Source organism: Gordonia oryzae (assembly GCF_003797185.1).
GTDB classification, from domain to species: domain Bacteria; phylum Actinomycetota; class Actinomycetes; order Mycobacteriales; family Mycobacteriaceae; genus Gordonia; species Gordonia oryzae.
In genome coordinates this window covers 1-115,343 of record NZ_RKMH01000007.1, presented here as the reverse complement: position 1 = coordinate 115,343, position 115,343 = coordinate 1, and the positions used below count along the sequence as shown (strand labels likewise).

Below are 115,343 nucleotides of genomic sequence, written 5' to 3'. Positions count from 1 at the left end.
GTCGACTCCGAGACGCAGGCGCAGTGGTATCTGCGACAGATGTTGGGCAGCGCCAACTTCCGGTGCGGACCGGTGCTGGCATTCATGAGTGGCAACCTCTCCTATCAGATCGAGCATCACATCTTTCCGGATCTGCCGAGCAATCGGCTCGCCGAGATCGCGGTGCGGGTCCGCGCGCTGTGCGAGAAGTACGACCTGCCCTACACCACCGGTTCGTTCCCGCTGCAGTACGCGAAGTCGTGGCGGACCATCGCCAAGCTGTCGCTGCCGGACAAATACCTCTCGGCGACCGCCGACGACGCACCCGAGACCGCGTCCGAACGGCGGTTCAAGCAAAATCTGCCCGAGGGCACCCGATTGCACGCGACCGTCGACCCGTTGACCGGGCGGCGCCGCGGACTGCGCTCGGCGATCGCGTCCCTGCGCGAGCGTCGGCGGACCCGAGTGGGACGAGCGTCCCAGGTAGTCGAGCGTCGCGCGGCATGAGGCGGGCTCCCCGTCTCAGCGCTGCAAGCGCATAATGGACGCCGATGGCAATCACCGACATCAATGAGTACGCCCACCTGACCGACTCCGACGTGGACGCGCTCGGGGCCGAACTCGACGCGCTGCGTCGCGAGATCGAGGCCGACCGTGGGGTGCGCGACGTCACCTACCTGCGGCGCACGATTCTCGCTCACCGGGTCCTCGAGGTCGCCGGGCGTCTCGCGCTGATCGGCAGCCATCGGCGGTCGTGGTGGCTGCTGGGTACCGGCGCGCTCGCAGTGGCCAAGATCATCGAGAACATGGAACTCGGGCACAACGTGATGCACGGGCAGTGGGATTGGATGAACGATCCCGAGATCCACTCGACGACGTGGGAATGGGACATGGTGTGCGCGTCGCCGCACTGGAAGCACTCCCACAACTACATCCATCACAAGTACACCAACGTCGTCGGCATGGACCACGACGTCGGCTACAAGATTCTGCGGGTCACCCGCGACGAGCCGTGGGAACCACGACGCGCGCTACAGCCGCTGTTCAACGTCATCCTGGCGGCCACCTTCGAATGGGGCATCGGCCTGCACGACCTCGCGCTCAAAGAGGTCATCCAGGGCGAGAAACCCGCAGAGGTCGCGATCCCGCAGATCAAGGAGTTCGGTCGCAAGATCGGCAAGCAGGTCGCCAAGGACTACGTGTTGTTCCCGGCGTTGACCGGGCCTAATTTCCGGCACACCCTGACCGCGAATCTGACGGCTAATCTGATTCGCAACCTCTGGGCTTATGTGGTCATCTTCTGCGGTCATTTCCCGGACGGCGCGGAGAAGTTCACCGTCGACACCCTCGAGGACGAGACCCAGGGGCAGTGGTATCTCCGGCAGATGCTCGGCAGCGCCAACTTTCATGCCGGCCCGGCCATGGCGTTCATGTCGGGGAATCTGTGCTACCAGATCGAGCACCATCTCTATCCCGACCTGCCGAGTAATCGGCTCGCCGACATCTCGGTGCGGGTACGCGAACTGTGTGAGAAATACGACCTGCCCTACACGACCGGCTCGCTGTGGATCCAATACGGCAAGACGCTGCGCACCATCAACAAACTCGCGTTGCCGGACCGGTTCCTGCGCGACACCGCCGACGACGCACCCGAGACAGCGTCGGAACGCCGCTTCGCGGGGATCGACAAGGCGCTCGGTCTGCGCTCGGCCATCGCCGAGGCCCGGCGCAGGCGGCGGTTGCGCCGCCGCGCGCGCTAGACCACCCCGACGTCGCCGCGCAGCCGCCGCTGCGCGGCGACTCCTTGCACCGAGTGCTCGCGCTCACCGATCGCGAACACCGCCCACAGTGCGATGCCAAGTACTGCGGTGGCCGCACCCGTAGCGCACACCAGGTTCCAGCCGCCGACCTGATACGCCCACCCGCCGAGCGCTGAACCCGCGACCCCGCCGGCGAAGTAGGCCACCATGTAGGCGGTCGTCAGCCGAGAGCGCGCCTCGCCGTCGAGCGAGTAGACCGCGGCCTGGTTGGCGATCTGTAGGCCTTGCACGCCGAAATCGAAGACGAGCAGCGCGAGCATCAGCACCACCACCTGATGCGCACCCGCCCACAACAGAGCCCAGCTGAGAAGCTGGACGACCCACACGCCGTACTGGGTGTGTCGCAGGTAGCCGCGGTCGGCGAGTCTGCCGACCCGCGGTGCGGCCAGCGCACCGGCGATCCCGGCCAGTCCGAACAGCCCGATTTCGGCGTCGGAGAAGTGATACGACGAGCCGTGTGCTCCGGCGAGCAGGAACGCGATTGCCGTCCACATCGCCGAGAACGAGGCCATGTTCAGCCCGCCGAGAACCATCCGGTGGCGCAGGACGCTCTCCGAGCGGATCAATGTCACGATCGAGGCGAGTACTCGCGGATACGAGGTGCTCCTGGAGCGCTCGACCGCGGAATGTGGCGCCCGCCACCACACGGTCGCGGCCATCACCACTTGCATGGCCGCGGCGACGACGAGCACGGTGCGCCAGCCGCCCGCCTGCGCGATGAGACCAGACAGCACGCGAGAGAACAGGATGCCGACGAGTAGTCCGCTCATCACCGTGCCGACGACGGCGCCGCGTTCACTCGGCCCGGCCACCGCCGCGGCCCACGGCACGACCACTTGCGCTGCCGACGCCGACACCCCGACGGCGAACACCATGAACATCAGGACCGCGTAGGTGGGTGCGGCCGCGGCGATCGCCATTCCGATGCACGACACGACGAGCAACCCGCCGACGAGTCGCCGCCGATCCAGGAAGTCGCCCAGCGGTACAACCAGCGCCAGACCGATCAGGTAGCCGAGCTGGGTCACCGAGATGATCAGGCCCGCGGCTGTCGTCGAGACGTGGAGGTCGCCGCCGACCTCGTGCAGCAAGGGTTGCAGGTAGTAGAGACAGCCCGCCGAGGATCCCGCCGTCACCGCGAACAACAGCACGATCACCCGGCTGAGTCGGGTGGTGGGGGAGGAGGTCGTCGAGGTCATGTACCCATGGTGCGGTGCGGACGTCGTGAAGAACAGCGATAGATTCTGATCGCGGCATCTACATCAGAGATGATGGGCAGGTCGATGGTGGTGAGTGAGAGGGCGATCACGATGGAGCTACGACAACTCGACTATTTCCTGGCGTGCTGTGAACACGGCACTTTCACCGCTGCGGCACGGTCGATGCAGGTCGTACAGTCGGCGGTGTCGACGTCGGTGGCCAAACTCGAGCGTGAACTCGGCGCGCCACTCTTTGATCGCACCCCGACCTCGCTGGTGCTGACCGAAGCCGGGCACGCAGTCGTCGAACCCGCTCGCGCCGCGGTCCGGGCGCGCGCGGAGATCGTCGACGCCCTCGCGGCGCTGCGTGGCAACATCCGTGGCGATGTCGCGGTGGGCGCCCTGGTCAACATCGTCACCATTGATCTCGCGGAGGCGTTCGGGGCGGTGCATCGGCGGCATCCGGGCATTGCGATCGCGATGCGGCAGAATCCGCAAGGTAGTCAGGGCAACATCCGCGGGCTGCGGGATGGAACGCTGGATCTGGCGCTGCTCGGTGGTCCGGATCGCGAGATTCCTGGCATCACCGGGTACCGACTGGCGCGGGAGCCCATGGTGCTCGTGGCTCACCCCGACCACCGGTTGATTCGGGCCGGCGCCTTTACTGCCGCGGATCTTGCGGCCGAACGCACCATCGACTATCCGCCCGGCTGGGGTACCCGTGCGGTGACCGACAAGTGGCTTCCGCACCGGCGGTCGGTGATCGAGGTGGCCGATCAGAACTTCGGTATCCGATTGGCGCTCAACGATTTCGGTGTGACCTTGGTGCCCTGGAGCGTCGCCCATGACCATGCTGGTGCGGTTGGGGTGCCCTGCACCGACCGTGATCTCGACTGGGTTGTCTCGATCGCTCACTCCTCGGTGCGCTCGCCATCGACGGCTGCCCGGGCGGTGCTCGACATCGTCCGGGAGATGACGACACGGACCGACTGAGGCGCTGTGTGTGCGTCGTCGAAACGACCGGCATCGATCGCTCAGGCGGGTCGCGAGGTTGTTGGTCCCGATGGTTCCAACCCCGATGGTCGAGGTGTGAGGTGTGAGGTGTGAGGTGTGAGGTGTGAGGTGCGAGACCGCTTGCGCCAAGGCCGGTCTCGGCATTACCGATCCCCACCGGCCCCGCAGCGCTAGTCCGACTCGGCGGTCGCCGACTCCTGTTCCGGGTCGGTCGCGCCGCCGCCGACCGCGACCAGCAGGCGCCGCACCGCCATCGCCCGCCGATGCGACGCTCCGACGAGGTCGTCGAGCGCGCATTCCGGATCTGCGGGTGGACCGAGGTGGGTGCAGCCGCGCGGACAGTTCTCGATGGCATCGCGCAGATCGTCGAAGGCGTCGACGATGTCGTCGGCGTCGACGTGGGCGAGACCGAACGAGCGGATGCCGGGGGTGTCGATGACCCACGACCGTCGGCCTTGGTTCTCGGGACCTCGTGCGTCATCGGGATGTGGTGGCAACACCAACGCCACCGACGCGGTGGAGGTGTGTCGCCCCTTACCCACTCCCGAGACCACACCGGTGGCCCGTTCGGCTTCGGGTACAAGGCGGTTGACCAGGGTGGACTTGCCCACGCCGGAGTGTCCGATCAATGCGGTGAGGTGCCCGCGCAGCAAGCGCAGGACGTCGTCGAGTGGATCGTCACGACCGGCGCGCACGATGATCAGGTCGAGTCCGTCGAAGGCACTGGTGAACTCGGTGGGGTCGGCCAGATCGGACTTGGTGAGACACAAGATGGGTTCGAGCCCACCGACATACGCCGCAGCGAGGGCGCGTTCGACGAATCCGGTCCGGGGTGGCGGATCGGCCATCGCTGTGACGATCAGGAGGCGATCGGCGTTGGCGGCGACGATGCGCTCGTACGGGTCGGTGTCATCGGCGGTGCGCCGCAGGACCGTTCGCCGCTCGTCGACTCGCACGATGCGAGCCAGTGAATCAGGCTTCCCGGTCAGGTCGCCGACCACCCCGACGTCGTCGCCGACCACGATCGGGGTGCGGCCGAGTTCACGTGCGCGCATGGCCACCACACGACGATCCGGATCGCCATCGAGTACGCAACCCCAGCGGCCCCGATCGACCGAGACCACCATCGCCGACTCCGCATCATCATGTGCCGGACGGGTTTTGGTGCGCGGACGACTACCCTTGCCGGGGCGGACCCGGACATCGGACTCGTCGTAACTGTCCGCGCGACGGCTCACGGATGCCCGATCATCTTCTGCCACATACCTGGAAAGTCCGGCAAGGTCTTCGAGGTGGTCTCGATGTCGTCGACGGTGACCGCGGGCACGCGCAGGCCAATGATCGCGCCCGCGGTGGCCATCCGGTGGTCGGCGTAGGACTCCCAGTGCCCGCCGTGCAACCGGGCCGGCCGGATGATCAGGCCGTCGTCGGTCTCGGTGACATCGCCGCCAAGGCGCCCGATCTCGGTGGCCAGTGCGGACAGGCGATCGGTTTCGTGGCCGCGCAGATGGGCGATGCCGGTCAGCCGGGACTCGCTCTCGGCGAGAGCGGCCAGTGCCGCGATCGTCGGTGTCAGTTCGCCGACCTCGCGCAGATCGCGGTCGATGCCGGTCAGTCGAAGCGGTCCGCGCACGGTAAGCGCACCGTCGAGAAGTTCAACTTTGCAACCCATCTCGGCGAGGATCTCGGCGATCTGGGCGCCGGGCTGGGTGGTGATGGCAGGCCAGCGTGGCACACTGACCGCGCCGCCGGTCGCGGCGCCCGCGGCGAGGAAGGCAGCCGCGTTGGAGAGATCGGGTTCGATCGCCCAGTCCACCGCACGGATCGGCGACGGATCGATGTGCCAGGTATTCGGTTCGTCGACAACGACTTTCACACCGGCGCTCGCGAGCATCGCAATGGTCATCTCGATGTGGGGCATCGACGGAACCGGACCTCCGACGTGCCGGACGGTCAGCCCCTCGTCGAATCGTGCGCCGGTCAGCAGCAACCCGGACACGAACTGCGACGATCCCGACGCATCGATCGTGACCTCGCCGCCGCGAGCCGATCCGGTGCCCACCACCGCGAACGGCAGGGAGTCACCCTCGACGGCGACACCGAGGTCACGCAGGGCGTCGAGGATCGTCGTGAGCGGTCGCTGACGTGCTTGCGGGTCGCCGTCGAAGTCGACGGGCCCAGAGGCCAATGCGGCCATCGGCGGGACGAATCGCATGACGGTGCCCGCGAGCCCGCAATAGAGGTCGGCGCCATGCATGGGTCGCGGTTCGATGGCGATTGTTGTCGGCTCGGCGGCGTCGACCCGGATGCCGATACCCAGACTGGTCAGAGCGGCGAGCATGAGGTTGGTGTCGCGGCTTCGTAGCGTGCCGGTGAGGGTCGACGGGCCGTCGGCGAGCGCGGCGAGCAGCAACGCTCGATTGGTGATCGACTTGGACCCGGGCAGGTCGACGGTCGCGTTCACCGGCCCCGACACGACGGGCGCATTCCACGTGCTCATGCGGTCCAGTCTGTCATGGGGCCTGCCACGTCCGATCCCGTCCCGGTCAGCGGTTGTCCAGACGCAGGGGGTGCGTCGGCGGGACCTCGACGATGATCAGTAGCCGACCGTCGGTGTCGCGCACATGCATCTCGATCAGGCCCCACGGCTCGGTGAGCGGTCCGCGCTCGATGGTGACGTGCGCCGACCGCAGCTCACGTTCGGCGGCCCAGACGTCACGTACTTGCAGCCACAGTGCGCCCGGCGGTTCGATGGTGGTGTCGAGATCGGAACTCATGTGCCCGGGGACTTCGATCAGGCCGTGACCGGCGTAGAACACGATGCCTCCCGGGTACTCTCGGGCTACGGCGAGGCGCAGTTGATGACGGTAGAAGTGCTGTAACGATTCCGGGTCTGGTGAACGGAGCAGGACGCGGCTGCTGAGGACCTCCATGGCTTGTGTCTACACCGCTACCGATCGGTCTTACCGGACAATATGGCCGGCGCGTCGCCCGGGGCAGGGGCGGTGGGAATCATTGGCCTTCGGTGGTGCCGCCCGACCCGCCGATCGCGTGGCCGCGGTTGAGGTCGCGGCCATGGCGGGCTGCTTCGTAGATCGCCTTCTCCCGGGCGATGCGATCGGTCTCACCGATCGGCTCGGCGTCTCCGAAGGCGAAGGCGGATTCGTGCGGGTACTCGTGCGGGAAGTCCGGGTCGTCGATTTCTTCGGGCTGCGGGCTGTTCATGGGACAACGATACGGCTGTGGTCTGGCGCCGTCGCTGGAGTGCCGCTCGCGGGTTCTGGCGGACCGTCGACGACGAGATCGTTCATCGTGCGGGCGCCCCCCACCCACGTCCCGATCACCACGGCGATGACGGTGACGGCGAGGCCTGCCGGCTGCATCAGTACCGCGACGCTGCGCCCGCTACAGACCGCCCAGAGGCGCGTGAGCGGCACCAATCCGGCGGACAACGCTGCTTCCACGAGGGCGAACACATCCACAACGGCCCGCGGTAGAAAACCCACGCCATCGATCACAGCCGATGCGATGGACATCTGCGGGCGACCTTCCTCAGTCGTCACGCAAGCAATGTTGGTTCGCGGCAAACTCGGTGGCCTGTGGTCGAACGACGTGGCGGCCCGCCTGGGTCCTGCGACGCACCACGACAGGCTTACCCGGATACGAACCGACAACAGCGATCACCGCTGTCTCGGTCGCCGGCGCCTACGCGAACCGCTCGCCGGTCTGCGGATCGAAGAGTCGATAGCCGAGCGAATGCATAACGTCGATAATGGCGTTTGCATGCTCGTTCTCGAATCCGTAGCCGATGAACTCGACCATCTGACTGCCGATACCTGCATCGAACGCCGGCGCCGCGTCGGGTTCGGCTTCGGGGGGCTGCAGTATATGTCCATCCCAGGCCCAGCCGGGAAGGGCGTCGGCGACCGCGCGTACGACTCGTTCCCGATCCACTGCGGCGACCTCGTTGACCGGTTGTTGGTCGCACAGTCGTGCGTACACGTCAGCGGGATCGAGGTTGTCCCCGCCCACCCAGAACGCCAAGTTGTAACTCACTCTGACGACTATGCCCCTCGGGTGCGGACAGTTTCTAGTCCAGCGCTCGCGGCGAGAGTCACCTCCGGAGGGCACGACTCATCGTAGGAGCCCTCCCGAGGCCGGATCAGCGTAGTGGTCTCCTAGGGTGTGTCGCCCAATTCCCTTTGCGGGTCTTGGCGGCCCGATTGCGCCCTGGCAGCGTTGTCGTCGGTCACGATAGCTGCCGCTATGCTTCCTCCTCCGCCTTGCCAGAACGCAATCGTTCGCGCCAATCCCTCGCAGGAGAATTGGGAGAAACACCCTAGCTCCGCGTGGAGAACATCCCGCCCGTCTTGTCGTCCCATCGGTCCAGTAGTGCGGTGACCTTCGGGTCGCCTTGGGCGCGAATCCACTCGCACAAGTCCTGTGGCGCAGAGGGGTTGGTGACGATGAACCGGTGGAGACCGGCGTCGTGCTCGGCGAGAACACGCAGCGCCGCCGGGTCGGTGTCGGGGTCGGCGGCGGCGAGCGCATCCCGCGGATCGAAGGCGCCGTACCGCGGTGCGTCGGAGCCGGAGAGTCCGTTGGCCTCGACCACCTCGATTTCACCGGTGTTGTGATAATCCACCGGATCGGGTGAGGTGCTGCGCCAATTGAGTAAGAGGTTCAACAGGATTGCGGTGATGGCGCCCGCGGAGATCCCGGAGTGGAAGATCGTCTGGAACCAGTCCGGGAACTGGTGATACAGGTCGAGCGACACGGTCACTTTGTTGTCGTTGGTGTACGACAGGCTCGCCTCGCTCAGCATCGCGACGCCCACCGAGATGGCGACCACCAGAATGTTGGTGTTGTTGAACTTCACCCGGGACAGCGTGCGGACACCACTTGCGGCAACCATGCCGAACAGGGCGACACCCGCGCCGCCGAGGACGGGCTGGGGGATGCCCTCGATGATCGCAGCCATTTTGGGGAGCAGGCCGAGGACCACCAGGATCGCGCCCGCACATGTCGCGACATGTCGGGTCTTGACGCCCGTGATCGCCACCAGGCCGACGTTCTGCGCGAAAGCGGTGTAGGGGAAGGTGTTGAAGATCCCGCCCAGGACGCTGCCCACGCCGTCGGCCCGCATGCCGTCGGCGAGTTTGCGCGGTGTGATCTTCTTGTCGACGATCTCGCCGACGGCCACGATGTCGCCGGTGGTCTCGGTCATGATCACCAGGGCGACGATGATCATCGCGATGACGGAGCTGACGTCGAAGCTCGGCACGCCGAAATAGAACGGCTGCGGTACAGCGATCCACGAACTCTTCGCGACACCACTCCAATCGGTCAAGCCGAAGGGGATCGAGATCAGGGTGCCGAGGACGAGTCCCACGAGCACCGACACCCGCTTGATCGCTGCCGGCGCGAACCGTTCGAGCAGGATGATCAACAGCAGGGTGCCGAATCCGAAGGCGATCGATTTGGGTGCGCCGAAGTCCTCGCCTTTGCTGGTGCCGCCGCCGAACCATCCGGCGGCCACGCTCATCAGCGACACCCCGATGATGAGGATGATCGTGCCGGTGACCAGTGGTGGAAAGAACCTGATCAGCCGACCCACGATCGGCGCCACCACGATCATGAACACGCCGCAGGCGATCACCGAACCGTAGATCGCGGTGATGCCGTGGTTGAGCCCGATCGTGATCATCGGCCCGACCGAAGCAAACGTGACGCCCTGCATCAGGGGCAGGCGCACCCCGAACCGCCAGAACCCGACTGCCTGTAGCAATGTGGCGATGCCGGCGACGAACAGGTCGGCGGTGATCAGGTGGACGATCTCGTCCGAACGCATCTGACCGGCGCCGGCCATCGCGCCGCCGACGATGAGCGGCACCGCCACGGCACCGGCATACATCGCCATGACATGTTGCAGTCCAAGCGGGAAGAGCTTGGTCAGCGGCGGGATGTCGTCGACCGGATGGTCGGCGTCGCGGCCGCGTGTGATGGTGTCAAGAACTGTCATGAAGACTGTCTACGAGTCTGAGATTTCTGATTCGACGCGATCGTGTGTCGACGGTGTTTCCGGCAGAATATATTGATATGGCAGCACAGACTCCGCAGCTCAGCGCCGGGTTACTGATCCATCGGAACACCGCACTCGGCGTCGAGGTCCTTCTCGCCCATCCGGGTGGACCGTTGTGGTCGCGCAAGGACGACGGAGCGTGGTCGATTCCGAAGGGGCTCGTCGAGGGCGGCGAGGAACTCCTTGTCGCCGCCCGTCGCGAATTCGCCGAGGAGATCGGTCAGACGGCACCCGGCGGTGAGGTCATCGAACTCGGTCAGGTCCGGCTCAAGAGCGGTAAACGACTCGTCGCCTTCGCGATCGGCGGTGACCTGGACGTTTCCGTCGTCACCAGCAACACCTTCGAGATGCCCTGGCCGCCGCGGTCCGGGAAGACCCAGTCCTTCCCGGAGATCGACCGCGCCGAATGGTTGTCACCCGACGACGCGCGCCGCAAGCTCAATCCGGCGCAGGTCGCCTTCATCGACCGGTTACTCGAGCACCTCTCGCCGAAACCTTGACCGTCGCCCGCCCGGTCGGCGCGCCGCCTGTCAACGCGGCAACGCGGTGTCGGATTTCTCCGCACCCGACTGGTCCACCTGATAGCGGATGAGCCGAGAACTGTTGGCCACCACGGCTACCGACGACGCATTGTGCAGGATGGCCGCCAGCACCGGGGACAGCGCGCCGCCGGCACCGACGATCAGCCCGATCGCGTTGACGGCGATCGACATCGCGTAGTTCTGCTTGATCACCTGCAGGGTGTGCTCGCCCAGCTCGCCCACCGCCAACAGCATGCGCAAATCGTCTGCGGCCAAGGCGATGTCGGCGGTTTCAACGGCTACGTCGGTGCCGGCCAAGCCCATTGCGATGCCGATGTCGGCGGCGGCCAGTGCGGGTGCGTCGTTGACCCCGTCACCGATCATCGCCACCAGATGACCTTCGGATTGCAACTCGCGGACCGCGGCGAGTTTGTCCTCCGGAAGTACCTCTGCCCGCCAGTCGTCGATACCGAGTTCGACGGCGATCGCCGCAGCGGTCGCCGGGTGATCGCCGGTGAGCATGGCGATCCGCTCTATTCCCTTGTCCCGCAAACCGCTGAGCACCTCGCGCGCCTCGGGGCGGACCTCGTCGCGCAGACTCACCAGGCCGACGAGGGTGCTGTCGACGGCGAGCAACAGTGGTGTCTCGCACTCGCTGCGGAGCTTGTTCACCCACTCGATCGCGTCGGTGGACAGTGCAACCTCGTGGCGAGCGAACAGGGTGGGGCTGCCGAGTAACAGGACGCGACCGTCAGCGGCGAAGGTTCGCATGCCGAGTCCGACGATGACCTCACACTCGGCGTGGGTGGGGATCTCGATCCGACGCTCGGTCGTCGACCGTATCACCGCTTGCGCCAAGGGATGTCGCGAGTGCATTTCCGAACTCGCCGCATGGGCCAGGACGTCCTCGGGTGAGAAGTCTGGGTGGAAGGAAATGACGTTGGTCACCACCGGACGGCCGGTCGTCAGCGTGCCGGTCTTGTCGAAGACCATGGCGGTGATGCGGCCGGCCGCCTCAAGATGAGAGCCGCCCTTGATCAGTATTCCGCGGCGGGCGCCGTTGCCGATGGCGCCGCTGATCGCGGTGGGCGTCGACAACCCGACCGCGCAGGGACACGCGACGAGCAGCATGGTCATGGCGCGGCGTAGATCGCGTGTGACGAGCAGGGTGGCCGCCGACAGCAGGAACGAGGCCGGGACGAAGCGGCCCGAGAACTGTTCGCCGACAGTCTGGATGGGCGCCCGATCGTGCTGGGCCTCCTCGACCCGGGCGATGATCCGACCGATGGCGGTGTCGGTACCGACCGCAGAGGTGGCGATCACCAACCGTCCGCTGACAACGACTGATCCGGCTTGCACAGTGGCACCGACCTGCGCGATGACGGGCAGATTCTCACCGGTCAGCGCGGACTGGTCGATCACTGCCTCGCCCTCGAGTACCGTCCCGTCGACGGGGACGGCGACATGATCGTGGACGACGATGACGTCACCGACCGCCAACGAATCGACGGGCACCGACACCTCGGTGCTGTCCTCGAGCCGCAGCCATGCCGTGTCGGCGTTGCCGCGCAACAGATCCGAGATCGCGCGCCGAGTGCGACGCAACGTCAGATCCTGGAGAAATTCACCGATGTTGAGTAACCACAGGACGGTCAGCGCGACGACGTTCTCCCGCAACAACAGACTTGCCACGGTTGCCGCCGACACCAGCGCATCGGTACCTGCCCGTCCTCCGCGCAATGACCGCAAAGCGCCCCTGAGGAATGGATAGCCGGAGAAGACGGTGATTGCGGTGGCGACCGTGCGCGACGCGGGACCGAGCATCGGAGGTTGGCGGAATCCGTAGCGCCGCAACCCCAGAAGGATCAAGGCTCCCGCGCCGATGCTCATCCGCAGGATGTCGGAATTGGTGACGTCGGCCGAATGCGGCGTGGCACGGGTAATCGACGTCAGATCGGTGTCCCGCCCGGCGGCGATCGCGCGATCGATGGCGCCACGGTCGGTGTCGCGGCGATACCAGACGACGACCGAGCCGGTGCGTGGATACATGTGCACGGCGCGAACCCCAGCCACTGCGATCACCGCATCCTCTACGGCGACCGCGCGTATGGCCGAGGTTCCGCGCAGGGCATCGACGACCAGGCGCAGACGGCCCGCGGCGTCGGACCGCACATTCTGTTGCACGGCGGTCAGTGATCGTGGTTGTGGGGCTCGGCCATTCCCGGGGGACTCGCTTCCTCGCCGATACGGTCCTTTGCCTCGGCCACGATGTCGGCGGTCCGCAGGCGCGCGTCCTCGGCGATAGCCTCAGCTCTCCGGGTACCCAACAGGCCCCAGGAGGTGACCACCACGGCGCCCTGCCGCAGGGGCGCCTTGGCGATGGCCTTGCGGGCGACGTCGTATGCGACCGCGCCGACGAGGCCGGTCGCGACCGTCGATCCGGCTTTGGTCAGGAAGCCGTGTAGTGCCATCTCGATCCTTTCGCGGCCAACTCGATGAGTTGCCCAATTAATGGAAACGATTGCCGGGAAGCTTGAGTCTACGTCGAGCGCGGGCTCTCGGCGAGTGGACACACGCCGACCCGGGGATCGGTTGGGTGGCAGCAATGGACGAATGTTCTACATTGATCAATGTGCCATTGACAAATGGCATAATGAGTGATCCCATCTCTTGCGTGATTCACACCTCACGACAGTCGCAATGTGCCGCGTGGCTGACTCGACGCACATTGCGGCCGTTCGCCGACGCCCTGCCCCGCGGCGTCCTCGCAGTACATGTCTCCCGTGCCATTGTCGCCACGGCCATGCTGCTCGGGTCACCGCCGCCCTATCGGGTCCGCGTCGATGCCCTGTCCACCGGCAGCTTCCGCGGAGAGTGGGTCTATGCCCCAGGGTCGCAGACGTCCCGGCGCGTCATCCTCTACGTCCACGGCAGTGCGTATTCGATCTGCTCGGCGCGCACGCACCGCGGACTCGTTGCCCGGCTCGCGCATCTCACCGGGATGCCGGTGTTCAGCGTCGATTACCGACTTGCACCCCAACACACTTTCCCTGCTGCCGCCGACGACGTCGAGGCCGCCTACGCTTGGCTGCAGAACATCGGCTATCGACCCGAGAACATTACCGTCGCAGGTGATTCGGCAGGCGGTCACCTCCTTCTCGATCTGCTCGCCGAGAATGTGCGACACCGGCGTGCGCAGCCGCGGGCGATGGTCCTGATGTCGCCGCTGGTCGATCTCACGCTCGAACTGGCCCGCCGGCAGGAACGCGAGGCCGGACCCGATCCATTGATATCGGCTGCCGCCGCGCAGCGTCTGGTCGATCACTACACCACCGGCCATCCGGCCGACATGCCTCGCCTCGCGTTGGCACTCGATCGCGCGGACGATCTGCCGCGGACACTGATCCAGGTCGGCGGGGCAGAGATGCTCCTCGGCGATGCACGGGCCGCGCACCGAATGGTCTCCGACGCCGGTGGGGACAGCGAACTGCAGATCTGGCCCGGCCAGATGCACGTCTTCCAGGCGCTGCCGACGATGATCCCCGAAGCGGGCCCAGCCTTGGCGGCCGCCGCACGGTTCATCACGGAGTGTTCGGAACCTCGCGGCAATGCTGCGCCGATGAACAGTGCCACCGAACACGCTGATATGGAAAGGTATGCCACGACATGACATCTCGACGATCACAGGGTGCCCGTGCCGTCGTCACCGGGGCCGGTAGCGGCATCGGGCGCGCTTTCGCTCTCGAACTCGCGCGCCGAGGTGGCCGCATCGTCTGTGCCGACATCGACATCGATCGGGCCGAGGAGACGGTTGCCATGATCGACGCAGACGGGCGCGGATCGGGCATTGCGCTGTTGTGCGACGTCGCCGAGATCGACGACATGCGCACCCTTGCCGGCCGCGCACCGGATCTGCTCGGCGGCCCGACCACGTTGATGATCAACAACGCCGGCGTCGGCATTGGCGGGCGCTGCGTCGGCAGTATCGGCCTCGATGACTGGACCTGGGCCCTCGACATCAACCTGCGTGGAATGGTGCTCGGGTCGGAACTCTTTCTGCCCCAACTACGCTCGGCTGGCCGCGGTGGTCTTATCAATGTCGCCTCGGCCGCAGCGTTCTCCGCGGCGCCCGGGATGGGTGCCTACAACGTCGGAAAAGCGGGGGTACTGGCACTCTCGGAGACCATTGCTGCGGAGTTGTCGGGAACGGACCTCGCGGTCACCGTGCTGTGCCCGACATTCGTGAAAACCAATGTCGCCGTGGATGGTCGGATCACCGGCGACGCGATGAAACTCGCGCAAACCCTGATGCGGTATTCCGGGCGGTCGGCGGAGCAGGTCGCGCGCGCGACCCTCGACGCCAACGACCGCGGACGGCTGTATGTGGTACCTCAACTCGACGCCCGAGCCCTCTGGCTGATGAAGCGACTGTTTCCGCGGACCTACACCTTCGGAGCGGGTCTGCTGCATCGTCTGGCCCCGGCGATCGCTGCCGTGGACCCCGCGACACTCGAGCCGCAGGTGCTCGAACCCGGGGCGCCGGAGCACAACAGCCTGGCATCTGATGCGGAAATCGACTCTGCACCAACACGAATCGTAGAAGGAGTGTGACATGCCGATTGTTCTTGAGGACATGCTGGAGACCATCAAGGATCGCCAGTGGGCCCTGGCTGACATCGACTGGGACGCTCCCGGTGCCGAGTTGATCACCGAGGAGCAGAAGCCAAAGCTCAAGGCGTTCATGGCCGATCTGGTGTGGATCGAGAATGTGGGCGCCCGCGGGTTCGCGGCGTTGGCGAAGAAGGCGCCCGACGAGACGCTCGCGGAGATCTACCGGTACTTTCACGCCGAGGAACAGAAGCACGCCAACGCCGAGCTCGCGCTGATGCGGCGGTGGGGGATGCTCGAGGACGACGAGGTCCCCGAGCCGAACATCAACATCCGGCTGGCCATCGAATGGCTCGACACCTTCGCCGACCGCATGTCATTGTCGGTGCTGGGCACGGTCATCCCGATGTTGGAGGTCGCCCTCGACGGAGCGCTACTGAAGTTCTTGCTCGAGGAGGTCGATGATCCGATTTGTCATGCCGCGTTCCGGAAGATCAACGCCGACGAGTCGCGACATCTCGCCGTCGACTTCCACGCACTCGATATGATCGGCAACGCACGCTTGCGCAGCCTGCTGGTCCACACCGTAGGCACGGTGGCCTCGCCGGGACTCATCATCGGTGCCCTGACCTACGTGCCCCTGCTGAACAAGATGCGCGACAATATCGTCGACATGGGACTCTCGGAGGATCGGCTCTACGAAGCGATCAAACGGTTCCGCAAGAACGGCGACCGGGGCCGCGGCACCCGGCTGCTGACCTACCAGGTGCTCAAGTACCACGCCGGCTGGGTCATCAACCGTGACAGTCCATATCACTACTTCGCCGACGCGATGGTCACGCTGACCGACATCTATCCGCGCTTTCTCCTGCGGTCGCAGCCGAGTTGGTCGAAGGAACTGACCTACGAGCCGATCGCATGAGCGCCGTTCACCAGGACCCGCACACGCCTGCTCCCGATGCCGCCGGTCTCGATGCCACCACCGTCATCATCGGGGCCGGTTTCGCCGGGATCGGCACCGCGATCCGGCTCCTGCAGCAGGGGCGCGATGATTTCATCATCTGTGAACGCGACGTCCGACCAGGCGGAACGTGGCGTGACAACGTCTACCCCGGGGCGGCCTGCGACATCCCGTCGCGGCTCTACTCGTATTCCTTCGCGCCCAATCCCGACTGGTCACACACCTATTCGGGAAGTGAGGAGATCCTGGCGTACATCGCCCGGATGATCGCCGACCACAATCTCGAACGGTTCATCCGGTATTCGCATCTGGTGACCGGGCTGGAATTCGATGAGGAGTCCGGCACGTGGCGCGTGGACCTGGCCGATCGGGAGTCGCTTCGCGCACGCGCGGTGGTCGTCGCGTCCGGCCCGCTCTCCACTCCCGGCTATCCCTCGATCCCGGGTATCGACGAGTACACCGGTCACCGGATGCACTCGGCGGCGTGGGACCACGACTACGAGTTCGCCGGCAAGAAGGTCGGGGTGATCGGCACCGGTGCCAGTGCGGTGCAGCTGATCCCGGAGTTGGTGCGTGCCGGCGCCGACGTCACGGTGTTCCAACGCACTCCCGGGTGGGTGCTGCCGCGAGCCGACCGACGGATCTCCTCGTTGACCAGGCGGGTGTATCGGACGGTGCCGTACTCACAGACGGTGGCACGTCAACTCTGGTACCTCGGGCACGAGTCCGTCGCGCTCGGCGCCGTGTGGAACACGCCGTTCACCCGGGTCATCGAGGGCGTGTCGAAAATCAATCTCTTTGCCCAGGTGCGTGATCCGTGGATGCGGCGACAGCTCACCCCGGACTTCCGGGCCGGTTGTAAGCGGTTGCTGATGACCAGTGACTACTATCCTGCGCTGCAAGCCGACAACTGCACCCTGGTGACGTGGCCGATCGCACGGATCTGCGAACACGGCGTGCGGACCGTGGAGGGGATCGAGCGACGGTTCGATGCGCTGGTCTTCGCGACCGGATTCGAGGTGTCCAAGCAGGGATCTCCGATTCCGATCCGCGGCCGTGACGGTCGGGTGCTCGCCGACGAATGGTCCGGTGGCGCATATGCGTACAAGTCGATCGCGGTGTCCGGTTATCCGAATCTCTATTTCACCTTCGGTCCGAACTCCGGCCCGGGGCACAATTCGGCGCTGGTGTACATGGAGGCACAGATCGATGCGATCGTCACCGCCATCTCGCTGATCGTCGACCGCGGATTGCGGTTGCTCGACGTGCACCGACCCGCCCAGGATGCCTACAACCGGTCGATCCAGAAACGGCTGGAGAGCACCACCTGGAATTCCGGTTGCCGGAGTTGGTATCTCACCGAAGACGGGTTCAACGCCACCATGTATCCGGGGTTTGCCGCGCAATACCTCGCGCAGATGCGGGGAATCGATTTCTCCCGGGACTTCCGTGCGGCGGCACTCGATGAAGCGTGGTCGCCGGACGCGAGCCGGGATTCGTCGATGGTGTGATCGGTACTCTCCTCGACCGATGCCGTCGGGTCGAGGCGAGTACCCGATCCGGATACGCGGCGGTTCGGTCGTCGCCGGAGGAATGCTGACGAAGACGGCGCACCACCCACCCGCACAAGTGCTCGCGCGCGCATCCGGCCTCGGCGGCGACGCGCGCAGGACGCGGTTGCGGTCCGGGACGAGCGGAGTCGGCACCCCGAGGCCGCCGACGGATCAGTGTGGCGGCGCGGCGGTGGCCGATCGCGTTGAGATGCCACCCATCCGGCGCGTAGCCGAGGGCTTGCGCCGCACGGCGGGATCGACAACACCACCAGCCGTGCGCGCCCGGCTCCTCGAGCCCATCGTCACCGATCAGGTCGACGCGGTCCTGTCGTTGCCCCGCCGTTCAGAGGTGATCATCGTCGGCGACGGGTGACGGTACAGGTCGGTCCCCCGCGCGGGATGTGGGGCCATCGGGTTCGTCGCCGACTCCTTCGGTGAAACGTGCACCGACCGTCGCCTACCGCACTGCCTGCTTTGACCTTTCACTCGTTCGGGTCATGGCGCACCGGGCGTCATGGGTACGCGGACCTACGTGACGGTGATGCCGCCGTCGACCGCGAGAGTCTGGCCGGTGACGTAGCCGCCGGCCGGGGAGGCCAGCCAGACCGCCGTCGCGGCGAGCTCCGCCGGATCACCGGTGCGGCCCAGCACGACGCGCGGCATTTGTGAGTCGAGGTAGCCGCCCTTGTAGCCGTCGGTCATCTCGGACTTGAAGAATCCGGGGGCCAGAGCGTTGACGCGAATACCCTTGCGGGAGCCCCACTGTTGGGCGAGATCGCGGGTAAGGCCCAGGATTCCGGCCTTGCTCGCTGCATACGCGGCCTGCGGGAGCGAGGCGGTGGTGATGCCCAGGATGGACGAGATGTTGATGATCGAGCTGCCCGGCTGCATGACTCGGCCGGCCGCCTGCGCCATCCAGTACGAGCCGCTGAGATTGACGTCGATGACGTTGCGAAACTCCTCGGGTGTCTCCCGTGTCGCCGGCACCGCGGTGCCGATGCCTGCGTTATTGATGAGCACATCAATGTGGCCGAAAGCCTCGATCGCGGCGTCGATCACGTTCTGGCACGACTGCGGGTCGGCGACATCGGCGGTCACCGACAGAGCCTTGCGTCCGGTGGCCTCGACCTTGGCCGCCGTGTCGGCCAGGCGGTCGGTGCGGCGCGCGGCCAGGACGACGTCGGCGCCGGCCTCGGCGAAGGCGATGGCGAACGAGACGCCGAGGCCCGACGAGGCGCCGGTGACGACGACGACCTTGTCGGTCAGGGAGAACATATCGAGGACGGACACGTTCGGAGCTCCTTTGTGGTGGTCGGTCTGTGCGGTGATCGATGGCCGGTTACAGCCAGGCTGGATCGGTGTCGAGGGTGGTGCGGTCGAGTGCGGTCAGCAGCTCGAATGCCGGCCCGGTCTTCGGCAGTTCGTACCGGTAGAAGTATTGTGCCGCAGCTCGTTTGCCGTCGTAGAAGTCGCCGGTCGAGGTGCCGACCGCAAGTAGCTGCTCGAGCCACATCCAGGCGATGACGATGTGCCCGGTGGCCTCGAGGTAGGCGGTCGCGTTGGCCAGGGAGACAGCCACGTCGCCTGCCGACCACACGGCGACTGTGGTCGCGACGAGTGTGTCGAGTCGGGTGCGCAGTGCGGCGGCGTACTCGGCGAGCGCCGGATCGGCCTCGGCTCGGGCGATGGTGTCGCCGATGGTCTCGGCGAGCAGGGTCAGTCCCGCGCCGTCACGCATGACGACCTTGCGTCCCAACAGGTCCAGGCCGTGGATGCCGTGGGCGCCCTCGTGGATCGGGTTCAGTCGATTGTCGCGGTAGTACTGCTCGACCGGGAATTCGCGGGTGTAGCCGTAACCGCCGAGGACCTGGATGGCCAGGGAGTTGGCCTCGAGACACCATTGCGACGGCCAGGATTTGGCGATCGGGGTCAGCACGTCGAGAAGCAGTCCGGCGCGGGCCTGCTCGGCGTCGTCGCCGGTCTGCTGGAGGTCGACGAGCTTGGAGCAGTACAGTCCCAGCGCGAGCGATCCCTCGACATAGGACTTCTGCGCCAACAACATCCGCTTCACGTCGGCGTGTTCGACGATGGGGACGGGCTTGGCGGTGGGGTCCTTCTGGTCGACCGGACGTCCCTGCGTGCGTACCTTGGCGTATTCCAGGGATGCGAGGTAACCGGCGTATCCCAGTGAGGTGGCGAGGAATCCGACGCCGATGCGTGCCTCGTTCATCATGTGGAACATGTAGGACAGGCCCTTGTGCTCCTCGCCCACCAGGTACGCAACTGCTCCCGGAGCGGGGTCGGGGGAGTGGGTGCCGTCGCCGAAGTTGAGCAGGCAGTTGGTGGTCGCCCGGTTGCCCATCTTGTGATTCAGCCCGACGAGTGCGACGTCGTTGCGGGTGCCGTCGGGGAGATATTTGGGCACGATGAACAGGGAGATGCCCTTGACGCCGGGGCCGCCGCCGGGGGTCTTGGCCAGCACGAGGTGGACGATGTTCTCGCCGAGTTCGTGGTCGCCGGCCGAGATCCACATCTTGGTGCCGGTGACGCGGTAGGTGCCGTCGGCCGCGGGGATCGCCTTGGTGGTGATGTCGGCGAGCGAGGAGCCGGCCTGCGGTTCGGACAGGCACATGGTTCCGAAGAAGCGGCCCTCGACGATGGGTCGGACCCAGGTGTCGATCTGTTCGGGTGTGCCGTATTCGGCGATCAGGTTGGCGTTGCCGACGCTGAGGAAGGTGTAGGACGACATCGCGGCGTTGGCTGCCTGGAACCATGCGGCGCTGGCCCGGTTCACCACCGTCGGCAGTGCCATCCCGCCGAGTTCTTCGTCGAAGGAGCCCGCGACGAGCCCGGCCTTGAGGAATTCGTTGATGCCCGAGGTGATCTCGTCGGGCAGGACCACGGTGCCGTCGTCACCGACGTAGGGCTCGTGGGCGTCGCCGAGTGCGTTGTGGGGCGCGTAGCGCCGGGTTGCGATGTCGGCGGAGAGTTCGAGGACCGCGTCGAAGGTCTCCCGCGAGTGCTCGGCGAAACGCCGACGTTCGGTGAGCTTTACGACGTCGAGCCATTCGTAGAGCAAGAACTCCAGGTCGCGACGGGACAGCGGTTCGGCCATGACGCTCCATTTCGTCCGGTGTGCAGCCAAGCACTCGCTCATTTTGTGAGCACTTGCTTATACTGCCTGGTGTGGCGGTTCGCCGTCAACATCGGCGGGCCCTGAGAACCGGGAGGTGAGGTGATGGCGTCGGTGTATGCCACCGAATCGGCTGCGGCGCAGCGTATCCGTGCTGCCGCCATCGCGTCGTTCGCCGAGTTCGGCTATGCGGGGACCTCGACCCGGCAGATCACCGCGCGACTCGGGATGAGCGCGGCGGCGATGTACCCGCACTTCCGGTCCAAGGAGGAGTTGCTGTACTCGATCGCGCTCGAGGGCCATCGGGCGGTCAACGACGCGATCCGGGCGGCCGACGAACCGACCGCGCCGTACTCGGACCGGTTACGTTCGGTCGTCGCGGCCTTCGCCGAATGGCAGGCGCGTCATCACCAACTGGCCAAGGTGGTCCAGTATGAGATGCGGGCGTTGCGGCCTGAGCACTTTCGTGCGATCGCCGAGCTACGGCACCAAACGACGGCGATGCTGACGACGATCATTGCCGCAGGGGTTCAGGCGGGTGAGTTCCTCGCCGACGACGCCGACGACGTAATACTCGCGATCTCGTCGCTGTGCGTCGACGTGTGTCGGTGGTTTCCCAGCCGTACTCACCGCGATCCGGTGCAACTCGGTGTGGCCTACGCGCGGATGGCCGCACGGATGGTGCAGGCCGACGAGACTTCCGATCACCGCTCGCGGCCGGGGAACGGGGTGTAGTGGCGGCGTGCCGCAGTCGCCACTACCTCGATGAGCTGGGCCTTGTCGAGTACCGCGGGGGTGCCCGCGCTGACCGATCGCAGGTAGACCTCGCAGAGCCACTCGAGTAGTTCGATGTGCTCGCATGCGGTTTCGATGTTGCTGCCGACGGCGATGGCACCGTGATTGCGCATGAGTGCGGCGGTGCGCTCGAAGAGGGCCTCGTTGATACCCGTGCTCAGTTCGGGGCTGCCGAAGACCGCGTACGGCGCCACGCGCACCGAACCGCCGAGCATGGCCGCGGTGTAGTGGATCGCCGGGAGTTCGTCGACGATGTTGCCGACGGCGACCGATGCGATCGGGTGTGCGTGGGCGACAGCGGCGGTTGACGAAGTGCGGTAGATATCGAGGTGGATCCGCAGTTCGGAGGTCGGGCGGTACGGCGTGGGAACGGCGACGGTCCCGTCGAGATCGACCACTACCAGCTGCTCGGGCGACACCGAATCGAGTCGGCAGCCCGACGGGGTGACCAGTACCTGGTCGCCGAGGCGAGCCGAGAGGTTGCCACCGGTGCCGATCGCGTGGCCCGCCGAGGCGAGTTGGTGGGCCGCCGCGCAGAGGTATGCGCGCTGATCGTCGATGTCCACTCCTTGACGGTAGCGCCTTTGTGCAGTTCATGGCAGGGATGTGAGGCAGTTGCAGACGGGGGGCAGGCGCGGCCATCCCGTTGCGCGCTGAGGTCGGTGAATGTCGGCCGGGCGTCAGGTGACGATCCCGAACTCCTTGATCTTGCGGTAGATCGTGGCGCGGGAGATGCCGAGCGCATGTGCCGCAGCCGCTTTGCTGTTGTCGTTCTCCTCCAGACTGCGCACGATCGCATCACGTTCGAGCGCCTCGATGCGGGTGAGGGTGTGCCGACTTGTGGTCCGGCATCGTGGCGGGAGTTGGCCGACGCCGATCACCCCGGAACGCTGATGGGTGACCACCTCTCGTAGCGTCTGGCGCAATTCGGCCACGTTGCCGGGCCACCCGTACTTGCTGAGCTGGGTCATGGCGTCGGAGGCCACAGTGAGCTCCCGCCCACGGGTGAGTTGGCGCAGCAGGGCAGGTACGAGATCGTGGAGGTCCTCGATGCGGTGCCGCAACGGCGGCAACTCGACGGTATGGCCGAAGAACGGCAACAACATGGACGCGGCGTCGGCCGAATGCAGGGCGGTGGTGACGCCGAGCCAGCCGGCGTACTCCCGCCCGGGCAGCAGGTCGGCGATTGCGGCTTGGGTATGGGCGGGCACCCGGTCGAGGTCACACAGGATGATGCAGAACCCTTCGCGGTCGAGTTCGGTGGCGAGGGCGTCGAGGGTCTCGTCGGTGTCCGACCCGGAATCGGGGTCGGCGTCGAAATCGTCGGCGGTAAAGATCCGCGTTGTCGACGGTTGGTAGCGTTCTGCCGCAGCGCGCAGCAAAGCCGTACGGCCGGAACCGCTTTCGCCGGACACGGCGATCCACTGACCAGCCTGGACGTGCCCGGAGACTCGTGCGCAGCACTGCCGCCACGACGAGCTGCGCCCGACCACACCGGGCAACGAGGCGACGGGGCGCAGCGGGGTGGAGGCGGCAGGTGTGGGCGCGGAATCGAGGAGATGGACCCGGAACACCGCGATCGCGGTGTCGGAGTCGTCGTGCTCATCGACCGGTGATAATCGAGCGACCCGACCGCTGGGCAATGTGCTGACGCGATTCGCCGACATCCGGTCCGGCGACTGGTCGACGGCGTGTTCGAGGATTGCGAGTTGGTCGCCGGGATCGATGCTGTGGCGCAGTCGACGGTTCATCAGGACCACGTCGCCGGAGATGGCGAGCACCATCGCCTGCGGGGCGCGCCGACAGGTGGCGAGGTAGGCGTTGAGCAGCCGGGATTCCCGTTCGCTGGCCTGCGAGACCATGCGGTGCACGATCTGCGAGGTGGCGGATTTGGCCAGGGACAGCAGTAGCGTCGAAGGGTGTTCGTCGTCGGACGGACAGGTGAGGTCGAGCGCTCCGACGACCGCCCCGGAGATGGGGTGCACGATCGGCACCCCAGCGCACGACAGCGGGCCAAGACATCCGGCGTAGTGCTCGGATCCGCGGACCAGGGTGGGCTGTCGCGTTTCGAGTGCGGTCCCGATGCCGTTGGTGCCGGCGTGCTCCTCGCTGTAGCTGTACCCCGGGGCGAGACTGACATCGTCGAGCATCTGCTGCAGGCGGCGACTGGCGGTGGTGCGCGAGAGCACGACCCCGTCGGCGGAGGTCAGGATGATCGAGACCGGCTCGGTGGACAGATCGTCGGCGAGCTGGCTCAGGATCGGCCGGGCCGCACTGACCAGCGGGCCCTCGAGGTTCGGTTCGCGGACGAACGGCAGCTCGAGACGATCCGCGTGGACGTTGAACGCACGCGAACGCTTCCACGACGTCGAAATCGAGTCGCGGACGGCATCATCGAGCGCGTCGTTGCTCAGGAATTTCTCCCGGGCTCGGGCGATCGCTGCGGTGGACATGGCTGCTGGTGGTGTGGGCTGTGGAATCACCGAGCAAAAGGCTCCTCTGTGATCGGGTGCTCCGCTGTGATCTGGGTCTCACCTGCTGTGAGTGTACCCCCTGGGGAGGACCGGCCGCGATCAACGCCGCGAACGAATCAGATCGTCCGGATCGCGGCCGGCCCAGTCCTGGGTGCGAATGATTCGGCGTCGGATCATTCTCGGGCGGTGTGCTCCGGGCCCGTCGACCCGGCACACACCCGACTCAGTAGATGTTGGACGGACGGACCATGCCCTCGGCGAGATCGCCGAAGCCGGGCGCGGGGATGGCGCCGGGGTTGCCGAGCACCTCCTCGACCACCGCTGTCTCGGTGGTGATCAGCAACGCCGCGATCGACGCGGCGCTCTCCAATGCCGCGCGGGTCACCTTGCATGGATCGATGACGCCCTCGTCGAACATGTCGCCATAGGAGCCGCTCAGGGCGTTGAACCCGTGTCCGAGGGGCAGCCCGGTCACCACCTTGACCACCTCTTCGCCGTCGTAGCCGGCGTTGGTTGCGATCCAGAACAGCGGTTCGGCCAGCGAGTTGCGTACCACCTGCACGCCGGCGCCCTCATCGCCGGAGGTATCCAGCGACTCCAGGGCGCGGTGGGACTGGGCGAGCGCCGTGCCGCCACCGGAGACGATCCCGGCCTCGACCGCCGCCCGGGTCGCGGCCAGGGCGTCCTCGACACGCAGCATGCGTTCCTTGAGCTCGACACTGGTGACACCGCCGACCCGGATCACCGCGACCCGGCCGGTCATCCGAGCGATCCGCAGTTCCAGGGCGTCGCGGTCGGCGTCGATTCGTGCCCGCTCGAGCTGGGCCTCGAGATGGTGCACCCGGGCGTCGATGAGTTCCTGCGCGCCGTGCGCGCCGACGATGGTCGTCTCGTTTTCGGTGACGGTCACCCGGTCGCAGGTGCCGAGGTGCTCGATGCTGACCTCGGAGAGTTCGATCCCGGTGTCCTTGGCGATCACATGGCCGCCCAGGGCGACCGAGAGATCCTCGAGTTCGGCGATTCGGCGATGACCGAAACCCGGTGCGCGGACCACCACCGACCGCATCGTGTTGTGCATGTTGCCGCCGACGAGCAATTGCAGGGCCGGTCCGTCGACGTCCTCGGCCAGCACCAGCAGTGGCCGATCGGCGCGCTTGGCGACCTCGATGGCAGGCATGATCTCCTGCACCGAGGTGATCTTCTTGTTGGTGAGCAGCACGACCGGGTTGTCGAGCACCGCCTCCATGCGCTCGGGATTGGTCACCATGTACCCGGAGATGTACCCGTGATCGAATTCGATGCCGTCGACGACGTCCACCGACAGCCCGAGGGTGTCGGTCTCCTCGGTGGTGATGACGCCGTTCTTACCGACGTGTTCGACGGCGGCGGCGATGACCTCACCGATCACCTCGTCGTCGCTGGCGGCCAGCGATGCGATGCGTTCGAGGTCACTGCGACCGCCGACCTGCACGGCCTGTTCGGTCAGCGAGCCCAGGACGGCGGCGACGGCGCGTTCGATACCCCGCCGCACGCGCATCGGATTGGCGCCCTGTTCGACCGCTCGCAGGCCCTCGCGGACCATGGCCTGGGCCAGAACCGTCGCGGTGGTGGTGCCGTCGCCGACGACCCCGTTGGTCTTCATGGCGACTTCCTTGACCAGCTGGGCGCCCATGTTGGCGAACGGGTCTCGGAGCTGGATCTCGCGGGCGATGGTCACACCGTCGTTGGTGATCGTCGGGGGTCCGGTGAGCTTCTCCAGGACGGCGTTGCGACCCTTGGGTCCCAACGTCACCTTGACCGCGTCGGCGAGGGCATTGACGCCCCGTTCCAGCCGCAGCCGCGCTTCGGCGTTGTAGCGCAACTCCTTGGCCATGTTGTCCAGCCTTTCTCGAATATCGTGCGGGGTAGATCTTTTCGGGTGTATGTGGAGTTCTCGGGTGTGGATCAGGGGATCAGGATGGCGCGCCCCCTGACCTTGCCCGCATCGAGATCGTCGAGGGCCTGCTGGAAATCGGCGAGCGGATAGGTCGCGGTGTGCAGTGTGACCTTGCCTTGGGCAGCCAGCGTCATCAGCTCGGTGAGGTCGTTGTAGGAACCGACGAGATTGCCGATGAAGTTGATCTCGGTCGAGATGATGTCGATGGTGGGGACATTGATGTTTTCGCCGTATCCGACGACGAAGTAGTTGCCGGCCTGCCGCAGCATCGCGACACCCTCGGCCGTCGCGCCGCCCTCGCCGACGAAGTCGAGCACTGCCTCGGCGCCCTTGCCGTTGGTCAACGCCAAAACCTTCTCGATGTGGTTGCCGTCGGCGACGATTCCCTCGTGCGCACCGACCTCGACGGCGAGTGCCACCGCGTCGGGGTTGCGGTCGAGCACCACGATGGTGACCCCGGAGATCGCCGAGAGCACCTGAATCCCGATGTGGCCCAATCCGCCCGCGCCGATCACCACGCACGTGTCACCGGGTCGGGTCATCCGCGCGACCTTGGCGGCCGCGTGGTAGGCGGTCAATCCGGCGTCGGCGAGTGCGGCCACCGCGGCGGGTTCGAGTGAGTCGTCGATGCGCACCACACTGCGGGCGGTCGTCTTCAGATAGTCGGCGTAGCCGCCGTCGGTATCGATTCCGGGAAACTTGCTGTTCTCGCAATGCACGTCGTCACCGTCGCGGCACGCCCGGCACAGTCCGCAGGTGATCAGCGGGTGCAGGATGACCTTGTCGCCCACGGCGACGTTGGTGACGGCATCACCGATCGCCTCGACCCAGCCGGCGTTCTCGTGGCCGATCGTGTAGGGAAGGGCCACACCGCTCTTGGCTTCCCACTGGCCCTCAAGGATGTGCAAATCCGTCCGGCACACGCCGGCACCGCCGATGCGCACGATCACATCGAGTGGCCCGGTGACTTGCGGATCCGGAATCTCGTTGAGTTGCAATTTGTCGTGGTACCCGACCACCTGTACCGCTCTCATGCCGGCCTCTTCTCGTCGATTGCGCCCCCGCTGGTGCGCAGATTGGTGATCACCGGGCCGCTGACGCCGTCACACTCGCCGTCGTCGGCGTAACGGGTGGCCAGCAGACCGCGGCAGAAATGGCTGTTGCCCTCCATCGAGATCCGCACCGATCGCGCGAAGCGCAAGCGCATCGGGATCTGCTCGGGCGGCAGGGTGGTGCCGTCCTCGCCCACGACGACCCGGCAGTTGGGGCACACACCCAGCCCGAGCTGCACGCGGCGGCGCAGCAGTGCCCACTTGGCTGAATCGTCGGGCAGATCGCGCAGCAACAGCTGTTCACAGTTGTCGACGCTGACGCGACCGGACGAGATGAGCTTGGCCACAGCGCGTTCCATCGCCGCGGTGTGCGCCTTGCGCAGGAACGTCAGCCGCAGCTCCTCGAGGTCTTGTTCGGCCTCCACACCGAAGGTGCCCTTGTAGCCGGCATGCGCGGCGAGCCCGGCGTTGATCTTGTCCGAGTCGTGGTGGTCGTCGAGCATGACCCGCACGTTCCCGATGCCGTCGATGTCCTCGAGTGCGTCGAGGGCATCGGAAGCCATCAGATACGCGAAGTTGGGCGAGCAGAACGACGTGGGCAGCCGTAGGTGAACGGCGACCCCGTCGTCGTCGATGAAGATCGATCGGACGAAGTTCAACTCGGTGATCGGTTGGTCGAGTTCGGGATCGAGCACGGTACCCAGTGCCTCGAGCACCGCGTCGACGACCCTCACATCGGTATCGGGCGGCTCCGACAGTGCCGTCATGATGCGACCGCATCCTTTGCGCCCGCGGCCACCTCGGCTCCCGGGTCGGCGGCGTCGGTGGGAATACGCAGTTCGGCGGGCACCTCGATGTGCGGGTACAGCGCGGCGGCGTTGAGGCCGAGGATCTTTCGCTTCTGATCGGTGGTGATCGGGGCGTACTCGGTCATGTCCTCAGGGATCTGGAAGTCGACGAAACGCTCCACCAGCCACTGTGGTGTCCACAGCGCATAGTCGCTGGCGAAGAGGATCTTGTCCTCGCCGATCCAATACAGGAGCTCGCCGATGATCTGTGCGAAGTACCGCGGCCGCGTGTGGATGAACGGAATCGCCACGGCCAGGCCGCCGTAGACATTCGACTCCTGGGTGGCGATCCAGCAGAAGTCCTCGAGGCGGGGGAGCCCGACGTGCTCGATGATGAAGTTCAGGTCGAGATAGTCGGTGGCGACCTTGTCGACGTCGGCGACATCGAAGGCATCGCGGTCGAGCGGCCGGATGGTGGGGCCCTTGTGTACGTGCACGTTCTTGATGCCCAGCTTGATGCACTCTTCGAGATACCTGCGCGACCAGTGGTCGTCGAGCTTGTATCCCCTTGATTCGCCATGCCATTCGGCCGTGTAGAGCTTTACGCCCTTGAGATCCATCGTCTCGGCGTCTCGGCGGAGCTGCTCGAGGCCGTCCTCGCCGTCGCGCGGATCATAGGCGTGGTTGTAGGTGAGTTTGCCGGGATTGTCCTGGCAGAGTTTCAGTGCGTCGTCGACCTGGGCGAAGCCGTTGACGTAGAAGTCCCGCAGGATGGTGGCCTGGAAGATCGCATGATCGGCCGGCCCTTCCTCGAAGAGATCCCGCATGAGGCGATCGGGGCCGTAGTAGCAGTAGGTGTCGTAGTCCCACAGCTGTTCGGCGGGACTGAGATTGCGGTGGTAGTCGTAGAAGCAGTCGATGAACTGTTTGCCGTGGATGTTGCGCTGGTTGGATTCGCGGCCGTCCCATAGGTGGACGTGGGCATCGACAATGAAATACTTGTCGCCATTCTTCTCGTACATCGCTATCACTCGCTCTCTCGTGGCGTTGACGGGGCTGTGTGGGCTGAAAACTGATGCTGTGGTGACGTGTCGGGTAGTGGAATTCGCCGCCGGGGCCTGCTTGCGGGGGCGTGACGACCCCGGCGGCGAAGTTCTGTGCGACCTCCCCTAGGAGGCGGTCAGATCGAAGCCGATGAACTCGGCGGCGTCCTCGGGACTGGCGAACAAGATGGTCTTGTCGTCGAGGTGAACCATCCGTCCGTAGTGGGTCGAACTGATCTCCTCGAAGATCGATCCGTCGAAGTCCTGGCCGAGGGCGTCGGTCAGTTCGTCATAGTCGAAATCGAGACGGTTGACCCCGTCGACGCGGATCATCGAGGGGTATTCGGTGAGTTCGACACCGTCCTTGGCGCCCATCACGTCGGCGACGATGCGCCCGATCGGTGTGTTCATGAGCGTCACACCGCACATGTTGGAGAACTCGGTATCGGCTCCGAATTGCATGGTGCTCACTTGTTCAACTCCTCTGGGATATCGACATCGATGGCTGCCAGGACATCGGCGAACTTGGTCTTCGCGTGGTCGAGGCTGGATGAGAACGTGACGGACTTGTCCGCCGGCTGCGACCAGATTGGCTGCAATCCGCGGGCGGCGTCGAGGCACCGGGGAACCCATTCGGACATCCACCGCGAGAACAGCTTGCGATTGTCGATGCCGTGCTTCTCGTCGCGGGCGAGCATCTGGAACAGGGCACGCGAGTAGTTCAGGTCCCGGTCATAGTCGTACTCGCCGGTGCCGACGATCGTCGGGGTGATGTAGTCGCCGTTGCGGGCGGCGACCTGCATCACCAGCTCGGACCGGAACAGCGAGCCCACCAGTTGCTCGAAGACGATGTTGGAGCAGAACAACAATTCGGCCCAGTCGCCGATCGCGGTCAGGCGCTCGACCGCCTCCCGGGTGGGCTGCCACTCGGGAGCCGACTGCCAGACCTCCTTGTGCGCCGACCCGTCGAACGACTCCTCGGCCTCGGAGAGGTCCAGATTGAACAGCGCCAGATCCTGCGCGAAACGCAGCTTATGGGCGGCGTTGACGCAGACCGCGTTGTTGATCATGTTGGTCGGCGCGGACCGCTGAATCGAGGTGAACACGTGCAGACCCATGCCGCTCTCGGCGTGCATCCAGGCACCGAGGTTGCGCTCGATGAACTTGAGCCACGCGGAGTTCCAGCCGTCGTAGGCCCGTGCGCGCTTGGCGTTCTGCAGGCACAGATCGACCTGATGCACGACCGCAGAGTTGTTGCGGTAGATCGACTGTTCCCACTCCTCGTTGGGGTCGAGGAACTCATGCCAATTGCTCGACTGCGCCGAGGTCCATTCCTTCGGGTATCCGCCGGGACCGTCGCCGAAGCCGTAGATCCAGCCCTGGGTGAGGTGGCGTTCGGGATCCGGCTGGACGTCGACGGTGACGTCCTCGTAGATCGTGGCGCGCTTCTTGGAGGGCTGATAGTAGTTGTACTTGCGGCTGCGGCTGCTCGGGAATTCCCGTGCGCCGGCCTCGGCGTCGGTGAATTCGATGGATGGGAAGCTGCGTTCCCGGGGTTGCGCTGGTGCGGACATACCTTTCGTTCCTTCTCGTTCAGGCTGACTCGACCGCGGTGGTCGTGATCAGGAGTCGAATGCCGGGCTGGTGAACTTGTCGTAGAAGATCTGGTCGTGAGGAACCGAATGCTGTTCCGCCAGCGCGAGAGCTGCATCGACCATGGGTGGGGGACCGCAGAAATACACCTCCGTTCGGGCGAGGTCCGCTTCGTTGTCGTTGACGATGTCGGTGACGTTCCCGCTGATGACCGTGACGCCCTCGGGTGCGCCGTCGGTGCTCTCCGACAGACATGCGGTGAAGGAGAAGTTCTCGATCTTCTCACCGAGAGTGGCGATTTCGTCGAGTAGGAAGAGATCGGCGGCGGTCCGTGCGCCGTAATAGAACCGAATAGGACGGTTCAGGCCGGTCTCGCTGATGTGTCTCAGGAGAGACAGGAGCGGTGCCATCCCCGCGCCGCCGCCGATTGCCACGATGGGCAAGACGTGCCCGTTGCGCAGGGTGCACGACCCGTACGGACCGTTCAGCGTGATCTCCTGACCCACCGACAGGCCGTCGGTGAGCATCCCGGCGAACAGTCCACCGGGATACTTCTTGATCAGGAACTCGAGCCGATCCGGGGTGGCCTGGGTGCTGGCAATCGAGAACGAGCGTTTGTCCTCGGTGCCCGGGATGAACAGGTCGAAATACTGTCCTGACTTGAACTCCACGGACTCCGGTTCGACGACATCGAGTGTGAGGGAGACGATGTCGGGGGTCATTGGCTCGATGGCAGCGACTTTCGTGGTGACATCCTGGATGGGTGCACCGCCGAGGAGTTCGTCCTCGTCGAAGTTGAGGAGCTCGATCTCGCAGTCGCTGTAAGCGTAAGTGCGGCAGAGAAGTACGTAACCCTCGGCCTCTTCGGCGTCATTGCAGGCGAAGGTGGAGTAGTCGTCCATCTGGACGTCGCCTCCGAGCATGTACGACTTGCAGGCCGAGCAACGGCCCTCGCGGCAGCCGTGCATGAGGTGGATTCCTTGCCGGAATGCGGCGTCGAGGATGGTTTCGTCCTCGCCGACCTCCATCTCGATGTCGACGGGTTCGAAGCTGATCTTGTGCGTGTCGGCCATGAAGTCTCCTGGGGCGCAGAGCGGTATGCGGGTGTAGCCGGAACGGCCAGGGCGTATCGAGGTCGCGCGTGGTGGGCCTCGATACGCCCTCGCCAGGGGCGCCCGGCGTTGCGGACCAGGGCGCCACGGATCAGACCGTGACGGCCCCGTTCTTGTTGGCCATGTAGGCGGCGATGTGGGCTTCACGCTCGTCATCGCTCATCTCGTTGAGTGCCACGTTGGGGCTGCCGAACGGGATGCCGCGCACATCGTCGAGCGTCCACATCTTCTTGGGGTCGAGATCCAGATGCGGTTGCGGGATCAGGGTTTTGCCGTCATCGCGGACGTAGCCGAGATCAGTGATGATGTCGGCGAGATCTTTGCCGTGATGCAGAGTCTCCCATTCGCGGAAACCGGTGAGACGACCCATGTTCGGTGTCGGGCGACCCTCGTACTCGGGACGGAACGCGACCTTGTCGGTCCAGGCGCAGGTCTCCGAGCAGTAGGTGCGCCATTGGCCGTCGACCTTGTCGGTGACCATGTCCTCGCGGATGAGGCACGGCACCATACAGGTCCAGCAGCGGTGCGGGTACTGGTAGTCGACGTCCTCGAAGGCGATCGGCTTGTTCTTGCCGGGGTAGGCCAGACGGTTGTAGTTCTCCCACCACTTGCCGAACTTGTTGTACCAGCCGGGGTACTTCTCCTCGAACCACTCGAAGTCGGTGTCGGTCATGGCGTCGATCCGCCAGTAGTTGACCGGCCAGCCGGTGGCGAAGAAGCGGGCGACCTCGTGCACATAGTGCTTGTCGACGATGCGGTTCCATGCCTCCTCGACCAGATCGTGCGGGATGGTCAACCCGTACTTCTCCAGGGGCAGAAGGTAACTGCGGTAGTAGTCGTCGTAGATCCACCGACGCCACATCTCGGCGTAGGACTCCCGGTCCTTGCGGCGGTCCTTGGTGCCGTACTCGATGAACGTACCGATCGCAGCGTCGACGACGCAGTGGTTGTTCCACCACGCGTAGCGCAGATCCCGTTCGAGCAGCGGACGATTGCGCTCGTCGGCCAGCGCCATCAGCAAGATGGAATAGCCGTTGGAGATGTGGCGGGACTCATCGGACTGTACCGAGTGGAAGACCGTCGGCAGCAGGTAGTCGCCGTTGGCCGCGGCCTCGTCGGGCATCGCCACGAACAAGGTGTTGGTGAAGGCCGTCTCCGCGACCACCGTCAGGTAGATGTTCGCAGCGGTGATGGCGTCACCGGTGATGAATCCCTCGCCGAACTGACGGCCGATCGTGCCCGCGTAGTTGTTGGCGAAGGCCTTCTCGGTGATGTCGAAGCCGGCCGGGTCGATGTAGTTGTTCATGTACAGCTTCTTGAGGTTCATCTGGATCGTCGAATGACGAACCTCGTCGATCATCTGTACCGCGAGTCCGTTGTGGATCTCCGGATTGGGGACGGCGTCGATGGCCATCGGCATCGCGCGGGCCGCCGAGATCTCGGGGAACGGAATGATCGACAAGAACAGCTTCTGCCATTCGAGCCAGCGTTCCTGGACCTGACGGAACATGTTGCCGCGGATAGCGCCGTCCATGGCGCCGTAAACGCGGTTGTCCTTCTCCTCTTCCATCGGGAAGTACGACCGCATGATCTGCTTGAGCGGATCCTTTTTTGGTGCTTTCTCGAACGTGTAGTCGGTTCCGAACCGGGTTGCCGGGGTGGCGAAGGTGGGCTCCCACGACAGCTCGGTGATCTTCGCATGGGCCTTGGTCAAGCTCTGCCTGCTCAATGTGCGCCTCCTGTAGAAGAGCCGACGCGGTGTCGGCCTGCGGGCTGAAGCGCTACTGATACAACCGCGTGATGTGTCTCACACCCGTCTCACTGTGAGACTGGCCACATATCCATTGGCGTGGATCTGCGGTTGCGGAGGGTCTGAAACCGGCTGACCAGCGCAGATGTGTGTCGACTTCGCCTTTGCGTGTCCTGCAGGGCGCACAAACCCGAAGTCGGCACACATCTGCGGAAGATCTGACGTCGGGCGGAACTGCGGCAAGGCGTGCCGCGTCCAACTCGGCATGATGACCTTTCCCACCGATACCCACGGCCTCATACATCGAACGGCGGTGATCGCCGTCGGATTGACCGACGAGGATCTCGCCCGAGCGGTACGCACCAAGCAGATCGTGCGGATCGTCCGCGGGGTCTACGCCGAGGCGGTGCGCCGAGAGCCCGAGGAACTCCACCGACTGACCGCGATCGCAACGGTGCTCACCGGGACCTCCGACGCGCCGTTGAGTCACCAGAGCGCGGCCGCGGTCCTCGGCCTCGCCATGCTCGAACCCAACTTCCGTCGCGTCCACCGCACCGCGCCGACGGGCTTTCGAACCACGACGCTGCACCGTCACGTCGGTGAGGTATCCGAGGCGCACACCGTCGTGATCGACGGCGTGTCGGTGACCTCGCTCGAACGGACCGCCGTCGATGTCGCCTGCGGCGCCGACGGTTTCGCGAGGGCGCTGGCCGTCTTCGACGCCGCGCTCCGGCGGGGTGCCGATCGTGAGGTGATGGCCATGATGCTGGCCGGCTCTCGTCGCGGGGTCGGGCGGGCCCGGCATGCACTGCGCTTCGCCGACGGAAAAGCCGAGAGCCCAGGGGAGTCGTGGAGTCGCGCCCAACTGATCGAGGCCGGGCTGCGTCCGGCTCGGCTGCAGCACGAGTTCTACGACAAGCACGGCATCTTCGTCGCCCGGACCGATTTCGACTGGGACGGTCTGCTCGTCGGGGAGTTCGACGGCAAGGTCAAGTACCAGAAGCTACTGCGGCCCGGAGAAGACGTCACCGAGGTCGTACTGCACGAGAAGGCCCGCGAAGACGCGCTCCGCGCGATGGGCATCATGGTGATCCGCTGGGTCTGGGACGATCTGCGCCGCGGCACGGTGGTCGCGAAGGTGCGTCACTGGCTGGTCCACCTCGCGCTGATGGCGGCCTGACCTGCCGTGAATATGTGTCGACTTCGGCGTTGTGTGTCCTGCAGGACACACAAAGGCGAAGTCGACACAGATTTGGGCGGGGTTACTGCGCCTCTGGTCCGTAGGACAGATGCACGACCCCGTTGTCGAAGACGTCGTGGCCGACGACACGCAGCCGGGTGTCTCCGAGGTCGTCGAACAGACGCGCGCCGGTTCCCAGGACCACCGGGTAGACGAGCAGATGCAGCTCGTCGACCAATCCGTCGGCCAGCAGCGCCCGCACCAGTTGTCCACTGCCGCTGATGTAGATGCCGCCATCGGTACGCGCCTTGAGATCGGCGACGTTGCGGGCGGAGTACGGGCCGAATGCCGACGAATTGCGCCAGGCCTCTTGCGCCTCGGCATCGGTCAGCGTCGAGGACACGACGTACTTAGGTGTGTCGTTGAAGAACGGCGCGCCGGGATCGTCATCGGCCGTTCGGGTCGACCAGGCCGGGGCGAACATGTCGAAGGTGTTGTGGCCCAGCAGGATCGCTGTCGACGACGACATGATCTCACCCAGGGTGGCACCCATGGCATCGGTGAACCCATAGGGCGCGGTGAATGCCGGGTCCTCGAATCGGCCGTCGAGGCTGACGAACTCGTGAACGTGGATCTTTCCCATCGCGGTGAACTCCTTGTCGGTGCGGCCGACGGACGACCCGTCGGTGTGCTCGTATCCGTATCGACCGGGAGCGCCGCAGAAACTCATCGGCCTGGCGGCGTCCCGTCCAGCGCTTGGTACACCGCGGCCTCGAAGCCCAGCGCTGCGCGCATCGCCGTCGGGTCCGCGAACGGGAAGAGCTGGGTCCCCCAAGCGCCGGCGATCCCGCTCGACGGATCGATCCAGAAATATACATTGGCCAGTCCGGCCCATCCGTAGGAGCCGCTGCGGCGCCCGGTGGGGGCGTCGGCCTCGTTGGTCATCGCGAGAAGGTTCCAGCCCTTGGCGATGCCCGGGAAGAATTCCGCGTCGCGGGTGCGCCGCGGGTCGACGCCGGGCAGTGCGGTGACCTTCAGGTGGCCGAGCTGATCGGCGGTGGCAGCGGCGACCGTCTCCGGTCGCAGGAGTTGCTCGCCGTCGTCGGTGTACCCGCCGCACAGCCACAGCCGCAGGAACCGAAGGACGTCGGCAATCGTGGAGTAGAGGCCCTGCCCGCCCATATCGACCAGTGGTTCGTCCGGCGCAGTCGGAGTGCGCAGCGCTTTGAGGGATCCGTCGGGCAGACGGGCGTGCAGTCGGGCGGTGCGGGCCAGCGCGGCAGCGTCGCGCGCAAAGGTGGTGTCGGACATACCCAGAGGCGTCAACAATCGCTGGGTCATGGTGTCACCGAGGCGGTGGCCGGTGATGCCCTCGATCACCAATCCGGCCCAGTCGAGGTTGGTTCCGTACTCCCAGCGGGTGCCGGGATCGAACATCAATGTCGTCCCCAACGATTCGACGGTCCCGGCGGCCACGTCGGGCAGATCCTGTGCACGGGTTACCCGGGTGTAGTCCGCGTTGAAGAAGGCGTAGGCGAAACCCGCTGTGTGGGTGAGGAGTTGACGGGTGGTCGGGATGCTTGCCGGTTCCCGCAGGCGCGGCGTGCCGTCGTCGTCGAATCCGTCGAGCACGGTGAGTCCGGCCAGTCGGGGTTCGTACTCGGCGGCCGGGGCGTCGAGGTCGAGGGCTCCATCGTCGGCGAGTTGCAGAGCGAGGGTTGCGGTGAGCGCCTTGGTGACCGAATAGAGGGCCAGTACCGAGTCGGTGGCGATCGGTCCGACCGAACCAAGGTGGACCGTCTGCTCGGCGGTGCTCACCCCGGTGACGACGCCCGGCAGAGCCGAATTGTCGGTGGAAATCAACCAGTCGTCGGCAGCGGCGGCGATGCGGTCGGTCGCGGGCTGCGGAGTGGGTGTCGCCATGGCGACTACCCTGCCAGGCCGCCGACGAAGCGCTCCAGGCGCTCGAGTGCGTCGGTGAGATCGGCGGTCGAGGCCGCATACGACAGCCGGATGCGGTCGTCTGCGGTGGCGACGCCGAAATCCTTGCCCGGGGTGAGTGCGACGTGCGCCTCGCGCAGAGCACGGTCGCAGAACTCCGCCGACCCCAGGCCCGTCGGCGAGACGTCGATGTAGACGTAAAACGCGCCGTCCGGCGGGACCGGGACGGGCAGGCCGATGCGCTCGAGACCGTCGAGGACGAGGCGACGGCGACCGACGAACTCCCGTCGACGATCCTCGGCGACACCGAGTGACTGCGGGGTGAAACAACTCAAGGCCGCGTGCTGCGCAGGGGTCGGCGGACTGACGTAGTAGTTCTGCGCGAGCCGCTCGACGACGTCGACGAGGACGTCGGGCAGGATCGCCCATCCCAGCCGCCATCCGGTCATGCCGAAGTACTTGGAGAAGCTGTTGATGACGACGGTCGACGCGGTGGCGGTCGGGTCGGCGAGCGCACTGCGCGGCGGATGACCGTCGGCGTCGGGATCGGCGAGACCCAGATAGATCTCGTCGACGATGCTCCACCCACCGCGATCGCCGACCTCGCGACACATCCGACGCAGGTCGTCGTGGGGAATTGAGGTACCCGTCGGATTCGACGGCGAGGCCACGATGACCCCGCGCGTCGTCTCTTCCCACGACCGTGTGACGAGATCCGGTGTCAGTTGGTAGTGGTTGTCCGGTGTCGTGGGAATCAATGAGACCCGCGCTCCGAAGCTCTCGGCAAACTGCCGATTGCACGGATAGGAGGGGTCGCCGATGAGGACGCCGTCGCCGTCGTCGATCAGTGCAGCGCAGGTCAGCAGCAACGCTGCCGAGGCGCCGGTGGTGACGGCGACCCGACGCGGATCAACCTCGGCGCGAAAGTGTGTCGCGTAGAACCCGGCGATCGCCTCGCGCAGCTCGACGGTGCCGAGCGCCTCGGTGTAGGCCATCGGCCGGCCATCGGCGGCGTCGCGCGCGGCGGCGAGGAACTGCGGGGGCGGCCCGAAATCCGGCTCGCCGATGTTGAGTCGGATGACGCGGTGTCCGGCTGCCTCCACGGCCGCGGCCTTCTTGGCGAACTCCATCGCGTAGAAGGGTGCCACCCGGTGCGCGCGCCGCGAGATGTGCATGGACCCATTCTGCTCAACGGCGCGCACCGGAGGGGTCGGTGGGTGGGCCGGTCAGGTCAACGGTGGGTCAGGACTCGGACAGATCGATGTCGATGAGCGCGAAGTTCTCCTGGACACGCGAGCGCGTCACCGGCTCGTGGAAGGATGATGTCGCCGCGCCGAATGTGCCGTCGCAACACCACTTGTGCCTCCGTGCGGCCCTTCTCCTCGGTAACATTCCTCAGCACCGGATCATCGAGGACGTCGCTCCGCACAATCGGCGACCATGCCTCGGTGGCGATGTTGTGTTCGGAAATTCAAGGTGCGCAGCGGTTTTGGTCGCGGTAGGGGCGCACCTCGAGCTGGTTGGCCGCGGGCGCGACCTCGGTCTCGGCGAACAGGCGCTCGAGGTGATGCTTCTGGAAATAGGAGACGCCGATCGCGCGGGCCCTACCATCGGCGTAGGCCGCTCCATCGCCCTCGAGGGCTCGACGACATCGCCGACGTCGGGCAGCGGCCAATGGATCAGATGCAGGTCGACGTGCGCGACACGGGGCTGTTCCGGGGATTCGTCGGCGAGGGCGTCGTCGAAGGCGTGAAAGCTGTTGTTGGGCTTGGTATGAAGAACTCATCGCTGGTTATACGCAGACTTACGCACTGCCGCAACGGCTTCGGCTTGTTCTCGTGCATCTGCGCGGCCCTCGATGTGACGATAGGTTACTTCGAGGGCCGAGGGCCGAGGGCCGAGGGGCAGGCCTCGACGGTGTCCTCGGGCTTGATCCGGAAGACGCCGAAATTGTGCTGAGGAATCTCGTCGCCGTTGTTGAGTATTGTGAAAGTGACTGTGATAAAGCGCCTTTCACTGTGGTGGTGAAGGGTGTGCCCGCCAGGTGTGCGCAGGAGAGTGCCTCACGGAAGGAGGACGAACTTGCCCCGAGGGTGGCGCCCGGACAGGTCGGCCAACGCCTGACCGGCGCTGTCCAGAGGGTACGTCGCGGCGACCTCGGTCACCAGTGACCCGTCGGCGGCTGCGGCGATCAGCGGCTCGACGGCCTCGGCCCGATGACGTTTGCTGTCGCTGCTCGATCCGTCGAGCAACGTGATTCCGTCCTCGGCGCGGCCGAAGGCGACGATGCTCACGATGCGTGAGCGATCGGCCAGCAGTTCCAGCGAGACATCGATCGCCTCGTCCGTGCCGACCGTGTCGATGGCGGCGGTGACCGTCCCCGGCGCCGCGTCGCGGATGCGTTCGATCAGCCCGTCGCCATAGGTGACCGGGATCGCCCCAAGTCCGTGCAGATACTCGTGATTGTTCTGCGCGGCGGTGGCAATGACCGTCGCCCCGGCCTTCACCGCGAGCTGGACTGCGACGACCCCCACCGCGCCCGCGCCGCCGTGCACCACGATGACATCGCCGTCGGCGACGTGTGCGGTTGCGACGGCATCAGCGGCGGTCACGCCCACCAGCAACAGGCCAGCGGCGCGCTGAACGTCGAGGCTCTCGGGCCGGCGATGGAGCCGGTCGGTCGCGACCACAATGTGGTCGGCATACGCCCCGGATACCGGATAACCGATGACCGGATCGCCGACGGCGAGATCGTCGGTGCCGGGTCCGACCGCCCGAACGGTGCCTGCGACCTCATTGCCGACCGGTCGCGGCAGGGCGGACTCATCGGTGCCCATCAAACCCCGGACGATCTTGGCGTCGATCGGGTTCACGCCGATGGCCTCGACTGCCACCACGGCCTGCCCCGGGCCGGGGACCGGCAACTCGACCTTGACGGCATCGAGGACGTCGAGGGGATCGCCGTACCGCACGGCGACGACCTGACGGGCGGTCACCGTAGCGGAGTCGATGTCGAGGGTGTTGTCGTTGGCGTCTGGGGTGGTGGCGTTGGGGGAATCGGTCACGGTCGGTTCAAGGACGCCCGGCCGCGCGATATTCCGACGGTGACATCGACTCAGCGACATCGACTCAGCGACATCGACTCAGCGACATCGACTCAGCGACATCGGCTCAGCGACATCGGCTCAGCGACGAAACCAGGCGCGTTCGTCGCCGTCGAGCGCGCGGGCCACCCGGTGGCGGGTGGTCTCCGCGAGCGGCTCCGGCAGATCGTCGGTGGAAAACCAGGCCACCGCGAGGTTCTCGTCGTCGCCGACGCGCGGTTCGCCGTCGACGTGCCGCGCGAGGAAGCACACGTCGAGATACTGCGTCTGATCCCCGTTCGGATAGGTGATCATCGGTGTCACGTCGATGCTCGTCAGACGGTCGACGGCCGCGGTGATCCCGGTTTCCTCGGCGATCTCCCGAACGATCGCGTCCGCGGGTTCCTCCCCGGGCTCGAGAACCCCCGAGACCACCGCCCACTCCTCGGTGTCGGCACGGTGGGTCAGCAACACGCGGCCGGAGTCGTCGACGACGACCCCGCTGACCCCTGACAGCCACAGGGGGGCGTGTCCGACGTGAGCACGAAGATCACGGATGAATTCGGGGATCGTCATGATGACGATCTTGCCTTCCGCATCCGAACACCGCCGGGCGCGCCGCCAGCCTCGGTGCTCGTGTCCATATTGCCGCTGGTGAGCCGCCCGACATCCACAGTTCGCACTCGCGTTCGATTTCTTGTCGGTGCCCGGTGATTCACTGGGCCCATCCCGATGTAGAGGAGGCCACGGTGTTCGACCCATTCACCCCCGATTTCGACGCTCCCGATCCCGACGCTCCCGATCCCGACGCTCCCAATCCCGACGCTCCCAATCCGATCACACCCGGCCCCGGCACATCCGAGTCGGGCGAACCCGATCCGGATCTGGTCTGGACGGCGATGCGTGACTGGCTCACCGATTCCGTCGCGGGCATACCTGCCGGCGGCGTCCTCGACCTGGGTCCCGCCGAGTACGGCGACTCCGACGCCGCCGGTGACGTTCCGGGCGCGCAGATCCTGGTACTTCGTGATCAGACGATGATGGTCAGGCTCTCGACGACGCTGATGGACGTCCCGTCGGTTGCCGGATACGCGGTACCGCGCGCGATGCTCGACCGCTGGAACTACGAGGATCGGTTCCGTGATTGCACGCACGGATATCTGCTCACCCGCTCACGCGGCTGCGTCGCGGACGTGTGCGTCGCCTGGTTCCGGGACCGCCGGGCGATCAGTGGTCCCGCAGTCCTTGGTTGCCACTACACCACCGGCGATCCCGACCCCCGGGCCCGCGCCGCAGGGCGCGGCTCGGATGGGGGAGACCCCTGATCTTTCCCCCGGAAATCCCGCTGACCAGTGAATTCTGGTGTCCGCGGGCGCATGGTGGAGTCATGAACACCACAACAGACACCACCACCACTCACGACGGCAGCGCTCGCCGCACCGGCCCGAACTTCTGGAAGGTCCTGGGCATCATCGCGATCGTCCTCATCGCACTGGCGATCCTCGGACCGATTCTCAAGGGGCTGTTCTGGATTGGTCTGATCGGTCTGGCCCTCTACGGCGGGATCATGCTGGTTCGAGCCTCGCGCAACACCGGTGGACCCACATCTCCCGGCTTCTGATCCCGCAGACGGCGAGCCGCAGCAGACCGGTCGAAGCGCGCATGGAGATGCCGCGTCGACCTGCGACGATGACCCCACTGCGGTTACTCTCCCCTCATGCCGAGGGTGATCGCCACCATCAGTCTGAAGGGCGGGGTGGGCAAGACGACGGTAACCGCCGGGGTCGCCGAATTCTTGTCCGGTGTATTCGGTAAACGGGTGCTCTTGATCGATCTTGACGCCCAGACCAGCCTGACGGCGGTCATGATCGGCCCCGAGCGTTGGCTCGAACTCAACGATCGGGGGCGGACCCTCGCCACGCTGTTCTCCGACGCCCTCGACGGGACTGCGTATTTCGATCGTGAGGCCGTACTGCAGCGTGGGGTGTCGTCGGTGGCGGGGGTTACCGGTGTGGACCTGCTGCCGGCATCGCTGGATCTGATCGAGCTCGCCGAAGAGTTGAGTGCGCGGCGGGTACTGGCCGACGACCACACCGCCGCCGTGGAGATCCTTCGCCGCGCCATCGCACCCGTCGCCGACGACTACGACTTCATCCTGATCGACTGCCCACCCACCATGGGACCCTTCACCCTCAACGGGCTCGCCTGCGCCGACGGCTTCCTTATTCCGACCATTCCGGATGTCTTGTCCACCTACGCCATTCCGCACGTGCAACGCCATGTCGGCGACTTTGCCAGCGAGATCGGACGCGACATCCGTGAGCTCGGAGTCGTGATCAGTAAGTACCGGCCGTCGTCGGCGCTGCACCAGGCCACGGTGAAGCGGCTGCGTCGTGACACCACCATCCAGAACGTGCTACCCGCTTATCTCCACGAGGGCAACGTTGTTGGTGCGGCCGCCGCGTTCGAGCCGTGGCCCACACTGCGCGCCAAATACGGCCATCACGGCCACTATGAGCAGTTCGAGGCGCTCACGCGTGTGGTCATGACCGAGGCGTTGGCCAAACTCGGCGGATAGCGGGACCCTCGCCGGTTCGGCGGACGCATCGATCAGCTCAGCCGGTCCAGCTGGTCGATGAGTTCACTCCCCGGAATGCCCGCTGCCTTCGAATGCCGCAGCGGCTTGACCCGCTCGAGGACGATCTGGTTCGGTCTGGTTAGCAAGCGCACTGAGCACCTCGTCGCTGAGCACCTCGTCGAGGAATTCCTCGGGGCGAGACACCGCAACCGGCTGACGCCGGACTGCCCGCCGACGTACACACGGACTGCGTCGCGAGGAGTTGGCGCACGTGGCCGGATGTCGACCGACTATGACAGCCGGCTCACTCGCGGCTCAATGAACGGGACCACCTATTCCGGCCGGCCGATCGGAATTCACCGGATGCGCGGGGAAGGTCATATGGGCCGACGGATACGGGCCGCGCTGCTGGATATCGCCGCAGCACCACCGACCGATGGGTTACCGACGAGGCGACCCGAGCACGGTTTCGACGAGGCCGCTCACGACCATCACTCATGAGCGCACACCAAGCCCGCGCACACCAAGCCCGCGCACACCAAGCCCGCGCACACTGGCGACGATGCCGGGCCGTGCTGATGTGCGGCGCGGGTGGCTGACGGATGACGTTCGCGGAGTACGCAGCTCGTCGAGTTGTGGCGCGAGCACGACGTCGGCACGCGAGCCTCAGACGACGTCAAGCGACTCCTGCGCCCCGACCTGGGCTCGATCGAGGTGCATATCGGACGCGCCTCGAACCGGACCGCGCACGCCCTGCTCGTGTACACCGCGATACTCGGAGGCGAGAGCCGCGAGACACTGGAGATGCTCTCGGCGGTCACGACCTGAGATGCGCACGCGCCGCAGTGCTGCTGACCAGTTCCGACGGGCTTGAGCCCGATGCCTCGCCGGCGACCGAGGCGAGTTCCTCACCCACCGACAGACGTGGCTCCGATGTGTCTGTTGCATCAGCGGTGTCAACGGTCGTGGGCTTGGCGCCGGTGAACAGTGAGGCGATGGCGCCGAGGACGCAGCAGATGAGTGCGAAGGTGAATGCTGCGGTGAGGCCGTCGGAGAAGGGGTCGCTGATCAGATGGGGGAAGAAGTTGAGGCCGGTGAGGTGATCGGTGCTGGTTTGGGGGAGCCCTTGAAGCGCTTGGCCGGCGACTTCACGGATGGGGTTGTAGCCGAGGAATGCGGCGAACAAGATACCGACGGTGGGGATGTGGGCGATGCCGTCGGCGGCGGGTGCCGGCATGCCGTTGGCGGTGAGGCCGGAGTACATGGCGTCGGGTAGGTGGGTGGAGAGTCCGGCAATCATCAGTGAGAAGAACAGGCCGATGGACAAGACCATGGCGGAGTTTTGGAAGGTGGTCATCATGCCGGCGCCGGAGCCACGGGAGGTGACCGGTAGGGAGTTCATGACTTCGGCGCGGTTGGGGGAGGCGAACAAACCCATGCCGATGCCGTTGATGAGGAGGACGAGCGCGAACACCCAATAGGTGAAGTTCACGGGCATGGCGATGAGCGCGCCGAAGGTGCCTGCGGTAATGAGCATGCCCAGGGTGGTGAACCATTTGGTGCCCAACCGGTCCGAGAGTGCTCCCGAGACCGGTGCGCTGATGAGGAAACCGATGGTCATGGGGATCATGTAGATACCGGCCCACAGCGGGGTGCGGGAGTAGTCGTAGCCGTGTTGGGGTAGCCAGATGCCTTGCAGCCAGATGATGAGGATGAACTGAAGGCCGCCTCGGCCGATGGAGCCGGCGAGGTTGGCGAGGTTGCCGAAGGTAAATGACCGGTTCTTGAACAGGCTGAGTTCGAACAGGGGGCTCTCGACCTTGGTTTCGATGAATACGAAGGCGGCCAACACGATCACGCCGCCGATCAATCCGGCCAGCACCCAGGGGTTGGTCCAGCCCATGGCGTGGGTCTTGTAGGGCTGGATGCCGTAGGTGATGGCGATCAGGATCGCGATCAGGCCGATGGCGAAAGTGAGGTTGCCCCACCAGTCCATTGTGGCGGTCTTGCGCTCACCGAGGTCGTGCAGCTTGAGGTAGGCCCAGATGGTGCCGATGACGCTGAAGGGCACGGAGACGAGGAAGATGAAATGCCACTGGATGGGGGCGAGGATGCCGCCGATGAGGAGGCCGAGGAAGGACCCGGCGATGGCGGCGACACCGTTGATGCCCATCGCCAGTCCGCGTTGGTTGGCGGGGAAGGCGTCGGTGAGGATGGCCGAGGAGTTGGCCATGATGAAGGCGCCGCCGATGCCTTGGACGATGCGCCAGAAGATCAGCCAGAGTGCTGCTTTGCTGCCGTCGAACCAGGTGATGGCGAGGAAGATCGAGGAGATGGCGAAGATGGCGAAGCCCATGTTGTACATGCGGGCTCGGCCGAACATGTCGCCGAGGCGGCCGAAGCTGACGACGAGGACGGCGGTGACGACCAGGAAGCCCATCATCATCCACAGCAGGTAGCTGGTGTTGCTGCTGTTGAGGGGGTTGACGTTGATGCCCTTGAAGATGTCGGGCAGTGCGATGAGCACGATCGAGGAGTTGATGGTGGCAATGAGCATTCCCAACGTGGTGTTGGACAACGCAATCCATTTGTAGTGGGGGCCGAAACGTGCGGTCGGAGCCGGGTCGGCGGTCGGGATGGGGGCGGTCACTGTCGTCTCCTGCGATACCGGTGGTGGATGGTCGGGGTGCGCTGTGAGCGGGGATGAGCGGCTCGCGGCGCCGTCATCGGGGTGGAACCGAGCTCTCGGGGGTATCGGCGAGTTCGTCGCCGGAGCGCTTGGTATGAGACAGCGCGGTGTCGGTTGGGGCGGTGTCGGTTGGGGCGGTGTCGGTTAGGGCAGCGGCGAGGGCCACCACTCCTTCGGTCAGATGCGAGCGCGTTTGCGGGTCAAGGCGTTCCATCGCGGTACCGAGGATCTGGGCCTTCGTCGACCGGGCGTGGTTGATGTGCTCCGTGCCTGCCACGGTCGCTACGAGTAGTCGCGCCCGCCCGTCATCGGGGTCCGGCGCCCGCTCGACGAATCCCTGCTGCTCCAGGGAGGCGACGATGCGTGACATCGTCGGCATCGTCACCGATTCGCGATCGGCGAGTTCGGACAGGCGCAGCGGACCATGATTGATGATCGTCCACAATGCCGAGGCCACGCCCGCGCTGAGCACACCCTGGCCGCCGGAGCGCAGCGAGCGGGTGATCCGGACCAGATGGTGATAGAGAATCGCCACGTCAGGCGTGTCTGTGGCGGGCGTGACCGGCGCGATGGTCGTTTCGACGATGGTTGTGGTGTTCGGTGCTCGCGGCGACATCGGCAGGCTCCTTTCGAGACGTATGCCCCGAATATAGTTGCTTAGTGCTAAGTAAGCGAATGGTAAAGTCTGGATGCTTCGATGTGCACGTCGGGCGGACTCGGATGTGCTATGGGAATTTCCCGTCGGGCCCGTGTGCTTACGGTGGGGCGGGGCAGGATGGCGACGGATCGCACCCGATGAACCCAAGACGAATGACAACCCAACACGAAAACGAGGTGCACCGTGGCACGAGTGATCATCATCGGGGGGCATGGGAAGATCGCGCTGCGACTGGCGCGGCTGCTCACCGCACGAGGTGACGCGGTCAGCTCGGTAATACGCAACCAGGCGCACAGAGGCGACATCATCGCGACCGGAGCCGTGCCCGTCCTCGCCGACGTGGAGCACCTCGACACCGGGGCCATCGCCGAGGTGCTCGCCGGAGCCGACGTCGTCGTGTGGTCGGCAGGTGCGGGTGGCGGCGACCCCGAGCGCACCTTCGCGGTCGACCGCGATGCCGCGATTCGCTCCATCGACGCCGCAAGGGCGGCCGGTGTGCCGCGCTACATCATGGTCTCATATTTCGGTGCCGGGACCGATCACGGTGTCCCCCAGGGAGATTCGTTCTTCGCCTATGCCGAGGCCAAGGCTGCGGCTGACCGCCATCTTACGAGCACGGATCTATCCTGGACGATTCTCGGTCCAAGCCGACTCACCGACGACCCGGGTTCCGGCCGCATCGAGGTCGGGGAATTGGACACCTCCGCGGGGTCCGGAACATCAGGGTCCGCAACATCAGGGTCCGCAACATCGGGGAGCCCGACATCCAAGCGCGAGGTCAGCCGCGACAATGTCGCCGCGGTCGCTGCGGCGGTGATCGCCGATCCGGCCACCGCGAAGCGGGTCATCGAGTTCAACGACGGTGACGTCCCGATCGAGAACGCGCTGGCCTGAGCGAAATGTACTGACATGAGCGGTGTCGAGTCGGCTCTGGTGGAGATCGTCGGTGAGCGCAACGTGCTGACCGACGGCGACGCCATGTCCGGATACCTCGTTGACTGGATGGGCCGCTATAGCGGTATCGCCGACGCGGTGGTCCGGCCGCGCACCGTCGGCGAGGTGGCTGCTGTGGTGAAAGTCGCTGCCGCTGCGAAGATTCAGATCTGCATTCAGGGTGGCAACACCGGCCTCGTCGGCGGGTCGGTGCCACCGGCGACCGCAGAGGGGCGCCGACGCATCGTGCTCAGCACGGCGCGGATGACCGATCTCGACGCGGTCGACCCGATTGGACGATGTGTCGGCGCGCAGGCCGGAGCGACGATCGCCGCCATCGACGCGCATGCCGCGGTCCACGGACTGATGTTCCCGGTTGACCTCGCCTCCCGGGACAGCGCCACCGCGGGCGGTGTCGTCGCCACCAACGCCGGTGGCATCCGCATGATCCGGCACGGCAACACTCGAGCGGCGATACTCGGCATCGAGGCCGTCCGTGCCAATGGCGACATCTTGCGGCGCTGGTCACCGCTCGTGAAAGACAATGTGGGATATGACATTCCGGGACTTCTCGCCGGGAGTGAGGGCACTCTGGCCATCATCACCAGAGTGTTGTTCCGGTTGGTCAGCCCGCCGTTGGCCACCGTTGTCGTCGTCGCCGCCCTCGAGCGGGTGGCCGATGCGCTCGCCCTGATCGGGCGGGCCCGCGAGGCAGGTCTGGCGATCGAAGCGGCCGAGTTCATGACCCATGAGGGTGTCGACCTCGTCGCCGAACACGGCAGCCGACGTCCGGTCTGCGCCCCCGCTCCCTACCATCTGCTGCTTGAGGTCTCCGGTGCCGGTGACACCGAGACCGCCGTCGTCGACCTCCTCGACGACGCCGAGGGCATCGTCGACGCGGTGCTCGAGCCTGGACCCGCACGGGCGCTGTGGAAGATCCGGGAAGGCCACACCGAGGCCATCGCGCGGGCCACCACGACCCCGGTCGTCAAACTCGACGTGTCGTTCCCGATCCGGTCCCTCCCGCACGCCATCGCCGAATTGCAGGACTTGCCTGGTCATCTCGACGTCGCCTGCCGCCCCATCCTCTTCGGGCATGTCGGCGACGGCAACATCCACGTGAACCTCCTCGATGTCCCGGCCGAGGCGGCCGACACCGTCACCGAAGCGGTCTTCGGCGTCGTCGACAGGCTTGACGGCAGCATCAGCGCCGAACACGGGATTGGCCGGGCGAAGACGGCGTGGACCCGACTCGGTCGTTCGCCGATCGACCTGGCTACGATGCGCGTCGTCAAGGACGCCCTCGATCCGCAGGGGTTGCTCAATCCCGGAGTGCTCTTCGGCTGAATGGAGCCGCGTCTGACGACCACGTCACAAGACGATCACGGTGATCGTGACCCTGGTCGTGCGGAGCACCATCCCTACCGTGGAGCACTCGTGAGTGCCACCCCGACCGCGGTGGCGGCTGGTGGTGGGGTTCGGCGGGCTACCTGGTGGCCACCGGACTGATCGGCGGTGCCGCGACGGCGGCGATCTGGCAGCGCGACCTGCACCTCTGAGGAGTCAGGCGGCTCACAATGCCGCTCGCACGTCAGCCGCGGCGCCCGGATGCGAGTGCGTCGGGTAGTCGAAGGAGATCGCGTTGTCGTGTTCGGCGACCGAGGTCGCCGCAGAGCAGTCGGTGAGCGTGATCATCCGATATCCGTGGTCGTACGCCGAGCGCATTGTCGATTCCGCACAGTGGTTGTCGCGGAGTCCGGCGAGGGTTGCCGTCTCGATTCCCTTGCTGCGCCGAATGAAATCGGCGTCTGTGGAGGCGCAGGTGTTGAGTCCGTGCTTGCCCTCGATGAAGATGTCGCCGTTGGCGGGTGCCACATCGTGGACAATCTGTGCACCCAGGTGCCCTTCCCGACAGCGTTGCCGCCGACGGCGCCCTTGACGAGGCTGTACGGGTGTGGCGTGAGTTCGCCGCAGCCGGGAGCGAAGGTGACCGGGTCGTGCATGATCGTCACCCCGGCCAGCAGGCGTCGGCGAGGTGGTGTTGGTGCGCATGCTGGTCTTGTCCATCACCTCGGCGACCGCGTCGTGCAGCACACCGCCGTCGGAGGTGAACTCCTTCGGAACCCCGATGAGGAGGAAAGCGGTGGTGGCGGGATCGAGGGTGCGTGTGTCGGACATGGGATTGCGCACTCCCGGCAGTACATGCTGCCCGCGAATTGCTCAGGTGGGCTACGCCACGGTCGATTCACGTCCTCGGTGCCGTCCTCGGCATTCCGAGCGCCACGACCCCGACGATGAGACGATGCAGTCGTGACCGATTCGGTAGGGCAACGATTGGCCGAGCTGGCGCACCGCGCCGGGGTGGCGACCAGCTATGTGGGATGGGACTCCGCCGAGCACGAGGTGAGTGCGGCGACCCTTCGCGCTGTGCTGGCGGCGATGGGTATCGCCGCTGAGACCGATGTGGAGATCGACGCCGCCCTCGCCGACGCCGAGATCGCCGACTGGCGCGCGTTGGTCCCGCCGGTCACCGTGGTCACCGAGGGTGACGCGGCGGTGTTCTGGGTCCATGTTCCCCACGGCAATCCGGTGGATGTCGAGGTCACCACCGAAGCCGGAGACCGGCTGCGCCCAGTACAACTCGACGTGTGGTGGGAACCGCGCCCCGTCGACGGAGTGCTCACCGGACGGGCGAGTTTCGCAGTCCCGGAAGAACTCTCGCCGGGATATCACATGATTTCGGTCACCGACGAGATCAGGGCCGCCACGGCGTCGGCGCCATTGATCGTGACTCCCCGGCGCCTGGGAACCGCCGACGCGCTGCGCGGTGAACAGCGGTGGGGGACGGCGCTGCAGCTGTATTCGGTGCGCTCCGCACGGTCCTGGGGAGTCGGCGACTTCGCCGACCTCGCCGAGATCGCGGCCGAGACGGCCAGCACCTATGGTGCCGACTTCGTCCAGGTGAACCCGCTGCACGCGGCGCAGCCGCAGCCGCCGATCGAGAACTCGCCGTATCTGCCGGTGACCCGCCGATTCATCAATCCTCTCTACATCGCGATCACCCACATCGCGGAGTACGTCGACCTGCCCAAGGCCGATCGCAAACGTGTCGACGCGCTCGCCAAGAGCTTCGTCGCCGACGACGTCTCGACGAAGAAGATCAAGCGCAACAAGGCCTTCCGCGCAAAGCTGGCCGCGTTGGAGCTGATTCACGCGGTCCCGCTGCGAGCGGCGCGGGCCGCAACATATAGGCAATTCCGTCGTCGTGAGGGCGCCGGCCTGCGCGATTTCGCCACGTGGTGCGCGCTGGTCGAGGCCTACGGCCGCAACAGTCCGGCGTGGGCCGACAAACTCGGTGATCCGGCCTTTGTCGAGACCGAGCGGCGCCGACTGGCCGGACGTATCGAGTTCCACATGTGGCTGCAATGGATCTGCGACGAACAGCTCGCCCGGGCCCAGCACGCCGCGCTGGCGGCGGGAATGCGCATCGGCATCATCGCCGACCTCGCCGTCGGAGTGGGTCGCGACAGTGCCGACGTGTGGTCGCTCGGCGAGGTTCTCGCCACTGGCGCGACGGTCGGCGCACCGCCGGACGGATTCAACCAGCAAGGCCAGAACTGGAATCAGCCACCGTGGCATCCGCGGCGACTCGCCGAGTCGGGATATGCGGCCTATCGCGACATGCTGCGGACCGTCCTGCGCCACGCCGGTGGTCTGCGTGTCGACCACATTCTCGGTCTGTTCCGGCTGTGGTGGATACCCGAGGGACGATCCGCGGACGAGGGCACCTACGTGCGCTACGACCACGACGCGTTGATCGGGATCCTCGCGCTGGAGGCACAACGCGCCGGTGCGGTGGTCATCGGTGAAGACCTCGGCGTGTTCGAGAACACGGTGCAGGACACGCTGGCCGCGCGGGGCATCCTCGGCTGCTCGATCCTGTGGTTCGAGCACGGCGAGTACGCGCCCATCCCGCCGGAGGAGTATCGAGAGCTGTGTCTGACCTCGGTCACCACCCACGATCTGCCGCCGACGGTCGGCTACCTCGCCGGCGACCACATCACGTTGCGGGCCGAACTCGGATTGCTCACCGAGAGCGAAGACGACGACCGTGCCCGTGAAGAACGCGACCGCGACGCGATCCTCGCGCTGGCGATCGAGCGTGGCCTGTGGTCACCGCACATCCCGCTGACCGATCCGCGGACGATCAACGCGCTCTACCAACTGATCGCGGCGAGTCCATCGATACTGCTGGGGGTGTCGCTGGTGGACGCTGTCGGCGAGCGGCGCATCCAGAACCAGCCCGGTACCGACGGCCATCAGTACCCGAACTGGTGTATCCCCCTCGCCGACGACGAGCTTCGTCCGGTGCTCGTCGAGGACCTGCCGTCGAACGCGCGGTTCGCCGCGCTGGTAGCCGCCCTCGAGGACGCGGGTGTCGGGGGCGGGTCTCGTGAGGACGACGACTGCCTGCGATGAAGGTGTGTCCCGGAGTCAGACTAGGACGTCGCCGAGTCCCCACCGGCCGATCGGCCCCGGCGCAACGCGACGGCGATGAGGACCATCGCGACCGCACACAACACCCCGACTCCGATGTCGAAGGCGATCCCGGCGGTCACCAGACCCCAGTGCGCCGCGGCGATGCCCTGCCCGATGATCGGGACCGACAGTGCGATGTAGGCGACGACGAAATAGGTGGACGTCACCTCCGCGCGCCGGTCGGCTGGGCTCGCCGCGACCACCGCCGCCATTCCCTTGCTGAACGAGATGCCTTGTCCGGCCCCGGCTATCACCGCGCCGACGATCATCAGGGTCAGCGACGCCGCCGCCAGTGACCAGGCCAGGACAGCCACTCCGACGACGAGCGTTGCGCACCCGGCGATCAATGCCGTGGCGGTAGGCGCGTGGCGCCCGAGGATCTGGATGGTCGCCGACGACGCGAGCAGGACCGCGACGAGTGCCCCAGCCGCGGCATGGTTGTCGATGCCGATCACCGTGGCCAGAAATGACGGCGCCACCGCGGTGAAGGTGCCCAGGACCGCGAACCCGGCGAAGGCGGCGATCGCCGGCCCGGTGAACACCTCGCGCACCTGCGGTGGCACCGATAGCCGTTGCACGCTCAGCCGAGCCCCTGGCCGCAGATGTGCGGGTTCGGCGACGAACCAGATCGCCACCCCGACCACGGCGAGTGCCACCAGGTCGACCAGGAAGACGGTGTGCAGGGGCGCGGGGACGTACTGCGCGAGAATGCCCGCCACCAGTGGGCCGAGTCCCAGCCCGCCCATGTTCGCGGCGGTGGCGATCGCCGGAGCGCGTGACTGCCAGGATCGCGGGGCCAGTTCGATCACCGCTGCCGTGGCGGTGCCGGTGTAGATACCCGCCGAGAGCCCCGAGATGACGCGCCCGGCCAGGAGTTCGGCGAGCCCGCCCGAAGTCACGAAGACAACGGCACTGATCGCGGAGATGACGACGCCCCCGAGTAACAGCGGCCGTCGGCCGATGACGTCAGACCAGCGGCCGAACACAATGAGCGCCGCACTGACCCCGGCCGCGTAGACGGCGAAGATCACCGTCGTGGTCGTGACGCCGAAGCTCAGTTCGGCGCCATAGATCGCATAGAGCGGCGTCGGCAGCGTGGTGCCCATCATCACCGTCGCGAACGCGGCGACGGCGGCCGCGAACGCCGACCCAGCTCCGAGTGTGCGGCGCGTCGGGAGACGTGGATCTCCTCCGCCGCGACCGGGAGTCGGTGTGTGGGAAGCCATGACGATCCACAGCGTATCCCCGATGGCGTGCGCACACCGGCGTGATGCGCGGCGGCCGGCGGACCGGAGTATCGGCTGGGCGAACCATCGGTGCACTACCGTCGTGGCATGGCGCCCGTCGATCCCAGAATCCTCGTCACCACCTCCCGGATGCCCTTCGCCGTCGACGAGATCCACAAACTGGGGGAGACAGGCCGGTTCGTCGTCGCGACCGACACCTTCCGATCGGCCCCGGGTAGTCATTCGCGTGGCGCGAGCACACACAGGGTGGTGCCTGCCCCCACCCAGGAAACCCAGGCCTATGTCGACGCCATCGCGGGGATGATCGGCTCCGAGCGGATCAACTGGCTGCTGCCGATGTTCGAGGAGGTCTTCTATCTCGCCAAGCATCGCGATCAACTCGCCGACGGCCGGGACGTCGAATTGTTCTTCCCCGACTTCGACACCCTGCGCATGGTGCACGACAAGGTCGGCTTCTTCGAGCTGTGCGCACGGCTGGGCCTACCCGTCGCCGAGACGATCACCGCGACGAGTCCGGCACAACTGCGCGCCGCGGCCGGCCGCTGGGATCACTGGTTCGCTCGGGCGGCCTTCGGGCGCGGCGGTCTCGACATCGCCACCAACACCGGACCGCTTGCCGACGAGACCGAACTTGACGACATCACGCCCACCCCCGAGAATCCCTGGCTGGTCCAGGAATTCCTGTCCGGCGTCGACCGCTGTAGCTGGAGTGTGGTCCACCACGGCGAGGTCGTCTTGCACTCCTGTTATGAACACCCGCTCGCGATCGACAACCGCGGGGGTGTGGTGTTTCGGTCGGTGGATTCGCCGCAGTCGCTGGAGACCGCGCAACGCATTGCGCGCGAACTGAATTGGCACGGACAACTGAGTTTCGACTACCTGATGACCGACGACGGGGTGCACCACATGGTCGAATGCAACCCGCGCCCGACCGCCGGGTGCACGCTGGCCACCGCCGAGGAGTTCGACACCGCGCTGTTCGATCCCGGTGAGCTGGTCGTCGTGCCCGAGGGCCGCAAGACGATGATCCGGGCCGCAGTCATCCGTGATGCCCTCCTGCACCCGACTCGTGCCCGTGCGGACCTGCGCGCCTCGCGCGGCGCGAAGGGCGTGTATGAGCAGCGCAAAGATCATCTGCCGCTGCTGTATTCGGTGTTGTCGCTGCAGCATGTGCTGGCGTATCGCAAGCAGCTCGGCATCCATCGGGTCAAGGGCGAGACCCTGGTGGCCACCCAGTTCTTCGACGTGCTCTACGACGGGTCGCCGATCGCCCGACTGCTCCCGTGGTGATGTGGGTTACTGTGAAATCTGGTAACAGGTAGTGGTCGCGTGGCTTCCTCGGACTCGTGACCTCTCGAAGGAGGACGCATGCGATTGGATCACGAGGTGATCATCGTGGGCGCCGGATTCGGCGGGCTCGGGGCGGCCATCGAATTGCGGCGTCTCGGCATTGACGACCTCGCAATCCTCGAACGCGAGGACGACCTCGGTGGTACCTGGCATGTGAACCACTACCCGGGCCTGGCCGTCGACATCGCCTCGGTGACCTACTCGTACTCGTTCGCGCCGAACCCCTACTGGTCGCGATTGTTCGCGCCGGGGTCCGAACTCAAACGCTACGCGGCCCGCGTCGCCGACACTTACGATCTCACGCGGCACATGGAGTTCGGTGTGAGTGTCGAGTCCGCCGAATGGGATGAGTGGCAACAGTTCTGGGTGGTGCATACCGGTGACGGCACGGTGCGCACATGCCGCTATCTGGTGACCGCCACCGGCTTTCTCTCCCAACCTCACATACCCGACTTCCCGGGCATCGGCTCCTTTGAGGGCACGGTCCTGCACACCGCCGACTGGGACGACTCCGCCGACCTCACCGACAAGCGCATCGCGGTGATCGGAACCGGTGCGACCGCGGTGCAATTGATTCCCGAGGTGGCGCGCGTCGCACGCCACCTGACGGTCTTTCAGCGCACTGCCATCTGGGTGGTGCCCAAGCTCGACATGGCGATTCCGAAGCCGGTACAGCAGTTGTTCGCCCGAGTGCCCCTGATCCAGCGCGTGGCGCGCCTGGTGAACACGGCAGTGCTGGAACTGCTCATGGTGGTCGGTGTGCTGCACTTCCGCCAGGCCAAACTGGGCAATAAGGGTGCCGCTTTGCTGGCGCGGGCGCATCTGCGTGCGCAGGTCCCCGACGCGGCGTTGCGCCGGGCGCTGACCCCCGACTACGACTTCGGATGCAAGCGACCGACGTTCTCCAACAGCTACTTCCGGTCGTTCGTTCGCGACAATGTCACCCTCGAGACGACTGGGATCGGCCACCTGGAACCCGACGCAATCGTCGCGGGTGACGGTCGGCGCATCGAGATCGACACCATCGTCCTCGCCACCGGATTCGATCTGTGGGACAGCAACTTTCCCGCCTTCCCGGTTCTGGGGCGCGATGGTGTGGAACTCGGGCTCTGGTGGCGGACCCACCGGTTCCAGGCCTACCAGGGGCTGACGATGCCGAAATTTCCGAATCTGTTGTCGCTCAACAGTCCCTACTCCTACAGCGGGTTGTCGTACTTCACCACCATCGAAGGCCAGATGATCCACATCGGGCGGCTCTTCGGCGAGCTCAAACGACGCGGGGCGACGACCTTCGAGGTCACCGAGCAGGCAAATGCGCAGTTCCTCGACGAGGTCACCGACAAACTCGATTCGTCGGTCTTCTACCGCGGCGACTGCGCGAGTGCGCGCAGCTACTACTTCAATCACCAGGGCGAGGCGGCGCTGCTGCGCCCCACCTCGACGTTGACCACCCTGCGAGAGATGGGGAGATTCCCGCTCGACGACTACGAGTACCGGATGGCGCCTACTGCCTGAGCATGCGTGCGGGTGTGTCGCATCGACCTGCATATCTGTGAGGGCGGTCTGGCGGTCCAGCGGGTCCGGGGGGACCTCGGTTCACGAGGTGGTCGGCGGGGCCGTCGGACTCGACGCCGGCGCAACGGGATACGCGGTCGGCGACCGCGTGTGCGTCGCCTGGATTCACCACACCGACAGCACCTGCGGCCACCGTGCGCGCGGCGCCCAGAGAAGCTCTGCCCGAATGAGACCTTCACCGGCTGTGGCATCGACGGCGGCCTCGCCGATTTCGCTATCGCATCGGCCGATTTCGCCTATCGCCTGCCCGGCGGCATCGACGACGTGCCTTCGCCTGCTGCTGCGTGCCGGAATCATCGTCTGCCGCTCGTTGATCGGGACGTCCCTGCCGCCTGGAGGTCGGATGGGGCTCTACGGGTGCGGTGGCAAGGCACAGCTCGCCGCGCAGATCGCCATCGCGCAGGGTGCGCGGGTGCCGACGACGCCCCCGCCCGAGCCGCTCGAACTGCCCGCCGCGATCACCTTCGACCCGTGGGTGAACTCGTGCCGGTGGCGATGCTGGCCCTCGACCTCGGCGCGATGATCTCCATCGCCGGTAGTCGTCACCACGGCGGCATCCGCGCTCTCGACTACGATCGAGAGCTGCTCTACGAGAGGGAGATCCGCTCGGTGACAGCCGGCGGTCGCGAATTCCTGCGGCTGGTCGAGGAGTACGGGATCACCGCCACCGCCCCCACCCGCCCGCTGTCGCGGGCCGACGCGGACCTCGCCGACCTGAAGGCCGGATCCTTCGACGGCTCGGCAGTACTGGTCCCCGACAACCGACCCATCGGGCGCGGCCGCGGCCTCACACCGGGTTCACGAGGTCAGGAGAATTGTTGGCCACCCGGTTCACCAGCGGTGACACTTCACGAATCGTGATCGCGGCCGCGACGCCTGCACTCGGCGGCGCGAAGAGCGTATCCGGCGCACGGTGGTCGGGATCGAGCCACGCGTCCCAGTTGTCGTAGGGCATGATCAGCGGCATCCGATCATGCACTTGGCGCAGATCGCCGACGGCGTCGGTGGTCAGGATCGAACAGCTCAACAGCGGCGGCGACGCCTCCTTGGTACGGTCGTGCCACACGGACCAGAGGCCGGCCACGAACAACCGGGTTCCGTCGACCGGTGACATGAAGAAGGGCACCTTCGTCGGCTTGCCCTTGGAGTCGGGTGGGCCCTTCTTCCACTCGTACCAACCGTCCATCGGGATCAGGCAGCGTCGCGACGTCACCGACGCCCGGAACGAACTCTTCTCCCCGGCCGTTTCGGCGCGGGCATTGAACAGTAGCGGACCCTTGCCGACCTCCTTGGCCCACGCGGGGACGAGCCCCCACCGCATGGCCCGCACACGCAGTCGCGGGTCGTCGTCGGGATTGTCGTGGTCGTGACGTGTGACGACGGTCATCACCGTCGTGGTCGGCGCGACGTTGTAATTGGGCCCCGGTGACCCCGGTATGCCCGCCGTGCCGTCCAACGGAACCGGCACCTCGTTCACCGCGTCGATCTCGGCAGCGAGCTTCGCGGGGTCCGTGGTCACCGCATAACGTCCGCACATGACGTCATGTCTACCGCAGTGAGCCGGGGCTCGGGCGGCAGCGACCGTCAGAGGGTGGCGCAGATGTCGGCGGTCGTCGCCGAGGTGATCGCGATCAGATCCGCGGGGGCCATCTCCACCTCGAGCCCCCGGCGTCCGGCACTGCACCACACGTGCGGCCACCGCAGAACCGACTCGTCGACGACGGTCGGCAGGGTGGTGCGCTGGCCGATGGGGGAGACCCCGCCGAGGACATACCCCGTGCTCCGGGTGACCGCCTTGGCGTCGGCCATCACCGCGCGTCCGGCGTCGAGCGCGGTGGCCGCGGCTTTCAGCGACAACGAGCGCGGCACCGGCACGACGGCCACGGCGAGACCCGAGCGCGTGCCGGATAACTCGATCACCAACGTTTTGAGGATCTGCTCGGCATTCACCCCGAAGGCCGCTCCGAGCACGTCGACGGCCTCGGCGCCGTAGGCGGTGGTTCGCGGGTCGTGGCGGTAGCGGTGCACGCGATGCGGTGTCGACCGCGCGGTGAGCGCGGCGATGGCAGGGGTGGCGGCCACACCGATGTCCTCTCGCTGCAACATTTCGGTGGCGTCCACGATGTCGTGGACGCCGCTGTCAAGGCAAATCGTAGCGAGCCGATGTCGCTTGCCGGGGGGCTCAGGATGTGGTGGCGCTTGCGCCCTGGGTGTTTTCGGGTTGTTCGAGGAGTGCCAAGGATAGGAATGAATCGCCCCGTCTGTGTCGGAAGTCCGGTGAGGTGATTCCGGGGGATCCGTCCGGTAGCGACCACGACCAGACCCTCCCCATACCTCCAAGGGTCGATTCCATCACCCACACGGTGGCGGGCCTGAGGTAACTCGCCGTCGCTGAGAACGTGGACGACAGATATGGGGTGCTCCTGGCGGTCATACTCGTGCTGACCGCGAACTTGCCAGCGGTCTCGACCCTGGCCGTGCGCCGCAACAGGCACGACACCTCCACCGGCTGTATCCGCCGGTGGAGGTGTGGTCCTCACGAGGCGCCGACCCCCAACCCCATCATTTGTGCACTCATCACCGCCCACGTCGTCCCGTCGAAAGGACATCAGCCATGACCACGCGAAAGCACACCAATGCGCGTGCCACTACCAATCTCAACGATTCGTTGTCGGTGAGCCCGGTGTTCGTTCGTCCCGGGGAGGCCACCGAATATCCGAAGTTCGCCATTCCCGAGGGCATGAGTCTGCCCGAGACGGCCTATCAGATCGTTCATGACGAGGCGATGCTCGATGGGAACGCGCGGTTGAATCTGGCGACGTTCGTCTCGACCTGGATGGAGGACGAGGCCCGCAGGTTGTATGCGGAGACCTACGACAAGAACATGATCGACAAGGACGAGTACCCGCAGACCGCGGCGATCGAGGATCGGTGTTGGAAGATCATCGCCGATCTCTGGCACGTGCCGGATATCGACAAGTCCATCGGAACCTCGACGATCGGGTCATCGGAGGCTGCGATGCTCGGCGGGCTCGCGCTCAAGCGTCACTGGCAGGCTCGGCGCAGGGCGGAGGGGAAGTCGACCGAGAAGCCGAATCTGGTGTTGTCGACGGCGGTGCAGGTGTGCTGGGAGAAGTTTCTCAACTATTTCGAGGTCGAACCGCGCTGGGTGCCGGTCTCGCAGGAGCACGTCGTCTTCGATGGGCACGAGCTGGAGAAGTACGTCGACGAGAACACCATCGGGGTCGTCGCGATCCTCGGCGTGACCTACAACGGCTTGTACGAACCGGTACAACAGATCTCGGCAAAGCTCGACGAGATCGAGAAGGACACCGGCCTCGACGTCAAGATCCACGTCGACGGTGCATCGGGTGCGATGGTGGCACCGTTCTGTCAGCCCGACCTGGAATGGGATTTCCGGGTCTCGCGTGTGGTGTCGATCAACACCTCGGGTCACAAATACGGGCTAGTGTATCCGGGCCTGGGATGGATAGTGTGGCGTGACACCGAGGCATTGCCGGAGAGCATGGTGTTCCATTGCAGCTACCTAGGTGGCGACATGCCGACGCTGGCACTGAACTTCTCACGTCCGGGCGCGCAGGTGTTGTTGCAGTACTACAACTTTCTGCGGCTGGGACGGGAAGGATATCGGTTGATCCAGCAGGGATCCATCGATGTGGCCACCTATCTGTCGTCGGCGATCGCCGAATTGGGGCCGTTCGAGCTGGTCAGCCATGGTGACACGATTCCGGTGTTCGCGTGGAAACTGAAGGACGGATACACCGACAAGTGGTCGCTGTATGACCTGTCGGATCGGTTGCGGCTCAAGGGATGGCTTGTGCCGGCGTATCCGATGGCCGATGGATTGGCTGACTGGACCCTGCAGCGGATCGTGGTGCGTGCGGGGTTGAGTCACGATCTGGCGACGGCGTTGCTGACCGATCTGGAGAGTGAGGTCGCGTTCCTGGATCGGCTGGAGTCGCCGATGCCACGCGAGGGAACCGGTTCTCACTTCCATCATTGATGAGTTCCCCTTTCGAGAGTGGTTCAGCCGCAGCGGCTCCGGGTGAGGTATGGGGTGTTACTGGTCTCGGCCCTGACCACACAGTGTTGGGGTGTCATGATCGCTAGGCGCCCCTTCGCGCTCGGATCCCCCGAGTTTCTGCGCGAAGACCATAGCCAAATCGCCCCGCATGGGCTGTATCGGCACTCCGCCGACGGCGAGGAGAGCACGCGACCATGATCACCGAGCGACGGCTCGTGCGTGCCCGTGAGACCCCCGCTCCGCCGGGTGTACCCGAGTCTGGACATGGTCGTCGAGGTATGCGGATTCGGCTGTGTGTCACCACGTCGCCACCCTTGCGGGAGCGGTACCGCATGACACCCGCCGAGTTGCGCAACGCCGGGACCGAGCCGGTGGTTCTGACTCGGTGTCCGCCGGGGCCGGTGGGGACCAGCCGACGGCGGACCGAACTGACCCGACGCACGCCGTCCTCTCGCACGTCTGGGTAGTTTGCCGACGGCGCCGCCGGACGCGGGTGTGCGGCGATGCTGCCGGAACAATTGTGGTGTCGGTCCTGTTGAGTGCAGTGGCCGGGGCGGACGCAATGCCATCAACGCGATGGTCGATCTGGCGCTCGCCCCACGACAGACGAACGAGCCGGACGCGCGTGCCGGGAATGCGGGTGAACCACAGCTCGCTCCCGGAAACGCCGGTGTCGGTGGTTCGACAGCGCAGAAGGGCAGGTGGGTAGGTGAGCGCGGACATGCTGCTCGATCGACACCGATCGAGTGAACCTCCGACGCCGGTGGCCGACCCGGGATCGGTAGACTTGATCGAGATCATCGGTCCACCGGCAACGGTGTCCACCGGCGTCACCACCGAAGGGATCGCAGTGACCGAACCCGATTCAGACGGCCGCGAGAGCTCCACGGGGGCCAGTCCGGAAGTGTCGAGCCCGGCAGCAGGATCGAGCCACTTGGAAGTTTCGAGCCCCATGACCGGAGCGTCTGACGGCCCCGGTTCGGCGGCTCCGCGGCGCGCAGACCCGGGCGAGTCCGCGCAGGACCTCACCGAGCGCTTCGAGCGCGACGCACTGCCGCTTCTCGATCAGATGTACGGCGCAGCCCTGCGGATGGCGCGCAACCCCGCCGATGCTGAGGATCTCGTTCAGGAGACTTACGTGAAGGCGTTCTCGGCATTCGCGTCGTTCCGCGAGGGCACCAACCTCAAGGCATGGCTGTACCGGATTCTGACCAACACCTACATCAACGGCTACCGCAAGAAGCAGCGGCAGCCTGCGCAATACCCGACCGACGAGATCACCGACTGGCAGCTGGCCGCGAACGCCGAGCACACCTCGACGGGGCTGCGGTCGGCGGAGATCGAGGCCCTCGACGCCCTCCCAGACGACGAGATCAAGGCGGCGCTGCAGGCGTTGCCCGAGGACTTCCGGATGGCGGTGTATTACGCCGACGTCGAGGGACTTCCATACAAGGAGATCGCCGGGATCATGGACACACCGATCGGAACGGTCATGTCGCGCCTGCACCGCGGACGCCGCCAGCTCCGTGAGTTGCTGGCCGACGTTGCTCGCGAGCGCGGATTCAATCGCTCGGCGGCGAGCGAGGTGGCCCGATGAGTGAGCAACCGCAGGTGTCGGCCGATGACCCGGAATTCAGCTCGCTGGACTGCTCGGCGGTGATCGCCGACGTCTGGTTGTTACTGGACAACGAATGCGATCCGGACGCGCGTGCCCGACTCAAGGGGCACCTCGACAATTGCCCGTCGTGTCTGGCGCACTACGGAATCGAGAGCGAACTCAAAGCACTCATCAACCGCAAGTGCGGTGGCGAGAGGGCCCCGGCGGGTCTGCGGGACCGGCTGCGGATCGAGATCCGCAAGTCCGTCATCGTCACTGAGACCCGCTACTCAACCGGAGACTAGGTCTGCCGAGCTGGTCGATCCGGATGGGCGATTGTCGAATCGGATGCCGTACGTGGGACAATCGCTGAGCACATCTGGATGAAGGAGGCCCGTCATGGGTAAGCGCGGACGCAAGAAGCGCGCACGGAAGAAGAACGCAGCCAATCACGGCAAGCGTCCCAACGCCTGAGCGCGAACGCGAAACGCCCGGCGCGGTGATCGCCGATCGACATGATCGGCTCCCGCCCGGGCATTTTCGTGTCGTGGCCGCTACGGTTCTCGGGCGCTTACTGCCCGGTGCTCGCCCATGCCCTAGATTCATGGGCATGGCTGAGGACGTCGTGGCAGAGATCGTGGCGAGCGTGATGGAGGTGCTGGTCCAGGCGGGTGCGCACGTCGAGGTCGGCGACACCCTGGTGCTCCTGGAGTCGATGAAGATGGAGATCCCGGTGCTCGCCGAGGACGCGGGCACCCTTGCCGAGATCAAGGTCGCTGTGGGCGATGTCATTCAGGCCGGCGACGTCATTGCCGTCTACGAACGAGCGTGACCGGACCGGTTCCGGTGTAGTGAGACCCGATCGCCGATGTCCACCCTGGTCGATCTGCTCGCCGAGCACACCACACTTTCCGACAGCGCCGCCGGTCATCTCCAGCGGCTCGTCGCCGAATGGCAACTGCTCGCCGATCTGTCGTTCGCCGACTTCGTCCTGTCGGTGCGCACCGATACCGGCGAGATCGTCAACGTGGCCCAATGCCGGCCCAACACCGCCTCGACGGTCCTCCCGAGCGACGAGGTGGGCACCGTGGTCGATCCGGCGGTACACCCGCAGGTGGCCGGGGCCTTCGCCGAAGGGCGCATTCTGCGGGACGAGGACCCGACATGGCTGGGCGCGATGGCCATCCGGCGCGAGACGGTGCCGGTGCGCTTCGTCGACCCAGCCGGAGATGAGCGCATCGTCGGGGTGCTGACCCGTGCGGTCGACCTGACGCATCCGCGGCTGCCTTCGCCGCTCGAACTGGCCTACCAGGATTCGGCCAACGACCTGTGCCACATGGTCGCCGACGGCACATTCCCGCAGCACGAGGGTAATCCGCAGGGGCTGTCAACCCCGCGTGCCGGCGACGGTTTCGTGCGGATCGACGCCCGTGGCATGGTCGTCTACTCCAGTCCCAACGCGTTGTCGGCGTTTCACCGCATGGGCTGGGCCTCCGACCTCAACGGGGCCCGGCTCTCGGAGGTGACCGCGACACTGCTGACCGATCCGTTCGAGTCGCAGGATGCCGCGATGATGATCGACGCCGCCTGTGGGATCAGCGATCCCCCCGCGGGCCCCTACCGCGATATCGGGATGCGGATGGAGGCCGACGCCGCCAGTGCCACCGTGCTCATTCGTGCTGTCGCCCTGCGTCCGCGCGGGGTCAGCTCCGGGGCGGTGGTCCTGATCCGCGACGTCACCGAGGTCAAACGGCGCGACCTCGCCCTGATCAGCAAGGACGCGACGATCCGGGAGATCCACCACCGCGTCAAGAACAATCTGCAGTCGGTATCGGCGCTGCTGCGTCTGCAGGCGCGGCGCACCCCCAACGACGAGGCACGCACCGCACTCACCGAGGCGGTACGCCGCGTGTCGTCCATTGCGCTCGTCCACGAATTGCTCTCTGGCAGCGTCGATGAAGAGGTCGACCTCGACGAGGCCGTCGATCGCCTCGTGCCCACCCTCGTCGATGTCGCCTCGGGGGAGCAGCCGGTGAGGGTGCGCCGTCGCGACCGACTCGGCGTGCTCGCCTCGGATCTCGCCATGCCGCTGGTGATGGTTCTCACCGAACTCGTGCAGAACGCGATTGAGCACGGATTTGCGCCGTCGCGCACTGACGCGCGCATCGACATCCACGCCGACCGCGATGTCCGTCGGCTCCGAATCGCTGTGCGCGACAACGGTTCGGGGCTACCCGACGGCTTCGACCTTGCGGCGTCGGAACGCCTGGGGCTGCGCATCGTGCAGACTCTGGTCTCGATCGAACTCGGCGGTGAGGTGCGCGCCGGGGCCAATCCCGACGGTCCGGGGACCGAGGTCGTCGTGGTCGTGCCGCTGCGTCGGGAAGTGCGCTGAGATCTGCGGTTCGCCGGGCGGCAGCAACAAAAAACCCGGCCGAGGCCGGGTCTCCTGTCGGCCGCCGGACAGTGGCGGCCGTATTCGCTGCTCGCTACACGCTGCTGCGGGTACGGGTCCGTGCGGTCCGTCGCTTGAGTGCCCGACGCTCGTCCTCGCTCATGCCGCCCCAGACGCCTGCGTCCTGGCCCGATTCCAGAGCCCACGACAGGCACTCCGCGGTGACCGGGCACCGTGCGCAGACGAGCTTCGCATCAGCGACCTGCGCGATTGCCGGACCACTGGTTCCCACCGGGAAGAACAGCTCCGGATCCTCGTCGCGACAGATTGCCTTGTGACGCCAGTCCATTCCTTCTCCTTCAGATGCGCAGGGCACCACTCGATAGCCGTTGGTTGGTCCGTATTGGCTGTAACCGATCGTTCACGCGGAGGCACCGATTGTTTCCGCGCTGTTGCTTGTGAATACTTTCACGAATCCAGCCGAAGTCAATGGTGATCAGTTAACACGTGGGCAATATCACTGTTGTCGCACTATCACTTCGGTTGCCCCTCGGCGGCAGGGGGCCCGTGTGTCCACTCGAACTCTCATGATCTAGTCTACGCTCCGATCGCGCGCCATGTCACGCGTTTTCCCAGGTCGGCTCGTTGTTGATCGTCTGCTTCGTCTCACGTAGAGGTGGCGTGCTCCACCGGTTGGCTGCGGCAACACCGTGTGTCGCAGGGCTGAGGTCGCGCTGTGAAGGGTACTCGCCGTGCTGCGGTCAGGTCTTGACACGGTGACGGCGATGTTGCGTCGGAGATGCCGGGTCAGGGCGCCGGGGACGGTGCGGGTGCGACCACGTCGAGCGCGTCGCGTTGATGATCGAATCGGATATCTGTGTAGGCGCCGATATAGTCGCCGTCCATTTGCACATCCACCGGTTCGGTCGCTGCGAACGTGACCCACGCCACGTCATCGTCGCGGAAGAGATGGCGCGCCTTGGGATTGCGTTGGGCGAGCAGACGCGTTGCCAGCGGCAGATTCCGCAGCACGCCGGTCGACGTCGCGGCGAAGACGCCGAGGCGGGTGTCGAAGCCGGTGCTCGGATTGATCCGGATCTCGCGTCGGCCGAGGTAGGTCCACGGGCTGGAGTTGGAGACGAAGGCGAACCGCACGCCGGTCCTCGGATCATGACCCGCTGCGGTGACCGTGAAACTGGCTGTGCCACTGGCATTTCGAAGGAAGCTGGTGATGGTCGTCCAGAGGTAGCGACCGGGGGTGGCGGGCTTGCCCGCGTGCCGCTTGTCCTCCATCGCGTGCACGATGATCGCGTCCATCCCCATACCTGCGTTGAACAGGAACCATCGATCGGCCGAGTGGCCGAGGCCGATTCGCCGGTGACTGTCACGGTCGAGTAGATCGATGATCTGACGGGTCGCCTGCAACGGATCGGGATCTATGCCGAGTGTGCGGGAAAACACGTTGGCGCTGCCACCGGGAATCACGGCCAGGGCGGGCAGGTGGGCCGGCGGGGTGTGGCCGGGAGGACCAAGCAGTCCGTTGACCGTCTCGTTGACCGAACCGTCGCCACCGTGCACGATCACCGCGTCGTAGTTCTCCGCCACCGCACGCGCACCGAGTTCACCTGCGTGTCCGCGGTGGGTGGTGTGCTCGACGTCGACGGGGAAGTGTGCGCTCAGGGTGTTGACGAGGGCGTCGCGGCCCGCGGGGCTGGTTGCGGTGGCGAATGGATTGACGATGAGCATGACGCGCACGACACCCGAGGATATGGGGTCGACGACCGTCGCGGTCGGGCGGGCGGTCGCTGTGAGCCCCGCGGTCGGTCCGTTTACCCTGGGAGGGTGAGCAAACGCAGTGAGCCGGGGGCCGGACAGCGCGGCCGGCGATCTGGCGATGACCAGCCACGGGTCACTGAGCTGGGCGAGTCGGACGCGTCGATGTCCCACCGCGATCCGGCGGACACCGACCGGCCGCCGACCGCCATTCGGCTGGCGGGGGCGCTGACGACCCTCGAGGGAGTGGTGGCCCTGATTATCGCCGTCGTCTTGGTGGTGCGCGGTCTGACCGAGGACCGGCACGACGCGTTCAACGGCATCGGTACCGCGTTGTGGCTCGCGATCATCTTCGGTGGTGTGCTCGCCGGTGGGGTGGCGTTACTCGTCGGCCGCCGGTGGGGACGTGCTCTCTCGCTGGTGGCGCAGATCTTGCTGTTACCGGTGTCCTACTACCTGTTCACCAGCCATCAACTGTGGTTCGCCGTCCCCCTGGCCGTTCTCGCACTCATCACGTTGGTGGGCTTGTTCACCCCGGCGTCGATCCGCTGGCTGGCGGGCGACCTGGAGATGGAGGAGCCCGCGCCTGCACCCGCATCGTCGGCCGAGCGCACGACGCGAGGCCAACGAGGGCGCAAGCAGTAACCGCACATCGCGGCGGCCCCTCGCGTCGCGGCGGCCCACGGTGGGGTACGTGTCGGCGCACGGTATTTGCCCGGGTAACGCCTTACAGTGGACCCATGACGCGCTTGCTTGCGGTTGCGAACCAAAAGGGTGGGGTGGCCAAGACCACGACGGTCGCGTCGTTGGGGGCGGCGCTGGCGGACCTGGACTCGTCGGTGCTCGTTGTGGATCTGGATCCGCAAGGGTGTCTTACGTTTTCACTCGGTCACGATCCGGATCAGTTGCAGTCGTCGGTGCACGACGTGCTGCTCGGCGACGAGGAGATCGCGGACGTTCTGCTCGACACGAGCGATAACGTCACCCTGCTGCCCGCGACGATCGACCTTGCCGGGGCCGAGGCACTGTTGCTGATGCGCCCCGGCCGGGAGTACGCGTTGAAACGGGCGCTGGCCGAGGTCGCCGAGGATTTCGACGTGATCCTTATCGACTGCCCGCCGTCGCTGGGTGTACTGACCCTCAACGGGCTCACCGCCGCCGACGAGGTGATCGTGCCCCTGCAGTGCGAGACGCTAGCGCACCGGGGCGTCGGGCAACTCATGCGCACCGTCACCGAGGTCCAGCAGATCACCAACCCGGGGCTGACGATGCTGGGCGCCGTGGCGACTCTCTATGACGCGCGCACCACCCACAGTCGAGATGTGCTCTCGGATGTCTCCGACCGCTACGGCCTGCCCGTCCTTGACCCGCCGATCCCGCGCACGGTGCGTTTCGCCGAGGCGTCGGCATCCGGTGCGTCGGTGATGCGGGGCCGAAAGAACAAGGGCGCCACAGCATATCGCGAACTCGCCGAGAACCTCTGGAAGTACTGGGACGGTGGCGGCGACGTGCCTACCGCCGACCTTGCCTGAACCGTCGTTGCTGAGGTCGGGGTATCACACCTGCGGCCCGAGGACCTCCAGCTGCGCTCCGCGCTGCACGACCACGAGATCGCCGAGGACACGCAGGATCACCGTCGTACCGTTGGCCACGGAGTGTCGCGGCAGGGCGATGGTGCGGATGGGAGCGCCGTCGGCGGGATCGCGGACGGTGATACCCGATGGACTCGGCAGCAACAACTGACCGGCCATCACCTCACCGGGACCGAGAGCGGCCGGGATCTGATAGCGCGGGCGCAGCGATTGCGCGTCCAGGACCACGGTGGCCTGGCCGGTGTAGTAAGTGATCAGCCCCGAGGAGAACGTGGCGACGCTGTCGGCCGGGGGTTGCGGTGATCCCTTGACCTCGCTCGATGGGCCGGCGGCGCCGTCGGCGGTGAACAGGCGGATTCTCGGGGTGGCGGGCGTGGGGCCGCTGCCGTTGGTGCCGCCGTCGTAGACCGCGATCCCAGAGGTGCTCATCGCGATCAGGTCCGGTGGGTCGGCCGACGCCCTATCGGTGATGAGTGACGACCCGTACTGGGTCAGCTGCTCGTTGCTGTCGAGTAGCGCACCGAGCACCGTCAGTCGGTATCCGGCATCGCCCGTGCATCGTTCGATGACCGCGACCCGATCGCCCGAGATCGCCGACGAATACAGGTGGCAGTCGGTGCGGCCGGGCTGCACGCCAGGTTTGACCGGAGCGGTCACGCGTCCGTATTCGATGCCGCGCACCATGTTCGATCCCCACGTCTCCAGACGGCCGGGCCCCTGTGCCAGAACGTAGCCGGAATCGGTGATCAGGTGCAGGGTGCCGTCGGCATCGCTGGTGCGCGCGCCCTTACGGGCACCGGTCGAACCGTCGAGCGCGGTCACCTCCGAGCAGCCGCGCGAATTGCGATACACCGCAAGCACCTCATTGACGCTGCCGGGCCACGCGGCCGCGGCGGTGCAGAGCGCGGAGTCACGCGAGTATCGCCATACGACCCGGCCGGAGGAGGGGTCGTGACCGGCGACCGTCCCGCCGTCGGCGGTCACGATGGTCGACGCGGTGATTGCCGGTACGTCGGTGGCCCCGGACTCTGCGGACCACCGTGAGGCGAAGGCCTCGGGCACGCTCGTCGCCGGGGTGATCGTCGGGGGAGTCGTACTTGCAGTGACGCTGTTGGTGGTCCGGGCGGGACTGATCCACCAGACGATGGTCCCCGTCACCACGAGTGCGACGACGATGACCAGGCTCACCACGAAGTCGACGCGGGTGCGTCGCTCCGGAGTTACCCGACGCGCCGGCGGCTTCCGGGATGGGGTCGACGTGCTGATCTCGAATACTCCTCGTCGCGGCTGCGCGTCGGCAGGTCCGGTGGACTCTACTCCGAGGCGCCGGTGTCCGAGGTGGCCGGCGCGTTCTGCCCACCGCGACGCCGGGTGCCGCCACGGCGGCGTCGCCGCTTGCGGGGAGCGTCACCGGCGTCGGTGGCCGGCTCCGGGTCGGCTGAGCCCTTGCCGTCGGCCGGTACTTCGTCGGTGTCGGCCGTCGTCGCGGCAGCGACACTGGTGTTCGGCTTGCCGTCCGCGTCGACCGCCTGACCGCCGCGGGTTCGGCGGCGCGTGCGAGAACTGCGGGCGGGTCGCTCGCGGCGCTCGGTGCGTTCGTCCTCGCCGTCGGCCGAGCTGCGTCGGGGAGTGGTGATCCGTCCGGTCGCCGACTCCGGGATGGACAGTTCGTTGCGCAGGTGCTCGGAGGTCGAGTAGGTCTCGGCCGGTTCGGGCACACCGAGTTGCAGGGCGGTGTTGATCAGTTCCCACCGGTGCAGTTCGTCCCAGTCGACGAGGGTGACTGCGATCCCGGTGCGTCCGGCGCGGCCGGTCCGGCCGATGCGGTGCACATAGGTCTTGTCGTCCTCGGGGCACTGGTAGTTGATGACGTGGGTGACGTCATCGATGTCGATGCCGCGTGCGGCGACGTCGGTGGCGACGAGCACGTCGATCGCACCGGTGCGGAACTTCTTCAGGGCCTTCTCGCGGGCCACCTGGCCGAGGTCACCGTGGACCGCGCCGACGGAGAACCCTCGCTCAGCGAGATCGTCGGCAACCTTCTGCGCGGTCCGCTTGGTACGCGTGAAGATCATGCTCGCCCCGCGACCCTCCGCCTGCAAGATGCGTGCGACGAGTTCGGCCTTGTCCAGTGCGTGCGCCCGGTAGACGTACTGGGTGGTTCGCTCGTGGACGGCCGAGTCGTTGGCGTGTTCGGCGCGGATGTGGGTGGGCTGCTTGAGGAAGGTGCGTGCGAGGGTGACGATCGGCCCAGGCATCGTCGCCGAGAACAACATGGTCTGCTTCTGGTCGGGCAGCGTGGCCATGATGCGTTCGATGTCGGGCAAGAAGCCGAGATCGAGCATCTCGTCGGCCTCGTCGAGTACGAGTACCGCGACCTTGCCCAGGATGAGGTGACCCTGCTGGGCGAGGTCGAGCAGACGCCCCGGGGTGCCGACGACCACGTCGACGCCCGCACGGAGATCCGCGATCTGCGACTCGTAGGGGCGTCCACCGTAGATCGAGGTGATTTTCAGTGGGCGACGCTGGCGCTTCGGGGCGGGTGTGTCGTCGCCCTCGAGTGGATCCGGGCTCGGCAGGGTGACGACCAGTTTCTTGGCGGCCACCTCCAGATCGCCGGTCACCTGCAGGCACAACTCGCGGGTCGGCACGATCACCAGCGCGCGCGGGGTGTTGTCCAGTGGTCGCATCCCTGACTGCTCGGGATGGACGAGACGATGCAGAAGGGGAACGCCGAAACCAAGGGTCTTGCCCATACCGGTACGGGCCTGACCGATCAGATCGCTGCCGCCGAGGGCAAGTGGCAGCGTCAGTTCCTGGATGGCGAAGGTGCGGGCCTTGCCGTCGTCGGCGAGTGCCGACACGATGTGCTCGTCCACGCCGAGGTCGGCGAAGGTCGGGGAGGTGTGCTCTTCGTCGACGATGGTCGTCTGGACCTCATCGGTCTGGAGTTCGGGAGTGCTCATGGGTGGTGCGTGTGCCTTTCGTGTATCGCTCGAGCGCGCACGAAAGGCTCCACGAATCCTGCGAGTGGCACCGGGTCGAGTGGTTCTCGGAACTCCCCGGTGGTTCGCGTTCGCCGCGCGACCGCCAGGGTCGCGTCGGGCGAGCGGGTGGGCTCGGCAGTGCGCGCGCAATGTCCGGGTGGTCTGCGAGGAGTCGGTGTATTCCGACGGGCTCCGAGTGTGAGAACCCCCCGGCGTCGCACTCGCGGAGGGCGCCGGAAGGCTGCCTTCACGTGGATGGACGACCGGCGTTCGCCGACCACACCGTCCACGAGTGTACGTGGTGCTCATCGGCCGCCTGCACGTGCGACCGTTACCATCGGGGCATGTCGTCGCCCACCGCCTCGCCCGAACCCCTCCCGGCAAGCCCCGACGACGAGGAGGACCGGGCCGTCGGCAAGCTCTTCGCGGTGCTCCTCGCCGGCGAGTACGCCGCGTTCTACCGGCTGATAGACGAATCCTCGATGGCCCCCGACATTCCCAGCGGGATCGCCATCGCGCGGATGGCGGCCTCGGAGATTGCGCACTTCGAATTGCTCGCCGAGCAGGTGTCGCGCCGCGGGCTCGATCCCGCCGACTCGGTCGAGCGTTATCGCGCCGTCTTCGACCAGTACCACCGCGCGACCACCCCACGGACTTGGCTCGAGGCACTGGTGAAGGCATATGTCGGCGACGGACTGGCCGCCGACTTCTACACCGAGCTCTCCGAGATGATGCCGCCGGTCGCCCAGCGGGTGGTTGCCGCGGTGATGGCCGAGACCGGGAACTCCCAGTTCGCTCGGGAGCAGGTCACGGCCGCGATCGCCGCCGATCCGGCGCTGCGCTCGCCGTTGACGCTGTGGGGCCGACGTCTGCTCGGTGAGGCGGTCACGCACGCTCAGTGGGTCCTCGCGGCTGAGGAGGGCGTGACCGACCTGCTGTTCTCGGGGGCCGCTTCTCTCAACGGTGTCGCCGACTTCTTCGACTCGATCACCGCACGGCACGCCGAGCGAATGTCCGACATGGGTTTGGGCTGATCGGGCCTGGGGCGGAGATCGGCGCTTTTCGCTGTGAGCGGAGCCAGTACGGGTCACCGCGATCGCTGGACTAGCCTTGTGCGGCAGGCACTCGGCGTCTCGTCCGTCGGCGTGGACGCACGAGGTTTCCACACAGAAGGGTGGCCATGACCATTGAAGTGAAGATCGGTATCACCGACAGCCCTCGCGAACTGTCGATCCAGTCTCCGCTGGAGAGTGACAAGGCGTTCGCGGCCGTCGAGGCCGTGCTGACCGGCAAGGAGCCGCTGCTCTCGCTCACCGACGAGCGTGGTGCGCGCTACCTTGTGCCGGCTGCCAAGATCGCCTATGTCGAGGTCGGCGCCGCGGAGAACCGACGGGTCGGCTTCGGGTCCTGACCGGTTGCCGGCACAACCCGAGAAGAACGCATCGAGCAGGTTGGCTCGGTGCGTTCTTTCGTCTCAACCGGCCGACTGCTCCATGTTGTCGGCGGTCGACTTCAGATCCGGGCCTGCGGCGGCGTCGGCCGACGCCGCGGCATCGATCTCAACCTGGCGCGGTACATGGGACAGACCGCCCCAGAGCAGGGCGACTGTCGTGTCCACCGCGGTCTGTTTGTCGATCGGACGACGGGCCTCGAGCCAGTAGCGAGCGTTGACCTGACTCGCTCCGACGAGCCCGGCGGCCAGCATGCGTGAGCGGTAGGGGTCGAGTCCGGAATCGTGCATGACCAGCCCGTAGACCGCGTCCACACAGGCCTCGGTGGCACCCTCGGTGCGGCGGATGACCGCCGGGTCCATCACGTCGGAGGCGAAGATCAACCGATATCCGGAGTTGTCGGAGTCGATGAAGTCGAAAAACGCCTGCACCGCCGCCTGTACGCGCTGATGATTGTCGGTGGTGGTGAGCAATGCGTTGTTCACATCGACGACCAGCTTTTCTGCGTGTGAATCGACGACCGCGATGTAGAGATCGAGTTTCGACGGGAAGTGTTGGTAGAGCACCGGTTTGCTGACGCCCGCGTGGATTGCGATCTCGTCCATGCCCGCCGAGTGATAGCCGCGTTCGACAAAAATCTCGCTCGCGGCCTCAAGTAACTGCAAGCGCCGTGCACTCCGCGGAAGCCGAGTGCCGTTGCGCCCGGAGGAGACGTTAGCCGCCGTTGACATGGTTAGAGGGTACTCGGACTACTGACCCACGAATCGCGTGGATCGGACAAGTGAATTCACAGCCTTCGGTGAGGTCGTGTGATGTCGCACGTGGTATGAGCCGGTTCTGTGAGAGGGTGTGAACCGTGAGCCGCACAGATGATGCGTCGGGAACGGGGAGCGCGGAGCGCCGGACGGGGCGGCCCCGTGCGCCCGAGGTCGGTCCGCGGGCGCCACGCGCCGGTGACCAGACACCCGGTGGATTGTTCGCGCCCCCCGGATCGTATGGGCCCGGTGGATTGTCTGCGCCCGGTGGATCGTCTGCGCCCGGTGGATCGTATGGGGCAGCCCAGACCCCAACGAGGACGGGCGAGCACAGTACGAATCAGCCTCCGGTCGGCACCGCCGGGCCCCCGACAGCCCAGCCCCCGACCGGCCCGTCATCCTCCGGGCCGTCGTCCCCCGGGCCCCGGTCTGCGACGACGACTCGCAGGCGCCCTCTTCCGGATCAGCCGCTGCGCGCTCGCTGGGACCCGACCGACGACAACGGCCGGCCACGATCCGACCGCGACAGCGCCCCGCCGCGTAAGAAGCAGAGTGCGATTGGTCGATTCGTGGCCACCTACGGGTGGCGTGCCTATGCGATTCCGGTTCTGGTGGTGCTGACCATCGTGCTGCTGGTGTACACGATCCGCGACGACAACACGACCACTACGGGCGCGCCGGTCGGCCCGGACCCGTCGGCCCGCAACGCCGAGGTCACCAAGGAGACCCGGCCGATCGGTGCGCCCACCGGGGCGATCGCGCCCGCGCAGCTGCCCGCGGGCGCGCTTCCGGGCGGGGGTGGATTCACCACGGTGGGGCGCACGACCTTTCACGTCGTTCCGGGTACAACCCCGCAGGTCGGTCGTGGTGGGCAGGTGTACACCTATACCGTCGAGGTCGAGAACGGTTTGATCCCGGCGGAGTACGGCGGCGATCAGGCGTTCGCGAAGATGGTCGACGCCACGCTGGCCAACGACAAGAGCTGGATCGGTGACGGCAAGGTGTCGTTCCGGCGGATCGATCGCGGTAACCCGGATCTGCGGCTGTCCCTGACATCGACGAACACCACGCGCGAACTCTGCGGGTACCAGATCAAACTGGAGACCTCGTGCTTCTATCCTCCACAGGAACGGGTCACTCTTAATGAGGCACGCTGGATTCGCGGCGCGCAGCCCTATGAGGGCGACGACGTCGCCTACCGGCAATACCTGGTGAACCACGAGGTCGGTCACGGCATCGGTTATGAGCATCACGTCCCGTGTCCGGCCAACGGTGCGCCGGCGCCGATCATGATGCAGCAGTCCTTCGGCGTCTCCAACTCGGACATCATGGCGCTCGATCCGGACATCCGCGCCAATTCGGCGCTGGTCTGCAAACCCAACCCGTGGCCGTTCCCCGAAGGAGCGGGCGTCGGCTGAGCCGTTGCGCTCGCGGGAATGACGAGCTGCGCCGGGTCGTTGTTCGACGCAGTTCACCCGTCCGACTCGCATACCCGGGAGGCCTGCCGTGCCATCCTTGCCCCCGCTGGTGGAACCAGCGGCCGAACTCTCCAACGACGAGGTCGCGCGCTACAGCAGGCACCTGATCATCCCCGACGTCGGGATGGACGGGCAGAAACGACTCAAGAACGCCAAAGTGCTCGTCATCGGTGCCGGCGGACTCGGCTCACCGACGCTGCTCTATCTCGCCGCCGCGGGTGTCGGCACGATCGGCATCGTCGAATTCGACGTCGTCGATGAGTCCAACCTGCAGCGTCAGATCATCCACGGCCAGTCCGACGTCTCTCGGCCCAAGGCCGAGAGTGCCCGCGATTCGATCCTCGAGATCAACCCGTTCGTCACCGTGAACATCCACGATCAGCGCCTCGAGCCCGAGGGCGCCATCGAGTTGTTTTCCGGATACGACCTCATTCTCGACGGCACCGACAACTTCGCCACCCGATATCTGGTGAACGACGCCGCAGTGCTTGCCCACAAGCCGTACGTGTGGGGATCGATCTACCGCTTCGAGGGGCAGGCGTCGGTGTTCTGGGAGGACGCCCCCGACGGTCGCGGCATCAACTACCGCGATCTCTACCCGCAGGCGCCGCCACCGGGCATGGTGCCCTCGTGCGCTGAGGGCGGCGTGCTCGGCATTCTGTGCGCCTCGATCGGTTCCATCATGGGCACCGAGGCGATCAAGCTGATCTGCGGCATCGGCGAGCCGCTGCTGGGCAGGCTGATGGTGTACGACGCCCTCGACATGACCTACCGCACCATCCGGATTCGCAAGGATCCCGACGGGGAGAAGATCGCCGGCCTGATCGACTATGAGGTGTTCTGCGGTGTCGTCTCCGATGAGGCCGCGCAGGCGGCGGCAGGCTCGACACTGACCGCGGTCGAACTCAAGGAGAAGATCGACGCGGGCGAGAAACTGGCACTGGTCGATGTGCGCGAGCCGGTCGAGTGGGACATCGTGCACATCGACGGCGCGACCCTGGTGCCCAAGGACCAGATTCTGTCCGGTGCCGCTCTGGCCCAGATCCCGCAGGACCGGCCGACAGTGCTGTACTGCAAGACCGGCATCCGATCGGCGGAGGCGCTCGCCGCGCTCAAACGGGCCGGATTCGCCGACGCCACGCACTTGCAGGGCGGCATCACGGCATGGGCGAATCAGGTCGACAAGCAACTGCCCGTCTACTGATCCGGTACCTCGCAGCCGCGTCGCTGCGCGGGTTCGGGCGACCACCTCGGTAATCTCTGCAGACGTGAACACTGTGGAGCCACCCGAGCACGTGCTCAACACGTTCGGGCTGACCGCCCACCCGCCCATCGCCATGGGCGAGCGCTGGGTCGGCGGGTGGCGCGTCGGAGAGGTCGTGCTGTCGTTGGTACCCGACCACGCGCGTGCGGCGTGGTCGGCCAGTGTCCGCGAGAACCTCTACGTCGAGGGTTTGCGCGTCGCGCGGCCGTTCCGGGCCACCGACGGTCGCTACGTCGTCTCCGGATGGCGTGCGGACACCTATATCGCCGGCGTCCCCGAACCCCGCCACGACGAGGTCGTGTCGGTGGCCGAACGCCTGCACGAAGCCATCGCCGGGCTCGAGCGACCACGATTTCTGCTTCAGCAGCCCGCGCCGCCGCACACCGACGTCGACGTCTTCGCCGCTGCTGATCGCGCCGCGTGGGAGGACACCCCGATGCGCTCGGCGCGTGCCGCCGGGATGGCTGAGCCGACCTCACCGGATGGCCAGGAGAGTATCGAGATCCTCAAAACCCTTGCCACGCTGCGCAAGAACGTCGACCTGCCGAGTCAGGTGGTGCACGGTGACCTGTTCGGCACGGTGCTCTTCGCCGGTGCGGCCGCACCTGGGATCACCGACATCGTGCCCTACTGGCGGCCGGCGTCGTGGGCGGCGGCTGTGGTGGTTGTGGACTCGCTGGCCTGGGGTGGCGCCGACGACGACCTCGTCCAGCGCTGGTCCGATGAGCCGGAGTGGCCGCAGATGATGTTGCGCGCCACTATGTTCCGCCTAGCGGTCCACGCCCTACACCCGCGGTCGACCGCCGGTGCGTTACCGGGACTCAAGCGTGTCGTCGATATAGTCCGGCTGATGGTGTAGTTCGTTCACGTGGGGGCGCGGGCGCCGTAACCCTCCTCTCCGTTCCTACCGGTGGTCGAGGTGTGGTCGAGCCTCGCGTCCTGTTGTACCGATCGGCTTCCGGGCGAGGATGGTGTGAAACCAGCGTCGGCTCAGGTGGTCTCGATGCTCGCCACAGGCGACTCACGCCTCGATCATGAGAGACGTGACTCGCCCTTGATGGATGTTTGTGCCGGCCGCCTTCGAGGGTCCCATCCGATGGTCGAGGTGCTTGGCGCCTCAGGCACCAGGGCCTCGAAACCCCTGTGCCGAGGGCTGTCGGGGCCACGGAGACTCGAAATCCTCGACCATCGGGTGGGTCACCATCTCTGTCGTGATCGTCAAGGCCCGCCACGACCGGCCGCACCCTGGCGCTGGCTACTCCATCGATTCTGGCCGGATCTTCCGGTGTCTCGGGGCCGGTATTCGTGGTCCGGTGTTTCGGTCCAGCAGCGACCGAGTTGGCGCGTCTCACAGGCCACGGGCACAGATGTGAGAACAACGTGACGTCGAGGTCACTGCGCCGACAATCGGCGCAACACTCGATTCGTAGTTTTGGTTCCTACGACCGACGCCGTCGTCGGTGGTCACGGCATCAGCCCACCCGAGACCGAGGGGAACCCACATGGCATTCTCGACCCTCCTGCACGACCTGCGCAGAGATCACACGATCACCGACTGGGACCCGGAAGACCGGCACGCCTGGGACTCAGGCAACGCCGCGATCGCCCGCCGCAATCTGCTGTGGTCAGTGATCTGCGAGCACATCGGTTTCTCGATCTGGTCGCTGTTCTCGGTGATGGCGCTGTTCATGGGTCCGCAGTACGGCATCAACGCCGACCAGAAGTTCGTGATCGCGGCGACGGCGACGTTCGTCGGCGCGTGCCTGCGAGTGCCCTACACGCAGGCCACCGCGCGCTTCGGCGGCCGCAACTGGGCGGTCTTCTCCGCCGTGGTCCTGCTGATCCCGACCGGGTTGACGATGATGCTGATGATCAACCCAGGAGAGTTCGGATTTGGTTGGTTCCTCGCGGTGGCCGCGCTCACCGGCTTCGGCGGCGGCAACTTCGCCTCATCGATGACCAACATCAACGCGTTCTATCCGCAGCGCCTCAAGGGGTGGGCGTTGGGACTCAACGCCGGCGGCGGCAACATCGGGGTCCCGGTGGTCCAGCTGATCGGTCTGCTGGTCATCTGGCTGGCCACCGATCAACCCGAGATCCTTTGTGCGATATACCTTGTCGCGCTCGCCGTCGCGGGCATCGGTGCGGCGGTCTTCATGGACAACCTCGATCACCAGACGGCCAGCGGTCGGGCGATGATCGATTGTCTCAAGCATTACGACAGCTGGCTGATCTCGGTGCTCTACATCGGTACCTTCGGTTCGTTCATCGGTTTCTCCTTCGCCTTCAGTCAGGTGCTCAGTCTCAGCTTCCAGTCGTCGGGCCAGTCTGCCGCGGCCGCTTCTCTTTCCGCTGCGCAGATCGCGTGGATCGGTCCGCTGCTCGGCTCGTTGTTCCGACCGCTGGGTGGCAAGTTCGCCGATCGTTTCGGCGGTGGACGGGTGACCCTGTGGTCTTTCGTCGCGATGGTCGCCTCCTCGGTGATCCTGGTCGTGTCGGGAACCTTCGCCGATTCACATCCCGGCCACCGGATCGAATCGGCGCAACTGGCGGGATTCATCGTCGGGTTCATCCTGCTGTTCGCGATTTCGGGCATCGCCAACGGCTCGGTGTACAAGATCATTCCAACCATTTTCGAACATAAGTCGCGAACCCTGCCGGGTATCAGCGGAGGTGCCGCTGTGCTGTGGTCGCGGTCGATGTCGGGCGCTCTCATCGGTATCGCCGGGGCCGTCGGAGCACTTGGAGGCGTCGCGATCAATCTCGTCCTGCGCAGCAGCTACAAGGCCAATCACTCGGCGACGGTGGCATTCTGGATCTTCATGGCGTTCTACGTGGTTGCCGGGGTGATCACCTGGTGGTTCTACGCCCGGCGTGAGGTGGTCCTCGATCCACACTTCCGTCATACCGGTGACATCGAGGTCGCCGGAGCCGGCGGCGTCGACGACACCGCACCCGCCGGTCCCGTCGTTCAGGCCACCCCGGCGGTGGATGCCCGATGATGCCTTCCCGCAGGGATATCCAGCCGAAACCGAGGACCGTCGTGGTGATCGGCCACGGCATGGTGGGGCATAGGTTCGTGCAGTCGCTGCGTGAGCGAGATCAAGCGGGGATCTGGCGCGTGGTGGTGATCGCCGAGGAGGCCGACGCCGCATACGACCGCGTGGGACTGTCGTCCTACGTCGGTGCGTGGGACCGGTCATCGCTGGCGTTGCACGGCAACGATTATGCCGGTGACGACGCGGTGCAACTGCGCCTGGGAGAGGCGGTCACCGCGATCGACCGGGGCGGGAAACGGGTGGTTACCAATCGAGGGTTCGAGATCGGTTATGACGCACTGGTGTTCGCGACCGGATCGTATCCCTTCGTGCCGCCGGTGGCCGGTCACGACCACGACCGGTGTTTCGTTTACCGCACTCTCGACGATCTCGACGGCATCCGGCGCGCTGCGGAGGCTTCGACGCCCGGCGCCGCCGGTGTGGTGGTGGGCGGCGGGTTGCTCGGCCTCGAAGCCGCCAATGCTCTTCGGCTGCTGGGGATGACGCCGCATGTCGTCGAATTCGCGCCGAGGCTCATGCCGATGCAGGTCGACGCCGGGGGCTCGGCGGTGTTGCAGAACCTGGTCTCCGACCTGGGCTTGCACGTGCACACCGGCGTGGGCACGTCATCGATAGCCGACGGACCGGAAGGGGAATCGTTGACGGTGACACTGAGCGATGGGGCGACGATCGACGCCGCCCTCGTCGTGTTCTCCGCCGGTGTGCGCCCCCGCGACGCGGTGGCCCGGGAGGCGGGTCTTCCCGTCGGGGAGCGTGGCGGTGTGCTGGTGGACTCGGCGTGCCGAAGTGCCGACCCGGACATCTATGCCGTCGGCGAGGTTGCCGCGGTTGACGGACGATGCTACGGCCTGGTCGCCCCCGGATTCAGCACCGCCGACGTTGTCGCCGAACAACTCCTCGGTGGCAGTGCTAGGTTCGCCGGTGCCGACATGTCGACCAAGTTGAAGCTGCTCGGCGTTGACGTCGCGAGCTTCGGTGACGCCATGGGGGAGACCGACAACGCGCTGGAGATCGTCTATTCTGACCCGCTCGCCGGCCGCTACGCGAAGATTGTGCTCTCTGACGACGCACGGACCCTGCTCGGCGGCATCCTGGTCGGCGACGCTTCGGCCTATGCCACGCTCAAACCCATGGTAGGGCGCGAGATCCCAGGAGATCCCGCCGCACTGATCGCCCCCGCGGCCGGGGAATCCGGCATCGGTCTCGACGCATTGCCTGACGACGCGGAGATCTGTTCGTGTAACGGGGTGTCCAAGGGTGCGATCTGTTCGGCCATCACCGAGGGCGCCTGCGACGTTGCCGCGGTGAAGGCGTGCACCTCGGCGGGCACCACCTGTGGCGGTTGCGTGCCGGTGATCGCCTCGCTGCTGGCCGCCTCCGGCGTCGAGGTGAGCAAGGCGCTCTGTGAACACTTCAGCCAGTCGCGGTCGGAGTTGTTCGAAGTGGTGATGGTGACCGGTATCCGGACATTCTCCGAGCTGATCGCCCGGTATGGAACCGGCTCCGGTTGTGAGGTGTGCAAACCGACGGTCGCCTCCATCCTCGCGTCGACCTCTAGCGATCACATCCTCGACGGTGAGCAGGCCGCGCTGCAGGACACCAACGACCATTTTCTGGCGAACCTGCAGAAGAACGGCAGTTATTCGGTGGTGCCCCGAATGCCCGGCGGTGAGGTCACCGCCGACCAACTGATCGTCATCGGCGAGATCGCCCGCGACTTCGACCTGTACACCAAGATCACCGGTGGCCAGCGGATCGACATGTTCGGTGCCCGCGTCGAACAGTTGCCGCAGATCTGGCGGCGCCTGGTCGACGCCGGAATGGAATCGGGACATGCCTACGGTAAGAGTCTGCGGACGGTGAAGAGCTGTGTGGGGCAATCCTGGTGCCGATACGGCGTGCAGGATTCGGTCGGGATGGCGGTGTTGCTCGAGAAGCGCTACCGCGGTCTGCGATCGCCGCACAAACTGAAGTTCGGTGTCTCGGGGTGCGCACGCGAATGCGCCGAGGCGCGCGGCAAGGACGTCGGCGTGATCGCCACCGAGAACGGCTGGAATCTCTACGTAGCCGGCAACGGTGGGCAGAGCCCGAAACACGCCCAACTGCTGGCCCGCGGAGTGGATGACACGACACTCGTCGCCTACATTGATCGATATCTGATGTTTTACATCCGCACCGCCGATCGGCTTCAGCGCACGGCCTCGTGGCTGGAGTCGCTTGACGGGGGTCTCGATCACTTGCGAGCCGTGGTGTGTGAGGACAGTCTCGGCCTGGCGGCACAACTGGAGGCGGCGATGGATCGTCACGTCGCCGGATACCGTGACGAGTGGGCCGAGGTACTCGCCGACGAGGAGAAGCTGGCGCGGTTCGTGTCGTTCGTCAACGCGCCGGACGTACCCGACCCGACCGTTCGGTTCAGCGACGGCGAGGTCGCAGGCGACCGTAAGGTGCCGGTGCTGCTGGACATGCCTCGGTTGCGACCGCAGTCGAGCACCGATCGTAGGACCGAACGCGAAGGAGTGGCCACATGACCGCCGAGACGGCGACCGGCGCAGGGGCGGCCCGTTCAGGGCAGACCGGTGCAGGGCAGTGGGTGCGCGCCTGCCCCTTGGATCGGCTCGTCGAGGGACGCGGAGTCGCAGTGCTCGGCCCGGAGGGCCGTCAGGCGGCGCTCTTCCGGATTCCTGCCGCCGAGACCGACCGTGAGGCGGTGGGGCGCTCGCGGATCTACGCCATCGGCAACATCGATCCGTTCGGGCGTGCCGCGGTGCTTTCGCGTGGGCTGACCGGCGACCACGGCGGTGAACCCACGGTTGCCAGTCCGCTGGGCAAACAGGTCTTCTCGCTACGCACCGGGGTATGCCTCGACGATGAGTCGGTGTCGGTGCCCTCGCTGGCGACCCGCGTGATCGACGGCATCGTCGAAATCTGGTTCGGCACCGCCGATCAACGTGTTGTTGCTGACGGGCCCCGATGAGTCCAGGAGCGACACCCTCGACTCCCGGCGATCTGCCGTTGACCGGTTTCACCATCGGGATCACCGCTGCCCGCCGCGCCGACGAGTTCGCGGCGCTCCTCGTGCGCCGCGGCGCCGGGGTCGTCATGGCCCCGACCATTCGCATCCTGCCGCTCGTCGACGACACCGACCTCGAACGGGTCACCGAGCGGATCATCGCCGACCCGCCGGACCTGATGGTCGCCACCACCGGGATCGGCTTTCGTGGCTGGGTCGAGGCCGCTGACGGCTGGGGGGACGCCGAGCAACTACTCGGTGCGCTCGGCGAGAGCCGGCTGATCGCCCGCGGTCCCAAGGCCAAGGGTGCGATCCGTGCGGCCGGACTTCGCGAGGAGTGGTCGCCGGACAGCGAGTCCTCCTCTGAGGTCCTCGACCGTCTGCTCGACGAAGGGGTGGAGGGCAAGCGGATTGCGGTGCAATTGCACGGCGCGACGAGCGAATGGGAGCCACTTCCCGACTTCTGTGCGGTGCTACGCGCCGCGGGCGCCGACGTCCTGGCCATCCCCGTGTACCGCTGGAACATGCATCCCGACGTCGCGCGGATCGACGCGATGATCGCGTCGGTCGTGCGTGCCGACCTCGACGCGCTCACCTTCACCAGCGCACCCGCGGCGGCGTCGATCCTCACCCGCGCCAAGGAACTCGGCAAACTTCAGCCGTTCCTCCACGGACTACGAACCGCGGTACCGGTGTTCTGCGTGGGTTCGGTGACCGCGGGCCCGCTCGAGGCGTTACAGATACCGACCGTGTATCCGCGCCGCTTCCGGCTCGGTGCGCTGGCCCGGTTGATCACCGACGAGTTGCCCCGACGCAGCCATACGCTGCGGGTTGCCGGACACGACACGGCAATACGGGGTCAGGCGGTGGTCGTCGACGGGCAGATGCGTGAGTTGTCGGCGACGGGACATCTGTTGCTCAAGATGCTCGCGCAGGTGCCGGGGCGGGTGGTGGGTCGCCAGGAGTTGCTGTACGGACTGCCCGGCGACAGCGCCGACACCCACGCGGTCGAGGTGGCTGTTGCTCGTCTGCGGGCCGCGCTCGGCGACCCGAAGATGATTCAGACGGTGGTCAAGCGTGGATACCGCCTTGCCGTCGATCTCGAGTACGACGAAACCGAGGACGAGTCATGAGGATCCGCAAAGACATTCCTACCCCCGCGGGTGACCGGTTGGGCGGGGTCTGCCCCGTGCTCGTCGCACACGGCACCCGCAACCCTCGCGGTGTCGCCGTGATCGCCGAGATCACCGAGAGGATCGCCGCGATGGTTGGTCCGACGCGCACCGCGTTCGTCGACGTCCTCGGTCCGACCCCGAGTGAGGTGCTCGGCGGGCTGGATCGTCCAGCGGTCTTGGTGCCTGCTTTCCTGGCATCGGGATACCATGTGCGCCAAGATATCCCGAACCACGTCCGGAGGTCCGGGGTCGGAGATGCCATCGTCACCCGCGCCCTGGGCCCCGATCCGAGGATTGCCGCGGTCCTGCGGCGGCGCTTGATCGAATCCGGTTGGCGGCCCGGAGACGCCGTGGTACTCGCCGCCGCCGGCTCGTCCGACGACTCCGCCTGTGCCCAGGTATATCTGGCCGCGCGTCAGCTCGAGGGGCTAATCGGTGGGCACATCGAGGTTGGCTTCCTCGCGACCGCCGCGCCTACCGTTGCCGACGCGGTGGCCGCCGCTCGAACCAGCGGGTGCCGTGTCGTCATCGCCGCATACCTGTTGGCCCCCGGTCTCTTTCACGAGCGCCTGCACACCGTGGGTGCCGACCTCGTGACCGAACCACTCGGCGCCGATCCGGCGATCGTCGAACTCATCGTCACCCGGATGCGTGCCGCGGTCAGTCCGTACCGCACCGACGCGGTCCTGCTGCGCTGACAGCGCCCGCCCTCCCGCCGACAGCGCCCGCCCTCCCGCCGACAGCGCCCGCCCTCCCGCCGACAGCGCTCAGTCGAGTACGTCGATCTGCCAACGACATTCGCGCATCAGTACCTTTCCGTCGCGGATCGACACCCCCTCGTCGCGGAGTCGGTCGAGCTGCCGCTGGGCGAGATGTGGTGCGGGCGTGCCGCTCGCCGAGATGACCCGATGCCACGGCAGGTCCACGGAGTCGGTGCGCATGATCCACCCGACGATCCGCGGGGAACTCAATCCGGCTGCGGCGGCGAGATCGCCGTAGGTACTGACCCGGCCGGACGGGATCGCGGCAACCAGGGCTCGCACCCGCTCGACGTCATCCCCGGTGACCGCACTCACAGCAGCGAACGCACCAACCGGGCGGTCAACCCGGGTTCGAGGAACGGCACCATGTGATCGCAGTCGGCGTGGTGAACCTGCACCTGATCGCCGCGTTCGCTCGCGCAGGCCTCGAGGAAGGAGGGCCGCACAAACGGCGGGTCGACGCGATCGGCGACGACGACATGGGTGGGCAGCCCGTGCGGCGGAAGCGTTGGCGGCCGGCTCATCTCGCTCCACGACGCGGCGGCCATCGGCGCACTGACCCGCCAACCGACGCGCCCGCGACCACTGGTGGTGAGGTGCTCGGCGATCTCGGCCTCGAGGAACTCCGCGGGTACCTGTGCCCAGCCTTCGGAGCGCTTGGCCGCGCGGGCCGCGTCGGCGTCGTGATAGTCCCAATTCTCGAGGCCGGCGGTGGCGACACCCAGCGCGAACTCCGGGTCGAGGCCCTGTGCGGGATCGAGTAGGACCAGGCCGCGTACCGCCTCTGTCCTCTGTTTCGCCAGATGGATCGCCAGCGCACCACCGAAGGAATGCCCGAGGACCACCAGTGGCAGCGACCCCGGATCGATGGCGATGTCGATGAACTCCGAGAGCGCGCGCACATGATTCTCGATCGCCCACGGCGGACGCCACGGCGAGCGGCCGTGGCCGATGAGGTCGGGCGCGACGATGTGCAGGTCGGCGAGATGCTCGCGAGCCAACGGTGCCCAACGCATCCCATGTCCGGTGAGGCCGTGCAGTGCCAGAACCGTCGGGGCGCGCCGATCGCCGAACTCGACGTGGTGAAGTGCCGTCACGCCGACGATTGTGCCGTACGCGCCGCATCGTGGATGCGTACCGGCCGGCGCGGTTCGGTCGTGAGAGCACGGCCCGCCGACGATTGTCGGTGGACCATGTTTGCATGGACGTATGGCCCGTAAGCGTCCCTCGACCACGGCCGCGCCGAACTCGCCGCAGCGGTCCGCTCCCGCAGGGCGGGGTTCGTCGCGGTCAAAGCTCGCGCGCCCGGGAACGGCTGCCGGCTCGACCGGCCGGGGCGGCACCGCGTTGCGCGCGCACCTCGTTGGCGCAGATGGCGGGCCCATCGTCACCCGCAAGTGGCCGCCGAGTGTGATGCGGGTCATCGACGCGCACACGCCCGACGGGACGGTCGCCGACCCGTGGGGGCCCTTCCGCGTCCACGGCGGGCCCGGCTCGGGCAAGACGGCGTTGATGGTCGACGCGGCCGTCGCGCGTCTCACCCGGCCCGGCATCGACCCGGAGTCGGTGCTCGTACTCACCGCCAACCGTCGCGCCGCGGTGGCGTTGCGGGAGGAGATCACCCGCCGGGTGTTGGCGCAGTCCTCGGGCGCGCCCGCGCTCGGTGGGGCGCTGCGTGAGCCGTTGGTACGCACCGTGCATTCGTTCGCGTTCGCGATCCTGCGACTGCAGGCGCAGGCGCACGGCAACCCGCCGCCGCGGTTGATCACCGGCTCCGAACAAGACGTCGTGCTGCGCGAACTGCTGGCCGGCGACATCGAGGACGGTGCCGGGTATTGGCCCGCACATCTGCGTCCTGCGCTGGGAACCGACGGATTTGCCCAGGCGCTGCGCGATCTGATGATGCGCGCCGCAGAACGGGGAGTCGGCCCCGAGGAACTCGCCGAGCTCGGCTCCCGGCATCGGCGTCCCGAGTGGGTCGCCGCGGCGCACGCCTATGCCCAATACGAGCAGAACGTCCTGTTGCGCGGCACAGTCGGATCGCAGACACCGGGCGCCTCGGCCCCCGCAGTCGACGCCGCCGAACTCGTCGGCTCGGCCTTGTCGGCCTTTGCCACCGACCCCGACCTTCTCGCCGGGCAACGTCGGCGTATCCGGCACCTGATCGTTGACGACGCCCAACATCTCGATCCGCAAGCCGCCCAATTGGTTCGGTTGATCGGCACCGGAACGGATTCGACGATCATCGCTGCCGACACCGACCAGTCGATCTTCGGATTCCGTGGCGCCAGTCCGCGCTTTGCCGATTCGCTGGCGGCGTCCGGTACCGACCGCGACGTCGTGCTCGAGACCGACTTCCGTCATCATCGCCAGATCGCGGTGGTTGGTGGTGCACTCGCCGCACGGTTACCCGGCGCGCGCCCGCATCGCTTCCCGGCGGTCCCCGACGCCGAGCCGCTGCCCGGCGGGGCATCGGTACGGGTGTACAGCTCCGCGGCCAAGGAGGCGACCGCGGTGGCCGATCTCCTACGACGGGCGCACCTCTTCGAGGGAGTGGCGTGGTCGCAGATGGCGGTCATCGTGCGGTCGGCGCATCGGGCGCTCCCTGCCCTGCGGCGGGCGTTCCGTTCGGCTGGCGTGCCGCTGACCACCCCGACCTCCGATCTGCCGCTGCACCGTCAGCGGTCGGTGGCCGCGTTGATGGTGGTGCTGCGCGCGGTGGCCGCCCGCGAGCGGGTCGTGCACACCGCGGATACCGGTGGCGAGTACCCGCAGGTCTTCGAGAACCCCGACGATGACGATTCGCCTGCCGGGGATTTCACCGCCGACGACGCGCTGGCACTGTTCACCGGCCCGGTCGGGATGGCCGATCCGGGGGCGCTGCGCCGGCTGCGGCGCGGTGTGCGTCGTCGCGACGAGCAGGCGGGTGGCGAGCGCGCGGGCCGTGATTCGCTGTCGTCGTTGCGTCTGGCGCTCCTCGACCCGGACCTTGGTGCGGAGTACTTGGCAGCGCTGACCGACCACGAGGGCGCACCGCTGGCGCGCGTGCTCGACGTGATCTCCGCCGGCATCACCACCCATCGCGCCGGAGGTGGTCTGGAAGAAACCCTGTGGGCATCCTGGCAGGCCACCGGCCTGGAACGGCGGTGGGTCTCCTCGGCGATTCGAGGCGGGCCCGGCGGCGAACAGGCCGATCGTGACCTCGACGCGATGATGGCGATGTTCGAGGCGGCGGCGAACTTCTCTGACACCTTGCCCGCGGCGGGACCGGCAGCGTTCGTGCACTATCTCTCGCAACTGCAGATTCCGCGCGACAGCCGTACCCCGGCCGCCGCAGCCGATGCGGTGTCGGTACTCTCCGCACACGCTGCCGCCGGCCGTGAATGGGAGGTCGTCGCCGTCGCCGGAGTTCTCGACGGCTTGTGGCCGTCGCTACGAAGCCGCGGAACTGTCTTGGGCACAGCCGAATTGGTGGACCTTCTCGACGGTATGGATCCCGCGGCGATCGATCGGGTGGCGCGGGGCGCCGGTGCGCTCGCCGACGAACGTCGACTGTTGCTCGTCGCGTGCACTCGCGCACGTCGACGACTACTGGTGACCGCCGTCGAGGACGGCGGAGGAGAGTCGTCGCCGTCAAGATTCATCGGCGAGATCTCCGACGCGCTGCGGATCGATGCCCAGCGGGGCGGGGCGGGCGAGTCCGGCGACGTCGAGCAGCGAGACGATCCCGACGCCCTCGACACCGTCGCCGAGGACGAGTTGCCCATCGACCCCGGTGTCGACCGGGTGTTGTCGCTGCCGTCGCTGGTGGCGGCGCTGCGTGCGGTCGTGGTGACCGGTGCCGACGCCGAAGAACCGGATGAACGTACTCGAGCGGCTGCACAATTGCTTGCCCAACTTGCCGATTCGGATATTCCCGGAGCGCATCCGCGGGACTGGTTCGGACTGTCGCGGCCGAGTTCCGACGAGCCGCTGTGGACGCCCGACGCCGGCCCCGTGGTGCTCTCACCATCCAACGTCGACCAACTGTCGCGCTGTTCGCTGCGTTCGATGCTCGAGCGTGCCGGAGGCCGCGACGGCGACGGCGCCCAGGCGCTGACCGGCTCGCTCGTGCATACGTTGGTGCAGGCCGTCGCCGGGGAGATCGAGCCCGCCGAGGTGAGCGCGGCGCTGCGCGAGATATGGGAGCGCGTCGACACCGGGGCGGTCTGGTACTCGGCGCACGAACTCGAACGTGCTGAGGCGATGCTCACGAATTTCCGTGAGTGGCTTGCTCTGTCACGTGACGGTCTCACCACGGTGGGCGTCGAGGCGGTCATCGACGCCGTCATCGCACCGGCCGCGGATTCCGGCGAAGCCAACGCCGCACCGGCCGAGGACGGCTCGGACCTGCCGGTACGACTCCGTGGACGGGTCGACCGACTCGAACGCGACGCGCAGGGCCGGCCGGTCGTCGTCGACGTCAAGACCGCCAAGTCGGCGATCACCAAGGCCGACGCGCTCGACCACGCCCAGCTCGCCGCCTACCAAGTCGCCATCGCGCACGGCGGGGCGCGGGAGTTCCCGGGCACCGACGTCGAGCCCGGCGGCGGTCGGCTGGTGTACGTGTCGGCGCCGCACCGTTCGACCGGCGCCACCGAACGCGAACAGCCCGCGCTCACACCGGAATTGCTCGACGAGTGGCGTGCTGTGGTGCGCCGTGCCGCGCGCTCGGGCATCGGCCCGGTCTTCGAGGCGACCCCCAACCCCGGCTGCGCACACTGTGCGTTGGTGACCAGCTGCCCCGCCCAACTACGTGGCAAGGCGGTCACCGATGACTGAGGACACCCCCGGGAGCACCACCACCGAGGCGGGGCCCACGCGGCCCCGGGTGTCGGCGACCTCGCTGGCCGCCGCCCTCGGGTTGCCTCCGCCCACCCCCGAACAGGTCGCGGTGATCGAGGCGCCCTGCGAGCCGATGCTGGTGGTCGCCGGTGCGGGTGCGGGCAAGACGGAGACAATGGCCTCCCGCGTGGTGTGGTTGGTGGCCAACGGCATCGTCGGGCCCGACGAGATCCTCGGACTCACCTTTACCCGCAAGGCGGCCAGCGAACTCGGCGCCCGCATCCGCAGGCGGCTGTCGATGCTCGCCGGCTCCCCGGCCCTGCGCAGGTGGGACCCCGACGGTGCACTCGCCGCGCGTCTGCGGGCCGGTGATCCGGAGGTCAGCACCTACCACGCCTATGCCGGGCGACTCATCGCCGACTACGGACTGCTCCTGCCCGTCGAGCCGCACGCGTCGCTGATGTCGGAGACCGAGTTGTGGCAGATGGCCTTCGGTATCGTGTCCTCGTGGACCGGGGAGCTGACCACCACGAAGGTGCCGGCGAGTGTCACCGAAGCGGTCCTGCGGCTGTTCGGTGAGATGTCGGAGCACCTCGTCGACCTCGACACCCTCGCCGCGTGGGGTGACGAACTCTACCGGATGGTCGACGACCTGCCCAAGGCCCCGCGCCAGCGGGGCGGACCGAACGCGGCGTTGCGCGCCGTCCAGCAGGCGATCGACGAGCGCCGAGAGCTGTTGCCGCTCGTCGCGACTGTGATGCGCACCATGCGCGAGCAGGCCGTCCTCGACTTCGGCAGCCAGATGTCTTTGGCGGCCCGACTCGTCGCCCGCAATCCCGACGTTGTCGCCGCCCAGCGGCAATCATTCCGCGCGGTGCTGCTCGACGAGTATCAGGACACCGGTCACTCCCAGCGCGTACTGCTCTCGGCGCTTTTCGGTGGGCAGGCGTCCGCGGCAAGCGACCCGGTAGCTGTCACCGCTGTCGGCGACCCGATCCAGTCGATCTACGGGTGGCGGGGCGCGTCGGCGGCCAATCTGCCGCGCTTCGCCACCGATTTCCCCCGCGCCGACGGCTCGCCCGCGCACCGTCGCGAACTGTTGACGAGTTGGCGCAACCCGGTGCAGACGCTGCGCCTGGCAAACGAGGCGTCCGAGGAACTGCGGCGTCGTGGTGTGCCGGTGAGCGTTCTGCGTCCGCGTCCGGGCGCCGACGCCGGGACGGTGACGTTCGCGTTGACCGAGACGGTGCTCGACGAACGCGCCTGGCTCGCCGAGCAGATCGCGGCCCGCTACCACGATGTCGACGGCTCGGGACCGCCGGCCGTCGCGGTCCTGGTGCGCCGCAATGAGGATTCGGCACCGATCGCGGCCGAGCTGGAGGCACGGGGCATCCCCGCGGAGGTCGTCGGCATCGGCGGACTGTTGCATGTTCCGGAGATCACCGATGTGGTCGCGACGTTGCGCCTGATGGCCGACCCGATGGCCGGAACTGCGGCGATGCGTCTGCTGACCGGTTCACGATGGCAGCTCGGTGCGCGCGACCTGGCGGCCCTGTGGCGCCGCGCCACCGAGCTGGCCGCCGCTCAGATCGCCACCGGCGGGGTGGTCACCACTCGCGAGGAACTCGATTCGGCGCTCGATGCGGTGCTGCCCACCGAGGTGGTCGACCGCGCCGGGATCGCCGACGCCGTCGTCGATCCCGGTGATCCGCAGGCCTACAGCCCCGACGGCTATGCGCGTATCCGGGCGTTCGGGGCGCAACTGGAGTCGTTGCGGCGCCGAATGGGTCAGCCGTTGCCCGAGTTGGTCGCCGACGTCGAGAACACCATCGGGGTGGCCGTCGAGGCGCAGATCCGCGCACGGCGGATGCGCGGCGCGATCACCGGGCGTGAACACCTTGATGCCTTCGCCGACTACGTCACCCGGTACGCCGAGCGGCCCGGCGCGAACCTGGCGGGTCTGCTGGCGTTTCTCGATACCGCCGAGACCATCGAGAAGGGGCTCGAGCCCGGGCGGGTGGAGGTCGCCGAGCAGCGGGTGCAGATACTGACCGTGCACGCCGCCAAAGGACTCGAGTGGGACGTCGTCGCGATTCCCCACTTGTGTCAGGGGATCTTCCCGTCGTCCAAGGGCGAGACCACCTGGATGCGCAGTGCCCGTGAACTTCCGGGGCCGTTGCGTGGCGATCTCGCCGAACCGGAACCCCGGGGCCCCGCGGCCGCGAGGCTCGCGGCGGCGCGGCCGGCCGGCGCCGACGAGGGATTCCCGGTGCTCGATCTGAGTCGGGTGGGCGACCGCAAGGAGCTCGAGGACGCGCTGACCGAACACAAGGAGGCCATCGCCGAACGCCGGCTCTCCGAGGACCGGCGGTTGCTCTACGTCGCGATCACCCGAGCCCGTCACGATCTGTTGGTCTCGGCGCATCACTGGTCGGAAACCGGGGAGAAACCCCGGGGTGGTTCGCCGTTCTTCCACGAGTTGCTGGCCATCGTGACCGAGACGGTGGAGAACGGATCTGCTGAGGATTCACGGGGTTTGACCATCGACGTGCTCGCCGACGATCCGCCCGACGGCGCCGACAACCCGTTGGCGCAGCGGGTCGATGCCCGGATGTGGCCGACCGATCGGCTCGGTGCGCGCCGCGACGCGGTGGCCGCCGCGGCCGATCTCGTCCTCGACGAACTGCGGCGGCGGGAGGCGCCGGCGTTGTTCGGGGCGCCCACCCATCCGGAGCGCGATCCACAGTCGACGGCGACCCCCGGAGCGCCGGCCGACGAGATCGATGTGTGGCGCGCCGAGGTGGAGGTACTCCTCGCCGAGCAGGAGCGCACCAATCAGGCCGAGGTGGATGTGGCGCTGCCGGCCCACTTGTCGGTCAGCCAACTCGTCGACCTCGACACCGACGAGCGGGAGTTCGCGCGCAAGCTCCGTCGCCCGACGCCGTTTCGTCCCAACCCGATCGCGCGGCGCGGCACCGCCTTTCACGCGTGGGTGGAGCGGTGGTTCGGCGCGACCCGGCTGCTCGACATCGACGAGTTGCCCGGCGCCGCCGACGAGAGTGCCGCCCCCGACGCCGACCTCGACGCGCTGCGCGAGGCATTTCTGGCTTCGCCGTGGTCCACCCGCAGTCCCAGCGAGGTCGAGGTGCCCTTCGAGACGGTCATCGGCGATACGGTGATCCGCGGACGCATCGATGCGATCTTCGCCGAACCCGACGGGTCGTGGGTGGTGATGGACTGGAAGACCGGAGCCGAGCCGAGCGCCGACTCGTCGTCGGTATTCATCCAGCTCGCGGCCTACCGCATCGCGTGGGCGCAGTTGGCCGGGGTGCCGCTGGAGAAGGTCTCGGCCGCATTCCACTATGTCCGGTCCGGGCGCACCGTCGCGCCCCGGGACCTGCCCGATGCCGCGGCGCTCGCCGCTTTGCTGGCCCGATGAGCTAGATTCCACACTGTGACAGCAGCGACCCATCCGAGCGGGCCGGGCCGGCGATGAAATCGCGCGGATTCCGGCGCCGGTTTCGCGGCGGGGATCTCTCCGAGGGCCCCGACTACGCCTTGGTCGGGGTCGTTCGCATTCCCGAACTGCAGCAGAGCCCGGGCCGCGCCATCGGCAAACGCGTGGTGTTCGCGGTCATCGCATTGTTTTTCACCGCCATTCTGGTCTACCTCGATCGCGACGGATATCGCGACGTGCAGGAAAACTCGCTGTCGTTTCTCGACGCCCTCTACTACTCGGCGGTGACGCTGTCGACGACCGGCTACGGCGACATCACCCCGCTGACACCGTCGGCGCGATTGCTCAACCTGCTCATCATCACCCCGTTGCGGGTGCTGTTCCTGATCGTGCTCATCGGCACCACACTCGAGGTGCTCACCGAACGTTCACGCCAGGCCCTCAAGATCCAGCGCTGGAGGAACAACGTGCGCAATCACTCTGTGGTCATCGGCTACGGCACCAAGGGTCGTACCGCGGTCGACGCGATGATCGGCGACGGCATCAAACCCGCCGACATCGTCGTCGTCGACGCCGACTCGACGGTGCTCGAGGCCGCCGAATCCGATGGTCTGGTCACCGTGCGCGGTGACGCCACCAAGTCCGACATCCTGCGGCTGGCCGGGGTGGCACACGCCGCGAGCATCGTCGTCGCGACCAACCGTGACGACACGGCGGTTCTTGCCACGCTGACCGCCCGCGAACTCAATCCCCGGGCCAAGATCGTCGCGAGCATCCGCGAATCGGAAAACACTCACCTGATGCGCCAGTCGGGCGCCAACTCCGTGGTGGTGTCGTCGGAGACCGCGGGCCGGCTACTCGGTATCGCCACCATGACGCCGTCGGTGGTGGAAGTGATCGAGGATCTGCTGACCCCCGACGCCGGGTACGCCATCGCCGAGCGTGAGGTCGATCCGACCGAGACCGGCGGCTCTCCGGCACACACCCGCGACATCGTGCTCGGTGTGGTCCGCGGTGGCGTCTTACACCGGGTCGACGACAGTGAGGTGGAGCAGATCGAGGCCGGCGACCGATTGCTGTACGTCCGCAAGGGTCCGGCGGACTGACGTGGGCGCCTTCGTTTTCGACCAGCCGCCGCTGCTGGCTCGCGGAACCTTCGACCGCGCCGACGAGATCCGTGACGATCCGGCCCGGATGGCGTCGGGGTGGTCCACCGCCCGGGTTCTCCCGATCGACCAGGCCGGGCGCTACCCGGTGACCGAGGAACGCGCGCTGCGGTGGCGCCCGGCCACCGAGGTCGCCGACACCCCGCCGCAGGATGCGGTTTTCCTGGCCCACACCGACACCGACCTGTGGGCTCTGCGCGTGGAGGCCCTCGACGGACGCACCGCCGACGCCCGGCGCGGGGCCGCCCGGCTCTCCGCCGACGAGGCAGGCATACTCGCAACTGCATTGGGAATCCTCAATTGGCATGCGCGAGCACAGTTCTCGCCGGTGGATGGCGGTGCGACCCGCCCTGCCCGCGGTGGCTGGGTCCGACGCCACGTCGAGACCGGTGAGGACGAGTTCCCGCGGACCGATCCGGCGATCATCACTGTGGTGCACGACGGTGCCGACCAGATTCTGCTGGGCCGTCAGGCCGTGTGGCCCGCGCGCTGGTATTCCACGTTGGCAGGCTTCGTCGAGCCCGGGGAATCGTTGGAGCAGTGCGTGATCCGGGAGGTGCACGAGGAAGTCGGGATCACCGTCACCGATCCGCGGTACCTCGGCAGCCAGCCGTGGCCTTTCCCGCGATCATTGATGCTCGGCTTCGCCGCTGTCGCTGACCCAAGCGAGCCGTTGCGCTTCCTCGACGGCGAGATCGGTGACGCGGTGTGGTTCCACCGGGACGAGGTGCTCGAGGCACTCGCCCGCGGTGACGAATGGCAGCGCGACGACCCCGAAACCGACACCGACGGCCCGCGTTTGCTGGTGCCCGGGTCGATCTCCATTGCCCACGCACTGATCACGACCTGGGCGCATGCAACGCCCTGAATGCGCCGGCGTCAACGCGTGGTGGCGAGCATCACCGCGCGCCGGGCGGAACAGCGTGCCCTCCGATGATGTTATGAGTGCCATGAGTGAGGCAACCGCAACCCCGACCGAACAGCTGACCATGTACACCACCAGTTGGTGCGGCTTCTGTGCACGGCTCAAGACCGGCCTGCGCAGCGCCGGCATCGAGTGGAACGAGATCGACATCGAGGCCCACCCCGAGGCCGCCGAATTCGTCGGCAGCGTCAACGGCGGGAACCACGTCGTCCCCACCGTGCTCTACGCCGACGGGTCGACCGCCACTAATCCCAGCATCGCGGAGGTGCGGGCCAAACTGGGAGTCTGAACACCCGCCCCGCATCCCTGTGGAGCGTCCCACGACGGTGTCAGGGCCGGCTGACATAGTGGAGGGTGTGCCGCAACGTTCCACGCAGAAGGGGGTCGAGATGTCCGGCCGACCGGAGAAGGGGACATCCCCGTCGCGCGATCGCGGCATCCTCGACGGACTTGATCCCGAACAGCGTGAGGCGGTGCTCGCGCCGCGCGGTCCGGTATGCGTGCTCGCGGGCGCGGGCACCGGCAAGACTCGCACGATCACCCGACGCATCGCGCATCTCATCGACACCGGGCAGGTCAATCCGTCACAGGTACTCGCCGTCACATTCACCGCACGCGCGGCAGGGGAGATGCGTACTCGATTGCGCTCCTTGGGAATCGGTGCGTCCGGTCCGTCGGTGTCGGCGCAGACTTTTCACGCTGCCTCGTTGCGCCAGCTCCGATTCTTCTGGCCGCGGGTGTTCGGGAACGCGTCATGGGAATTGCTGGACAACAAGTTCCCGTTGATGGCCCGCGCGGCGCGGCGGTCGGGCCTGGGTACCTCCACCGACACGGTGCGCGATCTGCTCTCGGAGATCGAGTGGGCCAAGGCGTCGGTGATCGGGCCGGAAGGCTATGTCGCCGCGGCAACGCGGCTGATGCGCGAATCCCCGGCGGCGCCGGAGAAGGTGGCCGAGGTCTACGCCGACTACGAGGACGCCAAGGTGTCGCCGGAGGGTGATCGCCTGCTCGACTTCGACGATCTGCTCATCTACATGACCCAGATGATTGACGTCGATGCCGCCGTGGCCGAGGAGTTCCGATCGCGATATCGGTGTTTCGTTGTCGACGAGTACCAGGACGTCACGCCCGTTCAGCAGGGCCTGCTCGACGCGTGGCTCGGTGAACGCGACGATCTGACGGTCGTCGGTGACGCCAACCAGACCATCTACACCTTCACCGGCGCCAAGGCCGACTACCTGCTTGACTTTCCCCGGCGTTTCCCGGAAGCGACCATGGTGCGCCTGGTCCGCGACTACCGGTCCACCCCCGAGGTGGTGAGTCTGGCCAATCGGGTGATCGGCGCCGCGCACGGACGGATCGCCGGGACCCGGCTCGAACTCGTCGGTCAGCGTGCGCGCGGTCCGGCGCCTCGCTTCGTCGACTACCCCGACGAGCCGGCCGAGGCCGCCGCGGTCGCCCAGCGGATTAAGCGGCTCATCAACGATGGCGTGGCGGCGTCGGAGATCGCGATCCTTTACCGCGTCAACGCGCAGTCGGAGAATCACGAACAGGCGCTGACCGAGCAAGGCATTCCGTACCAGGTGCGCGGCGGTGAGGCGTTCTTCACGCGTACTGAGGTGCGGCAGGCGATGCGTCGCCTCGACACCGTCGCCGAACGTGGACTGCGCGAAGACGTCGACGTGACCACCGCGGTGAGCGCAGTGCTGCGGGAACTCGGCCTCGACGACACCGAACCCGCGGGAGCGCAGGCCAAGGCGCGGTGGCAATCGCTGCGGGCGCTGGCGGAGCTCGCCGACGACATGGTTCAGGAGACCCCCGACCTGACGCTGCCCCAACTCGCCGCGGAACTGCGGACGCGCGCGCAGTCGCGGCACCCACCGACCGTGCAGGGCGTGACACTGTCCTCGCTGCATGCGGCCAAGGGACTCGAGTGGGATGCGGTGTTCTTGGTCGGCCTGACCGAGGGATCGTTGCCGATCAGCCAGGCCATCAAGGGCTCTCCCGATGCGGTCGAGGAGGAGCGGCGCCTGTTCTACGTCGGGATCACCCGTGCTCGAGAGCATCTGCAGGTCTCGTGGGCGGCCGCGCGCAACGAGGGTGGCCGCTCCCGCCGGCGATCACGGTTCCTGTCCGGCCTGATCCCCGACGATTCGCCGGCGTCGCGGATCGCGCCCGAACGCAAACCCAAACGCGGCCCCACCTGCCGGGTCTGCGGGTCCACACTGATCGATGCGACGGCGACGCTGCTCGGCAGATGCGAGAGCTGCCCGTCCGATCTCGACGAGGATCTGCTGGTCGCGCTCAAGGACTGGCGCAGGCAACGCGCCAAGGACGACGCGGTTCCGCCCTACGTGGTGTTCTCCGACAAGACCCTGCTCGCCATCGCCGAGCAGCACCCCACCGACGAGCAAGCGCTGGTGTCGATCTCGGGTATTGGCGCGACCAAGGCCGACAAGTACGGTCCCGACGTCATCGACATCGTGAAAACCGCAGGTCAGAAATAGGTTGTGCGATCTATGCGTCGGCCCTTAGGCTGGTGAACGCATCAGCACGGGGACGGCTGTGTGCCGTCGCGGCACCGCCTGCCACGCGCGTGGCTACACCAGACCAGAAAGGAGCGGATCAGTGAACGCAGTAATTTTCGGCGCCGGAGAGTCGACGCAAGCAGCGTCGGCAACGGTGATCGGCAGAGGCATCGCCCTGTTCGGCAACGCCATTGCCATGTCCAGTGGGACCCCCGTCTGTCGCGACCGCTTCTGGCTCGAGGAATGTGGCCATGCCACCGATCACCGTGGCAACGCCGTCGCTCTGGCGCAGCCCGTCGGATTTCCAGCTCCCGCGGTAGCGGCAGCACGAGCCGACAAGCGGTTCCCCGTGCAGGACCTCGTATTCAGACGCTGAGCGCGTCGAAACGGCGGCCACGGGCGAATCGCGAAAGCGAACCCGTGGCCCTTTTTGGTTGACCTCCCGCCCCTCTCGTTGATGTGCGGCAGGGCTCCACCAACGGCTCGGGTCGAGAACATCCGAAGAATCCGAATAGAGGTGGAGACAACAATGACGACCGACTGCGTTCTCGAGTCCTGTATGCCCGCCGATCGCTTCGACGCGGTCGGCATCGCGTCTGCCCAAGCCCTCGGGCAGACCGACCTTCCCTGTCAGGTGACCGACGCCGACCTGTGGTTCGCCGAGGATCCCCGAGATCTCGAGCGGGCCAAGGCGAAGTGCGTCGAGTGCCCGTTGCGGGATGCCTGCCTGGCCGCGGCTCTCGCGCGTGCCGAACCGTGGGGCGTGTGGGGCGGCGAGATCTTCGATCGCGGTGTCGTGGTGGCGCGCAAGCGTCCCCGTGGCCGCCCGCGCAAGAATGCGGCCTGAACGCAAAACCGGCCGTCTCCGACGAAAATCGTTCGGGGGCGGCCGGTTTCGTTATCAGGCCAGGCCCGGCACCCACTTCTCCATGATCGCCCGGTACGGGGCCTCGGCGTCGAGCTGTGCGGCAATGCCGACGCATCCGGCGAGCACACGGAACACCATCACATAGTGCTTGGGGACGTTGAGGTGCCGGGACGTCTTGTACACCTCGCCGCGTACGTCGGTCGCGTGACCAGCCGCGCGCTGCAACCACTTTCGGGTGAAATGGAACGACTCGGAGTACAGCGGGTCCACGTATGGACGTAGGTAGGCCTGCAGGTCGGTCGGCGAGACTTTGTCGACCTGGGAGCGCAGGATGAATCCCGCCGCCACCATGTGTTCTTTGAGTTCGTCGTATTCCTTCTCGCGCGCGAGACGCAGGATCGGGCCGGTCTCCGGTGGCAGACCGTTCGGGTAGTGGCCGACCGCGCCGAAATCCAGTGCCCCGAAACGTCCGTCGTCGGTGATGAAGAAGTTTCCGGGGTGCGGATCGCCGTGCAGCAGGCCCACGCGGAACGGTGAGGACACCTCGAAGCTCGACATCAGCGCCGCGGCATGGTCGCGAGATGCCTTCTCGCCGTGGGTGATGATCTTCGATAGTGGTGTGCCGTTAAGCCACTCGGAGACGATGACCTTGGGTGAACTCGCCACGACCTTGGGCACCACGAAGTCCGGATCGCCGTCGAAGGCCTTGGCGAACGCGCGCTGGTTGTCGGCCTCACCGAGGTAGTCGAGTTCGGCCTCGGTGCGGTCGATGAGCTCGTCCATCATCGATTTCACGTCGGTGCCGGGGGAGAGCTTCTGTATCAGACCCGACATCCGGGACAACGTCTTCAGGTCGGCCTTCAGTGCGTGGTCGGCACCCGGGTATTGGATCTTGACGGCCACGTCACGCCCGTCGGACCATACCGCGCGGTGCACCTGACCAATGCTGGCCGCGGCCGCGGGCTCGTCGGAGAACTCCCGAAATCGCGATCGCCACTTGGTACCGAGCTGTTGATCGAGCACCCGATGAACCTTCGACGCCGACAGCGGCGGCGCCTCGGCCTGCAACTTGGTGAGGGCCTCGCGGAACGGTTCGCCGAACTCGTCGGGGATTGCCGCCTCCATGATGGACATGGCCTGGCCGACCTTCATGGCCCCACCCTTGAGCTCCCCGAGAACCGCGAACAGTTGCTCGGCGGACTTTTCCAGCAGCTCCTGGTTGACCTCATCCTTGTCCCGGCCGGCCATCCGTTTGCCGAACCCGGCAGCGGCGCGCCCGGCCATACCGATGGGCAGCGAGACGAGTTTGGCGTTACGGCGACCTTGTCCCCGCGTGATGTCGGTCATAGCTTCCTTTCCCTCTTCAGGATAGAGGACCGGCGAGGTCTTCCCGGGGCTGCGCCTCACCTCAGCGTGGTGATCTCGTGGCAACCGCACAGCGGATGCGGTAGCCAGGTGGTGCTCTCGATGCGCAGCGGCGCCGGGTGCAGTTGCAGGATCCGGTTCACCAGGTGCGGGGGATCGGGCGGTGCGGTGCGACCCTCGGCGTCGAGGCTCGGGGCTAGGGCCGCAGCGAGATGATCGACCTGCTCGTGGGCTAGCGCGGCGGTCGCACGGGCGATCGACGCCGAGGCGTGTCCGCTCGTTCCGGCGAGTTGCGCCGCGAGCAACGGCCATGCCGGATCGCGGCCAGCGCGGTGACGGTCGGCGCAGTTCAGGCAGCTCGACAGGCCGGGCAGCACCAGTGGACCGAGCAGACCGCTACCGTCGCGCAACCGGACTTGCAGGTGCGGGGTGCCCACGCGCATCAGACGGTCGACCATCCACGGCTCATGGACGACGTGGTCGGTGAGGACGACCATATTGGGCAGCGAGATCGGTGACATCTGCGCGGACCCCGGTGCGATCGGGGTGGGCCGGCGGACACTGCGCGTGACGCTGTAGCCGGCGTCGGTCAGCGACGCCGACAACAGCGTGCTCAGTGGCCCGGACCCGTGCACACGAATGCGCAGCGCACCGACGCGTCGCCGCGACGGTGGACGGAGTGCCTTGCCTGCGGCGACGAGGCGATCGAGGATCGCGTCGAACTCGAATCGGGTGAGCCCGGTGTCGACCAGGTCGGAGAACACCTCGCCGCGGCTGCGTGGACCCGACAGCGACGACAACAGGTCGGCCACCGCCCGGCCCGAGACCCGCCCGGGCAGTTCGAGCACCAACGCGGTGTGTGGGTCCGCGCCGATGTGTACCCGGTTGCCGGGCCGGATCAGGACCGCCGTTCCGTCGGCGAGGACCGGCATGCCCGTTGGTGGTCCCGAGCCGGTCGTCGGCCAGGGTGTTACGGCATCGGGGTTGGTGGGATCAGGTGTCGAGGCGGCCGCTGTCATGTCGATCACCATGCCACCGACGACACCGCAGACCCACGGTGTTATCCACAGGCGGCGGGACCCGGACCGATTGTCAGGATCGGTGCGAGGTCAGGACTTGTCGTCGCCGCCTTCGGTCTTGTCGTCAGGCTTGATGTCGTTGGCTCCGTCGTTCCCGGGGTCTGCGTTGGCGCCTTCTGCATGTCCGGCCTCGGCGGCGAGGGACTTCTCGAGTTCGGCGATCGCCGAGTCGATGTCGGAGGTGTCGCCGCCGATCACCCGGTCGATGAAGGCCGCCGGAGTATCGAGATCGGTGCCATCGGGCAACAGGTCGGGGTGTTCCCACACCTTGTCGCGGGTGGCGACGTCAGACGACTCGAGAAGCGATCGCCACAACGCGGCGGCCTCGCGCAACTTGCGGGGGCGCAGTTCGAGGCCGACGAGGGTGGCGAAGGTCTCCTCGGCCGGACCACCGCTGGCCCGCCTGCGGCGCATCGTCTCGGTCAGCGCGGCGGTAGAAGGGATGCGATCGGAGAGTGCTTGGGTGACAACGCTTTCCACCCAACCCTCGATGAGGGCGAGCAGTGTCTCGAGGCGTTCGAGTGCGGCCTTCTGTTCGGGGGTGGTGGTCGGTTCGAACGACGTCGAGGAGCTGATCAGTCCCTCCAGCTTGGACGGATCGGAGAACAGCTCGGTGGGATCGATCCCCGCGGTCGCGTCAGTGATGCCGGAGAAGTCGATGCTGATTCCTCGCGCGTACTCCTCCACGGTCGCCAGCAGGCGCTGGCGTAGCCACGGCACATGGGTGAACAGGCGCATGTGCGCGGCCTCGCGCGCGGCCAGGAACACGATGATCTCCTGGGCCGGGAGGTCGAGGCCGTCGGCGAAGGTTGCGATCGCCTCGGGCAACAGCACGCCAACCCCTTCGGGCGCCAGGGGTAACCCGATGTCGGTGGAGGTCAACACCTCCTTGGCCAACTGCCCCAGGCCCTGCCCGAGCTGCGTACCGAAGGCCATTCCGCTCATCTGGGTCATCATGCCCATCATCGGTCCGGCGAACTGCGCGGCCTCGGCGGGCAGGTTTTGCTCCCACGTCTTGGCCAGTTGCGCGGCAACGGGATTGCACAGGCCTTTCCACGTGGGCATCGTCTCGTCGAGCCACTGCACCGGCGTCCATGCGACCGGCCTGCTGATGCCGGCCGGCAGCGTGGTGACGTCATCGAGCCACACCTCGGCCAGGCGAACCGCATCGGCGACCGCCGAGGTCTCCTTGTCGAGGACGGGGGTGAAGTTGCCGATCTGCTGACGCGCGAGGTTGACGGCGAGCTGGTAGTTGACCGGGCCGCCGGCCGACGGACCGGTCATCGACGACCCCATCCCGCTCAGCATGCTGCCGAGCTGGCTGAACATCTGGCCGAGTGCTGACGGGTCGAGGCCCTCGCCGCCGAGGGCGAACCCGAACGGGTTCTGGGCGCCGAACGGGTTCTGGGCGCCACCGGGGCTGTCGTTGCCGGTCGGACCGTCGTCCTTGCGGCGGTCGTCCTTGCCGCTGTCGTCACCGGAGGACGAGAAACCGAAGGGCAAATCACTCATGCCTCCACGGTACCGCCAGCGCGTCGTCGCGACCCCCTCGGTGATTTCGCCTTGAGCGTAGTTCGCGCAGGTCGACTGCGCGTGGCGGGAGTCGGCGGCAGCGCCCGGCCCTCGACCGCGCGTTGACCGTCCGCGGGATCGGTCTGCGCGGTGCCGGGGGATCGGACCCATGTCCTAGGGTGGTCGGAATGAAGGGGCCTACCTCCCGGCGCATCGTCACCGTGGCCGTGACCGTGCTGATCCTGCTGGCACTCGTCGTCGTCGGGACGACCGTTCAGGTGCCGTTCGTCGCGCTCGGGCCTGGGCCCACGGTCAACACCCTGGGCACCATCCAACTCGACAATCGTGAGGTGCCCGTCGTCGACATCAGCGGAGCGCCGACGCAGCGCACCGACGGCAACCTGAACCTGACGACGGTGTCGGTGACCGACGGACTGTCGCTGTTCCAGACGATCGGGATGTGGCTGTCGGGAACGTATTCGGTACAGCCGCGCGAGACCGTGTTCCCACCGGACCAGACCACCGAGCAGACCAACCAGCAGAACGCCGAGGACATGAGCAACTCGGAGAGCACCGCCCAAGCGGCTGCGTTGCGATACCTCGATCGGCCCACCGAGCTCGTGGCCGCACTCGTCACCCCGGACGGTCCGGCCTCGTCGGTGCTTCGGTCCGGCGACGTGATCCTCAAGGTCGGCGGCACCGCGGTCATGACCACCGAAGACCTGCAGAAGGCGGTGCGGGCACACAAGCCGGGCGATGAGATCGCCGTCGAGATCCGACGCGGCGGTGCCGCCCAGGCGGTCACCGTCAAGGCCGCCGCGCGTCCCGGAGAGCAGGACGTGGCCTACATCGGCGTCACCCCGGAGGTGCGTAACGCCGATCCCAACCTCAAGATCACCTTCAACGTCGGCGATATCGGTGGACCGTCGGCCGGGTTGATGCTGACCCTCGCGGTGATCGATCGTCTCGGCACCAAACAACTCACCCACGGCAAGTTCATCGCCGGCACCGGCACCATCGCCGACGACGGCAAGGTCGGGCCGATCGGTGGCATCACGCACAAGACCCGCGCTGCACGCGATGCCGGGGCGACGGTCTTCCTCGTTCCCGACCAGAACTGCGCCGAGGCCGCCGGTGACGCCCCCGACGGACTGCAATTGGTCAAGGTCGAGTCGGTGGATTCCGCTGTCGACTCGCTCGATGCCCTCGCCGCGGGTAAGCCGGTGCCGCACTGCTGATCCGGTGATCAGCGGTGGCCGCGAGGCCCCTGGCGGCCAGCTTTCCCCAGTTGTCGGGAGTGGCCCCGGGGGCGTCAGCTGTCGAGCGCCGTGGCCAGCGCCTGCTGGAGATCTGCCGCCATATCCGGATGGGTCCGCAACTCGCGCGCCTCGTCGGGATCATCGGGTACCAGCTCGAGCAGGGCCAGGCGCGCGCCGTCGCGCAACGCGCCGACGGCCAGTCGAGCCGCTCGCGCGTCGGGGTGATCACGTGCTGCCGAGCGCAACCGGGGTGCATCGGGCGCGGCGCCGGTGACGGCCTCGGGCAGATCGAGACCGGCCTCCGGCGGCAGCACGACGATCTCGAGGACGATCGCCGCCCCCACCACCGCTTCCGGCCACGACGCGGTCGCGAGGAACTCCTCGAGCGCTGCGTACGGTTCGACCACGTCGGTTCCGCCGTCGTCGCCAGGGTGTCGGGCAAGCGGCTCCTCGGCGAGCAGACTCAACCTCGAGTCGTCGTCGGGGTCGACGAGTTCGGGGTGCATCCGGGCCAGCATCGGGGTCGGGACCAGCGCGAAGACCGCAGGCAGGTGATCGGGTCCGTTCGGCACGAGGAAGTCGAGCGCGTCGCGTAGCGAACGGCCGAGGTCGTCGGGGGAGTGGCGAGTCGTGTCGGACATCGTGTCCATCATGCCCGGACGGTCTTCGGCCGCGGCGCCCGCACCGCCGGAGTAGCCACACTGCGGCACTGGATCGCCCCGCTGCCCGAACCCCGCACCGCCCAGTACAGTGGGTGGCCACGCCGGAGGGACGGCACAGACGGTCGCCGGGCGCATGTCCGGATTGAGAAATTTGGAGAGTGGGTCAGGTGGGCGTTCGCGGGCCGGCAGGTTTGCCGACACTGTCACGCAGGAGCAAGATCATCATCGGCATCGCGGTGGTGTTACTGGTCATCCTGCTGGTCGGGCCGCGCGTCGTCGGCCTCGTTACCGACTGGTTGTGGTTCTCCGATCTGGGCTACTCGGAGGTCTTCTCGACTATTCTGTGGACTCGAATCCTGGTGTTCGTGATCACTGCTGCGATCGTCGGCGGCATCGTCTTCGCCGCGATCGCGTTCGCCTATCGGTCGCGTCCGGTGTTCGTGCCCACGTCGGGACCCGGCGATCCGATCGCGCGCTATCGTGCGGCGGTGATGGGGCGGATTCGCTGGTTCGCCATCATCCCCCCAGTCCTCATGGGTGTGCTCTCCGGGCTGGTCGCACAGGGGGCGTGGTCGACGGTCCAGACGTTCTTGCATAGCACCGATTTCGGGGAGACCGATCCCCAGTTCGGCATCGACATCAGCTTCTACGCCTTCAAACTCCCGTTCATCACCTTCGTCCTGAACTTCCTGTTCGTCATCGTCGTCATCGCCTTCGTGGCGAGCCTGATCACCCACTACGTCTTCGGCGGCATCCGTCTTGGCGGCGGCAGCGGATCGTTGACCGGGTCAGCCAGAATTCAGCTCGCTGCCCTGGCCGGGATTTTCTTGTTGCTCAAGGCAACTGCGTACTGGTTCGATCGGTACAGTCTGCTCTCCAGCGATCGTAAGCAGGACATTTTCTCCGGTGCGAGTTACACCGACATCAACGCGGTGCTCCCGTCGAAGCTGATCCTCATGGCGATCGCGGTTATCTGCGCTCTGGCGTTCTTCGCCGGTGTCGTTCTCAAGGATTTGCGTATCCCCGCTATTGCCACGGTGCTGATGTTGCTCGCGGCGTTGGTCATGGGTGTCGGATGGCCGCTGATGATGGAGCAATTCTCGGTCAAGCCGAATGCGGCGCAAAAGGAAGCCGAGTACATCAGTCGCAACATCGCGGCGACCAGGCAGGCGTACGGGATAGGGCCTGACAAGGTCACCACGAACCCGGACTGGACCGCCGATCCGGTCGACCAGAACGCGGTCAACAATGATTCGGCGACGCTGTCGAATATTCGTGTCCTCGACCCCAACATCGTCGCGCCGGCATTTATCCAGATCCAGCAGCGTCAGAATTTCTACGGATTCCCACAGCAACTCGCTGTGGACCGCTACACAGTCGACGGACAGCCACGTGACTTTGTGGTTGCTTTGCGCGAGCTCGATCCGCGTGGGTACAGAGAGAATCAGCAGAACTGGCTCAACAAGCACCTGGTGTATACCCACGGAAACGGATTCGTCGCGGCGCCTGCCAACACAGTCGCTCAGGCGGCGTCAGCGGATAACGAGAACTTCGAGGGCGGCGGACAGCCGCTGTTCTACGTCAGCGACCTGAGCAACTACCAATCGCCCGAGTACAAGGCGAATGCGCCAATCAAGGTGTCTCAGCCGCGAGTCTACTTCGGTGAGTTGATTGCGAAAATCAATCCCGACTATGCGATTGTCGGCGGCGGGGCGGGTCAACCACGGGAGTACGACACCGCCGACAGCCGCTATACCTATCGAGCTGATTCTGGTGTTCAGCTGAGCAATTGGTTTGTCCGCGGTCTCTACGCTGTCAAGTACACCGAGCGGAACTTCTTGTTGTCCAAGGAGATCAACGATCAGTCGCGGATACTGTACAACCGAGATCCACGCGATCGGGTCAAGCAGGTCGCGCCCTGGCTCACGGTGGACACCAAGACCTACCCCGCGGTGATGGCCGATGGATCGATCAAGTGGATTGTTGACGGCTACACGACTCTGGACAACTTCCCCTATTCACAGAAGACCTCGTTGCAGGACGCCACGGACGACGCACAGAGCGCCAATCCGGGTGAGACCGGGCGTGTCCAGGCAGATCAAAGCGTTTCTTATGTCCGAAACTCGGTCAAGGCCACCGTCGACGCCTATACCGGCAAGGTCACGCTGTATCAGTTCGACGACAAGGATCCGGTGCTCAAGACCTGGATGAAGGTGTTCCCAGGTACGGTGACGCCGAAGTCAGAACTAATGAAGAACCCCTCGCTGGTGGCGCATCTGCGTTACCCGGAGGATCTGTTCAAGATCCAGCGCAACCTGCTGACCCGATACCATGTGAGCTCGCCGGAGACCTTCTTCCAGGCGAACGACTTCTGGTCGGTGCCGGCGGATCCCACCAGCACTAGCGTGCAGACAAACAAGCTCGATCAGCCGCCCTATTACTTCGTCGCAGCGAGCCCTCAGACCGGGCAGCCGTCGTTCCAGCTCACGTCAGTGTTGACTCGTCTGAACCGACCGATCCTGGCGGCCTACATGACGGTGTCGAGCGACCCATCCACTTACGGCCGCATCACTGTCAATGAGCTTCCGCCCAATATTCAGCGCGATGGCCCGGAGCAGGCGTTCAATCCGATGCAGACCGACTCGCGGGTTGCCGACTCGCGAAAGAGTTTGGAGAACAACGCCAATGTCACCTTCGGCAATCTTCTGACCCTACCGGTCGGTAAGAATGGACTGCTGTATGTGGTGCCGATGTATGCCGAGGCAAAGGGGGCTGACGCCACCTATCCGCGCCTTTTCCGGGTGATCACCCGGTACGAGGGGCGCGTCGGCTACGCCCCGACGACAGCGCAGGCGCTACAGCAGGTGGGTATCAATCCCGGTAGCGCCGATGTTCCGGTGCCCCAGGGGCAGCCGGACGCCGATACGCCAGCGGTGACCGAGCCGGCCCAGCAGGGCTCCGCGCAGCCGGGCGGGGCGCCATCGACTGACGACGCCAAGCGTGATGCCGCTGCGCGGGCCATCAGCTCTGCGATCGACAAGCTGCGTCAAGCACAGTCCAGCGGCGACTTCACCGCGTACGGTCAGGCGCTCGATCAGCTCAACAAGGCAGTTGCGCAATACGAGTCCCTCGGTGGCGGTAACTGACGTGGAGAGCGTGAATGTGGTTGTGGTCACACGTATTTCCGACCTGCAGGTATCGGGATGGAGGCGATTTGCATCCGCGCCGAGCCACCCTGTAACGTGGTGTTCACCAACGCGGGGTGGAGCAGCTCGGTAGCTCGCTGGGCTCATAACCCAGAGGTCGCAGGTTCAAATCCTGTCCCCGCTACCAAAGTTAGATTGTTAGAACCACGGTCCTGAGGGGCCGTGGTTCTTTCTTTTTCCCACGGTAGGCGACCTCTGGGGCGTTCGATGGCCCAGATGGCAGGCCGCCCGGTCGAACGGTCGTTTCGGCGGGCATGGGTCGGCAGATCTTTTGGACGGTTTGTGTCCGATTCGGGTGTTTCTGTGACCTCTGTGACGGATTTGACTGACCTCTGGGCGGTGCTGAGGACACTGGTTCTCATTAGGTCATCCAAGGGGTGTTTCCGTTCGGGCCTCAGGGCATGAGCAAGGTCTGGGTCGTTGAGTTTGGCGAACTCGGGTTGGTAGTCGCTGGCGATGATGTCATCGTCGTGGACGTAGAGCCGTTCGAAGAAGGCTTCGTTGAGTTCTCGCCTACCTGCGTCGGTGGCTTGCCGGTATTGCTCCTGTGCATCCCGCAGGATGAGCAGGCAGCGGTCGAGGATAGTGATGAGGCTGTCGCGACCCATGGTGGATTGTGCGAGGACGCGCTCGGCGGCTGCGCGCTCGATGGCGAGGCGGTCTTGTTCGCGTTTGAGGTCTTCGATACTGATGGCGTCGGCGTAGTGCGCTTCGAGGAGCTTCTGGGATTGATCGGTGACGAGGGTGAGCTTGCGGACAGCTTCGGTACGTGCGGCGTCGCGTTTGGGGAGCATGGCGTCGATGTGCTCGATGATGTCGGCGCGGATGCGGGCGAGCTGCTCGTCGGTGCGTCGAACGGTGGCCCAGTGGGCGATGACCGCTTTCTCGACCTGGTACGACTGCATGGCACGGAAGGTGCAGCCGTTCTTTCTGTTTTGACGGCCGAGGCAGTAAAAGTAGTCGTACTGCTCACCGACCCGGCGAAGGTAACGTAATTGTCGGCACCACCGGCAAGGTCGATCTCAACCGCGCATTTGAAACGTGGCTCGGCGGCCCTCGCAGCTAAGTGCCCCACATGGTTAAGCCGCAGGCGCCTTCCGGCGCCCAGCTCCCTGTCCTGAAACTTGACGATTACAACCCCGGCCTCAACCTGCCGATCGAGATCAAAGGACTACAGAACCTCCCACCCGCACGCGGCGGAGCGCCGACGCCGTTCCAGGAGCGCGTGATCTACCCGGACCTCGTTGCGAGTATCGAGAGACAACTCATGGCCGTGCCGTCAAACTTCGGCCCGAACGCTGGCCTCGCTGTCATCACACCTGATAGCTACTTCGCTGCGTTCTACGCAGCGACCTCGCGGGCGCAGTCCGGAATGGTGACCTTCTAGTTCTTAGCCCGAGTGAGTATTTCGATCTGCTGCGATCGGCTGGTTCAGCATTGCCGCCATATGCAAATCTCACGTTCGGCGAGTACCTCAAGCAGGTGTGGGGCGTGACAGTATGACTAGGACTGCCTATGACGCACGACGCAAGGACACCTGAAGGAGTGGCTTACGGTGAAGGCAGAACGGTTTCTAGCCAAGGCTCAGCGGTCCTATCCGGATGCTGATGTGGCGGTCATGGGGTCCAGACTGGCGGGGACTGCGCGTGAGCTGTACCGTGCCGCCCCTGAGGTGTTTCCCCGCACGTGGAACGATATCGGCTGGTACTCATTGACTCGGGGCCGAGGGGAACTGGAGTCTCTTGATCTCGGCGACGACGAGGTTGCCGCGCTGGTGTGTCGCCGGATGATGCGTGAAGATCCGGACGGGCCTGAGGTTGACTGGCAGCCCTACGTTCGGTTGGATTCGCAGGGGTTGCCGGTGTTTTCGCTCACTGGGCATGTGGGGACTTATGCCACTGGAAGCCTTACGTTGAACCTGCAAGTCGATAGCATGAAGTACGAGGTCATTCAAGGGGACTGTCTGACGTCTGAACAGCGACGGGTGATTGTGAGAATGCTGGCTGAGGCCTGGCGATATGACTGGGTGTTGCACGAACTTGTCGACCAATCGGTGGTTGTCCCACAAGTGGTGTTGCCCGCGATCACCGATCTGGAGGGCCGTCGACGCGCTGCGGGTGTTCGTTGGCGGACGCTTCTCGGGTGGTTGACGTATCTCGATGAGTCGTACTACCCGGTCGACCCGCACACCCGTGATCTGCCGTCGTATGTGTCAATCGACCGCTTCCGATCGGGTGTTCTCATCCAGATCGGCGAGCGCGCTGAGGACATAACCGAGTCAATGATCGCCGCCACCCGCAGGGCCATCGGGCTCGAGTACATTGCCGACCTTCTTTGAGCTATCAGATATCAGATCGCCAGCTGGAAAGGTATTGGGCCGTCGAATAAGTGGTGACTGTTGGCGAGCCATAAAGGTAGAATCTATTGGACCCTGAGTTTTCATCCCTAGACTGAACCCATGATCGAAGCACAACTGGCAGGACCTGCCAATCAGGGGAGCGTGATCGGGATCGGGTGCTACTCCGTGGAGGTCGCGTCCGTCGCGTCGTTCGAGGGTATTGATGTAGCCAATCGGTGCTCGGCCCACTGTACCTCCGGCTTCGATCTTGCGTTGCATTTTGCGGGAGATGTCGGCACCGTCGCGGGCGGAACGGTATTCGTTGACCGCGGTCAGCAGGCCATGGGTGAGTTGGCCGACCGGGGTGTTATCGACGTTCTCGGTGGCTGAGAGCAGGGTGACTTGATGTCCGGCTAGTTGGGTGGCGATCGTGACGTCGTCGATTCGATTGCGTGCCAGGCGGGAGAGGTCGTACATGATGATGTGCGTGATGTTCCGGTCTGCTGCGATTCGCTGGAGGAGTAGCTGAAGTGCTGGGCGGCCAGTAATGCTAGTAGCCGAACGGCCGAGTTCAACGTACTCGTCGGCAATGATCAGGCCTTGCTGGTCGGCAGTGCGCCGGCAAGCCTGTCGTTGGGCTGGGATGGAAAGTCCCTCCGGCCCAAGGTCGGTGCGCAGTTGTCGGGCGGTGCTCACTCGCAAGTAAGTGAGTGCGGTAGGGCGCGCGTGATTGTTTGGGTTGATAGAGGACCTCCTTTCGACTTAGCCTCGATCCACCGATCGGGTTCGTGGGGTGTGGTGAATTGTGTTGCGCGCGTTCGGTTTGGCTGTGGGCGTGTGAGAGTCGCCGATCTCTGATGTCGGCTTGTTTCACTGGGTTTCGGGTCGGGGCCGCTGGGCCGGGATGGTTAGGCGGGTCACGCCGCCTGTTTTCGGCCGATGGTGTTGGTGAACAACAGGTTCCACTCTTCTTCCCAGGGCCAGCGGGCGGGTAGGTGCATCGTGAGACGCCGCGCGGAGGACGCGATACGCGCGGGGATCCAGATCAGGGTGCGGCGAACAGTCGGGGTGGTGGCTGTGGCCAGGCGCTGCCCGGCCAGGGTCGCTGCGGCGCGAGTGAGGTTGAACGCGATCACCGCACACACCAGCCGCGCGGCGTTCGCGGTGAACGTCCCCGATGGCAGATGCGCCAGCGCGGAGGCTTTCAGGTCGGCGTGGATCTGCTCGATGATCGCGTGCCCACGATGAACCTTGTCCGCGGTCACGGTGTCGAGAGTGCTGGTGGTGAAAAACGCGTGAAACCGCCACACATCGAACAACCCCTCGCCGGCGGGGGCGAGATCAGGGATACGCCGCACCACCAGCCGGCCGGGAACCTGCAGGGCTGTGGCTTTCGAGGTGAACGCGGTGAACTCGATCTCGGCGACCTCGGCCCGCGACACCCACTGCCCGCTGTCCTCGTCGAACACGGCGTCGGTGTACTCGATCGGCGTCCACGCATCAGCGCCGATCTCGCTGATCGCTGCCCGTATCCGCGCGTCCTGACGCACGGTGACCGACACCTGCGCCCCGGCACGGATCGCGGTGTTGATCGCGCGATGACCGTAAAACGCCGAATCCGCCCGCAACAACACAGGTCCGGACGCATCCCGAGACCGGAGCCTGGTCAGGGTGGCCAGGGTGTCAGCGATCAACCGGTGCGCTCCGCGCGACGAACCGCAGGACCCCCGGCGGAGGCGTTGCGCGGCGATCACCGGCGTGCCCCGCCTGCAGGTCAGGGTGGTGATCGCCGAGTTCAACCCGCGCACCTTCGTGTAGCCGAACCCGGCACCCTGCTTGGCGTGGCCGTGGACCTCGATGATCGAGTCGTCGATGTCGACCATCACCGGCCCGTCGATACCGGCCAGCACCGGGGTGTGAGCGTGCAGTCCGGCCAACATGCGCGCGGCGACGGCATCCAACTGGCGGACATGCCCGAACCGGAACTCACGCAGAAACGATCCCAGCGTCGACGGCGCATAGGGGTGATCAAACACCCGACCCATCGCCCCGTGCCGCAACAAGCCCGTGTCGTCGATGCTGTCAGCGCCGGCCACCATCCCGGCGACCAACGAGAACACTTTCCGATCCGGGTGGGAACCCTTGTCGGTGGGCACGCTCAGATGCTCGCAGGCGAGCTCGGACAGGCCAGCCTGTTCGGCCAGCGCCGTCACCGGTACCAGCCCGGCCGCCCCGAGCAGATTCGGATCATCACACGATGCAGACTGGACCGGAAGATTGTGAGACAATCGCATCTACGAGATGCCCTCCTTCGTGTACGGATGGAAACCTAAGTAAGTCCCATTCTGCCACTTGGACAGGGCATTTCGTCTATCCCACAACGGGCGGGAACATACGAATCGGTGGATCGAGGTCAAGACCCACCGATGACGGCGGGTCTTGATACGTTCGGTTTCGCACAGACGAACAAGAGGGATGCGGGCAGTGGCGTGAGCGAGGGTGTGGTCACCGACGGCGAACTGATCGCCCGGGCCGCGCTGTGGTGCGCACACGATCCTGATGCGGCCACCCGCGCCGAACTCGCCGGTCTCCTCGCCGGCGCGAGATCACAGGATGCGGAGGCACTCGACGAGTTGCGCTCGCGGTGTGCCGGTCCGCTCGAGTTCGGCACTGCGGGCCTGCGGGCAGCGGTGGGCGCGGGCGAATCCCGGATGAACTCCGCCGTCGTCATCCGGGCCACCGCCGGGCTGGCCCGCTATCTGCTCGATGTCGTCGGACCCGACGCCGTGGTGGTCGTCGGTTGTGATGCGCGGCATGGTTCTTCGCGATTCCGGATAGCCGCGTTGCAGGTACTGTCCGGCGCCGGCCTGCGCGCTATCGCCCTGCCCGCGCAGTTGCCCACACCGATCACGGCGTATGCGGTGCGCGCGCTCGGCGCCGACGCCGGGATCATGATCACTGCTTCCCACAATCCGCCCGCCGACAACGGATACAAGGTGTACCTGGGTGGACGGGCGACCGACACCGATGGAGCGGGGGTGCAGATCGTGCCGCCCGCGGACACCGAGATCGCGTCGCGGATTGCCGACAGTCCGGCGGCTGACGAGGTACCGCGCTCCGACGACCGGATCACCGACGCCGATCCTGATCTGGTGCACGGCTACGTCGCCCGCACGGCCAGTCTTCGCGGGCGTACTGAGCCGTCACCGGTGCGCGTGGTGCTGACCGCGATGCACGGCGTCGGCGGTACTACGGCGATGCGGGTCCTGCGGGCCGCCGGCATCGCCGACGTCCACCCCGTGCCGGCGCAGTTCCTACCGGACCCGGACTTTCCGACCGTGGCGTTCCCGAACCCGGAGGAACCCGGCGCCATCGATCTCGCGATCGCCCACGCTCAGGATGTCGATGCCGACGTCGTCATCGCGCTCGATCCCGACGCCGACCGCTGTTCGGTCGCGACGAGCCGCGACGGACTCTGGCGGCAGCTCTCCGGCGACGAGATCGGTGCCCTGCTCGGCGAGCAGGCCGCCGCCGACGCTTCCCGGCCCGGCGATACCCTCGCGTGTTCGATCGTGTCCAGCAGGCTGCTGGGCCGCATCGCCGCCGCCCACGGTCTGCGATTCACGCAGACCCTCACCGGATTCAAGTGGATAGCGCGCACACCCGGTCTGCGATTCGGCTACGAGGAGGCCATCGGTTACTGCACCGATCCCGACGCCGTGCACGACAAGGACGGTATCGCCGCCGCCGTCCGCATAATCACCCTGGTAGAGGATCTCGCGGCGACCGGTGCGGGCCTGGAGGACCAGCTCGACCACCTGGCTCATGTGCACGGGCTCCACAGCACCTCGGCCCTCAGCGTGCGCGTCGAGCACCCCGCGGTGATCGAGGCCACGATGACCAGGCTGCGGTCGGCCCGGGTGGACCGATTCGCCGGGGAGGCGATCGTTGAGTTCCGCGATCTCGCACGTGGTGGGGATGACCTCCCGCCGACCGACGCCCTGCTATTCCGCACCGCCGCCGACGATCGGGTCATTATCCGGCCGTCGGGTACTGAACCGAAGCTCAAGTGCTATCTCGAGGTGGTCATTCCGGCCGACGATGTGCGTACCGCAGGGGTGCGGGTGGCACGGGCGACGGCGCAGGCACGCCTTGACGACCTCGCCACCGAACTTACCTCGCTTCTGAAGCTCTGACCCGCACGGTGAGGCCGGCGGGCCGACCCGCGGTTCCGTGGCCCGCTGCGGGTCGGGTGCTGAGAGGGGTGTTCTCCGTGTCGCACAATTCAGACGCCATAAAACTCCGAATAGGCGCATAATATCGTCGACGTGTTATTCCCAGATGGAAAAATCTCGGTTTTCTTTACATGTGACATTTATCTATTGATGCTCGCCGAAAACCGCCTGGTCAGGCGTCCGGGTACGGACCATTAATGCCGCACGGTGCTATTGTGCGTTTTGTATTCAGCAGTGCAGTACTATGAGGGGGCTCTATCCGATGGCACGTCGAACCGTGGTTACATTCGTTGATGATCTCGACGGAAAAGAACTGAAGGAAGCCGTCACAATCACTTTCAGTGTCGACAACAAAGCCTATGAATTCGATACGTCGCCGGCGCACGCCAAGCAATTCCGGCAGGATCTCGAGCAGTATGTGTCGGCCTCCCGCTCGGCCGGTAGCCGCCGGTCGAAGGCGGCCCGAAGTGCACGTTCGTCTCGCGATCTGAAGGCCGTGCGCGACTGGGCGCGGGTCAACGGCTATGACATCAGTGATCGCGGACGTATCGCAACGGAGATCATCGAGGCGTACCAGGCCGCCAACTGAGGGTCGAGACTCGTTCCTGCGCTCGATGTGCCGGATGCGTAATGTCGCCGCATGGTTGACCACCTTCCAAATACCGACAGGTCCATCCAGCCACATCGCCGAGCTGATCGGGGAGGAGCGCGAGTTGCGCGAGCGACTCGGTCGCGGAGATATCAGCAATCGTGAAGAGAATCCGCGACTGCGCGCACTCGAGGTGGACCTCGATCAATGCTGGGATCTACTGCGGCAACTTCAGGCACGCCGACATGCCGTGCAGAGTCCCGGCGACAATGTCGTGCCGTTAAGCCGACGTCGTCGAGAACTGACTTCGCGCCCAGATCGCACGCGACATCGCACACGTCGCCGAATCCCCATCGCCGACACCGACGCCCGGCGAACCCATCCGATCGGACCTGACCTGCCCGATCGGACCTGACCTGCCCGATCGGACAGTTCGTTGGCGCATCTGCCGACTGATCTGCGCACGTGTTGTCAACTACTCGCACCGAGGTGTGAGGCTGGTTACCCTCGAATCGGCAGCGTGGCAGGTCGCCCAAACTTCTCTGCCGCGACATCGATCGACGTGAGGACGGCAGTGGCCAGCAACAGCGACGCGCGCACCTTCGGCTCGGACAGCTACGACAACGCATTTCGCGACAGCGTCGAGAACCGGGAGTCGTTCTGGCTCACCGCCGCCGCAGAGATTGAGTGGTCGGTGCCGCCCACTGTGGCGCTCGACGACTCACACGCACCGATCTATCGCTGGTTTCCCGACGGCATCCTGAACACGTGCGTCAACGCGCTCGATCGCCACGTCACCGCCGGTCACGGCGATCGGCTGGCGCTCATCTGGGATTCGGCGATGGTCGGTGAGGTGCGGCGCTACACCTATGCCGAACTCCTCGACGAGGTGTCACGCTTCGCCGGGGTACTCGGCGCGGCAGGCGTCGCGGTGGGTGACCGCGTCGTCATCTACCTGCCGATGATTCCCGAGGCCGCGATCGCGATGTTGGCGTGCGCCCGTATCGGCGCCGTCCACTCGGTGGTCTTCGGCGGTTTCGCCGCGCCCGAACTCGCGGCCCGGATCGACGACGCCGAGCCGGTAGCGATCGTCACCGCTTCCGGAGGTCTCGAACCCGGCCGCGTCGTGGAGTATCTGCCGATGGTGCACAACGCGCTCGAACTCGCTGCCAAGCCACCGACCGCGGTCATCGTCAAGGACCGCGACGAGGTGCCCGGCTCAGCCGCCGACCACGATGGCTGGCTCGACTGGGACGACGCGATCGCCGATGCCGCCCCGGTGGCGCCGGTGATGGTCGCGGCCACCGATCCGCTCTACATCCTCTATACCTCGGGGACCACCGGGAAACCCAAGGGCGTCGTCCGCGACAACGGTGGCCATGCCGTCGCGCTGGCCTGGTCGATGCCCAACATCTACGACATCCATCCCGGCGACGTCTGGTGGACCGCGTCCGACGTCGGGTGGGTCGTCGGCCACTCCTACATCGTCTACGGTCCGCTGCTGACCGGCGCGACGACGATCATGTACGAGGGCAAGCCCGTCGGCACCCCCGACGCCGGTGCGTTCTGGCGCGTCATCTCCGAACACCGCACCAAGGCGCTGTTCACCGCACCGACCGCGATCCGCGCCATCCGTAAGGCCGATCCCGACGCCGCGCTGCTCGCCCAATATGACGTCTCCTCGCTCGAGGCCCTGTTCGCCGCCGGCGAGCGCCTCGACCCCGACACCTTTGAGTGGGTGGGGCAGATCCTCGGGATCCCGGTCGTCGACCACTGGTGGCAGACCGAGACCGGCTGGGCGATCGCAGCCAATCTCCGTGGGCTGGCACCCATGCCGATCAAGGCCGGCTCGCCGACCGTGCCGGTGCCGGGGTACCGCGTCGGCGTCGTCGACGCCGAGGGCGCCGTGGTCGCGCCCGGTACCGAAGGCAACATCGTCATCGAACTCCCGCTGCCGCCGGGAACCCTCGCCGGATTGTGGCAAGACGACGAGCGTTACCGCAGTTCCTATCTCACGGCCTTCCCCGGGTACTACCTGACCGGCGACTCCGGATACGTCGACGCCGACGGCTATGTGTTCGTCCTCGGCCGCTCCGACGACGTCATCAACGTCGCCGGACACCGGTTGTCCACCGGCAGGATCGAGGCGGTCGTCGCCGCGCATCCGGCGGTGGCCGAATGTGCGGTGATCGGCATCCACGACGACCTCAAGGGGCAGCGACCCAGCGGGTACGTGGTGCTCAAGTCGGGGGCGGAGATCGAGCCCGACACCCTGCGCGCCGAGCTGGTCGCCATGGTGCGCAACGAGATCGGGGCCGTCGCGTCCTTCCGTGACGTCACCGCGGTGCCGGCGCTACCGAAGACCCGCTCGGGCAAGATCCTGCGAAAGACGATGCGTCAGATCGCCGATCACGAGGACTACACGGTGCCCTCGACCATCGAGGACCCGGACGTGTTGGCGGCGTTGGCGCGTCAGCTCGGCGGCTGAGCCGCCGAATCGTTCGGCGTTCGGGTGCGGTGAGGATGGACTCGGGGTCAGAGGGTGGCTCCCGGCAGCGCCCGCCCGCCGCTGTTCGTCCGGAACTGGCTGCCGGCCCTGCCCGCACTCGTGGCGCGTATCCCGGCGATCGTCGTGACGGCACGGGTCGGCGTGGGCGCCGGCGCTGCCCCGGCGGTCGGCGTGATCCCGGAGCTGGCCGTGGGCGTCCGTATGCCCGACGCTTTAGCCTCGATCCACCGATCCGGCCTTCTGGAGCGTGGTGAATGGTGTTGAGCACCTTCGTTTGGGTGGTGGGCGTG

General features: G+C 66.3%; 104 protein-coding genes, 1 tRNA gene and 1 pseudogene (1 of these 106 running past the window's edge). 60 read left to right on the top strand and 46 right to left on the bottom strand.

The genetic code is table 11. From position 1 onward, the window contains the following. Both EF294_RS10665 and EF294_RS10660 read left to right on the top strand, forming a co-directional pair. A protein-coding gene (locus tag EF294_RS10665; RefSeq protein WP_123929352.1) for a fatty acid desaturase family protein crosses the window boundary here: on the top strand, positions 1–486 show its 3' portion. It extends 837 nt beyond the left edge of the window; the window shows 486 of its 1,323 coding nt (coding positions 838–1,323); its start codon lies beyond the left edge, outside the window; it ends in the stop codon at positions 484–486. A gap of 44 nt (positions 487–530) precedes the next feature. Beyond that, positions 531–1,739, top strand: coding sequence for a fatty acid desaturase family protein (locus EF294_RS10660; RefSeq protein WP_123929349.1), 1,209 nt, complete (start codon positions 531–533; stop codon positions 1,737–1,739). Here EF294_RS10660 and EF294_RS10655 read toward each other — a convergent pair. Further along, positions 1,736–2,998, bottom strand: a complete 1,263-nt coding sequence (locus tag EF294_RS10655) for an MFS transporter (protein WP_123929346.1) — start codon at positions 2,996–2,998, stop codon at positions 1,736–1,738. The genes EF294_RS10660 and EF294_RS10655 overlap by 4 nt on opposite strands. A gap of 90 nt (positions 2,999–3,088) precedes the next feature. On the opposite strand from EF294_RS10655, the gene EF294_RS10650 reads away from it, so the two are divergent. Further along, entirely contained in the window at positions 3,089–3,991 is a 903-nt protein-coding gene (locus EF294_RS10650) for a LysR family transcriptional regulator (RefSeq protein ID WP_246007802.1), read from the top strand. 191 nt (positions 3,992–4,182) lie between these two features. Here the strand turns inward: EF294_RS10650 and rsgA are convergent, their stop codons facing one another. From rsgA to EF294_RS10615, 7 genes are all read right to left on the bottom strand, one after another. Next, complete coding sequence (rsgA, locus tag EF294_RS10645) at positions 4,183–5,250, bottom strand: ribosome small subunit-dependent GTPase A (protein ID WP_123929343.1); 1,068 nt, start codon at positions 5,248–5,250, stop codon at positions 4,183–4,185. Beyond that, positions 5,247–6,512 carry a 3-phosphoshikimate 1-carboxyvinyltransferase gene (aroA, locus tag EF294_RS10640; protein ID WP_123929340.1) on the bottom strand — a complete coding sequence of 422 codons (1,266 nt, stop codon included), beginning with the start codon at positions 6,510–6,512 and terminating at the stop codon, positions 5,247–5,249. The genes rsgA and aroA overlap by 4 nt, the downstream gene beginning before the upstream one ends. Before the next feature lie 46 nt (positions 6,513–6,558). Further along, positions 6,559–6,945: a VOC family protein gene (locus tag EF294_RS10635; protein ID WP_123929337.1), complete on the bottom strand. Its 387-nt coding sequence runs from the start codon at positions 6,943–6,945 to the stop codon at positions 6,559–6,561. Positions 6,946–7,024: 79 nt separating this feature from the next. Further along, positions 7,025–7,237, bottom strand: a complete 213-nt coding sequence (locus EF294_RS10630) for a hypothetical protein (protein WP_123929334.1) — start codon at positions 7,235–7,237, stop codon at positions 7,025–7,027. Beyond that, positions 7,234–7,575 (bottom strand): hypothetical protein, encoded by a 342-nt coding sequence (locus EF294_RS10625; protein ID WP_123929331.1) that lies wholly within the window; start codon positions 7,573–7,575, stop codon positions 7,234–7,236. Before EF294_RS10625 ends, EF294_RS10630 begins: the two co-directional genes overlap by 4 nt. Positions 7,576–7,717: 142 nt before the next feature. Then, a complete protein-coding gene (locus tag EF294_RS10620; RefSeq protein WP_123929329.1) occupies positions 7,718–8,068 on the bottom strand; it encodes a hypothetical protein in 351 nt (116 codons plus the stop codon). A 283-nt stretch (positions 8,069–8,351) separates the two neighbouring features. After that, positions 8,352–10,034: a nucleobase:cation symporter-2 family protein gene (locus EF294_RS10615; RefSeq protein ID WP_123929326.1), complete on the bottom strand. Its 1,683-nt coding sequence runs from the start codon at positions 10,032–10,034 to the stop codon at positions 8,352–8,354. 77 nt (positions 10,035–10,111) lie between these two features. On the opposite strand from EF294_RS10615, the gene EF294_RS10610 reads away from it, so the two are divergent. Further along, on the top strand, positions 10,112–10,594 hold the full coding sequence (locus EF294_RS10610) for an NUDIX hydrolase (RefSeq protein ID WP_123929323.1): 483 nt from the start codon (positions 10,112–10,114) through the stop codon (positions 10,592–10,594). Between the two features lie 30 nt (positions 10,595–10,624). On the opposite strand, the gene EF294_RS10605 is transcribed toward EF294_RS10610, so the two are convergent. Further along, entirely contained in the window at positions 10,625–12,787 is a 2,163-nt protein-coding gene (locus tag EF294_RS10605) for a heavy metal translocating P-type ATPase (RefSeq protein WP_281275998.1), read from the bottom strand. 17 nt (positions 12,788–12,804) lie between these two features. Further along, a complete protein-coding gene (locus EF294_RS10600) occupies positions 12,805–13,086 on the bottom strand; it encodes a DUF1490 family protein (protein WP_123929318.1) in 282 nt (93 codons plus the stop codon). A 182-nt stretch (positions 13,087–13,268) separates the two neighbouring features. Here EF294_RS10600 and EF294_RS10595 point away from each other — a divergent pair, with 182 nt between their 5' ends. From EF294_RS10595 to EF294_RS10575, 5 genes are read left to right on the top strand one after another with little or no spacing between them, the layout of a single operon-like run. Further along, positions 13,269–14,285, top strand: coding sequence for an alpha/beta hydrolase (locus tag EF294_RS10595; RefSeq protein WP_123929315.1), 1,017 nt, complete (start codon positions 13,269–13,271; stop codon positions 14,283–14,285). Further along, the gene (locus EF294_RS10590; protein WP_123929312.1) at positions 14,282–15,226 is read left to right on the top strand and encodes an SDR family NAD(P)-dependent oxidoreductase; all 945 of its coding nucleotides are present in this window, start codon (positions 14,282–14,284) and stop codon (positions 15,224–15,226) included. The genes EF294_RS10595 and EF294_RS10590 overlap by 4 nt, the downstream gene beginning before the upstream one ends. A gap of 1 nt (position 15,227) precedes the next feature. Then, the gene (locus EF294_RS10585; protein ID WP_123929309.1) at positions 15,228–16,145 is read left to right on the top strand and encodes a ferritin family protein; all 918 of its coding nucleotides are present in this window, start codon (positions 15,228–15,230) and stop codon (positions 16,143–16,145) included. Then, complete coding sequence (locus EF294_RS10580) at positions 16,142–17,695, top strand: flavin-containing monooxygenase (protein ID WP_123929305.1); 1,554 nt, start codon at positions 16,142–16,144, stop codon at positions 17,693–17,695. Before EF294_RS10585 ends, EF294_RS10580 begins: the two co-directional genes overlap by 4 nt. Before the next feature lie 19 nt (positions 17,696–17,714). Then, complete coding sequence (locus tag EF294_RS10575; protein WP_123929302.1) at positions 17,715–18,110, top strand: hypothetical protein; 396 nt, start codon at positions 17,715–17,717, stop codon at positions 18,108–18,110. A 155-nt stretch (positions 18,111–18,265) separates the two neighbouring features. On the opposite strand, the gene EF294_RS10570 is transcribed toward EF294_RS10575, so the two are convergent. Both EF294_RS10570 and EF294_RS10565 read right to left on the bottom strand, forming a co-directional pair. After that, positions 18,266–19,027 (bottom strand): SDR family NAD(P)-dependent oxidoreductase, encoded by a 762-nt coding sequence (locus tag EF294_RS10570; RefSeq protein WP_123929299.1) that lies wholly within the window; start codon positions 19,025–19,027, stop codon positions 18,266–18,268. Positions 19,028–19,076: 49 nt separating this feature from the next. Continuing rightward, positions 19,077–20,852, bottom strand: a complete 1,776-nt coding sequence (locus tag EF294_RS10565; RefSeq protein ID WP_123929296.1) for an acyl-CoA dehydrogenase — start codon at positions 20,850–20,852, stop codon at positions 19,077–19,079. Between the two features lie 123 nt (positions 20,853–20,975). Here EF294_RS10565 and EF294_RS10560 point away from each other — a divergent pair, with 123 nt between their 5' ends. Continuing rightward, positions 20,976–21,605, top strand: a complete 630-nt coding sequence (locus EF294_RS10560; protein WP_123929293.1) for a TetR/AcrR family transcriptional regulator — start codon at positions 20,976–20,978, stop codon at positions 21,603–21,605. On the opposite strand, the gene EF294_RS10555 is transcribed toward EF294_RS10560, so the two are convergent. The 10 genes from EF294_RS10555 to EF294_RS10510 all read right to left on the bottom strand — a co-directional run bounded on the left by EF294_RS10555 (position 21,575) and on the right by EF294_RS10510 (position 33,392). Next, positions 21,575–22,231, bottom strand: coding sequence for a class II aldolase/adducin family protein (locus tag EF294_RS10555; RefSeq protein WP_123929290.1), 657 nt, complete (start codon positions 22,229–22,231; stop codon positions 21,575–21,577). The genes EF294_RS10560 and EF294_RS10555 overlap by 31 nt on opposite strands. Before the next feature lie 114 nt (positions 22,232–22,345). Beyond that, positions 22,346–24,118 (bottom strand): sigma-54-dependent Fis family transcriptional regulator, encoded by a 1,773-nt coding sequence (locus EF294_RS10550; protein WP_185091030.1) that lies wholly within the window; start codon positions 24,116–24,118, stop codon positions 22,346–22,348. Positions 24,119–24,362: 244 nt separating this feature from the next. Beyond that, positions 24,363–26,012, bottom strand: a complete 1,650-nt coding sequence (gene groL / locus EF294_RS10545; RefSeq protein ID WP_123929285.1) for a chaperonin GroEL — start codon at positions 26,010–26,012, stop codon at positions 24,363–24,365. A 71-nt stretch (positions 26,013–26,083) separates the two neighbouring features. Beyond that, positions 26,084–27,109 carry an NAD(P)-dependent alcohol dehydrogenase gene (locus EF294_RS10540; RefSeq protein ID WP_123929282.1) on the bottom strand — a complete coding sequence of 342 codons (1,026 nt, stop codon included), beginning with the start codon at positions 27,107–27,109 and terminating at the stop codon, positions 26,084–26,086. After that, positions 27,106–27,894, bottom strand: coding sequence for an iron-sulfur cluster assembly protein (locus EF294_RS10535; protein WP_123929279.1), 789 nt, complete (start codon positions 27,892–27,894; stop codon positions 27,106–27,108). The genes EF294_RS10540 and EF294_RS10535 overlap by 4 nt, the downstream gene beginning before the upstream one ends. Then, on the bottom strand, positions 27,891–28,937 hold the full coding sequence (locus EF294_RS10530) for an amidohydrolase family protein (RefSeq protein ID WP_123929276.1): 1,047 nt from the start codon (positions 28,935–28,937) through the stop codon (positions 27,891–27,893). Before EF294_RS10530 ends, EF294_RS10535 begins: the two co-directional genes overlap by 4 nt. A 147-nt stretch (positions 28,938–29,084) precedes the next feature. Beyond that, positions 29,085–29,420 (bottom strand): propane 2-monooxygenase effector subunit MimD, encoded by a 336-nt coding sequence (mimD, locus tag EF294_RS10525; RefSeq protein WP_185091039.1) that lies wholly within the window; start codon positions 29,418–29,420, stop codon positions 29,085–29,087. Positions 29,421–29,425: 5 nt separating this feature from the next. Next, complete coding sequence (locus EF294_RS10520; protein ID WP_123929273.1) at positions 29,426–30,532, bottom strand: aromatic/alkene monooxygenase hydroxylase subunit beta; 1,107 nt, start codon at positions 30,530–30,532, stop codon at positions 29,426–29,428. A 48-nt stretch (positions 30,533–30,580) separates the two neighbouring features. Beyond that, complete coding sequence (locus tag EF294_RS10515; protein WP_123929270.1) at positions 30,581–31,624, bottom strand: 2Fe-2S iron-sulfur cluster-binding protein; 1,044 nt, start codon at positions 31,622–31,624, stop codon at positions 30,581–30,583. A 130-nt stretch (positions 31,625–31,754) separates the two neighbouring features. Next, the gene (locus EF294_RS10510; RefSeq protein ID WP_014360863.1) at positions 31,755–33,392 is read right to left on the bottom strand and encodes an aromatic/alkene/methane monooxygenase hydroxylase/oxygenase subunit alpha; all 1,638 of its coding nucleotides are present in this window, start codon (positions 33,390–33,392) and stop codon (positions 31,755–31,757) included. A 286-nt stretch (positions 33,393–33,678) separates the two neighbouring features. On the opposite strand from EF294_RS10510, the gene EF294_RS10505 reads away from it, so the two are divergent. Continuing rightward, positions 33,679–34,593, top strand: a complete 915-nt coding sequence (locus tag EF294_RS10505; protein ID WP_123929268.1) for a hypothetical protein — start codon at positions 33,679–33,681, stop codon at positions 34,591–34,593. A gap of 82 nt (positions 34,594–34,675) precedes the next feature. On the opposite strand, the gene EF294_RS10500 is transcribed toward EF294_RS10505, so the two are convergent. The 3 genes from EF294_RS10500 to EF294_RS10490 all read right to left on the bottom strand — a co-directional run bounded on the left by EF294_RS10500 (position 34,676) and on the right by EF294_RS10490 (position 37,709). Next, positions 34,676–35,236: a dihydrofolate reductase family protein gene (locus EF294_RS10500; protein WP_123929623.1), complete on the bottom strand. Its 561-nt coding sequence runs from the start codon at positions 35,234–35,236 to the stop codon at positions 34,676–34,678. 83 nt (positions 35,237–35,319) lie between these two features. Beyond that, complete coding sequence (locus EF294_RS10495; RefSeq protein WP_123929265.1) at positions 35,320–36,516, bottom strand: serine hydrolase domain-containing protein; 1,197 nt, start codon at positions 36,514–36,516, stop codon at positions 35,320–35,322. A gap of 5 nt (positions 36,517–36,521) precedes the next feature. Beyond that, complete coding sequence (locus tag EF294_RS10490) at positions 36,522–37,709, bottom strand: aminotransferase class I/II-fold pyridoxal phosphate-dependent enzyme (RefSeq protein ID WP_123929262.1); 1,188 nt, start codon at positions 37,707–37,709, stop codon at positions 36,522–36,524. A gap of 499 nt (positions 37,710–38,208) precedes the next feature. Here EF294_RS10490 and EF294_RS10485 point away from each other — a divergent pair, with 499 nt between their 5' ends. Next, positions 38,209–38,493 (top strand): hypothetical protein, encoded by a 285-nt coding sequence (locus EF294_RS10485; RefSeq protein WP_123929259.1) that lies wholly within the window; start codon positions 38,209–38,211, stop codon positions 38,491–38,493. Between the two features lie 104 nt (positions 38,494–38,597). On the opposite strand, the gene EF294_RS10480 is transcribed toward EF294_RS10485, so the two are convergent. Both EF294_RS10480 and EF294_RS10475 read right to left on the bottom strand, forming a co-directional pair. After that, a complete protein-coding gene (locus tag EF294_RS10480) occupies positions 38,598–39,599 on the bottom strand; it encodes an NADP-dependent oxidoreductase (RefSeq protein ID WP_123929256.1) in 1,002 nt (333 codons plus the stop codon). A gap of 120 nt (positions 39,600–39,719) precedes the next feature. Further along, a complete protein-coding gene (locus EF294_RS10475; protein ID WP_123929254.1) occupies positions 39,720–40,193 on the bottom strand; it encodes an NUDIX hydrolase in 474 nt (157 codons plus the stop codon). Between the two features lie 173 nt (positions 40,194–40,366). On the opposite strand from EF294_RS10475, the gene EF294_RS10465 reads away from it, so the two are divergent. The 4 genes from EF294_RS10465 (at position 40,367) to EF294_RS10445 (ending at position 43,023) form a co-directional block, all read left to right on the top strand. Next, positions 40,367–40,942 (top strand): hypothetical protein, encoded by a 576-nt coding sequence (locus EF294_RS10465; protein ID WP_246007801.1) that lies wholly within the window; start codon positions 40,367–40,369, stop codon positions 40,940–40,942. A gap of 62 nt (positions 40,943–41,004) precedes the next feature. After that, positions 41,005–41,238 (top strand): hypothetical protein, encoded by a 234-nt coding sequence (locus EF294_RS10460; RefSeq protein ID WP_123929244.1) that lies wholly within the window; start codon positions 41,005–41,007, stop codon positions 41,236–41,238. 96 nt (positions 41,239–41,334) lie between these two features. After that, positions 41,335–42,195, top strand: coding sequence for a ParA family protein (locus EF294_RS10455; RefSeq protein ID WP_123929241.1), 861 nt, complete (start codon positions 41,335–41,337; stop codon positions 42,193–42,195). A 633-nt stretch (positions 42,196–42,828) separates the two neighbouring features. Next, complete coding sequence (locus EF294_RS10445) at positions 42,829–43,023, top strand: hypothetical protein (RefSeq protein WP_123929238.1); 195 nt, start codon at positions 42,829–42,831, stop codon at positions 43,021–43,023. On the opposite strand, the gene EF294_RS10440 is transcribed toward EF294_RS10445, so the two are convergent. Together EF294_RS10440 and EF294_RS10435 are read right to left on the bottom strand one after the other, a co-directional pair. Beyond that, complete coding sequence (locus tag EF294_RS10440) at positions 43,013–44,845, bottom strand: MFS transporter (protein WP_123929235.1); 1,833 nt, start codon at positions 44,843–44,845, stop codon at positions 43,013–43,015. The two genes, EF294_RS10445 and EF294_RS10440, sit on opposite strands and share 11 nt — an antisense overlap. 73 nt (positions 44,846–44,918) lie before the next feature. Next, the gene (locus tag EF294_RS10435) at positions 44,919–45,500 is read right to left on the bottom strand and encodes a MarR family winged helix-turn-helix transcriptional regulator (RefSeq protein WP_123929232.1); all 582 of its coding nucleotides are present in this window, start codon (positions 45,498–45,500) and stop codon (positions 44,919–44,921) included. A 225-nt stretch (positions 45,501–45,725) separates the two neighbouring features. Between EF294_RS10435 and EF294_RS10430 the strand changes: the two genes are divergently transcribed. Together EF294_RS10430 and EF294_RS10425 are read left to right on the top strand one after the other, a co-directional pair. Further along, complete coding sequence (locus EF294_RS10430; RefSeq protein ID WP_123929228.1) at positions 45,726–46,436, top strand: NAD(P)H-binding protein; 711 nt, start codon at positions 45,726–45,728, stop codon at positions 46,434–46,436. 15 nt (positions 46,437–46,451) lie between these two features. Next, positions 46,452–47,822, top strand: coding sequence for an FAD-binding oxidoreductase (locus EF294_RS10425; RefSeq protein WP_123929225.1), 1,371 nt, complete (start codon positions 46,452–46,454; stop codon positions 47,820–47,822). 225 nt (positions 47,823–48,047) lie between these two features. Here the strand turns inward: EF294_RS10425 and EF294_RS10420 are convergent, their stop codons facing one another. Beyond that, positions 48,048–48,653: a cysteine hydrolase family protein gene (locus tag EF294_RS10420; RefSeq protein WP_123929221.1), complete on the bottom strand. Its 606-nt coding sequence runs from the start codon at positions 48,651–48,653 to the stop codon at positions 48,048–48,050. Between the two features lie 132 nt (positions 48,654–48,785). Here EF294_RS10420 and malQ point away from each other — a divergent pair, with 132 nt between their 5' ends. Next, positions 48,786–50,954, top strand: coding sequence for a 4-alpha-glucanotransferase (malQ, locus tag EF294_RS10415; protein WP_123929218.1), 2,169 nt, complete (start codon positions 48,786–48,788; stop codon positions 50,952–50,954). A gap of 20 nt (positions 50,955–50,974) precedes the next feature. Here malQ and EF294_RS10410 read toward each other — a convergent pair whose 3' ends face one another. After that, complete coding sequence (locus EF294_RS10410) at positions 50,975–52,240, bottom strand: MFS transporter (protein WP_123929214.1); 1,266 nt, start codon at positions 52,238–52,240, stop codon at positions 50,975–50,977. Between the two features lie 108 nt (positions 52,241–52,348). Between EF294_RS10410 and EF294_RS10405 the strand changes: the two genes are divergently transcribed. The 4 genes from EF294_RS10405 (at position 52,349) to EF294_RS22040 (ending at position 56,047) form a co-directional block, all read left to right on the top strand. After that, positions 52,349–53,551: an ATP-grasp domain-containing protein gene (locus EF294_RS10405; protein ID WP_123929211.1), complete on the top strand. Its 1,203-nt coding sequence runs from the start codon at positions 52,349–52,351 to the stop codon at positions 53,549–53,551. A gap of 78 nt (positions 53,552–53,629) precedes the next feature. After that, entirely contained in the window at positions 53,630–55,126 is a 1,497-nt protein-coding gene (locus tag EF294_RS10400; protein WP_123929208.1) for a flavin-containing monooxygenase, read from the top strand. Positions 55,127–55,352: 226 nt separating this feature from the next. Beyond that, the gene (locus EF294_RS22045) at positions 55,353–55,709 is read left to right on the top strand and encodes a hypothetical protein (protein WP_246007800.1); all 357 of its coding nucleotides are present in this window, start codon (positions 55,353–55,355) and stop codon (positions 55,707–55,709) included. Continuing rightward, positions 55,658–56,047, top strand: a complete 390-nt coding sequence (locus tag EF294_RS22040) for an MDR/zinc-dependent alcohol dehydrogenase-like family protein (RefSeq protein ID WP_246007799.1) — start codon at positions 55,658–55,660, stop codon at positions 56,045–56,047. The genes EF294_RS22045 and EF294_RS22040 overlap by 52 nt, the downstream gene beginning before the upstream one ends. On the opposite strand, the gene EF294_RS10390 is transcribed toward EF294_RS22040, so the two are convergent. Further along, positions 55,974–56,723 carry an SOS response-associated peptidase gene (locus EF294_RS10390; protein WP_123929205.1) on the bottom strand — a complete coding sequence of 250 codons (750 nt, stop codon included), beginning with the start codon at positions 56,721–56,723 and terminating at the stop codon, positions 55,974–55,976. The genes EF294_RS22040 and EF294_RS10390 overlap by 74 nt on opposite strands. Before the next feature lie 47 nt (positions 56,724–56,770). Then, complete coding sequence (locus EF294_RS10385; RefSeq protein ID WP_123929620.1) at positions 56,771–57,268, bottom strand: aminoacyl-tRNA deacylase; 498 nt, start codon at positions 57,266–57,268, stop codon at positions 56,771–56,773. Positions 57,269–57,800: 532 nt separating this feature from the next. Between EF294_RS10385 and gad the strand changes: the two genes are divergently transcribed. From gad to EF294_RS10355, 6 genes are all read left to right on the top strand, one after another. After that, positions 57,801–59,210: a glutamate decarboxylase gene (gene gad / locus EF294_RS10380; RefSeq protein ID WP_123929202.1), complete on the top strand. Its 1,410-nt coding sequence runs from the start codon at positions 57,801–57,803 to the stop codon at positions 59,208–59,210. Positions 59,211–60,183: 973 nt separating this feature from the next. Continuing rightward, positions 60,184–60,828: a sigma-70 family RNA polymerase sigma factor gene (locus EF294_RS10370; protein WP_185091028.1), complete on the top strand. Its 645-nt coding sequence runs from the start codon at positions 60,184–60,186 to the stop codon at positions 60,826–60,828. Beyond that, on the top strand, positions 60,825–61,133 hold the full coding sequence (gene rsrA, locus EF294_RS10365; protein ID WP_123929196.1) for a mycothiol system anti-sigma-R factor: 309 nt from the start codon (positions 60,825–60,827) through the stop codon (positions 61,131–61,133). Before EF294_RS10370 ends, rsrA begins: the two co-directional genes overlap by 4 nt. 94 nt (positions 61,134–61,227) lie before the next feature. Beyond that, positions 61,228–61,302, top strand: coding sequence for a 50S ribosomal protein bL37 (locus EF294_RS22685; RefSeq protein WP_369758845.1), 75 nt, complete (start codon positions 61,228–61,230; stop codon positions 61,300–61,302). Between the two features lie 136 nt (positions 61,303–61,438). Further along, positions 61,439–61,660, top strand: a complete 222-nt coding sequence (locus tag EF294_RS10360; RefSeq protein ID WP_123929192.1) for a biotin/lipoyl-binding carrier protein — start codon at positions 61,439–61,441, stop codon at positions 61,658–61,660. 36 nt (positions 61,661–61,696) lie between these two features. Continuing rightward, positions 61,697–63,223, top strand: a complete 1,527-nt coding sequence (locus tag EF294_RS10355) for a sensor histidine kinase (RefSeq protein WP_123929189.1) — start codon at positions 61,697–61,699, stop codon at positions 63,221–63,223. Positions 63,224–63,317: 94 nt separating this feature from the next. Here the strand turns inward: EF294_RS10355 and EF294_RS10350 are convergent, their stop codons facing one another. Then, positions 63,318–63,572, bottom strand: coding sequence for a WhiB family transcriptional regulator (locus EF294_RS10350; RefSeq protein ID WP_006330074.1), 255 nt, complete (start codon positions 63,570–63,572; stop codon positions 63,318–63,320). 458 nt (positions 63,573–64,030) lie between these two features. After that, positions 64,031–64,978, bottom strand: a complete 948-nt coding sequence (locus EF294_RS10345; protein ID WP_123929186.1) for a diacylglycerol/lipid kinase family protein — start codon at positions 64,976–64,978, stop codon at positions 64,031–64,033. Between the two features lie 87 nt (positions 64,979–65,065). On the opposite strand from EF294_RS10345, the gene EF294_RS10340 reads away from it, so the two are divergent. Both EF294_RS10340 and EF294_RS10335 read left to right on the top strand, forming a co-directional pair. Then, positions 65,066–65,641 (top strand): hypothetical protein, encoded by a 576-nt coding sequence (locus EF294_RS10340; protein WP_342774337.1) that lies wholly within the window; start codon positions 65,066–65,068, stop codon positions 65,639–65,641. A 95-nt stretch (positions 65,642–65,736) separates the two neighbouring features. Further along, positions 65,737–66,528 carry a ParA family protein gene (locus tag EF294_RS10335; RefSeq protein ID WP_123929183.1) on the top strand — a complete coding sequence of 264 codons (792 nt, stop codon included), beginning with the start codon at positions 65,737–65,739 and terminating at the stop codon, positions 66,526–66,528. 24 nt (positions 66,529–66,552) lie between these two features. Here the strand turns inward: EF294_RS10335 and EF294_RS10330 are convergent, their stop codons facing one another. Together EF294_RS10330 and EF294_RS10325 are read right to left on the bottom strand one after the other, a co-directional pair. Next, positions 66,553–67,854 (bottom strand): Rv3212 family protein, encoded by a 1,302-nt coding sequence (locus tag EF294_RS10330; RefSeq protein WP_185091038.1) that lies wholly within the window; start codon positions 67,852–67,854, stop codon positions 66,553–66,555. A gap of 47 nt (positions 67,855–67,901) precedes the next feature. Further along, positions 67,902–69,554 carry a DEAD/DEAH box helicase gene (locus EF294_RS10325; RefSeq protein ID WP_123929177.1) on the bottom strand — a complete coding sequence of 551 codons (1,653 nt, stop codon included), beginning with the start codon at positions 69,552–69,554 and terminating at the stop codon, positions 67,902–67,904. A 365-nt stretch (positions 69,555–69,919) separates the two neighbouring features. On the opposite strand from EF294_RS10325, the gene EF294_RS10320 reads away from it, so the two are divergent. Together EF294_RS10320 and EF294_RS10315 are read left to right on the top strand one after the other, a co-directional pair. Further along, positions 69,920–70,609: a ferritin-like fold-containing protein gene (locus EF294_RS10320; RefSeq protein ID WP_123929174.1), complete on the top strand. Its 690-nt coding sequence runs from the start codon at positions 69,920–69,922 to the stop codon at positions 70,607–70,609. A 146-nt stretch (positions 70,610–70,755) separates the two neighbouring features. Continuing rightward, positions 70,756–70,986 carry a DUF3107 domain-containing protein gene (locus EF294_RS10315; protein ID WP_123929171.1) on the top strand — a complete coding sequence of 77 codons (231 nt, stop codon included), beginning with the start codon at positions 70,756–70,758 and terminating at the stop codon, positions 70,984–70,986. Between the two features lie 63 nt (positions 70,987–71,049). Here the strand turns inward: EF294_RS10315 and fasR are convergent, their stop codons facing one another. Next, complete coding sequence (gene fasR / locus EF294_RS10310) at positions 71,050–71,757, bottom strand: HTH-type transcriptional activator FasR (protein ID WP_123929169.1); 708 nt, start codon at positions 71,755–71,757, stop codon at positions 71,050–71,052. Between the two features lie 494 nt (positions 71,758–72,251). Between fasR and EF294_RS10305 the strand changes: the two genes are divergently transcribed. From EF294_RS10305 to EF294_RS10270, 8 genes are all read left to right on the top strand, one after another. Continuing rightward, a complete protein-coding gene (locus tag EF294_RS10305) occupies positions 72,252–73,199 on the top strand; it encodes a DUF3152 domain-containing protein (RefSeq protein ID WP_123929613.1) in 948 nt (315 codons plus the stop codon). A gap of 88 nt (positions 73,200–73,287) precedes the next feature. Continuing rightward, positions 73,288–74,463: an adenylyltransferase/sulfurtransferase MoeZ gene (gene moeZ / locus EF294_RS10300; protein ID WP_123929166.1), complete on the top strand. Its 1,176-nt coding sequence runs from the start codon at positions 73,288–73,290 to the stop codon at positions 74,461–74,463. Positions 74,464–74,527: 64 nt separating this feature from the next. Then, on the top strand, positions 74,528–75,382 hold the full coding sequence (locus EF294_RS10295; RefSeq protein WP_123929162.1) for a TIGR02569 family protein: 855 nt from the start codon (positions 74,528–74,530) through the stop codon (positions 75,380–75,382). A gap of 643 nt (positions 75,383–76,025) precedes the next feature. Further along, positions 76,026–77,525 (top strand): nitrate/nitrite transporter, encoded by a 1,500-nt coding sequence (locus EF294_RS10290; RefSeq protein WP_123929159.1) that lies wholly within the window; start codon positions 76,026–76,028, stop codon positions 77,523–77,525. Then, positions 77,522–80,113 carry a nitrite reductase large subunit NirB gene (nirB, locus tag EF294_RS10285; RefSeq protein WP_123929156.1) on the top strand — a complete coding sequence of 864 codons (2,592 nt, stop codon included), beginning with the start codon at positions 77,522–77,524 and terminating at the stop codon, positions 80,111–80,113. The genes EF294_RS10290 and nirB overlap by 4 nt, the downstream gene beginning before the upstream one ends. Continuing rightward, complete coding sequence (gene nirD / locus EF294_RS10280) at positions 80,110–80,559, top strand: nitrite reductase small subunit NirD (RefSeq protein ID WP_123929153.1); 450 nt, start codon at positions 80,110–80,112, stop codon at positions 80,557–80,559. The genes nirB and nirD overlap by 4 nt, the downstream gene beginning before the upstream one ends. Continuing rightward, entirely contained in the window at positions 80,556–81,728 is a 1,173-nt protein-coding gene (locus EF294_RS10275; RefSeq protein WP_123929151.1) for a uroporphyrinogen-III synthase, read from the top strand. Before nirD ends, EF294_RS10275 begins: the two co-directional genes overlap by 4 nt. Next, on the top strand, positions 81,725–82,468 hold the full coding sequence (locus tag EF294_RS10270; protein ID WP_123929148.1) for a sirohydrochlorin chelatase: 744 nt from the start codon (positions 81,725–81,727) through the stop codon (positions 82,466–82,468). The genes EF294_RS10275 and EF294_RS10270 overlap by 4 nt, the downstream gene beginning before the upstream one ends. 69 nt (positions 82,469–82,537) lie before the next feature. Here EF294_RS10270 and EF294_RS10265 read toward each other — a convergent pair whose 3' ends face one another. Continuing rightward, complete coding sequence (locus EF294_RS10265) at positions 82,538–82,846, bottom strand: MGMT family protein (protein WP_123929145.1); 309 nt, start codon at positions 82,844–82,846, stop codon at positions 82,538–82,540. Next, positions 82,843–83,628 carry an alpha/beta fold hydrolase gene (locus EF294_RS10260; protein ID WP_123929142.1) on the bottom strand — a complete coding sequence of 262 codons (786 nt, stop codon included), beginning with the start codon at positions 83,626–83,628 and terminating at the stop codon, positions 82,843–82,845. Before EF294_RS10260 ends, EF294_RS10265 begins: the two co-directional genes overlap by 4 nt. Before the next feature lie 112 nt (positions 83,629–83,740). Here EF294_RS10260 and EF294_RS10255 point away from each other — a divergent pair, with 112 nt between their 5' ends. From EF294_RS10255 to EF294_RS10220, 8 genes are all read left to right on the top strand, one after another. Further along, positions 83,741–87,352: an ATP-dependent helicase gene (locus EF294_RS10255; protein WP_123929138.1), complete on the top strand. Its 3,612-nt coding sequence runs from the start codon at positions 83,741–83,743 to the stop codon at positions 87,350–87,352. Next, on the top strand, positions 87,345–90,794 hold the full coding sequence (locus tag EF294_RS10250) for an ATP-dependent helicase (RefSeq protein WP_123929135.1): 3,450 nt from the start codon (positions 87,345–87,347) through the stop codon (positions 90,792–90,794). The genes EF294_RS10255 and EF294_RS10250 overlap by 8 nt, the downstream gene beginning before the upstream one ends. A gap of 53 nt (positions 90,795–90,847) precedes the next feature. Next, positions 90,848–91,918: a potassium channel family protein gene (locus tag EF294_RS10245; protein WP_123929132.1), complete on the top strand. Its 1,071-nt coding sequence runs from the start codon at positions 90,848–90,850 to the stop codon at positions 91,916–91,918. Position 91,919: 1 nt separating this feature from the next. Next, positions 91,920–92,846, top strand: a complete 927-nt coding sequence (nudC, locus tag EF294_RS10240; RefSeq protein ID WP_123929129.1) for an NAD(+) diphosphatase — start codon at positions 91,920–91,922, stop codon at positions 92,844–92,846. 73 nt (positions 92,847–92,919) lie between these two features. Continuing rightward, on the top strand, positions 92,920–93,192 hold the full coding sequence (locus EF294_RS10235) for a mycoredoxin (RefSeq protein ID WP_123929126.1): 273 nt from the start codon (positions 92,920–92,922) through the stop codon (positions 93,190–93,192). Between the two features lie 100 nt (positions 93,193–93,292). Continuing rightward, positions 93,293–95,410: an ATP-dependent DNA helicase UvrD2 gene (locus EF294_RS10230; RefSeq protein ID WP_123929610.1), complete on the top strand. Its 2,118-nt coding sequence runs from the start codon at positions 93,293–93,295 to the stop codon at positions 95,408–95,410. A gap of 121 nt (positions 95,411–95,531) precedes the next feature. Continuing rightward, positions 95,532–95,807: a hypothetical protein gene (locus EF294_RS10225; RefSeq protein ID WP_123929123.1), complete on the top strand. Its 276-nt coding sequence runs from the start codon at positions 95,532–95,534 to the stop codon at positions 95,805–95,807. A 153-nt stretch (positions 95,808–95,960) separates the two neighbouring features. Then, the gene (locus EF294_RS10220; RefSeq protein ID WP_246007798.1) at positions 95,961–96,278 is read left to right on the top strand and encodes a WhiB family transcriptional regulator; all 318 of its coding nucleotides are present in this window, start codon (positions 95,961–95,963) and stop codon (positions 96,276–96,278) included. A 54-nt stretch (positions 96,279–96,332) separates the two neighbouring features. On the opposite strand, the gene EF294_RS10215 is transcribed toward EF294_RS10220, so the two are convergent. From EF294_RS10215 to EF294_RS10205, 3 genes are all read right to left on the bottom strand, one after another. After that, the gene (locus tag EF294_RS10215; protein ID WP_123929120.1) at positions 96,333–97,646 is read right to left on the bottom strand and encodes an ABC1 kinase family protein; all 1,314 of its coding nucleotides are present in this window, start codon (positions 97,644–97,646) and stop codon (positions 96,333–96,335) included. A gap of 56 nt (positions 97,647–97,702) precedes the next feature. After that, positions 97,703–98,683 carry a hypothetical protein gene (locus tag EF294_RS10210; RefSeq protein WP_246007797.1) on the bottom strand — a complete coding sequence of 327 codons (981 nt, stop codon included), beginning with the start codon at positions 98,681–98,683 and terminating at the stop codon, positions 97,703–97,705. 90 nt (positions 98,684–98,773) lie between these two features. Next, complete coding sequence (locus EF294_RS10205; protein ID WP_123929114.1) at positions 98,774–100,255, bottom strand: zinc-dependent metalloprotease; 1,482 nt, start codon at positions 100,253–100,255, stop codon at positions 98,774–98,776. Between the two features lie 188 nt (positions 100,256–100,443). Between EF294_RS10205 and EF294_RS10200 the strand changes: the two genes are divergently transcribed. Beyond that, positions 100,444–101,493 carry a YlbL family protein gene (locus tag EF294_RS10200; protein ID WP_123929111.1) on the top strand — a complete coding sequence of 350 codons (1,050 nt, stop codon included), beginning with the start codon at positions 100,444–100,446 and terminating at the stop codon, positions 101,491–101,493. A gap of 74 nt (positions 101,494–101,567) precedes the next feature. Here EF294_RS10200 and EF294_RS10195 read toward each other — a convergent pair whose 3' ends face one another. Further along, positions 101,568–102,155, bottom strand: a complete 588-nt coding sequence (locus EF294_RS10195) for a PPA1309 family protein (RefSeq protein ID WP_246007796.1) — start codon at positions 102,153–102,155, stop codon at positions 101,568–101,570. 179 nt (positions 102,156–102,334) lie between these two features. Between EF294_RS10195 and EF294_RS10190 the strand changes: the two genes are divergently transcribed. The 5 genes from EF294_RS10190 (at position 102,335) to EF294_RS10170 (ending at position 107,720) form a co-directional block, all read left to right on the top strand. After that, positions 102,335–105,322, top strand: coding sequence for a UPF0182 family protein (locus EF294_RS10190; protein ID WP_246007795.1), 2,988 nt, complete (start codon positions 102,335–102,337; stop codon positions 105,320–105,322). Positions 105,323–105,432: 110 nt separating this feature from the next. After that, positions 105,433–105,509, top strand: a tRNA-Met gene (locus EF294_RS10185). A gap of 274 nt (positions 105,510–105,783) precedes the next feature. Next, positions 105,784–106,377, top strand: a complete 594-nt coding sequence (locus EF294_RS10180; RefSeq protein ID WP_123929105.1) for a hypothetical protein — start codon at positions 105,784–105,786, stop codon at positions 106,375–106,377. Positions 106,378–106,457: 80 nt separating this feature from the next. Then, positions 106,458–106,769, top strand: a complete 312-nt coding sequence (locus EF294_RS10175; RefSeq protein WP_123929103.1) for a hypothetical protein — start codon at positions 106,458–106,460, stop codon at positions 106,767–106,769. 168 nt (positions 106,770–106,937) lie between these two features. Next, positions 106,938–107,720, top strand: a complete 783-nt coding sequence (locus EF294_RS10170) for a hypothetical protein (protein ID WP_123929101.1) — start codon at positions 106,938–106,940, stop codon at positions 107,718–107,720. Here EF294_RS10170 and EF294_RS10165 read toward each other — a convergent pair. Further along, entirely contained in the window at positions 107,661–108,422 is a 762-nt protein-coding gene (locus tag EF294_RS10165) for a recombinase family protein (RefSeq protein ID WP_281275996.1), read from the bottom strand. The two genes, EF294_RS10170 and EF294_RS10165, sit on opposite strands and share 60 nt — an antisense overlap. 215 nt (positions 108,423–108,637) lie before the next feature. Continuing rightward, complete coding sequence (locus EF294_RS10160) at positions 108,638–110,014, bottom strand: IS1380 family transposase (RefSeq protein WP_123929097.1); 1,377 nt, start codon at positions 110,012–110,014, stop codon at positions 108,638–108,640. 195 nt (positions 110,015–110,209) lie between these two features. Between EF294_RS10160 and EF294_RS10155 the strand changes: the two genes are divergently transcribed. The 5 genes and pseudogenes from EF294_RS10155 (at position 110,210) to EF294_RS10135 (ending at position 115,317) form a co-directional block, all read left to right on the top strand. Continuing rightward, positions 110,210–111,916 carry a phospho-sugar mutase gene (locus tag EF294_RS10155; protein ID WP_123929095.1) on the top strand — a complete coding sequence of 569 codons (1,707 nt, stop codon included), beginning with the start codon at positions 110,210–110,212 and terminating at the stop codon, positions 111,914–111,916. Between the two features lie 301 nt (positions 111,917–112,217). Beyond that, positions 112,218–112,544: a histone-like nucleoid-structuring protein Lsr2 gene (locus tag EF294_RS10150; protein WP_123929093.1), complete on the top strand. Its 327-nt coding sequence runs from the start codon at positions 112,218–112,220 to the stop codon at positions 112,542–112,544. A gap of 34 nt (positions 112,545–112,578) precedes the next feature. Then, positions 112,579–112,806: pseudogene (locus EF294_RS22680) on the top strand (DUF2630 family protein); the annotation flags it as partial. Between the two features lie 312 nt (positions 112,807–113,118). Then, a complete protein-coding gene (locus EF294_RS10140; RefSeq protein ID WP_123929091.1) occupies positions 113,119–115,032 on the top strand; it encodes a propionyl-CoA synthetase in 1,914 nt (637 codons plus the stop codon). Between the two features lie 54 nt (positions 115,033–115,086). Then, on the top strand, positions 115,087–115,317 hold the full coding sequence (locus tag EF294_RS10135) for a hypothetical protein (RefSeq protein WP_246007793.1): 231 nt from the start codon (positions 115,087–115,089) through the stop codon (positions 115,315–115,317). Positions 115,318–115,343: the final 26 nt, after the last annotated feature.

Excerpts from the sequence above, each read along its gene's own strand:
- EF294_RS10660 (WP_123929349.1), top strand. The coding sequence starts at position 531 with ATGGCAATCACCGACATCAATGAGTACGCCCACCTGACCGACTCCGAC.
- EF294_RS10655 (WP_123929346.1), bottom strand. The coding sequence starts at position 2,998 with ATGACCTCGACGACCTCCTCCCCCACCACCCGACTCAGCCGGGTGATC.
- aroA (WP_123929340.1), bottom strand. The coding sequence starts at position 6,512 with ATGAGCACGTGGAATGCGCCCGTCGTGTCGGGGCCGGTGAACGCGACC.
- EF294_RS10635 (WP_123929337.1), bottom strand. The coding sequence starts at position 6,945 with ATGGAGGTCCTCAGCAGCCGCGTCCTGCTCCGTTCACCAGACCCGGAA.
- EF294_RS10630 (WP_123929334.1), bottom strand. The coding sequence starts at position 7,237 with ATGAACAGCCCGCAGCCCGAAGAAATCGACGACCCGGACTTCCCGCAC.
- EF294_RS10615 (WP_123929326.1), bottom strand. The coding sequence starts at position 10,034 with ATGACAGTTCTTGACACCATCACACGCGGCCGCGACGCCGACCATCCG.
- EF294_RS10610 (WP_123929323.1), top strand. The coding sequence starts at position 10,112 with ATGGCAGCACAGACTCCGCAGCTCAGCGCCGGGTTACTGATCCATCGG.
- EF294_RS10600 (WP_123929318.1), bottom strand. The coding sequence starts at position 13,086 with ATGGCACTACACGGCTTCCTGACCAAAGCCGGATCGACGGTCGCGACC.
- EF294_RS10595 (WP_123929315.1), top strand. The coding sequence starts at position 13,269 with ATGAGTGATCCCATCTCTTGCGTGATTCACACCTCACGACAGTCGCAA.
- EF294_RS10590 (WP_123929312.1), top strand. The coding sequence starts at position 14,282 with ATGACATCTCGACGATCACAGGGTGCCCGTGCCGTCGTCACCGGGGCC.
- EF294_RS10585 (WP_123929309.1), top strand. The coding sequence starts at position 15,228 with ATGCCGATTGTTCTTGAGGACATGCTGGAGACCATCAAGGATCGCCAG.
- EF294_RS10580 (WP_123929305.1), top strand. The coding sequence starts at position 16,142 with ATGAGCGCCGTTCACCAGGACCCGCACACGCCTGCTCCCGATGCCGCC.
- EF294_RS10575 (WP_123929302.1), top strand. The coding sequence starts at position 17,715 with ATGCCGTCGGGTCGAGGCGAGTACCCGATCCGGATACGCGGCGGTTCG.
- EF294_RS10565 (WP_123929296.1), bottom strand. The coding sequence starts at position 20,852 with ATGGCCGAACCGCTGTCCCGTCGCGACCTGGAGTTCTTGCTCTACGAA.
- EF294_RS10560 (WP_123929293.1), top strand. The coding sequence starts at position 20,976 with ATGGCGTCGGTGTATGCCACCGAATCGGCTGCGGCGCAGCGTATCCGT.
- EF294_RS10550 (WP_185091030.1), bottom strand. The coding sequence starts at position 24,118 with ATGTCCACCGCAGCGATCGCCCGAGCCCGGGAGAAATTCCTGAGCAAC.
- groL (WP_123929285.1), bottom strand. The coding sequence starts at position 26,012 with ATGGCCAAGGAGTTGCGCTACAACGCCGAAGCGCGGCTGCGGCTGGAA.
- EF294_RS10540 (WP_123929282.1), bottom strand. The coding sequence starts at position 27,109 with ATGAGAGCGGTACAGGTGGTCGGGTACCACGACAAATTGCAACTCAAC.
- EF294_RS10535 (WP_123929279.1), bottom strand. The coding sequence starts at position 27,894 with ATGACGGCACTGTCGGAGCCGCCCGATACCGATGTGAGGGTCGTCGAC.
- EF294_RS10530 (WP_123929276.1), bottom strand. The coding sequence starts at position 28,937 with ATGTACGAGAAGAATGGCGACAAGTATTTCATTGTCGATGCCCACGTC.
- mimD (WP_185091039.1), bottom strand. The coding sequence starts at position 29,420 with ATGCAATTCGGAGCCGATACCGAGTTCTCCAACATGTGCGGTGTGACG.
- EF294_RS10520 (WP_123929273.1), bottom strand. The coding sequence starts at position 30,532 with ATGTCCGCACCAGCGCAACCCCGGGAACGCAGCTTCCCATCCATCGAA.
- EF294_RS10515 (WP_123929270.1), bottom strand. The coding sequence starts at position 31,624 with ATGGCCGACACGCACAAGATCAGCTTCGAACCCGTCGACATCGAGATG.
- EF294_RS10505 (WP_123929268.1), top strand. The coding sequence starts at position 33,679 with ATGATGACCTTTCCCACCGATACCCACGGCCTCATACATCGAACGGCG.
- EF294_RS10500 (WP_123929623.1), bottom strand. The coding sequence starts at position 35,236 with ATGGGAAAGATCCACGTTCACGAGTTCGTCAGCCTCGACGGCCGATTC.
- EF294_RS10495 (WP_123929265.1), bottom strand. The coding sequence starts at position 36,516 with ATGGCGACACCCACTCCGCAGCCCGCGACCGACCGCATCGCCGCCGCT.
- EF294_RS10490 (WP_123929262.1), bottom strand. The coding sequence starts at position 37,709 with ATGCACATCTCGCGGCGCGCGCACCGGGTGGCACCCTTCTACGCGATG.
- EF294_RS10485 (WP_123929259.1), top strand. The coding sequence starts at position 38,209 with ATGGATCAGATGCAGGTCGACGTGCGCGACACGGGGCTGTTCCGGGGA.
- EF294_RS10475 (WP_123929254.1), bottom strand. The coding sequence starts at position 40,193 with ATGACGATCCCCGAATTCATCCGTGATCTTCGTGCTCACGTCGGACAC.
- EF294_RS10460 (WP_123929244.1), top strand. The coding sequence starts at position 41,005 with ATGAACACCACAACAGACACCACCACCACTCACGACGGCAGCGCTCGC.
- EF294_RS10455 (WP_123929241.1), top strand. The coding sequence starts at position 41,335 with ATGCCGAGGGTGATCGCCACCATCAGTCTGAAGGGCGGGGTGGGCAAG.
- EF294_RS10435 (WP_123929232.1), bottom strand. The coding sequence starts at position 45,500 with ATGTCGCCGCGAGCACCGAACACCACAACCATCGTCGAAACGACCATC.
- EF294_RS10425 (WP_123929225.1), top strand. The coding sequence starts at position 46,452 with ATGAGCGGTGTCGAGTCGGCTCTGGTGGAGATCGTCGGTGAGCGCAAC.
- EF294_RS10420 (WP_123929221.1), bottom strand. The coding sequence starts at position 48,653 with ATGTCCGACACACGCACCCTCGATCCCGCCACCACCGCTTTCCTCCTC.
- EF294_RS10410 (WP_123929214.1), bottom strand. The coding sequence starts at position 52,240 with ATGGCTTCCCACACACCGACTCCCGGTCGCGGCGGAGGAGATCCACGT.
- EF294_RS10405 (WP_123929211.1), top strand. The coding sequence starts at position 52,349 with ATGGCGCCCGTCGATCCCAGAATCCTCGTCACCACCTCCCGGATGCCC.
- EF294_RS10400 (WP_123929208.1), top strand. The coding sequence starts at position 53,630 with ATGCGATTGGATCACGAGGTGATCATCGTGGGCGCCGGATTCGGCGGG.
- EF294_RS22045 (WP_246007800.1), top strand. The coding sequence starts at position 55,353 with ATGAGACCTTCACCGGCTGTGGCATCGACGGCGGCCTCGCCGATTTCG.
- EF294_RS10390 (WP_123929205.1), bottom strand. The coding sequence starts at position 56,723 with ATGTGCGGACGTTATGCGGTGACCACGGACCCCGCGAAGCTCGCTGCC.
- gad (WP_123929202.1), top strand. The coding sequence starts at position 57,801 with ATGACCACGCGAAAGCACACCAATGCGCGTGCCACTACCAATCTCAAC.
- EF294_RS10370 (WP_185091028.1), top strand. The coding sequence starts at position 60,184 with ATGACCGGAGCGTCTGACGGCCCCGGTTCGGCGGCTCCGCGGCGCGCA.
- rsrA (WP_123929196.1), top strand. The coding sequence starts at position 60,825 with ATGAGTGAGCAACCGCAGGTGTCGGCCGATGACCCGGAATTCAGCTCG.
- EF294_RS10360 (WP_123929192.1), top strand. The coding sequence starts at position 61,439 with ATGGCTGAGGACGTCGTGGCAGAGATCGTGGCGAGCGTGATGGAGGTG.
- EF294_RS10355 (WP_123929189.1), top strand. The coding sequence starts at position 61,697 with ATGTCCACCCTGGTCGATCTGCTCGCCGAGCACACCACACTTTCCGAC.
- EF294_RS10350 (WP_006330074.1), bottom strand. The coding sequence starts at position 63,572 with ATGGACTGGCGTCACAAGGCAATCTGTCGCGACGAGGATCCGGAGCTG.
- EF294_RS10335 (WP_123929183.1), top strand. The coding sequence starts at position 65,737 with ATGACGCGCTTGCTTGCGGTTGCGAACCAAAAGGGTGGGGTGGCCAAG.
- EF294_RS10325 (WP_123929177.1), bottom strand. The coding sequence starts at position 69,554 with ATGAGCACTCCCGAACTCCAGACCGATGAGGTCCAGACGACCATCGTC.
- EF294_RS10320 (WP_123929174.1), top strand. The coding sequence starts at position 69,920 with ATGTCGTCGCCCACCGCCTCGCCCGAACCCCTCCCGGCAAGCCCCGAC.
- EF294_RS10315 (WP_123929171.1), top strand. The coding sequence starts at position 70,756 with ATGACCATTGAAGTGAAGATCGGTATCACCGACAGCCCTCGCGAACTG.
- fasR (WP_123929169.1), bottom strand. The coding sequence starts at position 71,757 with ATGTCAACGGCGGCTAACGTCTCCTCCGGGCGCAACGGCACTCGGCTT.
- EF294_RS10290 (WP_123929159.1), top strand. The coding sequence starts at position 76,026 with ATGGCATTCTCGACCCTCCTGCACGACCTGCGCAGAGATCACACGATC.
- nirB (WP_123929156.1), top strand. The coding sequence starts at position 77,522 with ATGATGCCTTCCCGCAGGGATATCCAGCCGAAACCGAGGACCGTCGTG.
- nirD (WP_123929153.1), top strand. The coding sequence starts at position 80,110 with ATGACCGCCGAGACGGCGACCGGCGCAGGGGCGGCCCGTTCAGGGCAG.
- EF294_RS10275 (WP_123929151.1), top strand. The coding sequence starts at position 80,556 with ATGAGTCCAGGAGCGACACCCTCGACTCCCGGCGATCTGCCGTTGACC.
- EF294_RS10270 (WP_123929148.1), top strand. The coding sequence starts at position 81,725 with ATGAGGATCCGCAAAGACATTCCTACCCCCGCGGGTGACCGGTTGGGC.
- EF294_RS10255 (WP_123929138.1), top strand. The coding sequence starts at position 83,741 with ATGGCCCGTAAGCGTCCCTCGACCACGGCCGCGCCGAACTCGCCGCAG.
- EF294_RS10250 (WP_123929135.1), top strand. The coding sequence starts at position 87,345 with ATGACTGAGGACACCCCCGGGAGCACCACCACCGAGGCGGGGCCCACG.
- EF294_RS10245 (WP_123929132.1), top strand. The coding sequence starts at position 90,848 with ATGAAATCGCGCGGATTCCGGCGCCGGTTTCGCGGCGGGGATCTCTCC.
- EF294_RS10235 (WP_123929126.1), top strand. The coding sequence starts at position 92,920 with ATGAGTGCCATGAGTGAGGCAACCGCAACCCCGACCGAACAGCTGACC.
- EF294_RS10230 (WP_123929610.1), top strand. The coding sequence starts at position 93,293 with ATGTCCGGCCGACCGGAGAAGGGGACATCCCCGTCGCGCGATCGCGGC.
- EF294_RS10220 (WP_246007798.1), top strand. The coding sequence starts at position 95,961 with ATGACGACCGACTGCGTTCTCGAGTCCTGTATGCCCGCCGATCGCTTC.
- EF294_RS10215 (WP_123929120.1), bottom strand. The coding sequence starts at position 97,646 with ATGACCGACATCACGCGGGGACAAGGTCGCCGTAACGCCAAACTCGTC.
- EF294_RS10210 (WP_246007797.1), bottom strand. The coding sequence starts at position 98,683 with ATGACAGCGGCCGCCTCGACACCTGATCCCACCAACCCCGATGCCGTA.
- EF294_RS10205 (WP_123929114.1), bottom strand. The coding sequence starts at position 100,255 with ATGAGTGATTTGCCCTTCGGTTTCTCGTCCTCCGGTGACGACAGCGGC.
- EF294_RS10200 (WP_123929111.1), top strand. The coding sequence starts at position 100,444 with ATGAAGGGGCCTACCTCCCGGCGCATCGTCACCGTGGCCGTGACCGTG.
- EF294_RS10195 (WP_246007796.1), bottom strand. The coding sequence starts at position 102,155 with ATGTCCGACACGACTCGCCACTCCCCCGACGACCTCGGCCGTTCGCTA.
- EF294_RS10180 (WP_123929105.1), top strand. The coding sequence starts at position 105,784 with ATGAGCAAGGTCTGGGTCGTTGAGTTTGGCGAACTCGGGTTGGTAGTC.
- EF294_RS10175 (WP_123929103.1), top strand. The coding sequence starts at position 106,458 with ATGGTTAAGCCGCAGGCGCCTTCCGGCGCCCAGCTCCCTGTCCTGAAA.
- EF294_RS10160 (WP_123929097.1), bottom strand. The coding sequence starts at position 110,014 with ATGCGATTGTCTCACAATCTTCCGGTCCAGTCTGCATCGTGTGATGAT.
- EF294_RS10150 (WP_123929093.1), top strand. The coding sequence starts at position 112,218 with ATGGCACGTCGAACCGTGGTTACATTCGTTGATGATCTCGACGGAAAA.